This window comes from Rhizobium jaguaris (assembly GCF_003627755.1).
In the GTDB taxonomy this organism is placed as follows: Bacteria; Pseudomonadota; Alphaproteobacteria; order Rhizobiales; family Rhizobiaceae; genus Rhizobium; species Rhizobium jaguaris.
This window is the reverse complement of the sequence record NZ_CP032696.1, coordinates 403,701-516,614: the sequence shown is the minus strand read 5'-3', so window position 1 is coordinate 516,614 and position 112,914 is coordinate 403,701. Positions and strand designations below refer to the sequence as shown.

General features: G+C 58.1%; 99 protein-coding genes and 18 pseudogenes (2 of these 117 running past the window's edge). 68 read left to right on the top strand and 49 right to left on the bottom strand.

Annotation, left to right across the window (positions count from 1 at the left end):
- The 3 genes from CCGE525_RS36675 to CCGE525_RS36665 form a co-directional block, all read right to left on the bottom strand.
- Positions 1–468: the 5' portion of a DUF7007 domain-containing protein gene (locus CCGE525_RS36675; protein WP_120709139.1), read on the bottom strand. 417 nt of this gene lie to the left of the window's left edge; 468 of the gene's 885 nt are visible here — the first part of the coding sequence; its start codon is at positions 466–468; its stop codon lies beyond the left edge, outside the window.
- Positions 465–941 (bottom strand): hypothetical protein, encoded by a 477-nt coding sequence (locus CCGE525_RS36670; RefSeq protein ID WP_120709138.1) that lies wholly within the window; start codon positions 939–941, stop codon positions 465–467. The genes CCGE525_RS36675 and CCGE525_RS36670 overlap by 4 nt, the downstream gene beginning before the upstream one ends.
- A 90-nt stretch (positions 942–1,031) precedes the next feature.
- A complete protein-coding gene (locus CCGE525_RS36665; protein WP_120709137.1) occupies positions 1,032–2,804 on the bottom strand; it encodes a ParB N-terminal domain-containing protein in 1,773 nt (590 codons plus the stop codon).
- 397 nt (positions 2,805–3,201) lie between these two features.
- Here CCGE525_RS36665 and CCGE525_RS38690 point away from each other — a divergent pair, with 397 nt between their 5' ends.
- Positions 3,202–3,402: a hypothetical protein gene (locus tag CCGE525_RS38690; RefSeq protein ID WP_162950410.1), complete on the top strand. Its 201-nt coding sequence runs from the start codon at positions 3,202–3,204 to the stop codon at positions 3,400–3,402.
- Complete coding sequence (locus CCGE525_RS36660; protein WP_245472426.1) at positions 3,383–3,958, top strand: phospholipase D-like domain-containing protein; 576 nt, start codon at positions 3,383–3,385, stop codon at positions 3,956–3,958. Before CCGE525_RS38690 ends, CCGE525_RS36660 begins: the two co-directional genes overlap by 20 nt.
- Before the next feature lie 246 nt (positions 3,959–4,204).
- On the opposite strand, the gene CCGE525_RS36650 is transcribed toward CCGE525_RS36660, so the two are convergent.
- The 4 genes from CCGE525_RS36650 to CCGE525_RS38685 form a co-directional block, all read right to left on the bottom strand.
- A complete protein-coding gene (locus tag CCGE525_RS36650; RefSeq protein ID WP_120709134.1) occupies positions 4,205–9,295 on the bottom strand; it encodes a helicase-related protein in 5,091 nt (1,696 codons plus the stop codon).
- Positions 9,296–9,588: 293 nt separating this feature from the next.
- Positions 9,589–10,188: a DUF1419 domain-containing protein gene (locus CCGE525_RS36640; protein ID WP_120709217.1), complete on the bottom strand. Its 600-nt coding sequence runs from the start codon at positions 10,186–10,188 to the stop codon at positions 9,589–9,591.
- Between the two features lie 61 nt (positions 10,189–10,249).
- Positions 10,250–11,302 carry a DUF3991 and TOPRIM domain-containing protein gene (locus CCGE525_RS36635; protein WP_120709132.1) on the bottom strand — a complete coding sequence of 351 codons (1,053 nt, stop codon included), beginning with the start codon at positions 11,300–11,302 and terminating at the stop codon, positions 10,250–10,252.
- Between the two features lie 191 nt (positions 11,303–11,493).
- Positions 11,494–11,664 (bottom strand): hypothetical protein, encoded by a 171-nt coding sequence (locus tag CCGE525_RS38685; RefSeq protein WP_162950440.1) that lies wholly within the window; start codon positions 11,662–11,664, stop codon positions 11,494–11,496.
- Positions 11,665–12,107: 443 nt separating this feature from the next.
- Here CCGE525_RS38685 and CCGE525_RS36630 point away from each other — a divergent pair.
- Together CCGE525_RS36630 and CCGE525_RS36625 are read left to right on the top strand one after the other, a co-directional pair.
- Positions 12,108–12,434 (top strand): annotated as a pseudogene (locus CCGE525_RS36630) (helix-turn-helix domain-containing protein); the annotation flags it as partial.
- A gap of 76 nt (positions 12,435–12,510) precedes the next feature.
- A pseudogene (locus tag CCGE525_RS36625) lies at positions 12,511–12,870 on the top strand (hypothetical protein); the annotation flags it as partial.
- A gap of 943 nt (positions 12,871–13,813) precedes the next feature.
- On the opposite strand, the gene CCGE525_RS36620 reads toward CCGE525_RS36625, so the two are convergent.
- Positions 13,814–14,683 carry a class I SAM-dependent methyltransferase gene (locus CCGE525_RS36620; protein ID WP_162950439.1) on the bottom strand — a complete coding sequence of 290 codons (870 nt, stop codon included), beginning with the start codon at positions 14,681–14,683 and terminating at the stop codon, positions 13,814–13,816.
- 782 nt (positions 14,684–15,465) lie between these two features.
- Between CCGE525_RS36620 and CCGE525_RS36615 the strand changes: the two genes are divergently transcribed.
- Positions 15,466–16,758, top strand: a complete 1,293-nt coding sequence (locus CCGE525_RS36615; protein ID WP_120709216.1) for an acyl-CoA dehydrogenase family protein — start codon at positions 15,466–15,468, stop codon at positions 16,756–16,758.
- Positions 16,759–16,821: 63 nt separating this feature from the next.
- Positions 16,822–17,847 (top strand): aldo/keto reductase, encoded by a 1,026-nt coding sequence (locus CCGE525_RS36610; protein WP_120709130.1) that lies wholly within the window; start codon positions 16,822–16,824, stop codon positions 17,845–17,847.
- Positions 17,848–17,915: 68 nt separating this feature from the next.
- On the opposite strand, the pseudogene CCGE525_RS39420 reads toward CCGE525_RS36610, so the two are convergent.
- Positions 17,916–18,036 (bottom strand): annotated as a pseudogene (locus CCGE525_RS39420) (LLM class flavin-dependent oxidoreductase); the annotation flags it as partial.
- A 236-nt stretch (positions 18,037–18,272) separates the two neighbouring features.
- On the opposite strand from CCGE525_RS39420, the gene tnpA (CCGE525_RS36600) reads away from it, so the two are divergent.
- The 4 genes and pseudogenes from tnpA (CCGE525_RS36600) to CCGE525_RS39415 form a co-directional block, all read left to right on the top strand.
- A complete protein-coding gene (tnpA, locus tag CCGE525_RS36600; RefSeq protein ID WP_120703084.1) occupies positions 18,273–18,653 on the top strand; it encodes an IS66-like element accessory protein TnpA in 381 nt (126 codons plus the stop codon).
- Positions 18,650–18,997: an IS66 family insertion sequence element accessory protein TnpB gene (tnpB, locus tag CCGE525_RS36595; RefSeq protein WP_120703085.1), complete on the top strand. Its 348-nt coding sequence runs from the start codon at positions 18,650–18,652 to the stop codon at positions 18,995–18,997. The genes tnpA (CCGE525_RS36600) and tnpB (CCGE525_RS36595) overlap by 4 nt, the downstream gene beginning before the upstream one ends.
- A gap of 62 nt (positions 18,998–19,059) precedes the next feature.
- On the top strand, positions 19,060–20,685 hold the full coding sequence (gene tnpC, locus CCGE525_RS36590; protein WP_120703086.1) for an IS66 family transposase: 1,626 nt from the start codon (positions 19,060–19,062) through the stop codon (positions 20,683–20,685).
- Positions 20,685–20,978, top strand: a pseudogene (locus CCGE525_RS39415) (hypothetical protein); the annotation flags it as partial. The gene tnpC (CCGE525_RS36590) and the pseudogene CCGE525_RS39415, both read left to right, overlap by 1 nt.
- 209 nt (positions 20,979–21,187) lie before the next feature.
- Here CCGE525_RS39415 and CCGE525_RS39410 read toward each other — a convergent pair.
- The 7 genes and pseudogenes from CCGE525_RS39410 to tnpC (CCGE525_RS36560) form a co-directional block, all read right to left on the bottom strand.
- Complete coding sequence (locus CCGE525_RS39410; protein ID WP_245472475.1) at positions 21,188–21,613, bottom strand: 4'-phosphopantetheinyl transferase family protein; 426 nt, start codon at positions 21,611–21,613, stop codon at positions 21,188–21,190.
- Between the two features lie 12 nt (positions 21,614–21,625).
- Positions 21,626–21,823 (bottom strand): annotated as a pseudogene (locus tag CCGE525_RS39405) (4'-phosphopantetheinyl transferase family protein); the annotation flags it as partial.
- A gap of 86 nt (positions 21,824–21,909) precedes the next feature.
- On the bottom strand, positions 21,910–22,041 hold the full coding sequence (locus CCGE525_RS39650; RefSeq protein WP_281024689.1) for a hypothetical protein: 132 nt from the start codon (positions 22,039–22,041) through the stop codon (positions 21,910–21,912).
- A gap of 48 nt (positions 22,042–22,089) precedes the next feature.
- Positions 22,090–23,475, bottom strand: coding sequence for an MATE family efflux transporter (locus CCGE525_RS36575; RefSeq protein WP_120709215.1), 1,386 nt, complete (start codon positions 23,473–23,475; stop codon positions 22,090–22,092).
- Positions 23,476–23,492: 17 nt separating this feature from the next.
- On the bottom strand, positions 23,493–29,951 hold the full coding sequence (locus CCGE525_RS36570) for a non-ribosomal peptide synthetase (protein WP_120709128.1): 6,459 nt from the start codon (positions 29,949–29,951) through the stop codon (positions 23,493–23,495).
- A 511-nt stretch (positions 29,952–30,462) separates the two neighbouring features.
- A complete protein-coding gene (locus CCGE525_RS36565; RefSeq protein ID WP_120709214.1) occupies positions 30,463–31,071 on the bottom strand; it encodes a UPF0149 family protein in 609 nt (202 codons plus the stop codon).
- 93 nt (positions 31,072–31,164) lie between these two features.
- Positions 31,165–31,872: pseudogene (gene tnpC / locus CCGE525_RS36560) on the bottom strand (IS66 family transposase); the annotation flags it as partial.
- Positions 31,873–31,995: 123 nt separating this feature from the next.
- Between tnpC (CCGE525_RS36560) and istA the strand changes: the two are divergent.
- Together istA and istB are read left to right on the top strand one after the other, a co-directional pair.
- Complete coding sequence (istA, locus tag CCGE525_RS36555; RefSeq protein ID WP_120709213.1) at positions 31,996–33,258, top strand: IS21 family transposase; 1,263 nt, start codon at positions 31,996–31,998, stop codon at positions 33,256–33,258.
- Positions 33,255–34,136, top strand: coding sequence for an IS21-like element helper ATPase IstB (gene istB, locus CCGE525_RS36550; RefSeq protein WP_120709127.1), 882 nt, complete (start codon positions 33,255–33,257; stop codon positions 34,134–34,136). Before istA ends, istB begins: the two co-directional genes overlap by 4 nt.
- Before the next feature lie 39 nt (positions 34,137–34,175).
- Here istB and CCGE525_RS36545 read toward each other — a convergent pair.
- The 4 genes and pseudogenes from CCGE525_RS36545 to CCGE525_RS36530 form a co-directional block, all read right to left on the bottom strand.
- Positions 34,176–35,105 (bottom strand): annotated as a pseudogene (locus tag CCGE525_RS36545) (IS66 family transposase); the annotation flags it as partial.
- Positions 35,106–35,180: 75 nt separating this feature from the next.
- The gene (gene tnpB / locus CCGE525_RS36540) at positions 35,181–35,525 is read right to left on the bottom strand and encodes an IS66 family insertion sequence element accessory protein TnpB (protein WP_106999558.1); all 345 of its coding nucleotides are present in this window, start codon (positions 35,523–35,525) and stop codon (positions 35,181–35,183) included.
- On the bottom strand, positions 35,522–35,905 hold the full coding sequence (locus CCGE525_RS36535; protein ID WP_120709126.1) for a transposase: 384 nt from the start codon (positions 35,903–35,905) through the stop codon (positions 35,522–35,524). The genes tnpB (CCGE525_RS36540) and CCGE525_RS36535 overlap by 4 nt, the downstream gene beginning before the upstream one ends.
- A gap of 17 nt (positions 35,906–35,922) precedes the next feature.
- A pseudogene (locus tag CCGE525_RS36530) lies at positions 35,923–36,132 on the bottom strand (transposase domain-containing protein); the annotation flags it as partial.
- Positions 36,133–36,169: 37 nt separating this feature from the next.
- On the opposite strand from CCGE525_RS36530, the pseudogene CCGE525_RS36525 reads away from it, so the two are divergent.
- Positions 36,170–36,373, top strand: a pseudogene (locus CCGE525_RS36525) (transposase domain-containing protein); the annotation flags it as partial.
- Here CCGE525_RS36525 and CCGE525_RS36520 read toward each other — a convergent pair.
- The 4 genes from CCGE525_RS36520 to CCGE525_RS39395 form a co-directional block, all read right to left on the bottom strand.
- A complete protein-coding gene (locus tag CCGE525_RS36520; RefSeq protein WP_120709125.1) occupies positions 36,354–36,587 on the bottom strand; it encodes a DUF6429 family protein in 234 nt (77 codons plus the stop codon). The pseudogene CCGE525_RS36525 and the gene CCGE525_RS36520 overlap by 20 nt on opposite strands.
- A gap of 184 nt (positions 36,588–36,771) precedes the next feature.
- Entirely contained in the window at positions 36,772–38,208 is a 1,437-nt protein-coding gene (locus CCGE525_RS36515; RefSeq protein WP_120709124.1) for a radical SAM protein, read from the bottom strand.
- Positions 38,209–39,486 carry a glycosyltransferase family 2 protein gene (locus CCGE525_RS39400; protein ID WP_120709123.1) on the bottom strand — a complete coding sequence of 426 codons (1,278 nt, stop codon included), beginning with the start codon at positions 39,484–39,486 and terminating at the stop codon, positions 38,209–38,211. It lies immediately after the preceding gene.
- On the bottom strand, positions 39,479–40,870 hold the full coding sequence (locus tag CCGE525_RS39395; RefSeq protein WP_120709122.1) for a glycosyltransferase family protein: 1,392 nt from the start codon (positions 40,868–40,870) through the stop codon (positions 39,479–39,481). The genes CCGE525_RS39400 and CCGE525_RS39395 overlap by 8 nt, the downstream gene beginning before the upstream one ends.
- Positions 40,871–41,936: 1,066 nt before the next feature.
- Between CCGE525_RS39395 and tnpA (CCGE525_RS36490) the strand changes: the two genes are divergently transcribed.
- From tnpA (CCGE525_RS36490) to CCGE525_RS40005, 4 genes are all read left to right on the top strand, one after another.
- Positions 41,937–42,380, top strand: a complete 444-nt coding sequence (gene tnpA, locus CCGE525_RS36490; protein WP_120702554.1) for an IS66-like element accessory protein TnpA — start codon at positions 41,937–41,939, stop codon at positions 42,378–42,380.
- Positions 42,377–42,730 (top strand): IS66 family insertion sequence element accessory protein TnpB, encoded by a 354-nt coding sequence (gene tnpB / locus CCGE525_RS36485; protein WP_028005268.1) that lies wholly within the window; start codon positions 42,377–42,379, stop codon positions 42,728–42,730. The genes tnpA (CCGE525_RS36490) and tnpB (CCGE525_RS36485) overlap by 4 nt, the downstream gene beginning before the upstream one ends.
- Positions 42,731–42,792: 62 nt before the next feature.
- On the top strand, positions 42,793–44,445 hold the full coding sequence (gene tnpC, locus CCGE525_RS36480) for an IS66 family transposase (RefSeq protein WP_120702553.1): 1,653 nt from the start codon (positions 42,793–42,795) through the stop codon (positions 44,443–44,445).
- Positions 44,446–44,520: 75 nt separating this feature from the next.
- Complete coding sequence (locus tag CCGE525_RS40005; RefSeq protein ID WP_120709120.1) at positions 44,521–44,763, top strand: transposase family protein; 243 nt, start codon at positions 44,521–44,523, stop codon at positions 44,761–44,763.
- A gap of 143 nt (positions 44,764–44,906) precedes the next feature.
- Here CCGE525_RS40005 and CCGE525_RS36470 read toward each other — a convergent pair whose 3' ends face one another.
- On the bottom strand, positions 44,907–45,095 hold the full coding sequence (locus CCGE525_RS36470; RefSeq protein WP_120709212.1) for a hypothetical protein: 189 nt from the start codon (positions 45,093–45,095) through the stop codon (positions 44,907–44,909).
- 211 nt (positions 45,096–45,306) lie between these two features.
- On the opposite strand from CCGE525_RS36470, the gene CCGE525_RS36465 reads away from it, so the two are divergent.
- From CCGE525_RS36465 to CCGE525_RS36450, 4 genes are all read left to right on the top strand, one after another.
- Positions 45,307–45,594 (top strand): alpha-amylase family glycosyl hydrolase, encoded by a 288-nt coding sequence (locus CCGE525_RS36465; protein WP_483466586.1) that lies wholly within the window; start codon positions 45,307–45,309, stop codon positions 45,592–45,594.
- A 304-nt stretch (positions 45,595–45,898) separates the two neighbouring features.
- Positions 45,899–46,594, top strand: a complete 696-nt coding sequence (locus tag CCGE525_RS36460; protein WP_120709119.1) for a protein rhiA — start codon at positions 45,899–45,901, stop codon at positions 46,592–46,594.
- Positions 46,595–46,735: 141 nt separating this feature from the next.
- Positions 46,736–47,323, top strand: coding sequence for a tail fiber protein (locus CCGE525_RS36455; protein WP_120709118.1), 588 nt, complete (start codon positions 46,736–46,738; stop codon positions 47,321–47,323).
- 95 nt (positions 47,324–47,418) lie between these two features.
- Positions 47,419–47,868, top strand: a complete 450-nt coding sequence (locus CCGE525_RS36450) for a protein rhiC (protein ID WP_120709117.1) — start codon at positions 47,419–47,421, stop codon at positions 47,866–47,868.
- Between the two features lie 365 nt (positions 47,869–48,233).
- Here the strand turns inward: CCGE525_RS36450 and CCGE525_RS36445 are convergent, their stop codons facing one another.
- Both CCGE525_RS36445 and CCGE525_RS36440 read right to left on the bottom strand, forming a co-directional pair.
- Positions 48,234–49,235, bottom strand: coding sequence for a zinc-dependent alcohol dehydrogenase family protein (locus tag CCGE525_RS36445; RefSeq protein WP_120709116.1), 1,002 nt, complete (start codon positions 49,233–49,235; stop codon positions 48,234–48,236).
- Positions 49,236–49,350: 115 nt separating this feature from the next.
- Positions 49,351–50,094, bottom strand: a complete 744-nt coding sequence (locus CCGE525_RS36440) for an SDR family NAD(P)-dependent oxidoreductase (RefSeq protein ID WP_120709115.1) — start codon at positions 50,092–50,094, stop codon at positions 49,351–49,353.
- A gap of 108 nt (positions 50,095–50,202) precedes the next feature.
- Between CCGE525_RS36440 and CCGE525_RS36435 the strand changes: the two genes are divergently transcribed.
- The 6 genes from CCGE525_RS36435 (at position 50,203) to CCGE525_RS36410 (ending at position 55,649) form a co-directional block, all read left to right on the top strand.
- Positions 50,203–50,841, top strand: a complete 639-nt coding sequence (locus CCGE525_RS36435; protein ID WP_120709114.1) for a TetR/AcrR family transcriptional regulator — start codon at positions 50,203–50,205, stop codon at positions 50,839–50,841.
- Between the two features lie 988 nt (positions 50,842–51,829).
- Complete coding sequence (locus tag CCGE525_RS36430; protein ID WP_120709113.1) at positions 51,830–52,573, top strand: helix-turn-helix transcriptional regulator; 744 nt, start codon at positions 51,830–51,832, stop codon at positions 52,571–52,573.
- A gap of 115 nt (positions 52,574–52,688) precedes the next feature.
- On the top strand, positions 52,689–53,372 hold the full coding sequence (locus CCGE525_RS36425; protein ID WP_120709112.1) for an acyl-homoserine-lactone synthase: 684 nt from the start codon (positions 52,689–52,691) through the stop codon (positions 53,370–53,372).
- Between the two features lie 484 nt (positions 53,373–53,856).
- The gene (locus tag CCGE525_RS36420; protein WP_120709111.1) at positions 53,857–54,210 is read left to right on the top strand and encodes a DUF2934 domain-containing protein; all 354 of its coding nucleotides are present in this window, start codon (positions 53,857–53,859) and stop codon (positions 54,208–54,210) included.
- Positions 54,211–54,951: 741 nt separating this feature from the next.
- Positions 54,952–55,206: a type II toxin-antitoxin system Phd/YefM family antitoxin gene (locus tag CCGE525_RS36415; protein WP_120709110.1), complete on the top strand. Its 255-nt coding sequence runs from the start codon at positions 54,952–54,954 to the stop codon at positions 55,204–55,206.
- Positions 55,206–55,649: a type II toxin-antitoxin system VapC family toxin gene (locus tag CCGE525_RS36410; RefSeq protein WP_120709109.1), complete on the top strand. Its 444-nt coding sequence runs from the start codon at positions 55,206–55,208 to the stop codon at positions 55,647–55,649. Before CCGE525_RS36415 ends, CCGE525_RS36410 begins: the two co-directional genes overlap by 1 nt.
- Positions 55,650–56,166: 517 nt before the next feature.
- Here CCGE525_RS36410 and CCGE525_RS36405 read toward each other — a convergent pair.
- Positions 56,167–57,492, bottom strand: coding sequence for a dicarboxylate/amino acid:cation symporter (locus CCGE525_RS36405; protein WP_120709108.1), 1,326 nt, complete (start codon positions 57,490–57,492; stop codon positions 56,167–56,169).
- A gap of 340 nt (positions 57,493–57,832) precedes the next feature.
- The gene (gene aptA / locus CCGE525_RS36400; protein ID WP_120709211.1) at positions 57,833–59,167 is read right to left on the bottom strand and encodes an omega-aminotransferase AptA; all 1,335 of its coding nucleotides are present in this window, start codon (positions 59,165–59,167) and stop codon (positions 57,833–57,835) included.
- Between the two features lie 141 nt (positions 59,168–59,308).
- Here aptA and CCGE525_RS36395 point away from each other — a divergent pair, with 141 nt between their 5' ends.
- Positions 59,309–59,857: a cupin domain-containing protein gene (locus CCGE525_RS36395; protein ID WP_120709210.1), complete on the top strand. Its 549-nt coding sequence runs from the start codon at positions 59,309–59,311 to the stop codon at positions 59,855–59,857.
- Here CCGE525_RS36395 and CCGE525_RS36390 read toward each other — a convergent pair.
- Together CCGE525_RS36390 and CCGE525_RS36385 are read right to left on the bottom strand one after the other, a co-directional pair.
- Entirely contained in the window at positions 59,854–60,636 is a 783-nt protein-coding gene (locus CCGE525_RS36390) for a pyrroline-5-carboxylate reductase (RefSeq protein WP_120709107.1), read from the bottom strand. The two genes, CCGE525_RS36395 and CCGE525_RS36390, sit on opposite strands and share 4 nt — an antisense overlap.
- Positions 60,637–60,639: 3 nt before the next feature.
- Positions 60,640–61,359, bottom strand: a complete 720-nt coding sequence (locus CCGE525_RS36385; protein ID WP_120709106.1) for a GntR family transcriptional regulator — start codon at positions 61,357–61,359, stop codon at positions 60,640–60,642.
- Between the two features lie 199 nt (positions 61,360–61,558).
- Between CCGE525_RS36385 and CCGE525_RS36380 the strand changes: the two genes are divergently transcribed.
- The 10 genes and pseudogenes from CCGE525_RS36380 (at position 61,559) to CCGE525_RS36335 (ending at position 70,894) form a co-directional block, all read left to right on the top strand.
- On the top strand, positions 61,559–62,392 hold the full coding sequence (locus CCGE525_RS36380) for a substrate-binding periplasmic protein (RefSeq protein ID WP_120709209.1): 834 nt from the start codon (positions 61,559–61,561) through the stop codon (positions 62,390–62,392).
- Positions 62,393–62,457: 65 nt separating this feature from the next.
- Positions 62,458–63,240: an amino acid ABC transporter ATP-binding protein gene (locus CCGE525_RS36375; RefSeq protein ID WP_120709105.1), complete on the top strand. Its 783-nt coding sequence runs from the start codon at positions 62,458–62,460 to the stop codon at positions 63,238–63,240.
- 11 nt (positions 63,241–63,251) lie between these two features.
- Entirely contained in the window at positions 63,252–63,914 is a 663-nt protein-coding gene (locus CCGE525_RS36370) for an amino acid ABC transporter permease (RefSeq protein WP_120709104.1), read from the top strand.
- A 10-nt stretch (positions 63,915–63,924) separates the two neighbouring features.
- Positions 63,925–64,590, top strand: a complete 666-nt coding sequence (locus tag CCGE525_RS36365; protein WP_120709103.1) for an amino acid ABC transporter permease — start codon at positions 63,925–63,927, stop codon at positions 64,588–64,590.
- A 25-nt stretch (positions 64,591–64,615) separates the two neighbouring features.
- Positions 64,616–65,494 (top strand): 4-hydroxy-tetrahydrodipicolinate synthase, encoded by an 879-nt coding sequence (gene dapA, locus CCGE525_RS36360; RefSeq protein WP_120709102.1) that lies wholly within the window; start codon positions 64,616–64,618, stop codon positions 65,492–65,494.
- A gap of 61 nt (positions 65,495–65,555) precedes the next feature.
- Entirely contained in the window at positions 65,556–66,794 is a 1,239-nt protein-coding gene (locus CCGE525_RS36355; protein WP_120709101.1) for an NAD(P)/FAD-dependent oxidoreductase, read from the top strand.
- A 37-nt stretch (positions 66,795–66,831) separates the two neighbouring features.
- Complete coding sequence (locus tag CCGE525_RS36350; RefSeq protein WP_120709208.1) at positions 66,832–68,307, top strand: aldehyde dehydrogenase family protein; 1,476 nt, start codon at positions 66,832–66,834, stop codon at positions 68,305–68,307.
- Positions 68,308–68,318: 11 nt separating this feature from the next.
- On the top strand, positions 68,319–69,353 hold the full coding sequence (locus CCGE525_RS36345) for a proline racemase family protein (protein ID WP_120709100.1): 1,035 nt from the start codon (positions 68,319–68,321) through the stop codon (positions 69,351–69,353).
- A 9-nt stretch (positions 69,354–69,362) separates the two neighbouring features.
- The gene (locus tag CCGE525_RS36340) at positions 69,363–70,121 is read left to right on the top strand and encodes an SDR family NAD(P)-dependent oxidoreductase (RefSeq protein ID WP_120709099.1); all 759 of its coding nucleotides are present in this window, start codon (positions 69,363–69,365) and stop codon (positions 70,119–70,121) included.
- 16 nt (positions 70,122–70,137) lie between these two features.
- A pseudogene (locus CCGE525_RS36335) lies at positions 70,138–70,894 on the top strand (SDR family NAD(P)-dependent oxidoreductase).
- A gap of 637 nt (positions 70,895–71,531) precedes the next feature.
- On the opposite strand, the gene CCGE525_RS36330 reads toward CCGE525_RS36335, so the two are convergent.
- Positions 71,532–71,807 carry a hypothetical protein gene (locus CCGE525_RS36330; protein WP_120709098.1) on the bottom strand — a complete coding sequence of 92 codons (276 nt, stop codon included), beginning with the start codon at positions 71,805–71,807 and terminating at the stop codon, positions 71,532–71,534.
- Between the two features lie 269 nt (positions 71,808–72,076).
- On the opposite strand from CCGE525_RS36330, the gene CCGE525_RS36320 reads away from it, so the two are divergent.
- From CCGE525_RS36320 to CCGE525_RS36280, 9 genes and pseudogenes are all read left to right on the top strand, one after another.
- Positions 72,077–72,856, top strand: a complete 780-nt coding sequence (locus tag CCGE525_RS36320; protein ID WP_245472423.1) for a hypothetical protein — start codon at positions 72,077–72,079, stop codon at positions 72,854–72,856.
- A gap of 62 nt (positions 72,857–72,918) precedes the next feature.
- Positions 72,919–73,875 carry a S8/S53 family peptidase gene (locus tag CCGE525_RS38675; protein ID WP_162950437.1) on the top strand — a complete coding sequence of 319 codons (957 nt, stop codon included), beginning with the start codon at positions 72,919–72,921 and terminating at the stop codon, positions 73,873–73,875.
- A gap of 65 nt (positions 73,876–73,940) precedes the next feature.
- Positions 73,941–74,173: pseudogene (locus CCGE525_RS36310) on the top strand (hotdog family protein); the annotation flags it as partial.
- Positions 74,174–74,609: 436 nt separating this feature from the next.
- The gene (gene glmS, locus CCGE525_RS36305) at positions 74,610–76,436 is read left to right on the top strand and encodes a glutamine--fructose-6-phosphate transaminase (isomerizing) (RefSeq protein ID WP_120709095.1); all 1,827 of its coding nucleotides are present in this window, start codon (positions 74,610–74,612) and stop codon (positions 76,434–76,436) included.
- A 70-nt stretch (positions 76,437–76,506) separates the two neighbouring features.
- Positions 76,507–77,037, top strand: coding sequence for an FMN reductase (gene msuE, locus CCGE525_RS36300; RefSeq protein ID WP_120709094.1), 531 nt, complete (start codon positions 76,507–76,509; stop codon positions 77,035–77,037).
- 426 nt (positions 77,038–77,463) lie between these two features.
- Positions 77,464–78,537, top strand: coding sequence for an efflux RND transporter periplasmic adaptor subunit (locus CCGE525_RS36295; RefSeq protein WP_120709093.1), 1,074 nt, complete (start codon positions 77,464–77,466; stop codon positions 78,535–78,537).
- A complete protein-coding gene (locus tag CCGE525_RS36290) occupies positions 78,537–81,707 on the top strand; it encodes an efflux RND transporter permease subunit (protein WP_120709092.1) in 3,171 nt (1,056 codons plus the stop codon). Before CCGE525_RS36295 ends, CCGE525_RS36290 begins: the two co-directional genes overlap by 1 nt.
- Before the next feature lie 165 nt (positions 81,708–81,872).
- Positions 81,873–82,310, top strand: a complete 438-nt coding sequence (locus CCGE525_RS38670) for an antitoxin Xre/MbcA/ParS toxin-binding domain-containing protein (RefSeq protein ID WP_245472420.1) — start codon at positions 81,873–81,875, stop codon at positions 82,308–82,310.
- A gap of 77 nt (positions 82,311–82,387) precedes the next feature.
- Entirely contained in the window at positions 82,388–82,996 is a 609-nt protein-coding gene (locus tag CCGE525_RS36280; protein ID WP_425375938.1) for an RES family NAD+ phosphorylase, read from the top strand.
- Between the two features lie 223 nt (positions 82,997–83,219).
- On the opposite strand, the gene CCGE525_RS36275 is transcribed toward CCGE525_RS36280, so the two are convergent.
- From CCGE525_RS36275 to CCGE525_RS36265, 3 genes are all read right to left on the bottom strand, one after another.
- Positions 83,220–83,837, bottom strand: a complete 618-nt coding sequence (locus CCGE525_RS36275; RefSeq protein WP_120709090.1) for a hypothetical protein — start codon at positions 83,835–83,837, stop codon at positions 83,220–83,222.
- Between the two features lie 62 nt (positions 83,838–83,899).
- Positions 83,900–84,133, bottom strand: a complete 234-nt coding sequence (locus CCGE525_RS36270) for a hypothetical protein (RefSeq protein WP_245472417.1) — start codon at positions 84,131–84,133, stop codon at positions 83,900–83,902.
- Positions 84,134–84,342: 209 nt separating this feature from the next.
- Entirely contained in the window at positions 84,343–84,519 is a 177-nt protein-coding gene (locus CCGE525_RS36265) for a hypothetical protein (RefSeq protein WP_425375937.1), read from the bottom strand.
- 235 nt (positions 84,520–84,754) lie between these two features.
- Here CCGE525_RS36265 and CCGE525_RS36260 point away from each other — a divergent pair, with 235 nt between their 5' ends.
- The 3 genes from CCGE525_RS36260 to CCGE525_RS36250 all read left to right on the top strand — a co-directional run bounded on the left by CCGE525_RS36260 (position 84,755) and on the right by CCGE525_RS36250 (position 87,184).
- On the top strand, positions 84,755–85,321 hold the full coding sequence (locus tag CCGE525_RS36260; RefSeq protein WP_120709089.1) for a DUF5710 domain-containing protein: 567 nt from the start codon (positions 84,755–84,757) through the stop codon (positions 85,319–85,321).
- Positions 85,322–85,910: 589 nt separating this feature from the next.
- Positions 85,911–86,600, top strand: a complete 690-nt coding sequence (locus CCGE525_RS36255) for a hypothetical protein (protein ID WP_245472415.1) — start codon at positions 85,911–85,913, stop codon at positions 86,598–86,600.
- Positions 86,597–87,184 (top strand): RES family NAD+ phosphorylase, encoded by a 588-nt coding sequence (locus CCGE525_RS36250; protein WP_120709088.1) that lies wholly within the window; start codon positions 86,597–86,599, stop codon positions 87,182–87,184. The genes CCGE525_RS36255 and CCGE525_RS36250 overlap by 4 nt, the downstream gene beginning before the upstream one ends.
- 199 nt (positions 87,185–87,383) lie before the next feature.
- Here the strand turns inward: CCGE525_RS36250 and CCGE525_RS36245 are convergent, their stop codons facing one another.
- Entirely contained in the window at positions 87,384–88,325 is a 942-nt protein-coding gene (locus CCGE525_RS36245) for an aldose epimerase family protein (protein WP_120709087.1), read from the bottom strand.
- An 89-nt stretch (positions 88,326–88,414) separates the two neighbouring features.
- Between CCGE525_RS36245 and CCGE525_RS36240 the strand changes: the two genes are divergently transcribed.
- Positions 88,415–88,663 carry a hypothetical protein gene (locus CCGE525_RS36240; protein WP_120709086.1) on the top strand — a complete coding sequence of 83 codons (249 nt, stop codon included), beginning with the start codon at positions 88,415–88,417 and terminating at the stop codon, positions 88,661–88,663.
- A gap of 17 nt (positions 88,664–88,680) precedes the next feature.
- On the opposite strand, the pseudogene CCGE525_RS36230 reads toward CCGE525_RS36240, so the two are convergent.
- The 3 genes and pseudogenes from CCGE525_RS36230 to CCGE525_RS36220 form a co-directional block, all read right to left on the bottom strand.
- Positions 88,681–89,808: pseudogene (locus CCGE525_RS36230) on the bottom strand (IS3 family transposase).
- Between the two features lie 89 nt (positions 89,809–89,897).
- Positions 89,898–90,206 (bottom strand): annotated as a pseudogene (locus tag CCGE525_RS36225) (nucleotidyl transferase AbiEii/AbiGii toxin family protein); the annotation flags it as partial.
- Positions 90,193–90,990: a type IV toxin-antitoxin system AbiEi family antitoxin domain-containing protein gene (locus CCGE525_RS36220; RefSeq protein ID WP_120709085.1), complete on the bottom strand. Its 798-nt coding sequence runs from the start codon at positions 90,988–90,990 to the stop codon at positions 90,193–90,195. The pseudogene CCGE525_RS36225 and the gene CCGE525_RS36220, both read right to left, overlap by 14 nt.
- 261 nt (positions 90,991–91,251) lie before the next feature.
- On the opposite strand from CCGE525_RS36220, the pseudogene CCGE525_RS39765 reads away from it, so the two are divergent.
- Together CCGE525_RS39765 and CCGE525_RS36215 are read left to right on the top strand one after the other, a co-directional pair.
- Positions 91,252–91,468, top strand: a pseudogene (locus tag CCGE525_RS39765) (hypothetical protein); the annotation flags it as partial.
- 129 nt (positions 91,469–91,597) lie between these two features.
- Positions 91,598–91,681 (top strand): annotated as a pseudogene (locus CCGE525_RS36215) (nucleotidyl transferase AbiEii/AbiGii toxin family protein); the annotation flags it as partial.
- Here CCGE525_RS36215 and CCGE525_RS36210 read toward each other — a convergent pair.
- The 4 genes and pseudogenes from CCGE525_RS36210 to CCGE525_RS36190 all read right to left on the bottom strand — a co-directional run.
- Positions 91,678–91,782: pseudogene (locus CCGE525_RS36210) on the bottom strand (IS630 family transposase); the annotation flags it as partial. The pseudogenes CCGE525_RS36215 and CCGE525_RS36210 overlap by 4 nt on opposite strands.
- 750 nt (positions 91,783–92,532) lie before the next feature.
- Positions 92,533–92,949 (bottom strand): type II toxin-antitoxin system VapC family toxin, encoded by a 417-nt coding sequence (locus tag CCGE525_RS36200; protein ID WP_120709083.1) that lies wholly within the window; start codon positions 92,947–92,949, stop codon positions 92,533–92,535.
- Positions 92,946–93,188: a type II toxin-antitoxin system VapB family antitoxin gene (locus tag CCGE525_RS36195; protein WP_120709082.1), complete on the bottom strand. Its 243-nt coding sequence runs from the start codon at positions 93,186–93,188 to the stop codon at positions 92,946–92,948. The genes CCGE525_RS36200 and CCGE525_RS36195 overlap by 4 nt, the downstream gene beginning before the upstream one ends.
- A gap of 158 nt (positions 93,189–93,346) precedes the next feature.
- Positions 93,347–93,502: a hypothetical protein gene (locus CCGE525_RS36190; protein WP_205587539.1), complete on the bottom strand. Its 156-nt coding sequence runs from the start codon at positions 93,500–93,502 to the stop codon at positions 93,347–93,349.
- A 558-nt stretch (positions 93,503–94,060) separates the two neighbouring features.
- Between CCGE525_RS36190 and CCGE525_RS36175 the strand changes: the two genes are divergently transcribed.
- From CCGE525_RS36175 to CCGE525_RS39385, 4 genes and pseudogenes are all read left to right on the top strand, one after another.
- A complete protein-coding gene (locus CCGE525_RS36175; RefSeq protein ID WP_120709081.1) occupies positions 94,061–95,101 on the top strand; it encodes a patatin-like phospholipase family protein in 1,041 nt (346 codons plus the stop codon).
- Between the two features lie 3 nt (positions 95,102–95,104).
- Positions 95,105–96,559: a GntP family permease gene (locus tag CCGE525_RS36170; protein WP_120709080.1), complete on the top strand. Its 1,455-nt coding sequence runs from the start codon at positions 95,105–95,107 to the stop codon at positions 96,557–96,559.
- A gap of 239 nt (positions 96,560–96,798) precedes the next feature.
- Positions 96,799–97,326 (top strand): universal stress protein, encoded by a 528-nt coding sequence (locus CCGE525_RS36165; protein ID WP_162950435.1) that lies wholly within the window; start codon positions 96,799–96,801, stop codon positions 97,324–97,326.
- A gap of 120 nt (positions 97,327–97,446) precedes the next feature.
- Positions 97,447–97,891 (top strand): annotated as a pseudogene (locus CCGE525_RS39385) (OB-fold nucleic acid binding domain-containing protein); the annotation flags it as partial.
- 34 nt (positions 97,892–97,925) lie between these two features.
- Here CCGE525_RS39385 and CCGE525_RS36155 read toward each other — a convergent pair.
- Both CCGE525_RS36155 and CCGE525_RS36150 read right to left on the bottom strand, forming a co-directional pair.
- The gene (locus tag CCGE525_RS36155) at positions 97,926–98,462 is read right to left on the bottom strand and encodes a GNAT family N-acetyltransferase (protein WP_120709078.1); all 537 of its coding nucleotides are present in this window, start codon (positions 98,460–98,462) and stop codon (positions 97,926–97,928) included.
- Positions 98,459–98,737, bottom strand: coding sequence for a type II toxin-antitoxin system TacA family antitoxin (locus tag CCGE525_RS36150; protein ID WP_120709203.1), 279 nt, complete (start codon positions 98,735–98,737; stop codon positions 98,459–98,461). Before CCGE525_RS36150 ends, CCGE525_RS36155 begins: the two co-directional genes overlap by 4 nt.
- A 401-nt stretch (positions 98,738–99,138) precedes the next feature.
- Here CCGE525_RS36150 and CCGE525_RS36145 point away from each other — a divergent pair, with 401 nt between their 5' ends.
- The 3 genes and pseudogenes from CCGE525_RS36145 to CCGE525_RS36135 all read left to right on the top strand — a co-directional run bounded on the left by CCGE525_RS36145 (position 99,139) and on the right by CCGE525_RS36135 (position 101,559).
- Entirely contained in the window at positions 99,139–99,321 is a 183-nt protein-coding gene (locus tag CCGE525_RS36145) for a hypothetical protein (protein WP_120709077.1), read from the top strand.
- 210 nt (positions 99,322–99,531) lie between these two features.
- Positions 99,532–99,735 (top strand): hypothetical protein, encoded by a 204-nt coding sequence (locus CCGE525_RS36140; RefSeq protein WP_342637468.1) that lies wholly within the window; start codon positions 99,532–99,534, stop codon positions 99,733–99,735.
- 313 nt (positions 99,736–100,048) lie between these two features.
- Positions 100,049–101,559: pseudogene (locus CCGE525_RS36135) on the top strand (ISL3 family transposase).
- A gap of 280 nt (positions 101,560–101,839) precedes the next feature.
- On the opposite strand, the gene CCGE525_RS36130 reads toward CCGE525_RS36135, so the two are convergent.
- Both CCGE525_RS36130 and CCGE525_RS36125 read right to left on the bottom strand, forming a co-directional pair.
- On the bottom strand, positions 101,840–102,835 hold the full coding sequence (locus CCGE525_RS36130) for a helix-turn-helix transcriptional regulator (RefSeq protein WP_120709076.1): 996 nt from the start codon (positions 102,833–102,835) through the stop codon (positions 101,840–101,842).
- Between the two features lie 288 nt (positions 102,836–103,123).
- Complete coding sequence (locus CCGE525_RS36125; protein ID WP_120709075.1) at positions 103,124–103,825, bottom strand: IS6 family transposase; 702 nt, start codon at positions 103,823–103,825, stop codon at positions 103,124–103,126.
- Between the two features lie 390 nt (positions 103,826–104,215).
- Here CCGE525_RS36125 and CCGE525_RS36120 point away from each other — a divergent pair, with 390 nt between their 5' ends.
- Both CCGE525_RS36120 and CCGE525_RS36115 read left to right on the top strand, forming a co-directional pair.
- Entirely contained in the window at positions 104,216–104,464 is a 249-nt protein-coding gene (locus tag CCGE525_RS36120; RefSeq protein WP_120709074.1) for a DUF6074 family protein, read from the top strand.
- A 1,312-nt stretch (positions 104,465–105,776) separates the two neighbouring features.
- Positions 105,777–107,231 carry an efflux transporter outer membrane subunit gene (locus CCGE525_RS36115; protein ID WP_120709073.1) on the top strand — a complete coding sequence of 485 codons (1,455 nt, stop codon included), beginning with the start codon at positions 105,777–105,779 and terminating at the stop codon, positions 107,229–107,231.
- A 5-nt stretch (positions 107,232–107,236) separates the two neighbouring features.
- Here CCGE525_RS36115 and CCGE525_RS36110 read toward each other — a convergent pair whose 3' ends face one another.
- Positions 107,237–107,425, bottom strand: coding sequence for a hypothetical protein (locus CCGE525_RS36110; protein WP_120709072.1), 189 nt, complete (start codon positions 107,423–107,425; stop codon positions 107,237–107,239).
- Between CCGE525_RS36110 and CCGE525_RS38665 the strand changes: the two genes are divergently transcribed.
- Positions 107,406–107,756: a hypothetical protein gene (locus CCGE525_RS38665; protein WP_162950434.1), complete on the top strand. Its 351-nt coding sequence runs from the start codon at positions 107,406–107,408 to the stop codon at positions 107,754–107,756. The genes CCGE525_RS36110 and CCGE525_RS38665 overlap by 20 nt on opposite strands.
- 241 nt (positions 107,757–107,997) lie before the next feature.
- On the top strand, positions 107,998–108,258 hold the full coding sequence (locus CCGE525_RS38845) for a hypothetical protein (protein ID WP_205587532.1): 261 nt from the start codon (positions 107,998–108,000) through the stop codon (positions 108,256–108,258).
- A gap of 304 nt (positions 108,259–108,562) precedes the next feature.
- On the opposite strand, the gene CCGE525_RS36095 is transcribed toward CCGE525_RS38845, so the two are convergent.
- The gene (locus CCGE525_RS36095; RefSeq protein WP_425375936.1) at positions 108,563–109,885 is read right to left on the bottom strand and encodes an MFS transporter; all 1,323 of its coding nucleotides are present in this window, start codon (positions 109,883–109,885) and stop codon (positions 108,563–108,565) included.
- Positions 109,886–110,348: 463 nt separating this feature from the next.
- On the opposite strand from CCGE525_RS36095, the gene CCGE525_RS36090 reads away from it, so the two are divergent.
- The 4 genes in view from CCGE525_RS36090 to CCGE525_RS40000 are tightly spaced (at most 16 nt apart) and all read left to right on the top strand, a layout consistent with a single transcriptional unit that may run on beyond the window.
- Complete coding sequence (locus CCGE525_RS36090; RefSeq protein ID WP_120709070.1) at positions 110,349–110,762, top strand: hypothetical protein; 414 nt, start codon at positions 110,349–110,351, stop codon at positions 110,760–110,762.
- 16 nt (positions 110,763–110,778) lie between these two features.
- The gene (locus CCGE525_RS36085) at positions 110,779–112,023 is read left to right on the top strand and encodes an AAA family ATPase (RefSeq protein ID WP_120709069.1); all 1,245 of its coding nucleotides are present in this window, start codon (positions 110,779–110,781) and stop codon (positions 112,021–112,023) included.
- Positions 112,024–112,025: 2 nt separating this feature from the next.
- Entirely contained in the window at positions 112,026–112,688 is a 663-nt protein-coding gene (locus CCGE525_RS36080) for an RloB family protein (protein WP_245472412.1), read from the top strand.
- Between the two features lie 14 nt (positions 112,689–112,702).
- Positions 112,703–112,914 carry the 5' portion of a hypothetical protein gene (locus tag CCGE525_RS40000; protein ID WP_120709067.1) on the top strand. Its footprint extends 85 nt past the window's final position, so the window shows 212 of its 297 coding nt (coding positions 1–212); its start codon is at positions 112,703–112,705; the stop codon falls past the right edge of the window.

The following is a 112,914-nucleotide window of genomic DNA, read 5'->3' as shown; positions in this document are numbered from 1 at the left end:
GTACCAGCCGCCGTCTGCCCTGAGCATCGGATGGACCTTGGAATTGCGGGGGTCAGAAAGCTTGAAGCCGCCATGTCCTGCCGTCGTATGGGAAACAATTCCGTCGGCGTAGACGGTGGCACCTTGCGATGGCCCCCAGGGCGTGCTGCAGGTCATCCGGGCGGTCGAACGGGAAAGTAGACCCAGCTCGCGGCAATGTTCAGCCTGTTCGATCATTCGCTCCCGAAATGCCGTTTCGTCCTCGACAGCGCCATGATGCGAATAGAAGTCCTCGCGTTTCAGGGCGGCAAGCGGCCGCGACAGGCGCCAGGCGCTGGCGAGAAAGTACCGGCCGTCACCGCCCGGAACCATGGCGAAGACGAGATCGCCGACCCGCGCGACGTGCACGCCGTCGGCGCTTCTGCCAAACTCCACCCCCGAGGCGTCAGGGGTTGAGACCTCGGAGGATTGCGAAGGGAGCATAGTCATGCTGCAGTTCTCCCTTCGATCTCATCCGCGGCGACCTCGTCGGCAGTCACCTCCGAAAGAACGGCATGCGGATATCCATGCCGGCTGAGCCATTCCGCGGCCGCCTGCCGATTGTCCGCCAGATGAACCAGCTCTGCATTGGCGCCGGGGCGATCGAAGACGCGAACAGATCCAAGCGCGGGACGCCCGACGACTTTAAACGTCAGACCGCTATCAAGCGAAAAGGTCCGGTGGATACGGATGGCGATGACGCCGTTTGCCCCGAGATCACCCTCGTGAAGCGTGAAATACGGCAAAATGCTGGTAGTGCCGACGTTGCGCTCACCTTCCTTGCGGATCAAGCGGCCATGGCTGTTGCGGGTCTTCCATGCAGCAAGCTTCTTCCTGAACCGCTCGGGCGGTCGCGGGGTACCATCCGACCAGGCGACGATGGAGCCGATCGGGGCGAGGTCATAAATCAGAGACGCGGACATCGCATCCTCCTTGCATTGTTTCGGGTGGTGGAAATGAAACCGCCGCCGGGAGGTCCGGCGGTGGAACATCGGGCCAGTGAGACGGGGCGGCTATTCCGCCGCAATCCCGTAGGCGGCTTCGTCCTCGTCGGAGGCTTTATCTGCTGAGCCGGCGCCGCAATTTGCGCCATCCAGATCCGGAAGATCAGAACCGCCAGCGCCGCCGCTATTGTCTGGCTGGATATCGTCACCGATATCGCCGGCTGCTTCTTCGCCCGGGCCATTCTCTTCCTCGACGTCATCGGCATGTTTCATGAGATCGGCTATTTCTTTCGGATCGGGCTGGAACAGCGCCGCCGGAAGGACGAAGCTCGCGCCGGCCGATGCGAAATGGTCGACAAGCGCTGCGCGGGTTTCGCGGACGCGAGCCCGCGGTAGGATATTGACCGACTTGGCGGCCGCCTCCAGCGCCTGACGCGACAGGCACAGGAGGAAATCCTCCGTTCCCATGTTCGGCAGGAAACCGTCCGCGCCGATTGCCTCGCCGGCAATGCGAGAGACGGCGCCGCTGTTCGACATGCCGCGCCGGCACGAGAGCACGTCAATGAGCACGGAGCGGGCGGCGATACGCAGGTTGTCCATCTCGAGCGAGAGCCTTCCGTCTGCGGAAAAGAGGCGCGCGACATGACGCTGGAAACGCTTCGGGCCGAACACGGTGTCGTTGGCCCCGGAATCGACCCGAACATTGGTGCCGGCGAAGGCCATGACCAGGAGCGCCATCAACATGTCGTCCTCGATCGGCGTCCTAGCCAGCGCCTCGTGCAGCGCATCGGTACGGAAATCACCGACCATGTCCTGGCCCTTCTGCGTGACGTCGGGCCTGGTCGTGCCAACGGCGGGCTCATCGTCAACTTCAGTCGCTCCGTCTCCTGCCGGACCGGATCGGCCATCGGGTTTCCTGCCTTCCGGCATCCGGTAGTGGACGCTCTGCACCTTCCCGTCGCGATCGAGATACATCGCGGTGCAATCGCCCTTGGCCGGCTTGCCGTAGATGCGTTCGGCCTTCTTGGGCAGGTCGGGCTGGCCCCAATTATTGACCTCGACGATCGCGCCCTTCTTCGGAAGGTTGCTCGTCATCCATTCCTGCTGAGCGCCGAGGAATGCCTCGACATTGGTGGTGTAGCGATTGTCCTCATCGGCCGGGCCGAACAGGTCCTCGGCCCACTCGATACCGTAAGCCAGGCGGAGATCGTCGCCGAAGCTTGCATCGCGGGCATACATGCGGGTTTTCGAGAGCCCGTTGGCGATCTGCCACCAGGCTGCCGTATCTCCCTTCTTCGGCTTGTGGGCTTTCCAGACCTCTTTCTGCTCCTCCAGTGAGGCAGCCGCGATCGTTCGCAGCTGCTGCTCGTTGGGCATGTCGCCCTTCGCCATCTGGTCGAGCATGGAGGGAAGCACATTTGCGAGCAGGCGGAGCTTGCGGATCTGGCGGACGGGAAGCGCGAGCGCCACGGCGATCGCCTCCTCGGTCCAGGCGAGCGCGACCAAGCGCTCGATGCCTCTCCATTGATCGACTGGATTGAGCGGCTCGCGCGCGATGTTTTCGACCATCGAGCGCATGGCGCCGTTATCGTTGGCTGCCTCCACGACAATCACGTCGATTTCCTCGAGACCGGCGGCGACCGCCATGCGGGTACGCCGGTGACCCGCTTCGATGATGTAGCCATTGCCCCCGGCTTCCGGGAAAATGACCGGCGGCTGGATCACGCCGACGGCCCTGATCGTCGCCAAAAGCAGGGCGTCGGCCTGCGGCGTCGACTTCGACTGGCGCGTATTGTCGGGGTTGTCCTTCAGCGCACGCGGATCGACTTTCATCAGTTGCATGGGATGCTCCTTTTCGGGGGATTCTGGACACGGCCCTTTGCCTGCCCTTCTCGCGTCTTCATTCTTTCCGAAGACACCACCCGCAGCGCCGAGCGGGCTGGTGGGTGCAACTGCGGCCGAGCATCGCTGCCGCGACGGACGAGCGGGGCTCCAAGCCCTGCGTAGAACAAGTGGCCGCGATCGCGAGGGGGCGGTTGAGCTTCAGCGGCGCCCGGCTGAACGCTCTGCGACAGGGGTTTTCCTCTTCTTCTCCGCTTCTTCTTTCCCCGATGAATATTCTTTCTTCAAATCCGCCTCGAAGTAATGCACTGTCACACGGCTACAACTATCCCTTGCTTATACATTGACGTGACGATGGTGCTGGCGATCCGCTAGAGGGTCGAACAGGAGGGCTGGAATGTCTGAAATCGCGTTGAAGGTATTTTCCAATGCGGACGATGTTCACTTGGTGTGGTTGCATCAGAAAGACATCGTCGGATGCCTGGCCTTCGCAATCCAGTGCAAGCGCGATGAAGGTGAGCCGAAATTTCTGTCTAATCGAGCTCGTGAAGGGCGCGCGCCAAGGCGTTTTCTTCGTCATGTCCCAGCCGGGCAATGAACCGGTGCGCACGCTCCTTCGCATGCAGAGCGAGAAGAATCTCTGTGTGCGTGTGGTGGCGACCCAGCTGACGAGCAATGGGCTCGAAGACTTCAAATTGCTGAAGCAGGTTCCCGAGCAGTTCTTTCTCGATACCGCCCAGGCAACCGGGGTGGACATGTCCGTCGGCCGGTGGGCGGTCGAAGGAACCGCGAATGAATTCAGAAACAGCATCGGCCACGCCATCACGCATTCCAAGGTGCTGGTGATCGACCCGTTCAGCGACGATCCCATCGTGGTCACCGGATCGCACAATTTTTCGAAGTCCGCGAGCCGCGACAACGATGAGAACTTCCTGGTGATCCGCGGTCACAAGGAAATCGCGAGGCACTATGCGATCAATGCGGTGCAGACCTACAACCATTATCGCTGGTGGGCTTATCTGGAAGAAGCCGAGCGGGAAGACAGGGACCCGTTTCAATCTGTCTCGCGATCCGAAGTGGCAGCGGCGGCGGACAACGGGCGAGACAAAGCGGATGCTGGCCTTCTGGCGTCCCGACGCCTGAGCCTGCGTTGAAACAGGGTGAGCGATCGGAACAAAAAATGGGCCAGCGGAAACCGCGGCCCATGAAGTGTGAAGGTCAATAAACCTCCAGAGGGGAACAGCTGTTGCGGCGGCACCGGGAGGAGAGGCCGCCATGTGCATCAGCTGTGTGCAGTATGGACGTTTTTTGATCAGGCGGAAGACATTTATTGTGCAATGCAGCTATGCGCATGCTGCGCTGCTTCCAAAACCCTGCCGCGAACTGAGCTTGGCTTAGCATCATGCGGCCACGGCGGGTCCCGTCATGGCCGCGGTCGCCAATGCCTCGTCGACATCACGAAGCTGCCGGCGCTTGTCGGCAAGCTCATCTCCAAATGCGAACATGCCGCCCTCGCGCGTGCGATAGGAGGCAAGGCGCCGTTCGGCGTCGTGCAGCCGCCGGCGATAACGTGCCTGTTCCTCGTCGAACCCGTCGAGTGCATGTTCGAGCCGCGAGACCGCGCCGAGCGGCGTGACGGTCACCGCCAGATCAATCTCCTGGGCCGCATTGGTACGCTGCAAGAGGGTCGTATAGCGATATCCGTCGTTCCTGCCGAACCGCTCGCCCGAATAGATCAGATCGAAGCCCCCGATGGCCGCGATCTGAACCTCGCCCTCCTGCTGCAACTGAACGAGCGTGAGGATTTCCTTCATCAGCGCGCGACCGGCAAGCTTGCGCTCGTCGTAGGGCTTGCCCACAACCGTCATGGCGAAGGCTTCGCCAGCGGTCGGCACGAGGCGCTTAAGGTCCGTGCCGATCTCTAAGACGCGGCGGGTCGACGTCTCGATCTCGCGTTCGGCGTCGCGGATCTGGCGGCGCACAGCATATTGATCGTCCTCGTGAGCGGCCCGCAGCCGTTCGAGACGGGCGATGTCTGCCTCAAGCCCTGCCTTTTGCATCAGCCGTTCGTCGCCGCTCGCAATCGCCTTGGCCATGGCGAACTGGTTTGCAGCCCCTTCGCCCAGATCTTCAAGCCGGCGGATCGACGTATCGCCGGAAAGTGCTGCGGCAATGAAGCGGGCCTTGCGCTCGTTGTTCTGCCACATCGAGGCGTCGAGCGACCCTTGCGTGGCGTATGCGAAAATATCGACTTCGTCATGCTGGTTGCCCTGGCGCACGATCCGGCCCTCACGCTGCTCGATTTGCGAGGGCAGCCACGGGACGTCGAGATGATGCAGCGCCTTGAGGCGAAGCTGAGCATTGACGCCGGTGCCCATCGTGTCCGACGAGCCGATCAGGAAGCGGACCTTGCCGGCGCGGACGTCGGCAAACAGCCGCTGCTTGGCCTCGGTCTTCTTGTAATCCTGCATGAAGGCGATTTCGGATGCCGGAACGCCCATGCGCACAAGCTCGTCCCTGATCCAGCGGTAGGCCGAAAAGCCGCGGCTCTTCTCAACGTTGATGGTGCCGAGATCGGAGAAGATCATCTGCGCGGCGCCCGGCAGTTCGAAGGACTTGCCGTCGGGTCGCACAAACGTGCTTTGCGACGTCTCCTGCCAAATGCGGAAAGCGTTCTGGACCAGCAGGTTGAGCTTGTTGTCCGGCTCGTTGTCATTGTCCGCATCGACAAGACGGAGATCGATGGCGGCGTGGCGACCGTCGGTGATGACCGAAAGCAGGATGTCGTCGCCGGGCTGCGCCGGCCCCTCACGCATCTCGATCGCCTTGATCCGGGCATCGAGGATCGTCTGATAGTTCTTGAAGGCCTGCGTCGGCTTGGCTGTTAGAATCTGCCGGCGGCCGGTCGAGATATCAGGCACCTTGACGTATTCGCGGAGATCCTCGGGCATCACCACGTCGGCGAACGACCGGAACATCGCAATCAACTCCGGCACGTTCACGAAGCTCGCAAAACGGCTGACGGGCTTGTATTTGCCCGACGGCTGGATCTCCAGTTCCGTGGTCGTGTCACCGAAGGTAGAGGCCCAGGCGTCGAATTCATGCAGCCCGCGTTCGGTCAGCGCCGCGTGACCGAGCAGACGTTGGACCGAGAACATTTCGCCAAGCGTATTGGTGATTGGCGTCCCCGAAGCCAGAACCAGAGACCGGCCGGGGTTCTTCGTCTCGATGAAGCGGGACTTGACGTAGAGGTCCCAGGCACGCTGCGAACCGTTCGGGTCGATACCTTTCAGCGTAGACATGTTGGTGGCGAAGGAAAGCTTGCGGAATTCCTGTGCCTCATCGACGATGATCTGGTCGATGCCGATCTCCGAGATTGTCAGCAGATCGTCCTTGCGGGTCGACAACGCCTCCAACCGTTCCTTGAGGCCCTCCTTCAGCCGTTCGAGCCGCTTGCGCGAGACTCGATCCTCGCTGTCGACCTTGGTCAGCAGTTCCTCGTAGAGCTCGAGCTCATCCTGGATCATCTGTTGCTCGAAACTCGATGGCACGGCGATGAACCGGAAGGCCGAGTGCGTGATGATGATCGCATCCCAGGTTGCGGTAGCGGCGCGGGAAAGGAAGCGAGCCCGCTTGTCCTTCGAAAAATTCGTCTCGTCGGCGACGAGAATGCGGGCGTTCGGATAGAGCGCCAGAAACTCGCGCGCAGCCTGGGCCAGGCAATGGCCGGGCACCACCAGCATCGCCTTGGAGATCAGTCCGAGCCGGCGCTGTTCCATGATGGCGGCCGCCATCGTCATCGTCTTGCCGGCGCCGACGGCATGCGCGAGATAGGTTGAGCCGGACGAGATGATGCGGCAGATACCGCGTTTCTGGTGCCCATAAAGAACAAAGGCGCCAGAGGCGCCGGGCAGGACTAGGTGTGAGCCGTCGAAACGCCTGGGCGCAATATTGTTGAAGCGATCGTTGTAGACCCGCGCCAGCCGGTCGGTACGATCAGGATCGGTCCAGACCCAGTCCTGGAAGGCCGTCTTGATCTTTTGCAGCTTGTCGCGTGCCGCTTCGGTATCGACGACGTTCAACACCCGCCTCTCGCCGTCTCCATCCTTGAACACATCGAAAATCTGCGGCACCCGGCTGTTCAGCGCATCGGCGAGCAACTCGCCGGCGTGCCGGCGATCTGTTCCCCATTCGGATGTCCCGGCCGCCGTCCATCCGAGCTGCCGCGCCTCGACGGTCCAAGAGCCCAGTTCCGGCATGTGGTGGATCCTGATCTCCGCACCCATGGTCTCGCAAATGAAAGCGACGATGTCGGCCGCCGGAATCCAGGGAGCGCCAAGTCGAGCGGTGATATCGGACGGGCGGAGATCGGCGGGCTGCACCTCTTGGAGCGCGCGGACATTCCGACGATAGGCGGGATCGAGCTCGGCCGCAGCCGCGGCGGCAGCAAGTTTCGTTCGCACGGCCCCCGAAAGATAGGCATCGGAGGTTTGCCATGAGCCGTCGGCGGGATCGCGAAAGATTGCGTCGCCGAGCGCATCGAGAACTGCATCTGTGTCGCAATGGAGAAGCTCGGCGATATGGCCGAGGTCGACATGACCACGATCGTTCAGCACGACGGCGAGCGCATCGGCCGCGGAGGTGATGACAGGCGGGGCAGGCGGAGCGATGACACGCTCGGAAAAGATCGGGCCCGGTCTGGCGGTATCGGTTTCGAGATCATAGTCCTCGATGGAGGCGACCAGCCAGCAATCGGGGTCGTCCAGGAAGGGTGCAAGGTTCGGGCGGCGGTGCGTTTCGCGGACTTCACCCGTCTCTTCATCCTCGCTGATCGAAACCCTCGTATGGTTGATCGGCCCGAAGTCACGAACGAAGCTTGACCAGGCGATGCGCAGCCGCACTTGGGCGTCGCGCCACGGCCGGTCGAGTTCCTGGCCTTTCAGGACCTCGCGCACCGCGTCCCGGACGGGGATCAGCTTCTTGATGATGCGGACATGCTTTTCCGGCACGCCGTCGGCGCTGCGGCCTTGGCTGACACGAACCGCCACGGGAGAGCCGTCGATCATCTGCATCAGGCCCTGCTTGTTGTCGATGAAGAAGCTGCCTTCACGGACACGCGTACTGTTGGGCCTCAAGTCAACGATGTCGCCCAGTTCGTCTTCGACAGCGACGTCAATTTCGGTCGGCTCGCCGTCATAGATAGCTTCGGGAAGACGCTGAACGGCGGCATTCAGGGCCACATCCACGCTTTCGCCGGCACGAGGCAGGCAGGTATAGGTTTCGCCAAAGGCTCCGGAGGCCAGCGCGTGCTCTCCGAGCACGCAGTCCGGATGCTGCGCGAACCACCGGTTCACGCGGATGACACCTTCCTCTTCGGTCGCACCGCGGACCTCCTCGACATCGAGCCAGCTCGGATCCCCTGCCGGTTCGCCGGCCTTTCGCTTGCGGAAGAACAGGATGTCGACGACGACGTCGGTGCCGGCGTCTTGCCGAAAACTGCCTTCAGGCAGCCGGATGGCGCCGACCAGGTCGGCGGCTTTTCCAATATGATCGCGGCATGTGCGGTCGGCCTTATCCATCGTTCCAGCGCTGGTGACGAAGGCCGCCAGTCCGCCGGGCTTCAGGAGATCAATCGAGCGCGCAATGAAATAGTCGTGTAGCCTCAGACCGAGCGAACGGTATTGCCGGTCGGAGCGGACCGTCCGATCGGAGAAGGGCGGATTGCCGATGGCAAGATCGTAAATTGCCGAGAGTTGCGTGCGCGAGAAATCGGCGTTGATGATGCGTGCGTGTGGCTGCAGCAGCCGTACGATGCGTGCCGTGACCGGATCGAGCTCGAGGCCGGTGACATAGCTGATGTCACGATACCCGACAGGCATCAGCGCCGGAAACAGGCCTGTCCCGATCGCGGGTTCCAGCACCCGGCCGCCGCGCCAGCCGAGTCGCTGCAGGCCGGTCCAGATCGCCCGGACGATAAATTCGGGAGTGAAGTGAGCATATTGGGTGCAGCGCGCAAGCGAGACATAGTCGCTTTCCGTGACCGAATCCTCCAGGGAACGGGCGAGATCCTCCCAACCGTGGCGGAAGGCCGCTTCGCCCGGCCGGCGGAACATGCCGTTGGCGAGCTCAGAGCTGCCGAAACCGGTAAAGCGTATCAGCCTAACCTGCGCGTCGCGCGTTGCCGGCCGATCCTGTCTCTCGATCTCAGCGGCTGTGAGAATGGCCGCGATGCTTAAACGCCCCCGTTCCTTCCAGGTGGCGGCCAAACCGCGATCGCCGTCGTCGAGGTAGAAGTTGGCGTGCGCTTCCTGCTTTCGTTGCGCCTTCTGCATGGCAGGCGGGAGGGCACGCGCGGGGGAAGGGGCAGGCGTCGTCGGATCCGGATCGTCGTCATTGGCGGCAAAACCGCCAAAGGCGGTGACGCCGATGCCAATGCCAGACGACAGCGCGCGGCCGGCGAAGATGTCGAGGGTTAAGGGATCGTTGCTCATTGAAAGCTCCTTGTGATAGCGCGAGCGTCGTCCTCCTGTCGCGGAAGACAGCAGGCTGTTCGCAGTGAATGGAAGGGGACGGCGTCCATGGCCGCCGGTATAAGGTCGGCAAAGCGCTCATCGCGCTCCACCCTGACCATCTGCACGGCGACTGAGGCGAAGACGATGCGACGACGCGTGGCGGCTGGGCTTGCCACCATCATCGCCTTAGATTGTTCGGCATCGAGGAAGTCGATCCGCCGGCGATTGCCTCGCGCACGGATGCGATCGGGTAGTGAGCATGGCAACACCTTCTATGCCGCGATCGGTGAGGGGAGATGGCGCAACTGCACCGGCAGCTTGGCGGCGATCTCATCGTTGGTGAGATCTTCGAGCAGCTTCAGGAAGCTGCCCTCTTTGCGGCCATAGAGCAGCACCGTCCGTTTTCCACGCGCCGCTGCCGGCCAACGCGCACCGGCATAGCCGCGATAGTCGTCGGCCGTCGTGCTCCAGATGTGCTCGAGGCGCTCATCGCGTGTCATGGCGCGGATGTGGCAACTTTCCCGGTCGATGATTGCGACACGCATGGTCTCGACGGACGTCTTGTCTGAAAGGTCGCAATAGGCATGAAAATACCGGATCGCGTCATCGATGCGGAGCGCGAAGAACACGGATGTCACGGAGCTGGTCAGGAATTCACGCATCGCGAACATCGAGCCGCGGATCCAGAGCGGCGGCAGGATCTCGAACATGTAGTCGTGCTCGGCTTCGGCGATTTCGAACCATTCGCCGGCGTAAAGCGGCGTTGCGTCACCGTCCCAGCGGTTCGGCCGCTGGACATGGCGGTCGAACATGCGAAACATCTGTGGGCGAGTTGCGACGCCTTGAAACACTTTGCGGATTGAAGAGGTCATCTGCGCCTCCTTGCGCGGGCGGACGAAGCGCGGCACGGTCCTCTCGACCCTTCCATCTTCTTCAGTCCTTCATGACCCCTTGCCTGCCGCCGGCATCGCGACCGCCCGGGTCCAGGGCCGGCTTCAGCCGGGCGAAGCCTCCCTTGACGCGGGCGGTGCGCATGCGGCACGCCTCACCCTCTTTCCCTCCATCCTCCCTTTTCCTTTTCTCAGTACCTCGCTTCGCGCGCAGCTTCAGAGCTTCATTCCAGTCCTCTTCGGGCGGGCGAAGTCGCACCCAGTCGCATCCGACCTCGTCGGCAAGCCCGCGCAACCGTTCGGCAAACGTATCGCCTTGAGGGTTGGCGTCGGTGGCAGCGACAAGCTGGATGTTCGGACCTGACGCAAGCGCGCCAAGTGCCGCGGCCGTGGTCGGCGACCAGCCGCCGCCGGTGCTGAGATAGAGCGTGCCGTCCCGCAGGCCCTCGATTGCCGCAAGGCTCATGGCGTCGATTGCGGCTTCGGTGACGGCCAGGCGCACCGGCGCATCCGAACCGAGGCGGAACAGGACCTTCTTTCCTCCGGAGGCAAACCCGCGGTATTGCGGACCGCGCGCCTCCCAGCCCGTCACAACGCCTGCCTGGTTCCAATGGGCGGCCCACATGCTGCCTTGCGGACCTTCGCGAAGAAGGTTGCGTTTGATCGCGGCGCGGATAATCGCCGTCGGGAGGCAACGCTCGTCATGCAAGTAGCGCCAGGTCGACGAGCCCGGCCAGGGGCAGCGCCGAGCCTGCCAACGGTCCGAAATGGAAAGTTCGGACTGGCCGTCCGCAATGCGAGGCTGCCACTCGGGCGCGGAAATTTCGAACCCCACGAGGTTCGCGACCTTCTCGACACATGCCGGAAAGCTGACACGGTCGAGGTGCTCGACCAGGGCGAAGACATCGCCTTTCGCGTCGCTGAGCGGATCGAACCATCCACGCCCTTCATGCGTCACTATGATGATCTCTCCGCGGCGGCGAAACTTCACCGCTCGCCGGGTGCTCTCCTTGACGTCTATGGCAAACCCGGTCTGCTCCAGCACCGCGGCGCAGCTTACCTTTTCGCGCAGCGCCTCTATTTCTCCTCTATCCATTTTCCTTCCGATCGCGAGAGCGATCGCCTCCAATTCGTCAGCTTTATTCGTCCGCCGCTTCAGCGGCCGCGAAGAGCAAAGGCGGCAAGGGCGCGGCTGGCAATTTGGTGAATCATGCAAGGTCGGCCGCGGCGAAGCCTCCCTTGCGGCCTGCCGCTCGCAAGCGGCACGCCGAAGGCCATGGCGCCGGCTCAATGCCAAGGCGTGTACTCGTGAACGATCTCAAGATCGTCGTCGTCGTCGATTTCGTCGGACGGCAGGACGCCGTATTCGCCGTCGACGGTGAAGAGCGTGACCGGGACCATCAGGTCGCGGGAGAGCTGGAAAGCGTAGGACTGGGCGAGTGAGAGGTCGTGCGACATGGGTGAGGCTCCTTGCAAGCGGACCAATTCCCGCTCGATGGCTCCTCAAAAGGCCCGGTGGCGGGCGCGATCACCGCGATGCGAAGCGGAAGCGGCCGCAGCTTGACTAGCGGACCCCTTGTGGGTTGATCGTGGAAGATCCGGAACCTGGCCAGGACGCCATCGACAAAGAGCGGGATTGGGCTGCTTCGACGGAAGTTTCACACAACGACGCTCGGTTGCATCGACAGGGTTTCGATCTGCCGGCTGCGATACCCGAACCGTGGTGAGGCGTGCGCTCGAGCATTGGCCGCCATCGGCACCCGGTGGAGAAAGCGGGCTGAGTTACATCTCTCCTTTTTAGAGGAACGGCTCCCTTTTCAGACATAACTATCATGCAACCTATAGAGGTTATGTAAGTTTCGCGCTACATATGCTGGCAATCTGTAGTACGAAGGTCTCAAATTCCCACTCCCCATAACCCTCCCGCTGCGGTGCGAGGACGAGCGCTGCGTAAACTCGGAGCGGACATTCACGATGCCCGCCGACGCCGACGGCTACCGATGGCAGTCGTGGCTGAGCGCGCGTTCACGTCGCGTTCGACGCTGCAAAGGGTCGAAGCTGGTGACACCAATGTCAGCATTGGCATCTACGCAAGCGTTTTGCAGGCGCTTGGCCTACTCGACGGACTGAGCCACGTCGCCGACATCAGCAATGACAGCATCGGTCAGGCCCTCGCCAGCGCGCAATTGCCCAAGCATGCCCACCCCAAGCGGCCAACTGGATCATCTGCAATGGTTGACTTCGAAGTACACATCGACCTCAACGGTCGCTCGCGGCCGATTGGCCTAGCGCGCTTCGATTTCGGTGGACCAGGACGTTTTCCAGGCGCCTATCCGCGCCGGGATTGCCGGCCCTTATTGAACGTGGACGGCTGCTTCAAATCACCGAGCGCATTCTAAGAGATGAAGTGACAGATGAGGACCTTCAGCTCATTTTCGCGCCCGGCTCGTCTCTAGACCTCGCCTGCTCGGTCGACCTGCTAGTGGCCGCTTCGGAGTTCCTTGCGCTCACGCTGGCGCAGACCCGCACCGTTATCAAAGATGTGGCGACGGTGACGGCGATCTGGCCCGATATGGCCAAGGCGGTTGGGGCTCGTGCGGCCGGATCAACCGCATGGCCAGCCCTTTCGAGCATGACGATCTCAAACGGGCTCTAGCGCTATGACAAGGATTTTCCGCACGATTACGATCCGCCACAGCCAGCTTCGTGACCAGCGCGTCTGTCTCCAGTCGTTTAGCCCCATTGAGACATTGCTCGGCTCTGCGCGAGGAAACAGCTCGCGCCGTCTCTCAATGAACGGCATCAATATTCATGCCATTTGGGTGATAACGTTTGGGTGAAACATCTTGGTTTACTTTCAACAGCTTAGCAAAGAACGGCAAAGAAACTGCCAAACAAAGCTCTGTCGTCACATCGCTAAAATTGACACATGTCGGGAAGACGCCGAGAACTGGACACTCAGGCGAGCCGTTGTGCCCCAATGCACTGCCCTTGCTTGATGACGAATGGACCGCCCCGCTGCCGCCTTCGTTCTGGCAAATGATGCGCCAGCTACAAATCCCGACCTCCTGAGAATAGCCATATCGACAGATAGTCTCATGGTTCGGCCTTGCAGATGTAGCTGGGTAAGCTTCAGGTATTGCGAAATCTGATAGTGACTTTCCGACGATTGGTGACCGCGACGTGATTGATCGCAGGTACCGGTCGGGACTCACGCGTCAATTGCCGCAAAGTTGATGGCAGCGCGAATTCAAAAGTAATCAAAGTTTGGGCCGCCTAGAGGGGTGATCAGGCGGCCCACTGGCCGCAGGTGCGGCCGCTTAGGCGACAATAGGGACAAATCGCCTGTGGAAACGATATAGTTCGAATTTTTTAAAAGCAATGCAGATTTTGAATTAATTGAAGTCCGTTTTAAGGCGAGGGTGGGATCTCTGGGAGGCAATGTCCACAGATGCGCAAACTTGGTGTGCCGCTCACCGAACATTTGCAACGAACGTGCCAAAGGCATGTGCGATCTACTGAATATGGAGGAGAGCGGAAAAAATCCGGAAGCCAAAATCATCAAGGTGGACGCAAAATTTGATACGTCGGCCGATGGCCGACCGCATCATCGGGCCAGTCGCGAGTCCTCACCGCAGGACTTACGTGCCCAAGCACAGACCTGGGCAGGGGCAGCGACCTGGCTGCTCATGGCCACGACCGCCTGCTGTAGCCGCACCTCCAGCGAGTCGATGCCCACCTCCTCACAAGTGGCCGCACCGGATTGAAGCAGCAGCGGCAGCACGCTACGCACGCGTTCCGCCAGCCAAGCATAAAGCGGCGAGGCTGTGCCGCCGCCGACTGGACATTCGCAGAACAGCCCCGACATCGGCAGCCCGGCCGTCTCGAAAGCCTCAACCAGCCGACCGGCGATGTCCGGATGCGCTATCGTCGGCCGGAAGCTTTCTAGCAGCCACTGTCCCGCCTGCTGCCACAGCGGCACCAAAGGACGGGAGCGGAACTCATCGAGGAAATCCACCTCATGGAACGCCAGAATGCCGCCCGGTGCCAATCGCGCGACCGCCCGGCGAAGCGTGTCGATCGGATCCGGCAGATAGCATAGGACGAAGCGGCCGATGACGGCGTCGAACCGTTTGTCGGCCATAACGGTGTCGACGGCCTCGTCGGCCGCCGCATGCAGGAAGCGGATCTGCGCCAGACCCATTTCCTTTGCCCGTGCCCGCGCCGTGACGAGCGCTTCCTCGCTGCGATCCACGCCTAGTACCGCTCCGGACCGGCCGACCAGCTCTGCCGCCAGAAGGGACACATCGCCGGGGCCGCAGCCGAGATCGAGCACCCGCATGCCCGGAGCTAGCCCGGCTGCGCGAAGCAATCGCTCTGTCATCGGCCGCAGTGCCGCGGCCTGCAGGATCAGCCTGCGCATCTCCAATTCTGAATGTCCCAGAGCGTATTCAGCAAAACGACTTGAGGAACTCAATGGCAATCTCCTAGCGATCTCGGACGCCGAGCGAATAGTTTGGCAATCATCTGCAATAATAGATTCGCCTCAGATTTGAACGTCGTTTCCAAATCAGCATGGGACGAGCCTCTGGGCCGTTGTGTGCCGAAGGATGAGATGATGGCCCACCGTGACCGCTCGGGTGTCGATCGAACGTTGTCAGCTGTGAGACAATGTCGGGGATCAAACAATGCGTCGCGGAGTGATCATGTTGTTTGCCAATGACTTTTCGATTGGCATGGCACTTGCGTCGGATCGCCGGCCACGCTGGCACGCAAGACGAGGAAAATTACATGATCAGCTCACCGGCCTTTCGCACGGAACTCTCCTTCAATGCTCTAGCAGCTATGGCGGACTTGATTTGCATTTCGGCAAGCCAGCATCGGAGGTCCGCAGACACACATCGGACGTGATCACAGGTCACGGCAAAAGGGATTAGGACAAAAGTGAACATTCACACTGCTTTGCAAAAGCCCAGCCGCATATCGACCGCCGCCGATCTGAAGGCTGCCAAGGAAGGAACGGCACGCGAAGCGCGGGATGGAGCCATGTAACGCGCCAAAGCCGCAAACCCACCACCGTCGCACTGCATGTATTACAGGCAAGCGGCACCACAATTCCTAAAAATAGCGATGGCAATGCAGAAATTGACGGATCAGATTGATGCTATCCGCCGGACAAATGGTACGGCTCACATGGCGGGCGCAAGCGGCCAATGCCGCTCTCGCGACACGGAATCGGGAACATCCGCTGTGGGGCGGATGCTCGATGCAATTCACGATCTAGCTCCCGCGGTGCTGGCCAGTGCAGCCGAGATCGAAGCCGAACGCCGCATGCCGTCAGATCTTATCGAGAAGTTACGGTCGATCGGAGTATACCGCATGTTCGCGCCACGCAGCCGTGGCGGGTTTGAGCTGGATTTACTCTCGGGAATGGAAGTGATCAGCGCTTTGGCTCGACTCGACGGCTCAGTCGGGTGGACCGCGATGATCGGCAGCGCCTCGGCCATTGTGAGTCCTCGATTGCCGAGACAGACCTACGATCTGATGTATCGTGACAAGTCGGACGTCATTATATCTGGCGTCTACTCGCCGGCGGGCACGGCCGAGAGAGTACCAGGCGGATGGCGTGTGAACGGGCGTTGGCCGTTCGCCAGCGGCTGCCAAGACGCCGACTGGATGATGGGCCTTTGTGTCATGTCGGAAGGCGGCAAGGCTCTTTGTGGGCCCGCAGGGGATGCCGGGCGGCCCCTTGTCCGGTGTGTCGCATTGCCGGCATCGGCCTGGCAGATCGAAGATACTTGGCATGCCTCCGGCCTCAGAGGTACCGGCAGTCACCACATAGTCCTTGAAAATGCGTTGGCGCCGGAGGCCAATTTTTTCGATTTTCCAGAGGGGGCAACGTGCGAACCGGGGCCGTTGTATCAATCGTGGCGGCATCTTCAGTCGGTGCTTCTTGGGGCTGTCTGCGTGGGCATCGCCGAGGGCGCGTTGTGGGATCTTGCCGAGCTTGTCCATAACGGCCGACAGCAGCTTCAAGCCCCGGCGCCGATGCGCGAGTCCGAGATGGCCCAGGGCGAACTGGGTAGAATCGAGGCAGATGTGCGGGCGGCGCGGGCGGCCATGCAGGTTCAGGCCGACAGCCACTGGCGGCACGCTGTGGCGGACACGTTGAACGGCCAAGCTCTCTATGCGCAGGGCATACAGACGGGAATCTGGACTGCCACTATCTGTGCTTGCGCCGCGCAAGCCTGCTTTACGCTCGCGGGCGGTGCCGCGGTTTATGAGAGTTCGCCTCTGCAGCGGCGGTTGCGCGACCTGCAGGCAGCGGCGCAACACGCGATGGTCCAGCAGCGGCACTATGCGGAGGCGGGCCGATCGCTGTTGCAGCGGGTCGGCACGAACACCGAGAGCGGACAGGCGGCCATGTGCGCGGGTAAGGCAACGGCGGGAAGGCCCCGTGGTCATGCAGATGCAGCGGCCACGACGTCGTCACGATCAGCGCGTTCAAACCACGAAACTGCAGACCCGCTGGCGTCTGTTCTAAATGTCTAATTCTGGGATTTGAGCGGCCCGCGCTGGTCCAGCCGCTCCATGGTGACTGTTATAAGGTTAAAAATGCAGAGACTCCAGCTTGCTCCAAATTACGAGATCTCGCGTGTGATCCATGGTGGATGGCAATTGGCGAGCGGCCATCGCACCGTCCGCAGTGACGACCCGGTCGCCGACATGGTGGCCTTCGCGGACGCGGGCATCACCACCTTCGATTGTGCCGACATTTATGCCGGCGTCGAAGAACTGATCGGCCGCTTCAGGACACGCTACGGGGATTTGCGCGGGGAACAGGCGCTGGCCCGGATCAAAGTGCACACCAAGTTTGTGCCCGACTTCGACAGTCTGCCGCGCATCAGCAAGTCCTATATAGCGAGCATGATCGACCAGTCGTTGAGGCGTCTCAACCAGGAGCGGCTCGATCTCGTTCAGCTTCACTGGTGGGAATACCGGGTGCCAGGTTGGCTGGACGCGGCGTTGTGGCTGGACGATCTTCGCCGCACCGGTAAGGTTGATAAGATCGGCGGCACCAATTTCGACACCGACCATATGTTGGAGATCGTCAAGGCCGGAGTGGCGCTCACCTCCATGCAGGTGCAGTACTCGCTGCTTGACCGTCGCCCCGCACTGCGCATGGCTGAGGCGGCGGTAGAGAACGGCGTCTCGCTCCTGTGCTATGGCACCGTCGCCGGCGGCTTCCTCGGCGACAGGTGGCTTGGAGCGCCGGAGCCGTCGGGGCAGCTGGAGAACCGTTCGCTGGTCAAATACAAGCGGGTTATCGACGATATCGGCGGCTGGGACCTGTTTCAGGCGCTCTTGGCGACGCTGCGCCAGATCGCTGATCGGCAGGGGACCGACATCGCCACGGTCGCCAGCGCTGCGATGCTCGGCCGGCCGGGTGTTGCGGCGGTCATCATCGGCGCGCACAACCGCTCGCATCTGGCCTCGAACCTCGCCGTCTCCGACCTCGTCCTGACTGCCGAGGAGCTGGACCTCATCGCCGGAGTGCTGGCGCAAGCGACGGAGCTTAAGGGCGATGTCTACGGGCTGGAGCGCGCCCAGGGCAACGACAATCGCATCCGCACTTCATAGTTGGCTTGGGTTAAGGCCCGGTCGCCGATCAAAGTTGAGATAGTTGAATGAGAAACGCCTTACCTTACTGCGTCCGCACCAATTCCAAAGTAAGCTAGCTCGATCGGAAAGAGAGCTGCGCCCTATACCTTACTCGACCCTACCACCGCTCAATTGATCAAGCACGCAGATCTCCTCAAATGCACGCATACGGAGCGCCGAGTTGTTCTGGAAGGTCTTTTCAATGCAGGCGAGGGGGAGCACGCAATGCCCCGCATTCGCGCCTTGCAGTTTCGGGGCTCGCGTGCTGGAAGCAGAAGACCCGCCGCCGGGTGGCGGGTTGCGCCGTAACCGCCCGATTGTGGCCGCCTGTTGGAAATAGCCGCGCTTATTTATGACCCGTCTATAACGACGTCGTTAGCGACGTGTTTTAGGCGAGGCCTGCGATGCGCGTGGAAATTCTCGGCGATGAACGTCGCCGACGTTGGAGTGATGAGAGCAAACTGGAGATCGTGCTGTCGGTGGGGTTCGATGGCGCGTCGGTGACTGAGGTAGCGCGCCGGTATTCGGTCACGCGGCAGCAGATTTATACCTGGCGGCGTGAGTTGCGGAAGAAGGGCCTGCTGTTGCCACCTCCGACCCCAGTGTTTCTGCCGCTGGACATGCCGCCCCCTGGAGACAACGAAGAGGCTCGGACTGTCGATGGCATGCAGGTTTTGCCTGCGATGATGGAGTTGCAATTGCGCTGCGGACGAAACCTTCGCTTCAGCGGCGATGTTGACGTGGTTGCTCTGAAGCGCCTGATCCGGGCAATCGAGGCGGTATGATCGGGCCTGGGACAGGTGTTCGGGTTTACCTTGCCTGCGGTGTCACGGACATGCGCAAGGGGATCGAGGGGCTGGCTGCTCTTGCCCAGGATGTGCTGCGCCAGAAGCCGACGGGAGGTGCGGTCTTCGCGTTTCGCGGGAGGCGGGGCGACCGTTTGAAGCTTTTGTATTTTGACGGTCAGGGGTTCTGCCTTTATTATAAAATCCTGCAGAAAGGGCGGTTTCCATGGCCGTCGGCAGTAGATGGGGCAGCCCGGTTGACGTCTGCTCAACTGGCGATGCTCTGGGAAGGGATTGATTGGCGGCGGCCGGACTGGGGCTCTCCTCCGGCCCGCGTTAGTTGAATTATCCCACTGAATCTGCGTGTTTTTATGGATGTTGGCTCTGACCTGTGGTAGTCAGGTTCATGTCGAGCGCGAGCCAAAATCTTCCCGATGATCCGGCCTTCCTGAAGGCAATGATCGCTGCGCTTGAGGCGAAAAACGCGAAGATGTCGGCGACCCTGCAGGCGCATGACCAGTTGATCCAATCGCTGCGGCTGCGCATCGCCAGGCTGAAGAAACATGGCTTCGGCAAATCGTCGGAAAAAATCGAGCGGGAAATCCAGCAGTTGGAACTGGCGCTGGAGGACCTGATGATTGCCGCCTCGGAAAGCAGCAGCGAGCCGCTCGCCGACGTCGAGGAAACCGTGCGTGCGGAGTCTGAGGCAAGCATGCCGGAAAAGACCATGCGCCGCCGTCCGCGCGTGTCGGACAAGGCCGCTCGCGAGCGCAGGGAACTCGATCCTGGCACGCACTGCCCCGATTGCGGTGGCGAACTGCGGCTTGTCGGTGAAGACGTCAGCGAAATCCTCGACATGATCGCCGCACAGATGAAGGTCATCGAGATTGCTCGGCTGAAGAAGTCCTGCCGCTGCTGCGAGAAGATGGTGCAGTTGCCCGCGCCCAGCCGTCCGATACCGGGCAGCATGGCGGGCGCTGGACTGCTCGCCTACATCCTGGTCTCGAAGTTTGACGACCACCTGCCGCTCTATCGCCTGAACGAAATCTTCGCCCGCATGGGCGTTGATATCCCCGACAGCACGCTGGTCGATTGGTGCGGCCGCGCCATGCGGGTGCTCCTGCCGCTGATCGAGTTGATCGAGGCGGCGATCATGAGCAGCGACCTTCTCCACGCCGACGACACGCCGATCCGGGTTCTGGATCGTTCTCTGCGCGACAAGGGGCTGGGGAAAGGGGTGAAGAAGGGCCGGCTCTGGACCTATGTCCGGGACCAACGCCCATGGGCGGGCATAGCTCCGCCCGGTGCGGTCTATTATTTTGCTCCCGACTGGAAGGAAGAGCACGTTCACCGTCACCTCAAGCAGGCGAGCGGCATCCTTCAGGCCGACGGCTACAAAGGCTACGCGAAGTTGTATGAGGCCGGACCGGACGGGACACGCCGCTTCCAGGAAGCTTCATGTTGGGCGCATTGGCGGCGCGACTTCCATGATATCTGGACCTCGAACAAATCCGAGATCGCCCGCGAGGCGCTCGACCGTATCGGCGCGCTTTACGACATCGAGCGCGAGGTTGCAGGCAAGTCTGCCGATATCCGTCTCGCCGCGCGCCAGAAGCACAGCAAGGCAAAGGTCGAAGCCTTGCGCGTCTGGGCCGAAGCGCAACTGACCCGTATCCCCGGCAAGAGCGATCTGGCTGGCGCTTTCAGGTATGGCCTGAGCAGGTGGTCCTCATTCTGCCTGTTCCTGGAAGACGGCCGTGTCGCAATCGATAACAATGCCGCAGAACGGGCGTTGCGTCCGATCGGCGTTGGAAGACGAAACTGGCTCTTCGCGGGCGCTGACACTGGAGCAGAAACCCTGGCGCGGGCCATGACAATTATCGAGACCGCCAAGATGAATGGCCTTGATCCTCAGGCCTATCTGGCTGACGTGCTCGACCGCATTCAGGATCACAAGATCAATCGCCTCGCCGAACTGCTCCCATGGAACTGGGTGCCGACGGTGGCAGTCATCTGCGCCGAGGCCGCCTGATGGCAACGGTCCGCTTCGTCTTCACCATCGACTATGTCGCCGAAATCCTCAATGAGGATGTCGACCTTCTCCGGGAGATCATCAGCAATGATGACAACCTGACCTATGGCAATATCATCAGCGTCGTGACTGGAGACGACGAGAGTACGTCAGCTTTGACAGACGATGGCGTTGACGAACTCAGGCAGATGCTTAGCGACGCGCGTAGGTCTGCGGAAACATGGCAAGAGTTCCTCGATTGCTTCGTCCTCGACGAAAAGGTCGTCGAGCGTGTCAAGACATATTCCCCACGGTCACAATCGGGCGGTTACGTTGCGCCATCAAAGCAGCGGCTTATTCTCATGCGCTCGCCATACTCCTCGACACATTTTAAAGCATCGCATCGGCCGACACTAAAACAGTCAAAGCCGAGATTCTCTGTCGAACCGGTCCGAAGAAAGTTGGTCTTGTGTGTGCGTGTTGAAACTTCGCTGTGCCATGGAGCAAACCCCGCAACGCCTTATTATCCAGGCTCGACGCCGTCTGCTGCGACCCATTCAACCGCAAAAGATTCATCCAATGGTTGCGGCCCGTCAAGCAATACTGCGGTTAGTATTAGGCCATTTGAAATCATGAAGCGGCCGCGGAGTTCCCGTGGACAATCCTTTGCCGGCACGCACGTGTGTGGAAGCTGAGCGACGAATGAGCCGTCGTCCGGAATGATGGTGACCACGGCATCCTCGAAGTCCAGCCATTCACGTGTAAGCGGAAACCACGCCTTGAAGATGCTCTCCTTAGCGCTGAAGAGCAGCCGTCCCCAATTGACATGCCCGGATGCATTCGCGATCCAATGTCGCTCCTCGTCGCTCGAAATGAGCGACAACACTCCTGTGGGCAGCTCTGCATCGACTTCGGCATCGATTCCAAGCGCAATGAAGTCCTTCTTCATGGCCACCGCCGCTGCATAGAATCCGACGCAATGAGTTATACTGCCAACGATTCCAGACGGCCAAAGCGGTTCCCTGTTAGGCCCGCTTGGGACCGGGCAAGACGGAAAGCCAAGTTTGCACAATGCCGCCCTGGCACATGCCCGCCCGATCGAAAATTCACGCCTTCTGCCTTTGACCGCTGTGGCAATTGCACTCTCTTCTTCGGCCATCACTTGGATTTCGGGGCCGTCACTTGCTCGAGAAGTTTGCACAGCAACATTCGGCGGGAGCAGCTTTTCTAGCATGAGATTTCCTCTCATTCGAGCACGTCCTGCTTGTTCGGGAACTCGCCCAAAATCGCGCTGGCGGATTGGCGCATCTCGCCCTCGGCGTTAAAATCAAATTGCCATGGGTAAGCATGACACTCGTTTTTGGATTGGCTGGTCAATCCCAAGCGGATCCGTAATCATTGCCACGTTCGCATCAACTCTCAGCCTTAACCAACCGCTTGCCGGGAAACGAGCATTCCTTTGAGATCGCCGAACTGCCTGACTATGACAAACACCGCGAGCAGCCCGGCCGCGAGTTCAGCAGTTGCCTGGCTGATTAACAGTCCTTTGAAGCCCCAAATTGCGGGCAATAGCAGTATGGCTGGTACGAACAGATATCCTTGCCTCGCGAAGGAAACGACCGCACTCAGACGTGCTTTCCCGAAGGACTGAAGCATCGTTATCGCTACATGCTGAACACCAAAAAGCCCGAAAAAGAGATGGAACATGATGCAGGTCGAGACAGCGATTTCAGTCATGTCCTCGCTGCTGCTGAAAAGTCGGACGATTGGCCGAGCAAAAATCACGACCACAGCAGAAAAGGTAACTGAAAATGCAACCGCTATGGAGAGCATGAACTTCGCGGCCCTCTGTACTCGAGCGAAATCCTGTGCTCCCCAGCTGAAACCGAGAACCGCCTGGGAGCCTATGCATAGGCCCATGATCGGGAGGGCCCCGATTGTCAACAATCGTGCAGCTATGCCCACAGCGGCAACGGAATTGTCGCCGAATTGTGCAGCTGCCCTGTTCAAGAGCACGAACGCAAGAGCAGACAAAATACCTGTGATGGTTGCAGGCGCGCCGATGGCGGCGAGCTGTTTTACGCGGCCACCCCCCAAAGTTATGTAGGAGATGCGGACACGGACAATTCCCAATTGTTTCACGAAATATAGAATGTAGAGGCCAGTGGCGGCGAGCTGCGCCAAAAATGTTGCGAGCGCCGCCCCACGAATTCCGAGATGCAGGGAAAAAATCAGAATCGGATCGAGCAGGGCATTCAGCGCAAAAGCCGTAATCATGGTCCACATGCTGAAGCGTGTATTGCCCTCAGCCCTCGCGACAAACCCGTTGACCATATTCAACAACATCAGAGTGTAACCAAATAGGAGCGTCGATGCGTAGTCGAGTGCGGCTGGCATTATTGTCGGACTGGCACCGAGCAAAGCAAGAACGTCGCGCAAACCGAAAAGCAGAGCGCCGGTAAGTGTCACTCCGATCGGCGCCGCTAGAGCGAGCGCCAAGCTCGCGCCGCGATTCGCCTCCAAGGAATTGCCGGCGCCAAGATTGCGCGACACGAACGATGCCGTGCCGACGCCGATCCCCTGCCCGACTGCGGTGAGCAGGACGACCAAGGGCAAAGCTACGCTGACGGCGGCGATAGCCTGCGCGCCGAGCCTTCCAACAAAGATTGCATTCACGAACTGCTGAAGTGCATTGATCGACAAACCGATAATGGAGGGAATGGCAAGCCGCATGATGAGGCTGGACACCTTGCCGTCCGACAAACTGGTATGCTCCGCCGGCGAAGCCATGCGCTCTTCTTTGCTCTTCATCGATCGCTCCGGCGGGCTCATCCGTAGTTGGCTCGTTGTGCGGGCTCTCCTAATGCATCGACAGTCTGGAGGAGTTCGTCGCGGAAGATTGTGCAGAGATCGCGGGTCGTTTCGAAGCCGACTTGCCGTGGATCATATCTCGTTTCGATTCGTAGTTCACCCGATTGGTATCCGATGCGAAACCAGAAGAGGTAGTTCATAACTGACTGATCCATATCTTCGCCGAGCCACAATGGATCTGGATCCTTGCATAGCAGACGGCGGGGATAATGATGTTGTAGCCTAGCTCGATAGTTTAGCCCGATGCGGGGTAACGGCAGACGATCGATCCGCTCGCGCAAAGCAGGGTTCTGGTTCAAGAACTTCAGAGCACGGAAACCTATGCCTTGGCGCGGCAGTGAGCTGCGTTGCCGATATATGGAGCGGGCGCGGTCCAGGCGAGACTCCATTCCGGTAAGGAATAACGGAAGTGGCACCAGTTCACCGACGTAACCAATGATTTGAGACGGGTCGATATCCTCGAATAGATGTCCCCTCGTCGAGGTGAGGCTGTCAATCCAGAGGGAATAATTTCCAAAAGCGCGGCCAAATGCCCCCGAAATAGCCGCCAGCACGAGATCAAAATCCTCGCAATGTGCAGACCTCGCCGCAACCTTGAGAAGTTTCCCCGTTGTCTCCTCATTGATCCTTAGATGATATGTCGCCTGGTCTTTCCAGAGTGGCGTGCAGAAGTCTTCATCGATATGCTCCTCCGAGCCTGCATGATGGAGGCGTTTGGCCGTTTCGGTTGAAAAGCCCGCCGCACACGACCCGGCGTCGCTCACACCCATGTCAAATCGCTCATATCGAATGCCTTCCCAGTGCTCCAGCTCCGTTTCGGCTTCGCCATTCGCGTATTTGTCCAAACGCTTCAGCCATTGGGTCAGGGTCGTGTTCTCTGTAACCGCTCCGGTTTGGCCGGCAGCAAACGACTTGTAAGCTGCGTCCAGTGCACTCAGGAACAATCTGTATCCGACCCCGTCTGCTACGAAGTGATGCAGCAGAACGAGCAAATAGTAATCGCCGCTTTCCGACGTCCGGAAAGCTGAGACCCTGATAAGGGGTGTGCGACCGTCAAATCGAAACGAGCGCTGACGCTCCGCACAGGAGCGCTCAATGACCGCGCGTTGTTCCGATGTGTCTACACCGACAAGGTCTATTTCCTCTACGAGGGCTCGGGGTATCGATCCGATCGCCTGAGAGAGGCCGTTCTCTGTTTGCACGATTCGGAGCCTCAGTCCTTCCTCCCGGCCGGTGATATGCGCAAGCGCATGTTCAAGAGTGGAGACATTCAAGAGGCCGGCGGGCATGAAGAAGAGATCGCCGATGTTGTAGTGATCGCCGATTCCGACACGACTATTCCAATGTGAGACTGCAGGGGTCATTGGCAGCGGTTCATCGGAAACGGGCTCGGCATAAGTCGTGGCCGCGGACTGGTGCGTTGCCAGCTCGCGGATTGTTGGTGTCCGGTGCAGTTGGCTGACGGTCAAGTTCAGTCCCGCTTTACGCGCCAGTGTAACGCACCGCACGCTGAGGAGCGAATTTCCGCCGATATCAAAGAAGCTATCATCGATGCCGACAGATTTGGCGCCCAACAGCTCGTGCCAGATATCGGCAAGGAGTCGCTGCCTCTCCGTTCGCGGCTTAGCGGATTTGGTCCTTCGCATCTTGCGGGACGAGACGGAAGAGAGACGAGCCCGATCTATCTTCCCGCTCGCGGTGAGCGGCATACGGTGCACGATCCGAACATCCGACGGAATCATGTAGGAGGGCAGTGTCTGCCGCAGGTGGTTCACGATGGCTCCAGAGGTCAGGCCGTCGAGAGCTGGGACCACAAGGGCAACCAGTCGCCGATCATCGTCCTCGCCCTGGACAAATGCGGCGGCCTGCGCAACGCCGGAATGAGCGACGAGCGCGGCTTCAAGTTCCTCCAGCTCAATTCGGAAACCCCGAAGCTGAATTTGGTTATCTGCTCGACCGCAAATCTCCAGGAGGCCTTTGGCGGAGACGCGGGCGATATCACCGCTGCGATAAAGGATGCTGTATTGACTTTCGTCGTACGGATTTGAAACGAAACGGTGTTTTGTTCGCTCTGGATCCTTCCAATACCCGGTGCTCACGCAGCGTCCGGCAACGCAGAGTTCACCTGCGACTCCGACGGGAACCTGCTTCAAGTGTGCGTCAAGAACGTAGACTTTTACATTGTCGATCGGGCGCCCGACCGGCACAGCTGAAGAGCCGTCGTCGGCGTCTGATGTTCGGTACACTGCTGCATTGGACGCGCACTCGGTCGTGCCGTAAAAATTCCACAGCGGCACATCTGGAAAGCACTCTCGCCAGCGAATCGGAAGCGATGGCGGCATCAGTTCGGCGCTGCTTGTGACCAGGCGCAAGTTGGTTGTTTCCGGATGTCGCTTTTGAGAAGCGATTAAACCGGACAGAATGGGCGGAGCGGCAAACAACCGCGTGACGCGATGCTGTGCCAATGCCCTCAACAAGAGGTCGGGGTCGAGCACCTGCTCCTGCGTCAGGATCAGCGTGGGCACTCCCTTCAGCAGCCCTCCAAAATACTCCCATAGCGCGGCAATGAGTGTCGCTGACTTCTGTGCCACCATCACGTCGAAGCCGTCGAAAGGGAAGCATCGCCACATCCAGTTCAGCCGGTTGAGTATCGCAGATTCGGGTACGAGAACGCCCTTCGCCTTCCCAGTCGAGGATGAAGTGTAAATTAAGCTCGCTGCGTCCTGATTGGGCAACTCGACAGTTCGGTGCCAGACCCGGCCAGGGCCGGATGCAGCTTGGAGGACAGCCAGATCAACGCACGGCACGCCGAAATCCACCTCCGCGTCCGTGCCCGCATGAATAAGGAGCCTCGCGCCGCTATGTCTTACGATGTGGCCGACCCGTTCCCTTGGGTAATCAGGCGAGATCGGCACGATCGTTGCCTGCAAATTCCTGATTGCCAAGGTTGTTGCCGCTACATCCGGCGACCGGTCGACCAGCATGGCAACGATGTCACCCGCTCCCACCCCGCAAGTTCGCAGAAGCGACTGGATTGTAGCCATTCGGTGGTGCAGTTGGCCAAACGTGATTGCTCCGAACTCGCCGAAGTACGCCACCCGATCGCTGTTTGAAGCGCTTACCTGATTGAACGCCTCCACAAGCGAAGGCTCCTTCTCGAATGACTGCTCGTCGCCCTTGAGCGAGTTTAGGGTGGCGATTTCCGACGGGCTGGGGCCGCTCAGGGCGACAATCGACTCGGCAGACCTCTCGACACAGGCAGCAATGAGATGGCGAAGATTATCGGCCATGCGAGCGATCACATCGCTTGAGAATGTGTCTTGCGCATAAGCCAGTTGCATTGCAATTTCATCGCCTTCGTCTTGTGCATAAAGGGTAAGGTCGAACTTAACGTAACCCGTGTCGTATTCGCGAAATGTCAGTTCCAGATCGCGCTTGCCCGATGGCTCCGGAGGCTCGGAGTACATGTTGAACATGACTTGGAAGATCGGCGATCGACCATGTTCGCGCAGGAACCGGGTATCTCTGACCATCCAGCTGAATGGATAGTCCGAGTTCGCGATGGCATCGCTTATGAGGTCCTGCACGTGAGCTACGTGAGCCGCAAAAGACTGATTGATGTCGATCTTCGTTCGGATTGGCAGCATGTTGAGGAAAAAGCCCACGATTTCCTCGGTGCCTGGTTGGCTACGCACGACGTGCGGCATGCCAACGACAACGTCGTCTTGGCCGCTATACATGCGCAATAGAAGCTTGAAACATGCCAACAGGACAGCCGAAGTCGTGCACCTTTGCCGGCGCGCAAAGTCTCGCACGTGGTCAGACAGCTCGCCGCCAAGAAGAACCGCATGCGAGTTCCCGCGGTTGGAGCCCACTTTCGGCCGCACTCGATCGTTCCCGATCGAAAGTACAGGAGGATTGTCGCCTATTTGCCGACGCCAATAGCGGCGTTGGCCCTTCAACGACTCCGGCGTGACATTTGCACTTTCCCAGAGCGCATAGGTCGACAGTGATGGGCGATCCGTCGGAGAGAAGGCGGCGGCTTGGGAGTATCTCGTTTGCAAATCTCTGAGCAGGACCGAAATTGACCATGCATCTATGATGATTTCGTGCGCAGTTATCAGCACGAGGTGATCGTCCGCGCCAAGACGGATCATCCGCGCTCGAAACAAATGGCCCTGGCTGAGATCAAAAGGGTTGTTGAGCTCCGTCCGTCGCAGTTCCGACACAAGTTCCTCGGCCTGCTGTTCACTTAGGTGGGTGGCGTCTATCAACTCCAGATCGGCGCTCGGCGGATCATCAAAAATCTGAACCGGCCACTCTTCGTCGATGAAACGTGCGCGAAGCGCGTCATGCGTCTGAACAACGTCGCTCCAGGCTTTATTGAATGCGATCAGATCGATGGCACCTCGGATACGCACACCGCCCTGAATCATGTAGTTTTTTGCGGTCGGATCGAGCTGCCAGAGGAACCAAAGGTGTTCTTGCACTCGCGTCAGGGGTGATCGTTTGAGCTTCCCGCAAGCTGGTAGCACCGTCTGCGTCGTGCCGGATTGGCGCGATATCGATGCCGCAAGCGACCTGACGGTCCCATTCAGGACGATCCTGAAGTCCACCTTTGTCCCGAGCTGCCTCTGAACCTGAGCCAATATAAGCATCGCTCGGAGCGAGTCGCCTCCGAGATCCATAAATTGGTCGCTGACGCCGATATCCTTGATCCGAAGAACGCTGGACCAAATACGCCGTAGGGTGCTTTCGAGTTCCGTCTTTGGTTCCTCGAAGGGATTCGGCAGCTCCGGCCGAATGGTCGTCGGATCAGGCAAGGACGCGAGATCCACTTTCCCGTTTCGGGTAACAGGAATCCGGTCGATGCGAATGATGCGTTCCGGCAGCATGCAGGCAGGAAGCGCTTCGGCAACAAAGCTCCTGAGCTCACGCTCCGAAAGTTCGGCAGAAGCCGACACATAGGCCACGATTCGTCGTGGTTCCGTTTGTCGGTCGCTGTTGTTTATATCCCGAGCCGTGAGCTTCAAGCTCTCTGGGACCGGCGCAATAGCGGCGGCCGCATTTACCAAAGGATGGGCGCAGAGCCGAGACTCGATCTCTCCAAGTTCGATCCGGTGCCCGCGGATCTTGATCTGACGATCTCGTCGACCAAGGCACTCCAGCAGGCCGTCTGCCCTGAGGCGTCCGAGATCGCCGGTCTTGTAGAGCTGCCGATACGATGGGTGCTCCGAGAAGGGATTTGCCGAAAACGCTTCCATGGTACGCCCCTTATCGTTGACGTAACCATCAGCGACACCGGCTCCACTAACACAAATTTCCCCAACTTCCCCCGTCTTGCACAGACGCAACCCGTTGGCGACATACACCCTAAGGTTGGCAATCGGCTTACCGATGGGGACATATGCGTCGGCTGTGCTGGGCGGGAGAGATACCAAATGATGCGTAACTCCATCCGCACATTCGGTCGGGCCGTAGTGATTGAGAATTGGTATTTGAGGAAAGAGTGTCAGCCAACCGCGCGCCAATGCGGGCGTCAGCGGCTCGCCGACCGTGGACACCATGCGTAAGACGCCAAGAAGCCGCTCGTCGGCTGAGAGGGTCTGCAGATATTCGACGAATACCGCGAGCACCGATGGGACGAATTGGACAATTGTTACGCGATGTGCCTGCAGTGCCTCAAGAAGGGCCAACGGAGATCTCACGGTCGCATCATCTATGATCGCGACGCGACTGCCGACACATAACCCTGCCAAAAGCTGCCACAGTGAGATGTCAAAGCCGTGTGAAGCAGTTTGTGCAACACAGTCCTTATCGCTGAGCTCGAGTGCAACTATCTTGGCCGTTAAATGATTGTTTAAGCCTGCACGCTTGACCATTACTCCCTTGGGTTTGCCCGTCGAGCCGGACGTAAAAAGAATGTAGGCGAGGCGGCTTTCAACCGAAGTTGGCATCGCAGCAGAGGCACGGCCGCCGAGTAGCGCTGTCTGAACCGTTAAGAATTCTCGGCTGCAGTTGCCGTTTTCCTGAAACAGACCAAGCGCGTCAGGTCTTTCCGGCCCGATGACCAGGGTGCATTCACTCTGCTCGATCATCGAAGAAATGCGGGAGGCCGGCAAGGATGGATCGAGCGGCAAATATGTTGAGCCGCTTTTCAGAATTGCGACGACTGTGGTTGCCCAATGGAGGTTTCGTTCACCGCAATAGCCAATGACCTGCGCGCAGCGCTCCCGGAGCGTGCTCGCAATTCGATCCGACTGCACGCGCAGGTCACCATATGTCAGTTCTTCCCCACCGTGCTTAATCGCTATCCTGTCCGGGAACGACACGGCAATTTCATCTATAGCTGCGACTAAATCGATGAGCTGACTTCCGACAAATTCGGACTTCGCAGTCCGGCCTTCGTTAAGCATAAGTTTCCTCGTAGGTCGCGGCGGTGAGTTGCTCACCGCTGGCAATTCCTGTCCTGTCGAAATCGAGAAAGCTTCAAAAGTCATGCCAGTTATGCCGAGGCGCTCAGGCAAAAAACATCGTTGTGTTTCAATTGTTTAATGAAAGTGAGATAGGATTACATCGGACAGGGGCGTGTCGCGAAATTGACGAACCCGACAATGGAGGCGGCGCACTTGTGTTTTCTTGGAGGAGCGGGCAGGGCCATCAACGAACGACGGCGGGTGCAGGTTGTGGCACCGGTGTGCCGATAGGCGTTACGGTCACAATCTGCATTCTCCATTGCATTCAAAAACGGCGGAGACGAAACGCGGGGCTCTGTCGCGCCGTGTCGTTGGTTACCGGTATGACGGAATAAGCGTATCCGGCACGAGCGCCCCACGGCTATATTTATTGACGGCCTTGTCGCGTTTGCAGGCTCGTGGGATCTTCTGCAGTTATCAGCATAGGCATGATACTCATGCTGATAACTTACTAAGCCTGGTTTGCAGGAGCGGCGGGGTTAAAGCGCAGGGGCTTGCTATAGGCGTAAATGGCCTCGACGGCTTTGGGTAACGCTCGCCAGGCTTCTTTAAACAGTAGTTGGGGTTCCAGTGGCTTAGGGTAAGCCGTCGCAATGATCTCAGCCAGTTGCGGATTGGTGGTTTGCGTCAAGATGGTAAGGAGCGGCTCGCCGGCCTTCTTATCCGCAAACAGCGGTGCCCATTGCTCAAGGCTGAGGTTCATCGCGCCAAAGAACCCGTCCGCCCAATCATCAGCGAGAACCTCCTCGCCATCCGTACGCATGTAGATCGGCGCATAAGCACCAGCTCTGGTGAGCTGGTGTGCTATCAGGTTATAGTGATCAACGATCGTATCAATAACAGCCTGCATTTTGTTGCCGATGAATGCTCGCTGCTCGTGTTCGCCGACAACATGCCACATCCAGTCATTGGGCAGCAGGAAGACCGGCCCTGCGGCCAGCCCCGTCAGAAAGCCGTTCAACATGGAGACGCCCCTGCAATGCGGTGCTGGCTTGGCCGTGTCGAACCAGCCCTCCAGCTCGTCAAGGGACATTATCGGTAGGCGCCGGGGTTGTTTCACGCTGCTCTCGCCAAGGATTTCCCTTCCGCCTCTCGTTGCTTTTTCCAATTCCAGGCCAAAAGCTGGTCAAGCTCGTGGCTTTTCAGTAAGCGGTTAGCCGACGGCGTCTGGTTCGAAGTTCCATGGCATGAGCAGCTCAATATCAGCGGCTGGCCAGCGATTTGCGATGCGGGTGAGCGTTTGAGATAGCCAGGCAAGCGGATCGACGTTGTTCATTTTTGCCGTCTGTAGAAGTGTGGCGATCGTGGCCCATGTCTCTCCGCCGCCCTCGCTACCGGCAAAGAGACTATTCTTCCTCGTAATTGTTTGGGGTCGGATGGCACGCTCGACTATGTTGGAGTCGATTTCGACGCGACCGTCCGTCAAGAAGTGCTCCAGCGCCTCCCGGCGTGTCAGGGCGTAGCGTATCGCCTCCGCAGTCTTGGACTTTCCGGAGACTTTGGAGAGTTCCTTCTCCCACAAGTGGAAGAGATCGGCGACGATGCCAGCGGACGTCTCCTGACGACGTGTGGCACGGGTTTCGGCATCACTGCCGCGGATCTCGTCCTCGACCTTCCAAAGTTCCGTCATCGCTGTGATCGACGCTGTTGCAGCGTCATTAATGCCGCCGACATGCAGCTCGTAGAATTTTCGGCGTAAATGTGCCCAGCATCCGGCCAGCTTGATCGTTTCATTGCTGCCGGACTTGGCGCGCTCCTTGAGCATGCTGGTATAAGCCGAGTACCCATCCACTTGCAGGATGCCGCTGAACCCGGCGAGATGACGCGCGACACACTTGCTGTTGATACCGGATGAATACTCCCCAGAAGTGCCGTTTGAATCTTCCCCAGTTTAGCGTTGCCGCCGGTCTTCCGGGGCGCGCCCCGGAAGACCGGCGGCGCGTCATCACTGATACTGCTCTCGATGGTCGAGAGGGGAATGTCGGTGATCAAACTCGGGGAGATAGTCATGATTTTAGATTTGCACCGACAGGGGTTGTCGGTGTCGGCGATCGCCAGACAGACCAATGTCGATCGAAAGACAATTCGCAAATATATTGAGCGGGGTCTCGAGGCACCTGCTTATGGACCACGCAAGCCGCGGGCAACGGTGATTGATCCATTCACGGCTTATCTACGTGAACGGGTCGCTGCCTATCCCGGCCTGAGCGGCCGGCGGCTCCTGCGAGAGCTGAAGGAACGCGGATATGCCGGTGGCTACACGGCCGTCACGGACTTTCTCAGAGACGTCCGCCCGACCTCAGAGCAAGGCTTTGAAGTGCGGTTCGAAACGGCTCCCGGCGAACAGGCCCAGGTGGATTTCGCCCAGTTTCAGGTCATCTTCACCGATGAGCCGCTAACGCCGAGGATCGTCTGGCTGTTTTCCATGGTGTTGGGCCATAGCCGTCTCATCTGGGCGCGCTTTGCTATGCATCAGGATCTGCCGACAGTGCTGCGATGCCACGTGGCAGCGTTCGATGCGATCGGGGGCGTTCCGCGTGAGATCCTTTACGACCGAATGAAGACTGCGGTCATAGGGGAAGGCGAAACGGGCGGCATTGTTTATAACCGCGCTCTGCTCGATCTTGCTCGCCATTACGGCTTTCATCCAAAGGCCTGCAAAGCATATCGCGCCAAGACGAAGGGAAAGGTCGAGCGGCCATTCCGCTACATCCGTGAAGACTTCTTCCTGGCACGCTCGTTTCGCAACCTCGACGACCTCAACAGCCAGTTGCGGCATTGGCTTGATACGGTTGCCAATCCACGTGTGCATGCGACAACGCAGCGTGTCGTCATGGAGGCCTTCGCCGAGGAGCGTCATCATTTGCGGCCTTTGCCTCTGGCTCCGTTCCGATCCGTGTTGAGACTAGAGCGCAGGATCTCTCGAGAGGGCATGGTCAGCGTCGGTGGGAACGCCTACAGCGTGCCCGACGCTACCAGACGGCGGCTCGTCGAAGTTCACACCTTGGCCAATGAAGTTCGAATCTTCGAGGACGGTGCGTTGATCGCTGTGCATCCGGTGTTGGAAGGACGCCATCAACGCCGTGTCGAACCAGGACACAGAACCCTTCGCTCAGCGCCGCGATCGCGACCACACGTCAACAATGACGAGATCATTCTTCATGGAACAGGAGACAGGGTTACCCAGCGGCCGCTCGCCTTCTACGACGCCGTCGCCAGAGCTATGGCACAGGAGAACCGCACATGAGCGCCGCTCTCGATTCCGTGCCGTCGATGATCGACCGCATTCGCCATGACCTTGTCGGCTTGAAGATGCCACGGGCCCTTGAAGCACTCGACCATATTGTCCGGCGCCTGGAGCACGGCGAGCTGTCGGCGCTCGAAGCGATCGATATCCTGCTTTCCGAGGAGCTGACCCTGCGCGAGAACAGCCGTATCAAAACGGCACTGCGGATGGGTCGCCTGGCAACCATCAAAACACTCGCTGGCTTCGATTTCTCCTTCCAGCCCTCGCTCGATCGAGATCGGATCTTCACGCTTGCGCAGTTGGGGTTTGTCGACCGCCATGAGGTCGTCCATTTCCTTGGACCGCCCGGAACCGGCAAAAGCCATCTGGCGGTGGCGCTCGGCGTCGAAGCTGTCAAGGCCGGCAGGAGCGTCTACTTCTGCACGCTGGCCGATCTCATCGCGGCCCTGTCCAGGGCCGAACGCGAAGGACGGCTGCAAGAACGCATTCGCTTCTTCTGCAGGCCCAGTCTCCTGATCGTTGACGAGATCGGTTATCTCCCGGTCATCGCCGGTGGCGGAAATCTGTTCTTCCAGCTCGTCAACGCTCGCTACGAGAAAGGCGCGATGATCCTCACATCCAATCGCGGCTTTGCAGAATGGGGCGATGTTTTTGGAGACGCCGTGGTAGCAACGGCCCTCCTCGACAGACTTTTGCATCATGCCGTCGTCGTTCAAATCGAGGGATCAAGTTACCGGCTGCGCCAGCATGCCGAATTGATGCCGGAACACGTCCGCTCGAAAGCATTGATCACTCCGCCGTCCTTCGCCCCGCCGCCACGCCCTCGCGGAAGGCCACCGAAAAATACCCAATTCTCCACGTCGTCCGGGGCGGCATAATTGGGGAATTTTACTTCGGCACTTCTGGGGAAATTTCACTCGGCATTGACACTTGCCACCCCTGCTGTCTTCGAAGCGATAGGCAACCATCGGCGGGCCAGACCCGCCAAACGGTCGGTCATCGCAAGCGTAGGCCCATAACCACGCCTTCATCGTTCTACCAGAGCCGGGGACCAGCGTCGGTAAGGTGGTCTCGTCCGCAAAAACCCTCTCTCCGGCTTTGATGCGTTCCAAGATGTAATCCGCCAAGATCCGCAGCTCGAAGCCCAGATGCCCCATCCATTGGGCCATCAAGGAGCGGCTTAGAGCCACGCTGTCGCGCAGATAGATCGCCTCCTGGCGGTAGAGCGGAAGACCGTCGGCATATTTCGACACGGCGATATAGGCCAGCAACCGTTCGCTCGGCAGCCCACCTTCGATGATATGCGCGGGGGCCAAAGCCTGAAGCACGCCATCACGTTCGCGGAACGCATATTTCGGGCGGCGTGTGACGATGACCCTGAACTTCGGCGGTATGACATCAAGCCGCTCGGATCGGTCCTCGCCGATCAGAACCTTTTCCAAGCCTTGGCAGTCGTCGGGAATCTCCGGCTCAATCACTTCCTCGATGCGTTCGAGATGGGCGGCAAAACCTTTGCGAGGCCGCGCCTCCCTTTTTGGCCGCTCTTTGCCCACTTGGCCAAGTTCGCTATCAATCGCCGCAAGGCCAGTCTCGACCTCCTCAAACGCGAAGTCTATCTGCTCGTCGTTGATCGCCAGCCGCAGTCGCTCGGAGCGCGTCCCGTTTTGGGCCCGCTGCAAAACCTTCAAGATCGCCGTCAAAGTGGTGATCCGCTCGTCGGCTTTTTGTTGGACAGCCTTCATTCGGGCAATTTCGGCGTCAGTCGCAGCCTTCTCTGCGTTCAAAGCGATGATCATCGCTTTCAGCGCATCGACGTCGTCAGGAAGGTCTGGACCGGGTAAAACCATGCGCGTAATAGAGCATAGAATCAGCCGATTTCCCAACACTTACAGCAACATGATTCAACTTGCCGCACATCGTCATCAGCCGATCGAAAGTGGCCGGCGCACCTTGGCGGGGCGGATCTTTTTCCAATCCATTCCGGCTAGAAGTGCCATTAATTGCGCATGATCGAGACGGACGCGGGCAGCAGACGGGACAGGCCAGCAGAAGCCATTTTCTTCGATTATTTTGGCGTAAAGGCAGACCCCACTGCCGTCCCACCAAACAATGCGGATCCGGTCTGCACGTTTCGAGCGGAATACATAAAGAGCACCGTTAAAGGGGTCGAGGCCGCCATCGCGCACCAGGGCCATCAGCGAGGCCGCGCCTTTGCGGAAGTCGACCGGTTGGCACGACACATAGACCACGACACCCGAAGCGATCATGCTTGCCGTACCGCCCTGACGATGCCGCTCAGCAGCACCGGATCGATCGAAGCGCTGACGCGAAGTGTCGTGTCGCCCACCTGGATCTCGACAGTGTCCGTCCGCACCGCCTCGAAACGAGTAAAGGCCTTATCGTTTTCGGTTGCTTTCAGGCGCTGAACCGAACCAGACGCAAGCGCTGCTCGACGCCATCCAAAAAGCTGCGACGGGTCCATCCCATGGGCACGCGCGACCGCAGAGACATTAGCGCCAGGAGCGAGAGCTTGCTCCAAAATCAAAGCCTTGTCCTCATCAGAACGCAACTTCGGCTTTCGCCGCTTTCGCACCGGCTCCGCCGTCAGAATTTCGAACGTACGGCCATGATTCATATCTTCACTCATAGGATTCCCAGCATGATTCATGCTGAAAATGAGCGATTTCGCGTCTCGATGCTACGTGGGATGGCCTGTCCGCTTACGCTTTTCACGTCGTTGAAGACGATCTTTTCAAGGACGTCAACCAGCCATTTATAGGGATCAAGTCCGTTGAGCGGGGCTGTTTGAAGAAGAGACGCGAGGACCGCCCAGCTTTCTGCTCCCCCGCAACTGCCAGCAAACAGCGAGTTGCGCCTTCTATGGAAATATTTCCATAGGCGCCGGAATTGAACCTTCGCCGGTCCCAAGCGTGGAGCCGATCGTGCCGCCATCATGCTGACCTTCATCACCACCTGCCGTCTCAACGACGTCGACCCGAAGGCATGTCTCGCCGACGTGCTCGCCCGTATCGCCGATCTTCCCGTCTCTCACCTGCACGAACTACTGCCCTGGGAATGGAAGGCACAAAAGACCGCTATTGCGACGGCCGCGTAAACAGCTTCCGGAACGACGCTTCCGAGCGCTCCAGGCCTTCATCGGTCAACGCCAATGACTTCGACTTGTTGACTGGGTCGCCGATCATGCCCTTCTTGTGAAGCCGATCCGTCGTTACCCAATCAAAACCCTTCCAGGCGCAACGCTCGTTATGCAGCGCCAACCATAGCAACGCCAAAACTGCGTCGTCGATTTTGTCCTCATCGATCTCCATGAACCGATGTTACCACGCGCGACGCTCTAAATCCCGCGGTCCTGCTCGGCGTGCTCGGATGGATACGCTAAAGGGAACGTTATCCTGTTTGTAGATCTCAAGGCGTTACGTTAGGGAATTTTGCGAGGTTAGACCGCTCGCTGGACAGAGCGCTAATTATCTCATACCGTCGCCATGAAGAATACTATCTGTATGCTGGCGCAAACTGCGTATTGATGATCGCTTCGACTAGCGTGACGCCATAGGGGGTTAGAGTTACGACATCGCTTTCAATGACAACCAGCGACTTTCCCACTAGCCCGCTCAAAGTGCAATTGATCATTTCGTTGTCAAAAAAGCTCTTTCCCTCGAAACGTTGCTTGAATACGCCATTATCTACCGGACTGAGCGTCGAGAGCGCCATTTTAAATGCAGTAACCTCCCGGTGAACCGGTGACATGCCGCGGCATTCCTGGATCGGGAGGCGATCTTCATGCAATGCGCCCTTGTAGGCATTGTAACTAGTGATATTGATCGCTTCGGCTTTCGTGCATTTTGAACTACCCCCGAGGCCGACAGCTATTTCAGGGTACTGCTTGTCTAGATCGGTAATGAGGCCTTTCCATTTTTCCGGCTGATGATCGTGTCGATAAAAATACATGGTAGGATGTTCACGATAGGCGCCCTTCAAATTTTTTTCGATCAGCTCGCGCATTTGATATTGCTTTCCCAGACCAGGAAAGCTCATGTTGTTGCAATTACCTAGCCCTGCTTTCTGCCATACACTTCGACGCTCCCCAGATACGCCGGTACGGATTTTCATGAATTCTTCCAGATGCAGCTTGGTGCAGACGACATGGGAAAGATCCAGTTGGCGGGTTGTCTCCATGTCATATCCCACGTCGTCCACGCTCTGTCCCAGCATGCCGTAGATGAGGTCAACACTAACCCAGTCAATACCGACTTCCCGCGCGTCGTATATCGTTTCAATGCACTCTTTCGCGGAATGCATACGACCAGAACCAGAAATAAATCGGTCGTCAAAAGATTGAGCTCCAAAGCTCACCTTGGTGAAACCAAGCTCCTGTAGTAGCGAAAGATATGATTTTGTCAGCGTTCCAGGTTCGCCTTCAAACCGCATCGTCGCAGCAAAGAAATTGAAATGGTCTTTGTAAAACGCAACTAATCTACGCAGCTCGGATTCAGGCAGCAGCGAGGGAGTGCCACCAAAAATATTGAATTCTCCAACTTCCACAGCAGCAAGGCTCGGCACCTTCGCCAGCCACAGTCTGGCTTCTTTGATATTCAGATTAACCAGATCTTTCATGACTGCCTGTGAAGACGCTGTGTGGGGATTGAGAGTGATCGTCGGAAACTGGCAAAAGTGGCAGCGGTAGCGGCAGCAGGGAATGTATGCCCACAGATGAATTTGCGGCGCTCTGGCAATTTCGCTATTCATGTCTGCAAAGAAAGACGACAGTGGGTAATCTTCTATATCTCCCGGGAAAACATGACAGCCGAACGGGTCTTTGTAGGCATAGTCCAGATATGCCTTATTTTCTGGCCTGGAAAGAAATTCGTGGACTAAAGGCACTGGATACTGGGGATCGAGGTCGCGTAAAGACGCCATCGCATTGGTCATTCAAAATACCCCTCCGTTGGCAAAGTAATTATGTGCTTCGCCAGATTCGCGATCTTCACAGAAGTACCAAACGAAGCGGTTAAAATCGGCCGAACTGACATTATCAAAGCAAGCAGGTAATGCAGGAGGAAAACCAACGTCATCGCCGACTGCACGGCGCAACGCGGCAAATATCTCATCGCGAAACTCAAAATAGAGCCGATAGGATGGAGTTTTATAGGAATGAATAGCCTTGAAATCGATAAGGCGCATCTCGTGTCTGATTGCATCAATTCGTTTATACAGTCTGTCGGCCACCAGTTCGGTAAAGAAGCTCCTAACTTCGACATTGTCTATCAAGATTTTTGGGTTCAATAACGCAGGCAATATAATATTTTTAGGAACGTAATCTTTTATTGAGTAAAACCACGCTTGTTTAGATTGCTCTTCTGTCGTGTCACGCAAGATTTTCTTCCCGGTACCGCGGTCGGGTCGCACATCCTTCATGAAAATGATACCGTCCTTGCCATAGGCGGCCCCGGTGATCACCTCATCAAGAATAATATCGATGCGTCGGCTGTTGACCTGAACGCAAGACTCTTCTGCGTAAACGGGCTTGCCGCCGCAGGCAACTACCTTGATACCGAAATCCCAGTCGTCCGATAAATGTTCAACGAAGCGACCCTTGTTCAACTGATAGAAGATTTCAATACCGCCTACTTTTTCATAGAATTCCCGCTCTACGGCAAAACCTTTACCATCCGGAAATCCACCAAATAACTTAAAAGAGAAATCCCGGCAGCGTAATGTCTTCTCAATTTCTCTGAAGAGATTGGGACGCTGACGAAAACTTTTTTTGTTGTAATAGTATTTACAAGTTCCCAAGTCCCCATCTTCTTTCACCATTTTGTCGATAAGGTGATGAAGCCAATACGCATCGACCGTACAGTCAGCGTCAGCAGAAACGATGTAGTGCTTATTTCTGGTCCCGAGTCGGCTATCTCGAGCCTTGGCTCTAAAAGACGCGTAATCCATGCCATGCTTTCTGGCGGATGAAACGCCCTGCACTTTTTCCTCGATAATATGTGTGTCTACCGAAGAATATTTCGCTGCCAGGGCATTAATTTGCGCTACGGAATTGTCCGTCGAATTGTTGTCGACGATTATGAGCTCATAACTGCCGCGTGTAATCAATTCTCTCAGCGTACTCTGGCGATAAATTGACTCAAGTACATCGGTAATACGCGTGCCCTCGTTAAAGACTGGAAGCACAACTGATACGAAGGTGGTGTCACGCATTTTCTTCACAGCCTTTCAAATTCAATACCTCAAAGAGGTCGTTGGAAAGGACGCGTTTTCCCTGCTGAAAATTCTTCTCCGCAACGGCCCTCATCAACTGATTGTTTGTGAGAAAGAGGAATACCTCATCGACAAATCGTTGGTCGGATAACTCATCACGAGTGCCTGAGATTTCCAACATAGGGGCCACAAATCCATGTCGACCATACACCTCGTGATAATATTCATAGCTCGTGGTGATATAGCAGCGTTTTTGGCTAATTGCCTCCCCGATAGGGTTGCCGTAGCTGTCGTAGTCATAGGAGGTGAGAAATGACACTAGATCACAAGAGTAATACAAGTCCTCTATCGTGAACTCGTTGCCTTCGGTAGGCATAAAGTCGTGATGCAGGGGTCCGGTAAATTTAATGTGCTGCACGATATCCAGCGTTTTTGCCAACCGCTCAAGCTCAATATAATGAGAATAGTTTTCATTTTTATCTCCAGCAATCACCAGAAATATGCGTTTACGTTCACCGCGTTCGCGGAGAAGGAGATTCAAACGATTTACCAGGTCGATATCTCTGTCGATTCGCTTTTGAGGTATCAGACGCGTTGTTCTAGCAATCAGAATGTCGCTCTTGCGAATACCCAATAATGGCCTGATATTACGGCGAGAGCACTCGGAAAAATTGTATGCATTTTTCCCGACTTGAACCTCAACCTCAAAGTTGGACCATTCTTCCAGTTCATCTCGTAGTTTTTCATTCAGCGTAACATAGGTGATGTATTGCGATTTGACCGGTTTAGTCGCATACGGATACGGCGGAGCGCCGTATTTCATCGATTTTTTTTCGCTGCTCCACATCAGGTCATGGTCGCGCCAGATGACAAAATTCCCCAAATTCTTGGCGCGTCCGTACTGTTCAATCGCGAGGAGTAGCGCGCGGGAATATATGATATTCTCAGGCAGCGTTCCGTTTTCGACGATAACTTTGCTGACATTCAGATATTTCCATAGGGCCTCAATTTTAAGCGCTACTTCCGCGGCAACCTCGTCCACTGACGTAAGTATCGCCGCCCTTGCATCGCGTGATACGGCAAGTGTCTCGCTAATTAGTACCTTATTTATCTTATCAAGAAATTCGATGGTATAGTTAGGTATATTAGAAAGATCCGCAACACGTGCCAATTCAAAACACTTGTGATAAAGGGCGGCCTCAAACTTGTACGGTCTTCCGAAATTTCCTTTACTTATGTTGATGTCGTATCCCAGATCCAGGTAGCATTTGAACCCTTTTTCCGTGAGTTTTTTTGCGATCTTTACCGCTTCGACGGTGATGCCTGACACCGACACACCATCGAATGAAATAAATATTGCGCATTTCCTTCTAGCGGCAATCATAACGAATGTGTCCCGGCCAGAGTAATCCGCCGTGCGCCTGACCCGGGCGTGGCGCCGCTGATCGAGTTGGCCAGTGAACTGACTTTGTTGAGACAGCCAACTACCGCGGTTCGCGCGGTTGCCGTCTGCGGGTGACGGAAGCTCACATAAATCCCCTTATGCGATCGGCTGATCCACAGATATGTCTCACGCGGATCGGCACACGCCGGCTGGCCATACGCTAAATAGCCGAGATGTTCCTCCTGAACATAAGACGGGCGACGCAAATCATGCCGCCGGTGTACTGGGTCAGGCATGTCGGGTCGCCACACCGTCAACTGACCCGGCTGCAGCTCGAGGTCGCCTAGTGCGTAGGTCTCCATACGCGATCCTATCTGACGATCTGTCGTCGTCGTCCACCGCAATGACCCAAGACGCGAGTATCGGGTCGGCAGATCCTGCCGTCTTAGAAATGGAGACTCAAAAGTCGTGCCAACTGTGCAGAGGAAGCTCAGAAATAATTTCCACACCTTGTTCAGTCGGCTAAATATGAGTGGGACGACCTGTGAGCCGAACGCCACCCTGTCGCAGAGCCGACAAATCCGACGGCGGGTGTAGTTTGCGTTTAGTGCATAGTTGTCTACACCTCGGCGGAGGCGCCGCGCGGTGAACTTCGCGGAAGGAGCTGTACGCCTGCAGCTCCAATCAGCGTCCTGCGCTCACCTATGAACTCGCTGCGCATCAGCTTTCGGACTGGCGGCGGCAGGCGCGTCAGGGTCTTCTGGCGCTGCCTGCGGAACTGATGCCGGCCGTGCCTTGCCACAATTGTCAACGCCGCGTGAAAAATCCTGAGCTAAGAAGTGGGCTCTTCCGCAATTTCGTTGCAACTTTCTGAATCCTATTGATTCGACACGCGAATCAGCAGGTGCAAGGAAATGGCGAAGCGTGTTCCACCGTTGATCCCGCCGTCTTTGGTCGTCGATCATGTCCAACAATCCGTAAGCGCCGTCTCCGCCCCATTGGATTGGCTGTATTTTGAGGCTTGCTGCGTGTGCGAGAAGGTTTCCAGGACTATCTGGAGATTGGCATGGCAGATGATGGATTTGTTGGCCGCTACGAAATTGTCGAGCCGCGCCGCGGAAACCGGCGCTGGCCGGATGATGTGAAGGCGCGGATCGTGGCGGAAAGCCTTGAGCCTGGTGTTCGTGTTGTTGATGTCGCGCGCCGTCATGACGTTGTGCCGCACCAGCTTTCCTTGTGGCGCCGGCAAGTGCGCGAGGGCATTCTGGCCCTGCCTTTTGAGGCTATGTCGGGCCTGTCGGAGAGCGGCGATGCCGCGCCTGCATTTGTGCCTTTGGCGGTTGCGGCAGAGCCGAGCGAGGCGGTGAATGTTTTGGCGCCGCCGCTGCCGGAGGCGGGTTGGCCGGTCTTGACGTTGGAGATCGGCCCGGATGTTGTGATGCGGGTTCCCGGCGATGTGCCGGTTGAACGTGTGGCGGCTCTGGTACGAGCCATGCGAGGGACGGCATGATCGTCGCGGGCCAACGACTGCCGATCCTGATTGCAACGCGTCCGGTGGACTTCCGCTGTGGGCATCAGGCGCTGGCCTTGATGGTGCAGACCGAGTTGAAGCTCGACCCGCATTCCGGGGTGACGGTGATCTTCCGGTCGAAGCGCGGGGATCGCCTGAAGATCCTGGTGTGGGATGGCACCGGAATGGTGCTAACCTACAAAATTCTTGAACATGGAAACTTTGCCTGGCCCAAGGTTCAGGATGGGACGATGCGTCTTTCCAGGGGTCAATATGAGGCTTTGTTCGAAGGTCTTGACTGGCGACGGGTCATGGCACAGCGGGTGACCGCGCCGTCGGCGGCAGGGTAAATATCCGGCCGTCTTTGCATTGTTTTATTTGGCTTTTTTGTGCTGCCTTGCTATAAGGCCGCATGTCGTCGCGCCTTGATCTCAGCCTGTTTCCGGACCTTCCGCCAGAGGTTATCAAAGCCTTTGCGGCGATGCAGTTCGAGCTGTCGGTCGAGCGTGCTGCGCGTCAGCATGAGCAGGCTGTGGTGGCCGAAAAGGACGCCTTCATCGCCGAGCTGAAGGAACTGATCGAGAAGCTTGAGGGGCAGGTTCACGACTATCGGCGCACCAAGTTCGGGCCGAAATCGGAAAAGCTCGATCCGGCGCAGATGGAACTGGCGCTGGAAGACCTTGAAACGGCGATTGCCGAAACACAGGCGCGGATCGCCGCCGTCGAGAAAAAGATCGAAGCCAGCGCATCCGATCCGGAAAAGGCCGCTCCTCGCAAGGAGCGTAAGGCCCGTGCACTGCCCGAACACCTGCCGCGGGTCGAGAAGGTGATTGAGCCCGACAGTATTGTCTGCCCCTGTGGTTGCGGCAACATGGTCCGGATCGGCGAAGATCGGACGGAACGGCTCGACCGGATTCCGGCACGCTACGAGGTGATCGTCACGATCCGCCCGAAATACGCATGCCCCAAGGGTCGAACGGGCGTCGTCCAAGCCAGAGCGCCGGCGCATCTCTTGGAAGGGAGCTGGCCGACGGAAGCCCTTCTGGCTGAGATTGCCGTCTCCAAGCATTCCGAACATATGCCGCTCAACCGGCAGGCCGAAGTCATGGCGCGACACGGGGTGCCGATAGACCGCACGGTCCTGGCCGATTGGCTTGGGCGCACGGGCAGCGAAATCGCACCGGTGGTCGACCACATGGCCGAACGGCTGCTGTCGGAAAGCGCGCGGCTCTATGTCGACGAGACCACGGCTCCGGTGTTGGATCCGGGGCGCGGCAAGACGAAGACCGGTTATCTATGGGCCGTGTTGCGTGACGATCGCGGCTGGAATGGCTCCGCGCCGTCGGGCGTGGTGTTCCATTATCGACCTGGGCGTAAAGGCGAATATGCCGCTGAAATCCTCGACGGCTTCAACGGGACAATCCAGGTGGATGCCTACGGTGGTTACTCTCACCTCGCCACGTCGGACCGGATGGGTGGCGACCCCTTGAAGCTGGCTTTCTGTTGGGCGCACGGACGCAGGAAGCTGATCAAGGCCACGCCAAAGAGTGGATCGCCCATCGTCGACGAGGCGCTGGTGCGGATCGCCGCGCTCTACAAGATCGAAGACAGTATCCGGGGCTCAGATCCCAAACATCGCCGGGCAGTTCGACAGGACCTGTCCCTCCCGCTGGTGGACGAGTTCTTCACCTGGCTGGCAGCGCAAGCCAAGCGCATCTCACGCAAGTCTGACCTCGGAAAAGCCCTGGCTTATATGCTAACGCGGCAGGACGGCTTCCGGCTGTTCCTGGACGACGGCCACGTCGATATCGACTCCAACCTGGTGGAAAACGCGATCCGCCGACCCGCCATGAACCGCCGCAATGCGCTCTTTGCGGGGCACGATGAAGGGGGCCGCAATTGGGCCCGGTTTGCCAGCCTGATCGGCACTTGTAAAATGAACGGCGTTGAGCCCTACGCCTATCTGTGCGACCTCTTCACCCGCCTCGCAAACGGCCACCTCGCCAAAGACATCGACGCCCTGATGCCATGGGCTTATGCGCAACGGATCAGAGCCTCACAATGAGCTCGTCAGGTACTCTTCGGTGAGCTCATTTGACGGCCCGTAGATCAACCTCAGACCGCTGCAACTGAAAATTCGATGGGGCGTGGACGCCGCATACAACAATCCAAAGAGGCAATATCGATCAATTGTCGCTTCCGATCGACGGGAGCCAAATGTCCAGAGTGCCGCAAAGCTTCGCGTCGCCTTCATCGTCGCTACGAGCGGCGGCTCGCTGATCTGCTATGGCAGGGGCGCACGGTCATGATAATCCTGAACATCCGGCGCTTGCGTTGCAGCAACAAGAAATGCCGGAGGCGTATATTCGCCAAACGCGGGTGATGTGACCTGGCGCTATAGTCGGCGCGACTCGCCTCGGCAACAGAAGGCTGTGCATAGAACCCAATGAAGATCGGTGTCTTGTGATCGCAGCAGCATACCAAAACCGCGCGACCTAAACGGGCTCGTCACCTTTCCAACGCTGTTCACGCCGCTCCGGACGGATCGCCCGTTGGCAACAGTGCTGGATCAAGCGGTGGACCATTCGGATTTTTATTGCCTTCCGGATCCTGCGCCGGCGTCACAGGCGGCTTTTCCCGGGTGCGATGTGGTCCCGCAGGCGATGGATTTGGACCACGCGGCGTTTCATCAGATTTCGGTGTATTTGTCGGCATTTTCGGTCTCCTTTCAAGACGGCGGAACGGCATGAGTTTCTTGATCTGCCGTTCAAACCTCCATGGCGACAGAACGTTCCGCCAAGCCATTAGGCCGTCAAAATGATTGGCGCGGGATCTTCTTTGATGAAGATCATCGATTCCATCTGCCGGAACAATCCAAGTGGCTATGCCATTGCCCACTGGGCAGACCAGACCGCGGGAGATGCGCATGATCAACGATCTCCGGAACAAGACCCAGTCATCTAACACTTTGGCCGTCGGGACCTTTATGGACTCCAATGGCGATGGTGTCGGCGATTTCCAGGGCGTGGTGCACCGCCTCGACTATCTCGCCGATCTCGGTATTTACCGCCATTTGGCTCGTGCCGTTTCAGATGCCACCTGGAAAAGACAATGGTACGACCTTTCCAATTATCACGGGGCGTCGACGGGAACTAATCACTTCCGAGAGTTATGTCATGTGAGCTCAGCTTCGTGCAGGCAAACGATTAAGTAGTAAGCCGCTGCTTACAATAATCGGATCTCGAACCTCATCGTTTTTTCCATTGACAAAGCAGCTTTCGGGATTCCGCCGACTCGATATTTGGCCACCCAGGCTCGTCGCCAGACGGGTCTGCTCGTCACTTTGCTCGGCTCTGGCAGGGAGTATTTCTACTCATTTACGTTATCCAGTAATAATTATAGCAGTTAGATTGTGCAGCGAATAAGCACTCCAATTAGTTGAATCCGCATGAGGTACTGACGTCAAGATATTCAATCCAGAGTCAGGTGGGAAAATACACTCAGGAAGGGAGAAACAAATGTCCTTGCACATCAGCTATGCAAACAAGGAACTGACAGATCACGCCCGTGCGTCGCAGCCAGCAAGCGCGGCGCTCGCCCAAGGAACGCAATATTCCTTGTTGTTAAAGAACAAGTCGGCTCAACCTTGGACCTTCTATGTCTATCAGAAGATGCCGCAGCCTGTCGCCAATGTGTTCTCGTTGGCGTGGTTTTGCTCTCCGTATCAAATCCGGGTTGGCAACCAAATCAAATTCACTTGGGAAATCGATTATAACTTCGTCTGGAGCGACACCGGGCAGCTGATTCCTGGCGTGGATTTTCTCGCGTCCGGTGTTCAGGACGGCAGCCCCAGCGGCAAAAACACGACCACGTTTTCCTTGAATGGCGGCCCCGGCTTGAGCGATCCGGTCAAGGGTGATCCTGCCGGGTCCCTGGTCATCAATGATGCCGCAAATGTGCCAAACAGCCGCTTCTCGGTCGGCATCGGGATGTCTGGAACAGGAACCTACGTCGTTCAAGCCGGCACAAATCTGCAGCACACGTTCACGCCGACGCCGAGCTACTGGATTGCTGCGGGAACGAATGTGAACATCGGCACGGTTCTGAGCATCGACACGATCACCCAGACCAGGGAAGCGAAATTCCCCTCCGCCGTCTTCGATCTCGTGGGCACGCTGCGGGAGGACAATACCTGGGAGGTCGATCCGACCTAACGACCGGATCAGTTGGCCCCCGCTCCGCAAATGACAAGGCGGAGCAGCCGGGAATGGAGTGCCCGCCGTTGATGGCAAAACGCCACTTACGACCGAGGCACTCCGTTTCTCACAAATGCATCTTCATCAAAGGACGCAACGATGTTCGCAGGACCTCCTATCGGTGCTGTGTGCCCTTTTGCAGGCCAAGTCGATCCTGTCTCGGGTTCGCGGAATACGATCTGGGCCAACGCGGCCTGCGCAAGCTCGGGCGCGACGGCGGGAACAAAGGCCGGCGCGCCCCTCAGCTACGTGGAGGCCCAGGGTTGGATGCTGTGCGACGGACGCTATCTGAGGGCGGTCGCATATCCGGAACTGTATGCCGTTCTCGGGGGACTCTACGGAGAGCGCAATGCGGGCCCCGATCTGGAGTTCCGGATTCCGGACTACCGCGGGTTGTTCCTGCGCGGCTTCGATGCCGGCGCGGGCATGGACCCGGATGCGAAGCAGCGGTTGGATCCGACCGGCAACAATGTCGCGAACGTTGTCGGCTCGCTCCAGTGCGATGCCATGCAAGTCCATACGCATTCCTATGACGTGACGACGCCGGCAGGAATTTCGCAGCAGGGCAGTGCCGCGGGAACATCCATTTCAAGCAAGGCTACAGGCTCACCGGAAACTCCCGCACGTACGGCCTCCGAAACGCGTCCCAAGAACGTTGCCGTCAACTATCTCATCAGGTTTCGGTAACGACAGGAAAGGATTACGCAAATTCCTTTTCTTTCCAACGGTGTAACGGGGCCTGGAATCGCATCCTATCGGCCCGCAAAAGAGGAGAAAGCGCAATGACTGCGATAGTAAGGATGTTCGGATTCGTATCGGCTTTCGCCCTGGCCGTCACCGTAGCGCAGACGATCGCGGCTGAGGAGCACCATAAAGCCAAGGCCGGCATAAAGCCTGTCGAAACAGGCGTGGTAATTCGCGGTGTCACGCTTCCCGGCCCAGTTGGAGCGCCGGGAACGTCAACCGGCAAGACATGCGACTTCAGCGGCGAGCCCGTGGACCCATCCGGACGCATGGAAGGGGCGAGCGTCAACTGCAGGCCAAATGGCAATCTGGGCAATACGCTGCCAGGACTGCCCGCGCGATTCAACGCCTATTGCATGATCAAGGCGCCGGTCAAAAGCGCGCGGCTCATCCAAGCTCCCAGATCGGAAAACGCCAATCATTGCGATCTCTCCGGCATTACCCGGAAAGACGCGACCGGCCAATTTGGGGGTGCGGTCTGGCGGTAAGCTTTGGCGATGAAGCCATGCGGCGGGATTATCGCATCCACAGCACATCCTACCCACAGGGAATGGATGCGCTCTGGTCCCTTACCGGAAAGAGAGCTCCACATTGGTTTCCGTCCGAACATGGTTCCAGGCAAAGCCAGCTCCCTTGGCTACCTCAGCAATCCGCCCCGCTCTGTAGGAACCGCGGTTGCAGGGCTAGCGGCAGAGATTGACCCATTCTTACCGGTGGCGGGCTTCGCAGCCGCCACCTCGAATATCGTCGCGGACACCTTACCGAAGCGCCCCGTCGCGCCCTTCACACCGTCGTTGCCGGGCGCAGGGGAGCGCAAAGTGAGGAAGGCCGAGACAGTTGCCGGCGACAAATATTATTCAACCCTCACGATTATTTTTCCGATCTGATCGTTCGAGTCCATGAAGCGATGAGCTTCGACAATTTGGTCTAACGCAAACACCCTGGCGATTTTCGGCTTCAGGATGCCGTCACTCAGATGTTTGAAAATGTAATCCTTCGCCTTTTGCAACGCCTCGGCGTCGCGGAAGAGTTCCGGGAACGCCCAGCCTCGAAGCGTGAGTGCTTTCGACATGGTCGGCCAAACCGGAAAGGGTGTCGGTCGCAGGTCTAACAGACCGTAGGCGAAGTAGATCCCCTTGTAAGCAGCCGCCCGAGCCAGGATCTCCATTCCACTTCCGAGAACAGGATCGTAGATGATCCGGGCGCCGTTGCCGTCGGTAATATCGGCAACGCGTTTCACGACGTCCTCGTCATTGCTGACGATCACATGGTCATACCCGAGTGAGAGGAGTTCGGCCTTCTTCTTCGCAGACCGCGTAATGCCGATAGCTTTGCCGCCTTCGGCATTAACAACCTCCATCGCCGCAATCGCGGTGCTGCTGCTGGCCGCTGGAAGCAAGACAAAGTCACCATTGGCGACATGTCCGAGATGAACCAAGGCCCCGTAGGCGGTGAGATACTGCATCCAGATGGATGCACCCTCTTCTGGGGTGAGTTTATCCGGATAAGCGCCAAGCGATGTGACAGGTACCATAGCGACTTCACCGTAGACGCCATAACGACTGAAGCTGAAATTGGGAACGGTGTTAAAGACTTTCCCAATCAGGCTCTCGTCCACTCCCGGGCCGACGGCCTCGACCATGCCGGCGGCCTCGTAACCGAGCCTTGACGGAAACTGAGGCTGAATAAGGTAGTGCCCCTGACGAAAAAGCGCTTCCGCGCGGTTCAAGGCGAACGCCTTAATGCGAAGGCGGACTTCATCCTTTCCGGGCTCCGGGATCGGCAAGGTTTCGACCTGGAGAACCTCCGGGCCTCCAAGACGATGGAATTGCACAATTCTTGCAGTTGTAGGCACGAGCTTCTCCTGATGGTTGCAGGCCGCAATGTCACGACACTATTGGGGTAACTACGGGGTTCTATTCGGACGCGGCGCGGCCATTGACATCAGCGATCGGCCGGCACTGACTGGATCACCAGGGCAGCGCACCCTGGGCATTCGAGAACGTGCCCGTGGGGCTTTCCGATGCAAGCGAGGCGACCCGCACCGGCTCGCGCGCTGCGTCCTCAACCGGGCCGCCATATTCGCTCATGTCCGTGGCGGTGAGACCCGGGCAAACAGCATGAACCTTGATGTTGGTGCCTTCGAGCTCAATCGCGAGCGCTTGCGTGATCGCATTCAGGGCACTCTTCGAGGCCGTGTAGGTGCTCGTATATTGGCGAAGAGGGTTGGAAGGATCGCTGTTCAGCGTCAGCGAACCAGTAGCGCTCGATATATTGATGATTTTTGCCGCGGGCGCCTCGCGAAGGAGCGGCAGCATCGCTTGTGTGACAGCGACGACGCCAAAAACGTTTGTGGCGAATACGGTCTGGAGCTCGTCCGAATCGACGACAGACAACCGCGTTTCCGCCATGATCTGGGCGTTGCTTCGTCCCGCCGCGCCCCCATGGCCGACGCCTGCATTGTTCACGAGAACATCGAGCCGGCCATAGGACTTTCGGATGCGTGCTTCCGCCTGGGCGATCGACGCTTCATCAGTGACATCAAGCTGGATTGTCCGGGCGTCAGGCCCGACGCTTTGAACGACGTTCTCGCCGGCTTCAAAGCGTCGCGAACCGATCAGGACTGTGAAACCGTGCTGCGTGAGGTCTTTCGCGATTTGGAGGCCGATCCCTTTGTTTGCTCCTGTGACGAGCGCGACTGGTTTGTTATTCATCTATCATTCTCCGTTTGGGCTTGGCATAAACGATCCTTCGTGCCATATACGGAACGATCGTCCGTTTACGGATATACGGAATCACATTCCGCTTATCAAGAGGTAGAAGTGTCCGAAGATCCAAAATCGTTGAGCGAGGCTGAGACAGAGGCGGCGGGTCGGCGCCGGCGGGCTGATGCGCGGCGCAACATCGGTTCGCTTATTCAAACCGCATCGGAGGTTTTTGCCGACGCCGGGCTGGATGTGCCCATACGCGAAATCGCGGACAGGGCCGGGGTGGGCGTCGGCACGCTTTACCGCCATTTTCCGACGCGTTCCGATCTTGTCGTCGCGGTTTTCCGCAAGGAGGTCGACGAGTCCGTCGAGGCAGCGAAGATGCTGGCCACGCAGCACCCTCCGGGCGAGGCGCTCGAGCGATGGGTCGAGCGCTATGTTGATTTTATCGCAGCCCACCGCGGGCTTGCGGCAGCCTTCAATTCGGGTGATCCAGCGCTTGAGGGATTGCCTGCACATTTCCAGCAGCGGTTGGGGCCCTTGGTTCAAAGCCTCCTCGACGCGGCGGCCGCGAAGGGCGAAATACGGCCTGGAGTGAAGGCAAGCGAACTCCTGCACGGGGTTGCGATGCTATGCGTGCCGCCCAGTTGCGGTGAGCCGACCGATCCGCAGCGGATGGTGGGCTTGTTTATGGATGGATTACGCTTTCACACCGGCGCTGGTAGCCGAACGAAGTTTCCGCCGGGAAAATGATGCCCTCGGAGGTAGCGCGGCACTCAACTGACTAATTTGCGGCTTTACCGTTTCGGGGCAGCGCGAGAGAACTCTCACCGACGTTCTTGGTTCTGATGACATGGAAAACGGTGCGAAACAGGACAAGGCTACTGCGGGAAGAATTGAGGCGACATCTTCACGCGATCATCCGCCGACAGCAGCTTACGCGCATTGGTGCTCAAGCTGAAACAAGAACGAGCAATGCGTCGGCGCTCTGTCCTGGGGTATAGTTCCAGTCCCGCAACGATTTCGCCGCCACACAGCCTATTCCAGGCCGGCGCTCACAGCTATGAAGAAATTCGCGAAATCGTGATCGATATTCTGCTCAGCAGGGAGGCGGGTGAGTTGCGAACCTACGAACCATGGCATTCAGCCCAGTTACCTCTGGCGTGCCAGGCGTTTTTTCGGGGGAGCTCAAGGCTCCGCGATATGCGCCGCGTCAAGCTATGTTCAAATCTCCCGCGACGGCGAGTTAATTCTCAACGGATGTCAGCGCTCAGACCTCACGCCGGCAGGTTCGACCCTGCCGGCGTCGTTATTCAAATTTTCTTTCCAGATGACCAAAGATCGGCCCGGCAATGCCTTTGCGCTGGCAATGCCTCCAAGTGAGGACCGTCATTGAGATCCGGCAAGCCCGCGCCCTTTGGCTGCAATTTGCTTACTTGTGTTGGTTTTAACAGCGACCTCACGTAACGGTAAATAAGCAATATTGCTTAGCTTTGAGCGCATCGAAGGGCCACCTGGCAAAGCTGCCTGTCCATGCGAATGAAACGCTGACGGTGCGTTGTCCGCATATATGTCGGTGGGGTACGAGACCGAACCGTCTCCTCCGCAGATTTTCCCTTTTCATGTTCACGTTTTATAAAAATAGCATATACAGCCGGCGATCGTTGGGCGGTGGTCATGAAAGTAATACTTCTTTCAGCTAATATGCTCATAGACTATCTGAAATAGTGGGGAGGGGCGAGTGGACAGCGAAGCTGTGGCGACCGCAAGAGTAATGTTCGAATTTCTGTCGGAAACCGCGACTGCAAAGAGCAAGGAAGATATACTCGGCTCACTCGACAGATCCGCACGATACTTCGGCTTTGATTGTTTCGCTATATCCGGCATACCTTTGGCCACGGAGCGTATCGATTCTTACTTCATGTTGAATGGATGGCCGTTGGAATGGTTTGAACACTATTTGTCGAAGAATTACGTTCACGCAGATCCCATTATTCAGCTCTGTAAAATGCAGGACGGTGCTTTTGTTTGGTCGGAGGCATTGCGAGGCCAAGATCTTGGCCGTCATGCACGCCGTGTCATGAACGAAGCCAGGGAATTCAAAATGAAAGACGGCTACAGCGTGCCATTGCATACAGCGAGCGGCGTTCAGGCGATTGTGACGTTCGGTGCCGAAAAAGTCGATCTCTCCAGCGCCGCTCGAGGCGCATTGCATATCTTGTCGATCTACGCCCACAATGCGTTGCGTGGCCTGATAGCAAAGGAGGCGAGTTCGCGAAACAGAAGCCTATTGCGGATCACTGCTCGAGAGCGTGAAATTATTCAGTGGTGCGCGGCAGGCAAAACAGCCATTGAGATCGCGGAAATTCTGGGACGCTCCCACCGAACCATTCAGAATGAGATTTTGAATGTGCAGCGCAAACTTGATGTCGTTAATGCGGCGCAGATGATCGCGGAGAGTTTTCGCGTTGGAATCCTTCGCTGAAGCTGGGTAATTCTACTTATTTATGTCGCGCGCAATATCGTGCACTGTTTCGCCCAAAATAGGGGCAAAGATGATAAGGCTTTACGTAGGTCGTTCGGCGTCGGATCCCCAGGCAATGGAGAAGATTTGGCGCTTTCGGCACCAGCAATTCGTAGAGCGCTTCGGCTGGGAAGCACTTCGCAGAAGCGATGGTCGCGAAATCGATCAGTTCGATCATGAGCAGGCTCTTCATCTTGTACTTTTCTGTGAAGATGCCGTTGTAGGATATTCTCGATTGCTGCCGACGACCGAGCCGCATCTCCTGTCTGATATCTATCCTCATATCATGAACGGCCAGGCCTGGCCCCGTGCACCGGAAATTTATGAGTGGACCCGGTGCGTCGCCGCCGAAGGCGCCGGACTTATCAATCACATACCCGCCTCGCATGTTTTGATGACCGGAGTGATGGAGTTCTGTCTCGTTGCGGGCATTACTTCGCTGATCGTGGAAACGCACCCGAAGCTGGTCGATCTATTAATTTCCACGGGCTGGGAGGTCACCAAGCTCAGCTTGCCCTCGGTCTTGGGCCAGGAGCTTATCATGCCAATTCAGGCTAAGCCTTCTTTATGTGGCTTGATGCAGCATCATCGCCTCTATTCGATCGAGGCAAGCACGCTCTCACTCGAGCCCGAATTGCGAAATCCGTTGAGGCCCGAAGTCACGCTGGGGCACTTACCTTTCCTCGCGCGAGCGCGCGTCCGTCCGACCCATAAGAATAACGAGGCTTATTTGGCCGATCGAGAGGTGAGCTCGTGCTGACGGAACGGAGCGACTTTGAATTTTCGGTCCTTCCATGGAGCTGCAGCATGAATTGCGATCCATTTGTCCGTTCGAAGCAATTCGGATAACCCCCGTGATCAGAGAAATTTACGCCTCACCCAAACGGAGAAAATCTCTCCGAGATAGCCGCGGTCATAAAGAGCAACTGCCCGAGCCGGGCGCCGTTGTTGAGCCATGGGTGCAGCGGATCATTGATGAGTTCGATCGCGAATTGCGGATCATGGAAGATCAATATTGTCAAAAACCTCTCTTTCCAAGCTCTGCGACATCGAGACGTTGATATCGCCTTCGAGACGCCTTAAGCGAGAAGCGGTCCGTATACCGACCTGCCGCTTCACATGAAGAAGAAGAGGGTTCCTCATCCGCTAGATTCCACCGATGGTCGACACCAGGTGGTGTCGACGGAACCGCAATCCTCTCCAGATCGTTCTCAAAGGGTTATTCTGCTTCGGGGGAGAATGTCATGGCCGTTGACAGACACGAACGAATCCAGCGCCGTGCTTACGAAATCTGGGAAAGCGAAGGCCGGCCGGAGGGTGCGGACCTGCGCCATTGGCAACAAGCCTGCGATGAGCTGGACGGTGACGACCTGCATGAGACGCCGCAAGACCGGCAGGGCAAAGATGATCGGGATGATGCGGCGCTGCTTCAAGGTGCAGGAGAAAGCGGCTATATAGATCGATCCCGCGAAAAATCTCCACGGTCGAAGAAAACGCCGAAAAACTCGCAATCCTCCGCGCGCTCCATGCCGGAGATCGAGATAACGACGGGCGAAAAGCCTTCTCGGCAAAAGATCAAGAAGACCGAGGGGCCGTAGTTGCTATGCGGCATCTCGATCATCCAGATTGCTCTTGGAGCCCATGAAGGCCAGTCAGACAACGTCGGTCGGCTATGTTTTGAGCATTGCCAGCGCATCTCCCTTCTTGTTTCCGGCCACTCGGCGCGAACGCTCGCCTACGTGCATGACGTATCGAGAAGAGAAGGGGCTGGACGCTCGACCAGCTGAAAGAAGGAGGCTTTCGGTCGCCGATCAAGCGCCCGGCATTGACGTTGTGCAGCCTGGTAAACCGAGCGCCGTCGGATCAAAAGAACCGTCCTTTGATGTCGAAAAGACCGGGTAGCTCAGGCTCTTCTAAGACATACCCTCACGACAGATTTAGGCAGGTCTCGATCGAGGGAGAGGCCGCGCCGAGCCAATGCCATGTCAATATCGATCCGGCCGCTTGCCTGTCCCTGAGCGCATCCAGCGGCGCGGGCCAGGTGCGAGGATGCCCTGGCGCCCCACGTCTCGAAACTCCCCACCCCTTCCATGAAAACGGAGCGCAAAGACCGGGGGCACTCGGTCTAGCTCCCCTTCGGGACACAATGTTGAAGCTCGTGCGGCTCCTTGCGCATCGAGAATTCCCGATAGCCCGGCCGACGGCCGGTGCTATGCTGATTTCTCCAATCTTCTTCATTGTTTCAGGATTGCGATGCTGCCCCGCAGCGGCTGTATCTTGCAATTCCGGCCCATGCGGATTAAATGTGGTTACGTAACCACAATTATTGGAGGCTCGTCATGACCGTCACCACGCTATCAGGACGAGAACTTAATCAGGACCTTGGACGCGCAAAGCGCGCCACCAAGGACGGGCCTGTGATCATCACCGACAGGGGTCGGCCTGCGCATGTTCTCCTGTCGTACGACGACTACAAGCGGCTGACAGGGAAAGTGCGGACGCTCGGTGACATGCTGGCAGCGCCGGGAGCGGAAGGCGTTGACTTGCCGCTCCCGCAGCGTACGGAACATGCCCGGCCGGTCGACCTATCCTGATGCTGTTGCTCGATACCAATGTCGTGTCCGAACTGCGCAAGGTCGCGAGCGGCAAGGCTGATCTCAATATCGTAGTCTGGAACGAAACCGTCGATCCGGCCGAGACCTTCATTTCATCTGTCGTCTTGCACGAGCTGGAGATCGGCGTTCGGCTCGTCGAACATAATGATGCAGCCGCCGGCAAGGTGTTGCGCAACTGGCTGGAAAAGACCGTTCTCACTGCGTTTTCCGGCCGCATCGTGCCTCTGGACGAGGCGGCGGCCGTTCAGGCGGCCCAATGGCATGTGCCCAATCCCAAACCGATCAACGGCGCCTATATCGCGGCGACAGCCTTCACCCGTCGAATGACGCTGGTCACGCGCAATATCAAAGATTTTGAGGGCCTGGGAGTTGCACTCGTGAATCCATGGGATCTCGGACATAGCGTTCTTAAGAGTCCATAGCGATCGCTCGTGTGATGTGATTAATCGCATGCTGTGGGAAACGACCACCTGATCGGGATGTCTCGAATATCATTCGTTCCGTTCGGGCCATCGGCATAGAGCGCGGTCACGATCGCTTGCCGGCCGGCGGCGGAGGCAACCGGCTATGAGGCCCTAGCCGGGCCGTTTCCATTTGTTCGCTCCATGACATCGCCGGCCAGGCCGGTCAAGCGGCCCGTGAAGGCTTCGCCCGAGGGGCTTGGTCGGCGAATACTACAGCGTTTCCATCAACACCGGCCACGGCAGGCTCAATGCTAATCTGGGCCGCTATCCCGGTCAGGACGACGAAGGCCTGATGGCCATCGTTTTGGGAATTATGCCGAATAACGGCGCGTCGCGAAGCCGACAATAGAGGGAGGAGGGGGCTTCCTCGGCGCAGGCAACAAAGCCGTCGCTTGTCGATAAAACAAAAGAGGCGCGATCTGGAAACCGGACCGCGCCAAACCGCACTAATATGCGGTAGTCGCCCTGGGAGGCATTATTCGGCCGGCTCGGTATTCGTGGGGTTGGCGTCAACGGGTGCTAGGACTGAAAGCGCGGCGGAAAGCTGCGATCGATCAAGTTCGTTCTCCCAGCGTGCGACAACGATGGTGGCTACCGCGTTGCCCACGAGATTGGTCAGCGCGCGGCATTCGGACATGAAGCGGTCGATACCGAGGATCAGTGCCATACCGGCGATCGGCACCGAGGGGATGACTGAGAGCGTGGCGGCGAGCGTGATGAAACCGGCGCCGGTGATGCCGGCCGCTCCCTTCGAGCTCAACATTGCCACCAGCAGCAACAGGATCTGGTCACCGAACGTCAGCGGCGTATCGGTCGCCTGGGCGATGAAAAGTGCTGCCAACGTCATGTAGATGTTGGTGCCGTCGAGATTGAAGGAATAGCCCGTCGGAATGACGAGACCGACGACGGAGCGCTTGCAGCCGGCACGTTCCATCTTGTTCATCAGGCCGGGCAATGCTGCTTCCGAAGACGAGGTGCCGAGCACCAACAGCAGCTCTTCCTTGATGTAGCGGATCAGCGCCAGGATCGAGAAGCCGTTATAGCGCGCGACCGCCCCGAGCACGACGAGCACGAACAGCAGCGACGTCAGATAGAAGGTGCCGATCAGGAATGCCAGGTTGGCGATCGTACCAATGCCGTATTTGCCAATGGTGAAGGCCATGGCGCCGAAAGCGCCGATCGGCGCGAACTTCATCAGGATCGATACCATCCGGAAAATCGGCGCCGTCAGCACCTGCAAGAAATCCAACACAGGGCGGCCACGTTCGCCGACAGCACCCAGCGCGATGCCGAAGACCACCGAGAAGAACAGGACCTGGAGAATGTCGCCCTTGGCGAAGGCACCGACGATGGTGTCCGGGATGATGTTCATCAGGAAGCCGACGACGGAGGCGTCATGTGCTTGCGCCGCATAGTTGTTGACGGCCTTTGTGTCCAACGTCGCGGGATTGATATGCATGCCGGTACCCGGCTGCAGGACGTTCGAGACGATGAGGCCAACGATCAGTGCCAGCGTCGAGAACACAAGGAAATAAAGAAGCGCCTTGCCGACGACGCGGCCGAATTTCTTCAGGTCCGACATGCCGGCGATGCCGGTTGCCACCGTCAGGAAGATGACCGGCGCAATGACCATGCGCACCAGTTTGATGAAGGCATCGCCGAGCGGTTTGAGCTCCGTGCCGACGTCCGGATAGAAATACCCGAGCAGGATGCCCGCAGCGATCGCCGCGAGGACCTGAACATAGAGATGCCGATGGAGCGGTGTCTTGCCGCGGACCTCCGCGGAATGTTGTGCGGCCATGATATCCTCCACGCGGGCCTAGTCCGGCAACAGGCCGGGCCTCCCAGCCCACCTTTCCAACGATCGACAGCGGCCGCTGCCTTATAGAGCGATCGGGCAAATGGCATGCCAACCGACCGTGGCTCGATCAGCACCCTGAAATAGTGAGGCATTTTTCCTCGAGCGCCGGAGCGCAACATAATCGCGTGCGGAAATCCGCAAGATTGACGGGGGCAATGGGCGAAAACAAGCACAATGCCGTCATGTTCAAACCTGCCAATGGACGACCTTCGCGCATCGCGCTCTCCGCGTGGCAGCAATGGTGTCATTTCCGCCGTGGCCTAGTTCAAGCAACGATCGATTATGCTACGCGCTGTAGGGCGTCGCTGATCGTGGAGACGATCGTGTCGATCTCGCTCTTCTCGACGATGAGCGGCGGCGAGAGAGCGATGATATCTCCGGTCACGCGGATCAGCAGACCCTTCCGGAAGCAGTCGACGAAGACGTCATAGGCGCGTGTTCCCGGAGCGCCGTCGCGAGGCGCGACTTCGACTGCGCCGACGAGGCCAAGATTGCGGATGTCGACGACGTGGGGATGATCCTTCAGCGAATGCAGCGCGTCCTGCCAGTAGTCGGCGAGGGTGGCGGCACGCGTAAGAAGGCCTTCCTCCTCGTAGATGTCGAGGGTCGCGATGCCCGCTGCGCAGGCGACCGGATGGCCGGAATACGTGTATCCATGGAACAGCTCGATGGCGTTCTCGGGGCCGACCATGAGGCCATCGTAGACCTTCCGGCTGGCGAAGACCGCGCCCATCGGAATGGTACCGTTCGTCAAGCCTTTCGCCGTCGTGACGAGGTCGGGAACGACGCCGAAGTAGTCGGTCGCAAACGGCGTTCCGAGACGGCCGAAGCCAGTGATCACCTCGTCGAAGATCAGCAGGATTCCATGCTTGTCGGCGGTTGCGCGGAGTTTTTCGAGATAGCCCTTCGGAGGCAGGATGACACCCGCCGAGCCCGACATCGGCTCGACGATGACGGCCGCGATGGTTTCGGCGCCGTGCAACTGGACGAGGCGCTCCAGATCATCGGCGAGTTCGACGCCGTGTTCCGGCAGGCCCTTGGAGAAGGCGTTGCGGTCAAGGTCGAGCGTGTGGCGCATATGGTCTGCGGGGATCTGCGGGAAGACCCTGCGATTGTTCACGAGGCCGCCGACCGAAATGCCGCCGAAGCCGACGCCGTGATAGCCCTTCTCGCGGCCGATGATGCGGGTGCGGGTCCCCTGGCCGATTGTCCGCTGATAGGCAATCGCGATCTTCAAGGCAGTATCCACCGATTCCGAACCGGAGCCCGTGAAGAAGACGCGGTCAAGCTCGGCAGAGGGACCGCCGGGCGCGATCTTCGCAAGTTTGGCTGCGAAGTCGAAGGCGATCGGGTGGCCCATCTGGAATGTCGGCGCAAAATCCATCGTGGAAAGCTGGCGCCCGACCGCCTCCGATATCTTCTTGCGGCCGTGGCCGGCGTTGCAGCACCAGAGGCCGGCCGTACCGTCGAGAACGCGATTGCCGTCGACATCGGTGTAATACATCCCTTCGGCGGAGGCGAGCAGGCGAGGCGCTGCCTTGAACTGGCGGTTGGCCGTGAACGGCATCCAGAAGTTGTCGAGTGCGGGTTCGTTCTTCATGTTGATTTGGTCCATCGTGCCCTCCTTCGGCTCGGTGAAGAATTCGGGCATTTCGGCAGAGCGAACAAGTCCTTTTCTTGTGTGGCGTAAACAATTGAAATATCGATGCTCCGATTCTAATGTTTGGTCTATCTTGAACAACCAGAACAGCCGGCCATGTCGATTGATATCGGAAACCGTCTGCGCTATGTGCGCACCGCCCACAACATGTCCCAGCGGGAACTCGCGAAGAAAACAGGCGTCCCGAACTCCACCATTTCGTTGATCGAATCGAACAACTCGAACCCGTCGGTCGGGGCGTTGAAGCGCATCCTCGATGGGATCCCTATCGGATTGGCGGAGTTCTTCGCGCTCGAGCCGGAAACGCCCAGGAAGGCGTTCTATGCGTCAGAAGAACTGGTCGAAATCGGCAAGGGCGGGATCTCCTACCGCCAGGTTGGCGAGAGCATGTTCGGCAGGAGCCTGCAGATGCTGAAGGAATGCTACCAGCCGGGTGCGGACACCGGGAAGGTTCCGTTGGTCCACGACGGCGAAGAGGGAGGCATCGTCCTTTCCGGAAGACTTGAGGTCACGGTCGACAACGAGCGGAAAATCCTCGGCCCGGGTGACGCCTACTACTTCGAAAGCCGACGCCCGCATCGCTTCCGGTGTGTGGGCCCGGTCCCGTGTGAGGTCATTAGCGCCTGCACGCCGCCGACCTTCTAAGTGCGGCCCTCGATGCGGGCGAGCACGCGGTCCAGCGCCGTCTGCAGCGCTGCGGCCCCGCCCTCAGTCTGAAAATCGGCCAACACCTGTTCGTTCAAACCGCCCCTGGTGGCAAACTCTCGGCTGAGCTCGGAGAAGGCGGTCTTCGAACTCTCGCTCGCGCGTCTTGCCAGGCTTTCGAAGAGAGGCGCGAGATAGGCCTGCGCCTTCGATCTCTCCAACCCGTTGCCTTCAAGCCAAACGGTTGCAGCTTCTATCACACCGAAATAGGTCGACATCAGCGCGCTCGCGGCCGCTAGGAGATCGTACTCCTTCTTCGACGCACATTGCACCGCGGCACCAAGCGCGTCGAAGAGCGCGGCGACGTCCGTGTCCGGAGGATAGATTGCCGTAACGCCCTGCCTGGTGGCGACGAAGGGCAGCGGGATTGCCTGAACCAGACGGACGTCCGCACCGATCCAGTCGAGCAGCGTCTGTCTTTCTGTCGCCGCGACGAGGCTGATCACGAGCTGGCCTGGACGGAAGAGGAGATCTTTGACGACCGCCTCGGCGACCTGCGGACGTATCGCCAGGACAACAAGGTCAGTGCTATCGACCACGGTTTGGTTGTCCCTTGCGACCTCCACGGGTGCGAACTCGGATGCAAGGCGGCCGGCGGTCTGCTCGTTACGCGGGGAGAGGCAGACTCGTGCCGTGAAGGGCGGTTCAGCGAGGATTCCGCGGACCATGGCTTCGGTTATGGCTCCGGTTCCGACGAAGCCGATGCTTGAAATCGCCATACTCTACTCGGCAGCCTTGAGCGGCCCGAGCGCTACGTCGGTCGTGTAGTTCTCCCGCATGAAGTTGATGAAGTTTTGCTGGAACTGGCGCGTGTGGGCGTGAGCGAGCTCGTCGGCGCGGTCAACATTCCGATCGCGGATGGCTTCCAGCATCTGGCTGTGTTCGTCTGTCAGAAGGTAGCCTTCGTGGGTTCTTTCCAAATACTCGAAATGCAGATGAAGCATGCGCTGGCCCTGGGAGAGAAGCTTCTCGTAGAACGTCGCCAGATACGGGTTCTTGCCGGCATGGGCGATCGCCATGTGGAATTCCTTGTTGGCTTCCGACATCGCCAGATGGTTTCCGGTCTTGACCGCGGCCGCGAAGGCCTTGTCGCGCTTGGCGATCACCTTGAGGTCGGCGTCGGTGCGCAGTGCCGCAGCGAGCCTCGTGTTCATGCGCTGTGCAATGTCCAGAGCCTCGACATATTTGGGAAACGTCGCGATCTCGATAGGCGAGACGATCGTGCTTCGGTTCGAGAGGGTCACGACCAGTTCGTCGGACCCCAGCCGGATCAGTGCTTCGCGGACCGGCGCGCGGGACATGTTGAAGCGCTCAGCGAGCGTCGTCTCGTCGAGCAGTTGGCCCGGCGGTAGCGCGAGGGAGAGGATCTCGTTGCGCAGTGTTTCGTAGACGCTTCTCGAGCCCGTTCCTCGGGTTCGCTTCACTTCAATTTCGTCAGACACTTAAGTCCCTTTCGCTCACGGAAGGCGCATTGGGCCAGAAATCCAGTTTCACAGCAATATAAAATTTTCGCTTGACTTTGTCGACACCCTGTTGACAACTAATAGCCAGTCGACACGTAGCCGACACAAAAAACAACAGAAACGGCTTCAGCCGACGAGTGGAACAACGCGCTTCGCGCATAGCAAAAGAGGAATGCCGATGCTTTCGAAGATGATAACGTCCGCACTGCGGGCGATGCCCGCGCTCGCCCTGGTGGGAGGCCTTTCCATAACCGCAGCTCAAGCCCAAACGGCCGAAGGGTACTGGCAGGGCGTGCAGAAAGCAGGCGTGCTTAAGTGCGGCGCCGCCGTCGCTCCGCCCTACATCATGCGTGATCCGGCAACGGGCGAGTACTCCGGGTTCTATGCGGATCTTTGCCGTGAATTCGCCGAGGTTCTGAAAGTGAAGCCCGAGTTCGTCGACACCACGTGGGACAACATCGTGGCCGGCCTTCAGGCTGGCAAGTGGGACGTGTCGTTGGCCTTGAACCGGACGCCGGCTCGCGCCATGGCCGTGCAGTTCTCGATCCCGGCGATGGAGTACCAGATCTCTCTCGCCTACAACAAGAATAACCCCAAGATCCCGCAGGGTGCTTCGTCCGTCGCCGATCTGGACAAGGCAGGCGTGACCATGGCGGTCATGTCCGGCACCGCGCAGGACAAGGCCATCTCGGCTGCCGTCAAGAACGCCACGATCATGCGTCTTCCCGGCAACGACGAGACGCGGCTGGCCCTGACCTCGAAGCGTGCCGACGTTCTGGTCGACGCCTCCGACACCAATCTGCTTCTTACGCAGGCAAATCCCGACTGGGCGGTCGCACTCAACCCGACCCCTGCGCTTGCCAAGCAGGGTGTGTCTTTCGGCCTGCCGCATAACATGTCGGCTGCCGACGTCGAAGTGGTGAACATCTTCCTGGAAGAAAAGGTTGCGACAGGCCAGGTGGACGCGCTCATCAAGAAAGCCGTCGATCAGGTCCTCAAGGGTTCCAACTGATCCAGCCGGGCGTCGGCTCACGCCGCCGGCGCCCGTTCTCGCTTTCAGACAAACCGAGATCGGCCATGACCATGTCTTCCAGCCTACCCCTCGTGAAAATGCAGGCGCTGCACAAAAGCTACGGCTATGGCGCAATTCAGGTGCTCAAGGGCATCGACATCGAAATGAAGCCCGGCGACCGCGTCGTCGTCATTGGTCCCAGCGGCGGCGGCAAGAGCACGCTCCTGCGCGTCATGATGGGTCTTGAACAAATCGACAGCGGAAGCGTGAGCTTTGACGGAAAGCCCTATATCTCGTCCGATGGACGGGGCAAGAAGACCGTCATCGACACGGAAGTCCGGCGTTCGATCGGCATGGTGTTCCAGCACTATACGCTCTTCCCGCATCTCAACGTCATCCAAAACCTTGTCCTCGCGCCGTGCAAGGTGCGCGGCGAGCCGAAGGCCAAGGCGGAAGCCCGCGCACAGGCCCTGCTTGAGAGATTCGGCCTCGGTGCAAAGGCGACGGCCTATCCGGCACAACTTTCCGGTGGCCAGAAGCAGCGTGTTGCCATCGCCCGCGCCTTGATGCTCGATCCGAAGCTGATGCTCTTCGACGAAGTGACGTCGGCCCTCGACCCCGAGCTGGTCAGCGAGGTCGAACACGTCATCATGCAGCTCGCCTCGCAGAACATGCCGATGATGATCGTCACGCACGACATGTGGTTTGCGAAGAATATTGCGTCGCGGGTGATCTTCTGTGCGGGCGGCGTTGTCGTCGAGGACGGTCCTCCGGAACAGGTGCTCGGCTCTCCGAAGGAGGAGCGTACCAAGGAGTTCATCGACCGCGTCTTCCACATCAAGCAATAGAGGAGGCGGTCATGAACTATACTTTCGACTTCAATTCCGTGTCTTTCGCACCTCTACTAAGAGGATTGGTGGTCTCGCTGGAACTTGCCGCCGCGGCCAACATCATCGGCATCGTCGCCGGCTTCGGGCTTGCACTGCTGCTGATGAGTCCGTACCGCGTGGTGCGATTGCCCTTCATGCTGTTCGTGGAATTCTTCCGTTGCACGCCGGCACTCGTGCAGATTGTCTGGATTTTCTACTGCGTGCCTATGCTGTTCGACGTCTTTCTTGACCCGATCACCATGGGCGTCATGGCGCTTGGGCTCAATCTTACTGCGTTCAACGCCGAGGCCTATCGTGCCTCCATCCAGGCGGTTCCCAAGGAGCAACTCGATGCAGGAATCGCGCTCGGGCTCAATCCCTGGCAGCGCGTCATGTACATCGTATTTCCGACTGCGTTCCGGGCCTCGATCCCCGTGCTTCTGACGAACGGGATTGTCATCTTCCAGCAGAGCGCGCTTGTGGCCATCGTGGCGATCGCCGATCTCATGTACGAAGGAAAGTCGCTGGCGACAGAGACCTACCGTCCCATCGAGACCTTCACGGTCGTCGCTCTCATCTATTTTGCCGTGTCATTTCCAGTCACCCAGATCGTGGGCCTGCTGGAACGCCGCCGTCAACTGCTCGCAAGCTAGGAGGGCTGTGATGTCGCTCGATTTCTCCGTCCTTGCACGGTTCGAACATGCTCTTCTTCTAGGGTTACTGACGACACTTGAGCTCACCGCTGTCTGTATCCTGCTGGGTTGCTCGCTGGGGTTCTTCGTAGGCCTCGCCAGAACCTCTCGCAGCACGACGCTTCGTTTCATCTCTAGCATCTATGTGGAGTTCTTCCGCGGAACGCCGGTCCTGATCCAGCTTTTCTGGATCTTCTTCTGCCTGCCACTGATCCTTGGTGTCGAACTTTCGAACTTCATGTCAGGTGTCATAGCATTGACGCTCTACATGGGAGCGATCACCAGCGAGACGTTCCGGGCAAGTCTCAAGTCCATCGGGCCGGAGCAGTTCGACGCATGCGTTGCGCTTGGTCTTCCACGCCGGGTCCAGGTTACGAGCGTGATTCTTCCGCAGGCGGTGCTGCGAGCTATCCCGACCTTGCTCTCCAACTGCGTCAGCCTGTTTAAGGAGAGCGCGCTCGTCTCAGCGGTCGGCATGGCCGACCTGATGTTCGTCGGACAGAACATCTCCAACAACACCGCGCGGCCTGTCGAAGTGCTGACTGTCGTCGCTCTGATCTACTTCGTGATCGCCTTCCCTCTGACGCGCGCCGTCACGCTCGTCGAAGGGCGGATCCTCGAGAAGCTCGCAATCTAAGCAATCGATACAGGAGAATGAACTAATGAAGCTTTCCGGCGTCATGCCCGCGCTAATCACCCCGTTCGACGCGAACGGAAAGGTCGATTTCAAGGCCTATGAGAAGCATCTTACCGCCATGCGCGAAGCGGGGGTCACAGGCTGGGTTCCGATGGGATCTACGGGCGAATACTCCGCGCTGTCCAATGACGAGCGCCTCGAAGTGCTGAAGTTCGTCAAGGACTTCGCTAATGAAGGTGAAATCCTGATTGCTGGTACAAATGCTCCCGCGACCCGCGAGGTCATCGAGAACACGCTGCAGGCCAAGGAGATCGGTTACGACACCGTTCTGCTCGCGACACCGTTCTACACCCGCCCGACCCAGGAGGAGCTCCTCGCTCATTTCCAAAGAGTGCTCGGGGAGACCGACATCAATCTCATCCTCTACAGCTATCCCTATAAGGATGGCGTGGAGATCGGTTTCGATATCCTGGATGCTCTTGCTGACGATCCGCGTGTTCTCGGCATAAAGGAGAGCTCCGGTTCCCTCCAGCGGGCGATCGACATTCACTCGCGGTATAAGGGCCGCATCGCCCTCGTCTCCGGTTCGGATGATATCGCACTCGACTTCATGTTCTGGGGTGCCGACGCGTGGATCTGCGGTCCGGCCAACTGCATGGCGAAGGCCTGCGTCGATCTCGACCGCACCTTCCGCTCAGGCGATCTAAACGCCGCGCGCGAGAAGATGATCGTTCTCTATCGCGCGATGAACATCCTGGAGAGCGGCAAGTTCGTGCAGAAGGTCAAGTACGGCTGCGAGCTCCAAGGTCTGCCGGTCGGCAACTGCAGGGCGCCCCTCGGCGAGCTCAGCGCCGAAGAAAAGGCCGAATTCAGGGCTGCGATGCAGCCGATCCTCAATTGGTAGGATGCACCGGCGATCGGGACAACCTCCGTCTCGGCCGCCGCCATAACATTGAGGGACCAAAGTGGCACAGACCGTCGTAGTCGGCGCCGGGATCATCGGTACCGCCATCGCATACCAGCTACAGCGCCGCGGCGAGTCTGTCGTTCTCGTCGACCGGAGCGCCCCGGGCAAGGGCGCGTCCTACGGCAACATGGCTAGCATCGCTGTCACCGAATTCATGCCGGCCTCGCGACCGGGCATCTGGGCGCAGATGCCCGGATGGATGCTCGATCCGGAAGGGCCGGTTCGCATCCGCCCGTCCTACATGCCAAGATTGATACCCTGGTTCCTGCGCTTCATCGCGGCAAGTCGCCCTTCGAAGCTTCGCGAGCTCGAGGCGGCCGGCTCCATTCTCTGCAGCCGCGTCTATGAAGACCTCGACGCGTTGCTTGCGGAGACCGGCCTGCAGCACATGTTGTCGGCGGAAGGATGTCTCAGCCTCTACACCGACGAGGCTGAGTTCAAGGCCGATCACGAGCACATTGAAATCCTCGACCGTTTCGGGTTCCGGTACGAGGTTCTTGGTGGCAACGCGATCCGCGACCTGGAGCCCGCGATCACCACCAGGATTGGCAAGGCCGTTCTCTTCCCGGACAATCGCTCCGTTTCAGATCCCTACAAGCTGGTCCTCGCGCTGGCTGAGAAGTTTCAACAACTGGGCGGAACGATGGAGACCGGCGACGTTGTCGGGTTTGAGCACGATGCCACTGCGGTCAAGTCGATCTGCCTCCGCGATGGCCGGAAGCTTCAGGCGGGCGGCGCAGTCCTTGCCGCGGGCGCCTTCACTGGCCGTCTCTCCGCCATGCTTGGTGAACCTATCCCGCTCGAGACCGAGCGTGGCTATCACACACAGATCATGGCCCCCGGCGTCTCGATGCGCCACTCGCTCATCTGGCCAGCGCGCGCTTTCATGGTCACTCCGACTGCAGGCGGCATCCGCGTCGGTGGCACGGTCGAAATGGCGGGCCTTGATGCCGCACCAGACTACCGTCGTGCGAAGGTTCTGGTGAAGCGCGCCAAGGAAGCCCTACCGGATCTCAAGGTCGAGGGGGCCTCCGAATGGATGGGGCACCGCCCGGCAATGCCGGACACCATTCCGGTCATGGGGCAGTCCGCCAAGCGCAGCAACGTCTGGTATGCAACGGGCCACGGACACCTGGGACTTACCTACGGCGCTACCACCGCCCGTCTCATGGCCGACCTTATTACGGGCCGGAAGCCGCCCGTCGACATGAGACCCTATCGCGTAGACCGATTCTAAGCCCCGGGGCGATCAACGACAGCAAAAGGGAATGAAGATGCAAAGCGAACTCTACATCGATGGCAAGTGGATGAAGCCGGTCAAGGGAGGCACCTGCACGGTGACCAATCCCGCAACCGAGGAGGTCATCCAGACAATAGGAGCGGCGACGGCCGAAGACGTCGACATCGCCGTCAAGGCCGCCCGCCGTGCCTTCGACAAGGATGGCTGGCCTAAGCTCACGGGCGCTCAGCGCGCCAAATACCTTCGCGCGATTGCCGAGGGAATCCGCGCCCGCCAGTCGGAAATTGCCCGGTTGGAAGTTCTAGACAACGGCAAACCATTCCCTGAGGCGGACTGGGATATCTCGGATGCGGCAGGCTGCTTCGACTACTACGCAGGCCTTGCCGAACAGCTCGACAACAATCCGGAGGAGACGATCCTTCTTCCGGACGACAGGTTCACGTCCAAGGCTGTCAAGGAACCGGTCGGCGTCGCGGGCGCAATCATCCCGTGGAACTATCCGCTGCTGATGGCGGCCTGGAAGGTCGCTCCGGCGCTTGCCGCCGGCTGCACGGTCGTTCTCAAGCCAGCCGAACTGACTTCGCTGACGGCCCTCGAACTCGCAGCCGTCGCAGACGAGGCAGGTCTTCCTGCAGGCGTCCTGAACATCCTTACGGGTTCCGGCTCGGTTGCGGGCCAGGCGATCATCGACCACAAGGGCGTCGACAAGCTCGCCTTCACCGGCTCCGGCCCGGTCGGCTCGAAGATCATGGCTGCGGCCGCCCGCGACATCAAGCGCGTCAGCCTGGAACTCGGTGGCAAGTCGCCGTTCGTCGTCTTCGAAGACGCCGACATCGACGAGGCAGTCGAATGGATCATGTTCGGCATCTTCTGGAACCAGGGGCAGGTTTGCTCGGCGACGTCACGCGTCCTCGTGCAGGAAACCATCTACGAACGCCTTCTTGCCCGTCTGGTCGAGAAGACGAGCAAGATCAAGATTGGCAACGGTCTGGACGAGGGCGTTCTCCTCGGCCCTCTGGTCTCCAAGCGACAACATGAACAGGTCGTCGCCGCGATCGAGGCCGCACGAAAAGCAGGCGCCACGGTCGCATGCGGCGGACAGCGTCCCGAAGGATTCGAGAAGGGCTACTACCTGCAGCCTACAGTATTGACTGACGTTCCACTCGACAGTGACGCCTGGGTTGAGGAGATTTTTGGCCCGGTTGTCTGCGTCAAACCGTTCAAGACGGAAGAAGAGGCGATTGAACTCGCCAACGACTCCCGCTTTGGCCTGGCCGCGGCCGTCATGTCCAAGGACGACATCCGAGCCGAGCGCGTCGCCGCCGCCTTCCGGGCAGGCATCGTCTGGATCAACTGCTCGCAGCCGACGTTCACCGAAGCGCCCTGGGGCGGCTACAAGGAATCAGGCATCGGTCGTGAACTCGGCCGCTGGGGTCTCGAAAACTATCTGGAGACCAAGCAGATCACCAAATACGCCACCGACAAGCCCTGGGGCTGGTACATCAAGTGAGGTCCATCGAGATGGGATCCGAAAATAGCCTGGAACTACTGCTGGTGCATTGCGAGGGCGAGCTTGGCCATGTTCTGACAGGCGGCGCTCCGGAGATTCCCGGAACGACTATGCTCGACAAGATGAACCACATCAACAATGTCGATGACAGCCTGCGCCGCTTCGTGACTTTCGAGCCACGGGCCAACGTCGCGATGTCGGTGAATCTTCTGGTCGCCCCGACACGTCCCGACGCCGATGCCGGCTTCATTGTGCTGCAGGCGGACCGCGCGCATCCGATGTCGGGGAGCAACTGCATCTGCGTCGTGACTGCTCTGCTGGAGAGCGGCCGCGTTCCGATAGTGGAACCGGAGACGACGGTCCGCCTGGACACGCCGGCAGGATTGATCGTCGCACGGGCCCGCTGCGAGAGCGGCCGCTGTGTCGGCGTCAGCCTCGACAATGTTCCGAGCTTCGCCGAACTTCTCGAGCAAGAGGTTGATACGCCAGCCTGGGGCCGGATCAAGGTCGATATCGCTTTCGGCGGCGTCTACTATGCGCTTGTCGACGTGAGGCAGGTGGGACTGACAATCGCACCGGAGAACGCCCGCGAACTGGCAGAGGCCGGAATCGAGCTGAAGCGCCTTCTGGCGGAACAGGTGAAGGTCTCCCATCCGACGCTGCCGGGCGTCGACGAGATAGCCTATGTCATGTTCCGCGACGAGGAACCGGACGGGGCCGTGCGGACCTGCACGACGCTCCAGCCCGGCCGGGTCGACCGCTCGCCTTGCGGAACGGGAAGCTCCGCCAATCTTGCGGCTCTCCATGCGCGGGGCCAGGTTTCGGTCGGTGACATGAGGACGTCGCGGTCGATCATCGGCGGCGAGTTCCGGGTCGAAGCCATCGGCGAGACCGAGGTCGAAGGCCGCAAGGCGGTGCTGCCACGGATCACTGGTCGTGGCTATGTCTATGGCCGTACGGAGCTTCGTGTTGCCGACGACGATCCATTCAGAAACGGATTCGCGTTGTCGGACACCTGGGGGCCGCAGGTCAGCCTATTGAAATGAGGTAATGGCATGAAGAAGACCCTCGAAGGACAGGTCGTTCTGGTCACGGGAGCGTCCGGTGGAATCGGCGCGGCGATCGTGAGGCAGCTCGCGGAGGATGGCGCGCGACCGGTCATCCACTACGGCCGCGATCAGGCGAGCGCGGAAGCGCTCCTCGCGGAAGTCGGTGGCAATGGCTGGATCGTCCAGGCCGACCTGTCGGTGCCGGAGGGCCCGTTCAAACTTTGGGAGATGGCCGTCGCGGCGACCGGTCGGGTCCATGGCCTCGTCAACAATGCCGGCATCCGCACGGAGATTTCAATCGAAGCCTCGGCGTCTGACTGGAAGGCCGCATGGCAGCGCGAATTCCAGATCAATTTCTTCGCCGCGGCTGATCTTTGCAAGGAAGCGATCCAGCACTTCAAGGCGAATGGCGGCGGGCGGATCGTCAATATGGCCAGCCGGGCGGGTCAGCGAGGGTATACGGCTGACGCGATGCCTTATGGGGCAACCAAGGCGGCGCTCGTCAATCTGACCAAGTCGATCGCCCGCAGCTTCGGCGAGGACGGCGTGACGGCCGTCGCCATCGCGCCTGGCTGGGTCCGAACCGACATGGCCGAAGAGTTCATCGCCGTCCACGGAAAGGCTGCAGCCGTTGCGGACATCCCGATCGGAGAGATGGCGGAACCGGCAGAGGTGGCGGAATTGGTCGCCTTCGTTCTGCGGCCCGGTCAGGCGTCACTGAACGGAGCGACGCTCGACATTAACGGCGGAAGCTACATTCGATAGCGAGGAGGAAATTTCGATGAAGAGGTTTGTAGGGAAGGTCGCCGTCGTCACGGGAGCAGGGGGCGGCATAGGATCGGCAATCGCGGGCAGGCTGGCATCCGAGGGCGCGCTCGTTGTCGTGACCGACGTTAACGTCGAGGCGGCGGCGCACGTCGCCAGCAAGATCGACGCGGCGGGCGGAACGGCGGTTGCGATCGGGGCGGACATCTCGAAGAAGGAGGAATGTTTCGAGCTCGTGGCGAAGTCGTTCGAGCTGAAAGGCCGACTGGACGTCCTCGTCAATAACGCAGGGATCAATCGACGCGGCAATCTGCTGTCGCTCTCCGATGAGGATTGGAAGGCAAGCTTCACTGTCAACCTGGATTCGATGTTCCATTTGTGCCGGGCAGCGCTTCCCCACATGATACAGGCTGGCGGCGGCGCGATCGTGAATACCGCATCGCAATGGGGCCTTCATCCCGCGCCGAACCACATTGCCTACAACACCACAAAGGCCGCGGTAGCTGGGTTCACTCAGAACCTTGCGAGGGACTACGCACCCGACAAGGTGCGCGTAAACGCTGTCTGCCCCGGAGAAATCCATACGCCTATGCTCGAAGCCGGAGTTACGCGCTCCGGCCGGACGATCGCTGACCTCGACAAGCTCGTTCCCTTTGGGCGCATCGGGAAACCGGAAGAGGTGGCGGCCCTCGTCGCGTTTCTTGCGTCGGAGGAGGCCGCCTTCATGTGCGGCTCTCTGGTGGAGATCACGGGAAGCCCAGGCGGTTGCGTGACCGCCGCTCCTGCGGTCTGGATAGGGATATACGAAGAAAAAGACCAGCCGCAGATTATTGCCGCCTGGCCCATATGCGTATCCCGCCTATTGATCTCATCCGATGACGCCCCACACTGCGGAATAAAAAGCGGCGGAAATGTTGTTTCACACACCGATAAGATGTTTAAAAATGACCGTAGATATGCGCCTATGACGTGTATCGCATCGAGCAGATATGACATCCGTTTTTGTTGGGTAACGGTACAAGCTCTTGTTGCGTGATTACCGATCGAAATCGGGCGTAGCCGAGCGTTCTCGCCGATAACCCGTGCCATACCTCCGGTCCGCTAGCGAAGCGACACGAACGGAGGGCCAGCCGGGCAAAAACATTCAATTTAGAGCTGATGTCTTCTTCTAGTGGGGATCTAAAGACATGAGGGTTGCAATCCCGCACGAAGAGGAAGGCTCAGCACAATGGGCCGGGCAAGTGGGTCCTGGGTCGAGCCGGCATCATTATGATGCTATTGCATTCCCGGGCCATTTTACAGGCGATGAATCGAGTAGCCGATCCATTTTCCCTTGGCTTGGTTGCCAAATAGCGCTGCAACCGCAATACTCGCGTACTCGCGTACTCGCGTACTCGCGTACTCGCGGGATCAGTTGGCTGATGTGTCGAGATTAATGATGTCTCCCCTTGCCCAGCTTTCGGCGAGGCTCATCAGAAAATCCATCTCCCGTCTCAGCCTAACCGTTCGACTCACATCGTTTGCATGCTCGCTTTCAGCGCAGACGTGGTAAAACTCTCCGACCGCAATTCCTGCCGCTTTGCGCTTTTCTTCGAGCGACGATTTCAAATCGGCAAGCTCTTTCTTCACGCTAAAATAGCGCCGCATAACAGCGAGCAAACGTACATCGTTGTCTATAACATTCATATTAGCATCTTCCGCAATACGACGGCCTAGGGAGAAACAGATTCGCGCATTTTTGTCACCCATCTTGCGGGAGGGAATCAATGAAAAAGCCGTTGACGGACGTGCACACAATAGGTTCGCTCGCGCTCAGTATCATCAAAACCATTCCAATTGTGTCGGCTTTGTCGATTTCTCGACAGAGCTTCGTTTGGCGAACTCCTTGCCCTTCTTTTCTAAGCTAATGAAAGCAAAGGCAGACGCTTCCTGACCAATCTTGCGTTAAAGTTGGCATGAATTTTGATGCCAGTCACCGAGATGCAGCGAGAGCTGTTTACTCGGAAAGAGCCGAGAAATGTCTCAATGAGACGGAACGACTGGAGATAAGTGATATTGCTGAGAATGATTGCGTTGTCCGTTGTCGCCCATGCTTTCGCGGTTATTGCCATCGGGTGTTTGCCCAAGAAGTGCCCTCCAACAATAGTGCGCCAATCGGTTGTGCGATGAATTCACGGTGCCCAAAATATGTGTTGTGGGCAGGTTTGGCACTTCTGGCGATGGCATTTTTCGCAATGACTGCCAATGGACAAGAGACCAGCCTCGTCGGTATCAACCGGGGGTCAGACCTAACCACCATCGCCCGTCGTCTTGAACGCGGCGGATACGAGCTGACGAATGGCACATGGGTGCCGTTAAGCAAGATGTACCATAGCAACTGGGTCGACATGCAATTCGAAATGTTGACCCAGCTGTCCGACGATTTCGGTCTGCTGTGGGGCGCAAGCACAGGTCAGCGTGCCGAAAAGGTCCGAATCGACCCAGATGTGCAACTCGGCTTCATTGTACAAAAGCGGCCGACGCCCTCCACGACGCTTACTTTCACGGCCAATTCGATCTTGGGTGGTGACCTGACGGAACAACCGTGTACCGCCAGCTACCGACTTGGCGGCGTTCAAAAGGTAAATTGCCGCTTGGCGGCTTCCGAACTACCGGTAGCGGACACCCTAAAACATTTGGTGAAACTCCATCCGAGCCGACTGAAACTCAGTCTCTGGTTCAGAGGTCAGTTCTAGCGATGATGAAAGGTGTGGGCGGCAGATTTGGTAACGAAGAACAATGCAGACAGGAGGTTAGTATGCAGAAATCACTATTATTCCCTATAGCGTTCCTTAGCGGTCTCGTTATGTGCCTGCTGGCAGCAACAGGTTTTGCCGGCGAGCTTGGCGCCCATGTCAAAGGAAAGGCCGACACACCAACCATGGAAGGCAGCGCCTCGGCGTGCGCACAAAATGCCGACAACACCTTTTGCTGGATGAGTCCGGATATTGGGCAAGCCTGGGCGTCAGGCTATACAGGTTCAGGCGTATCGATAACGATCGTGGATGATTTCAGATCCTCGGATATGGTAGATGGCGATCTCGGTCGTGGCCCACAAAGACAGCGGCATGGCGAATGGGTCTTTGAGGAAGCGGGCATGGTGGCGCCTGGTGCGAACATGTTCCGGAATGCATACATCCAAGAGGCCCCGATCGCGCTGCACGACGGCCTCAATGTCATCAACTTGAGCTACAGCTATCCGGAGCCAGTGAGCCGGTCTCCACTTGAGCAATCGATTGTCGATGCAGCTCGGGTGGGCAATGCGGTCGTCGCAAAGTCTGCCGGCAACGATGGCATACCAATGGGCACCGTGAACAGTAAAGGGGATGCTGATTATCTAGCCGTCAGCCTGTTTGGAACGCCATCGACAATCTTTGTGGGTGCGCTCGACCACAATGGTACTCCCGAGAATAAGGCATCGTTGGCCTCCTATTCGAATTATGCCGGTTCGAATCCGCAGGTGCAGAACCAGTTCCTGACGGTTGGTGTCGAAGGCGACAAAACTGGACTGTTCGGAACATCTCATGGGGTACCCGTGATTTCGGGCTATTCCGCTATCCTTGGCAACAAGTTCCCGTCGGCGACGCCGACACAGATCGCCAATCAGTTGCTGGATACAGCCAGGACTGACACACTCGTCAACTATAACGCGGCGACCTACGGCCGCGGCGAGGCTAGCCTTTCGAGGGCACTGGCACCCGATTGGATCAGGTAAACAAAGAGCCAAAGTTACCTGCGAGGCGTTGAGTGCCATCAAATCGCCTCGCAATCCGAGAGTAGACGCTGGGCATTAATTGCGGCTTCAACAAGGTGCGGTTCATGGCACCGGTCAAGAGCCCGCAGGCGTGCGCGGTCGCTTCACCACAGCCGAGGCGCGCCTCCGCGGCGCCGGCATGCTGATGGTCACCGATGAAGCAACGGTGGAGATCGAGGGTGAAGGAAAGCTGGCGCTGAGTGCGATTTGGCAGACAATCGTTAAATTCGAACCCAAGAACCTGACTGGTTTTGTCTAAGGCGGCGGCCCCGGCATCCCGGCAAAGACCTGTGTTCTCAGGGAAAGAAACCTGGAGCCGTCGCTGGCTGCACCTGCAAAGGACGCCTTCTGAGTGAAATTGCTGCGGCCAGATGATGCGCCGGATCGTCCTGCGTGTTCCGCAAGCCGAATTTCAACATGGGTCCAAACCGCGGAAACTCGCGCGGCCAATCCATGGCGTGGATAGGTATGATCCAAAAAATCAATTTTTCCAATCGGCCGAGTGCCATTAGAAAACGCTGAATTTGACCGAAATCAAGCGTGGCACCACGACAATTCTTGCCATGGATTTTGCCAGCGCGTTGAAGGAATGATCGCCGGTCATGGCGATCCGAGAGTGATTGTAGCTTCGCTCACTCCAGCTTGACGGAGTATGTGAGCGCCGTGACCGACATGCGAAGAAGCGCGGAGAGGGTATGTGCGGGATTGTGGGTATTGTCGGCCATCAGCCGGTTTCGGAACGGCTGGTAGACGCGTTGAAGCGCCTTGAATATCGTGGCTACGATTCGGCAGGCGTCGCGACTATCGACGGTGGAGCGCTCCATCGCCGGCGCTGCGAGGGCAAGCTCGTCAATCTCGAGGCCAAGCTGAAAGAACAGCCTCTGGCGGGCACAATCGGCATTGCCCATACGCGCTGGGCAACCCATGGCGCGCCGACGGAGCGCAATGCCCACCCGCATTTTACAGACGGCATCGCGGTCGTCCACAACGGGATCATCGAGAATTTTGCCGAATTGAAGGATGAACTGACCGCGGCCGGCGCCGAGTTCCAAACCGACACCGACACAGAGGTCATCGCGCATCTCGTGGCAAGATTTCGCCGGGGCGGCATGGGCCGGCGGGAGGCCGTGCATGCGATGCTGAAGCGCGTCAGGGGCGCTTATGCGCTGGCTCTGCTCTTCGAGGACGACCCTTCAACCATCATGACTGCGCGCAATGGTCCGCCGCTCGCAATCGGTCACGGCGTCGACGAGATGTTCCTTGGGTCGGATGCGATTGCGCTGGCGCCCTTCACCAACGAGATCACCTACCTGATCGATGGCGATTGGGCGGTCATCGGCAAGACTGCCGTGCATATCTTCGATATCGACGGCAAGTCCGTGACCCGACCGCGGCAAGTCTCGATGGCGGCGGCCCATCCGATCGACAAAGGCAACTATCGCCATTTCATGGAGAAGGAAATTTACGACCAGCCGGAGGCCATCTCCGATACCCTGAGCCACTACATCAACTTCCTCGACAATCGCGTGGTCGAGGTTTCGGGCGACATCGCCTTCGCCAACGTTCAAAGCCTGGCGATCTCCGCCTGCGGCACTGCCTATCTGGCCGGGCTGATCGGCAAGTACTGGTTCGAGCGCTATGCGCGTCTGCCGGTCGAAATCGACGTTGCGTCAGAATTCCGGTACCGCGAAATCCCGCTCTCGCCACAAGCGGCTGCTCTCTTCATCTCACAATCGGGCGAGACAGCCGATACGCTTGCTTGCCTACGCTATTGCAAGGAGCACGGGTTGAAGACCGGTGCGGTTGTCAACACCCGCGAATCCACGATAGCGCGGGAGTCCGACGCTGTGTTCCCGATCTTCGCCGGACCGGAGATCGGCGTCGCGTCCACAAAGGCCTTCACCTGCCAACTCGCCATCCTGGCAGCGCTCGCAGTTGCTGCGGGCAGGGCGCGTGGCGCCGTCACGGAGAAGGAGGAACAGATACTGGTCGAACGCCTTGCCGAGATGCCGCGCGTCATGGCGCAAGTGCTCGACAGCATCCAACCAAAGATCGAGCGTCTGTCGCGTGAATTGGCAAAGTGCCGCGCCGTGCTTTATCTCGGCCGCGGCACGAGCTTCCCCCTGGCCATGGAAGGCGCGCTGAAGCTGAAGGAGACTTCCTATATCCACGCGCAAGGGTATGCTGCCGGCGAATTGAAACACGGTCCGATTGCTCTCGTCGACGAGAACATGCCGGTTATCGTGATTGCACCGCACGACCGCTTTTTCGATAAGACTGTTTCAAACATGCAGGAGGTCGCGGCCCGCGGCGGACGGATCATCTTGATCACTGACGAGAAGGGCGCTGCCGCCTTGAAGCTCGACACGATGCATACAATCGTTCTTCCGAATGTGCACGAGATCATTGCGCCGATGATCTTCTCGCTGCCGGTTCAATTGCTCGCCTATCATACGGCCGTATTTGTGGGCACGGACGTCGATCAGCCGCGCAACCTGGCGAAATCAGTTACCGTCGAATAGGCGGCCATTTCCGTAAGAGACGAATGACAGAGTGAGATGGCTATAGCCGCTCAGCATTTGGGAGATCGACATGCCGCAAACGAAGATACTAGGCTTTTCGGGGAACATAACACGTCCGTCCACGACGCGCTCATTCGTCGACCATATCGTTGCGCAACTGGCAATCAAAACGGGAGCGTCTTCGCTGTCCTTCGATGTCAACGACCTTGGACCTTCACTGTTGAAAGCCAGGCGGTTAGACGACCTCACCGCTGACGCGCGCTGCGTGGTGGACCAGATGCTCGAGGCCGATGCCCTGGTCGTAGGCTCACCCACCTACAAGGGCAGTTACACCGGCCTATTTAAGCATTACTTCGATTTGCTCGACCCAACATCGCTGAGAGGCAAGCCGATCATCATCGCTGCAACGGGCGGAGGCGAACGTCATTCGCTTGTTGTCGAGCATCAGTTGCGCCCTCTGTTCGGCTTCTTTGAAGCGCTTGCGATGCCGACCGCAATCTATGCCACCCGTAAGGATTTCGCCGACGGGGAGGTGATTTCCGAGCCCATCCGCATGCGCGTAGGCCGGGCCGTTGAGGAAGCAGCCCGCGCGATCGGATGAGCAGATGCAGCAAACGTCGCCGAGATAGGCCCTATTACCCCGGGCGAACTTTGCGAGGCGATTTTATGGCACTCAACGCCTCGCAAGCAACCTTGGCTGTTTTTTTAGCTGATCCAATCGGGTGCCAGTGCCCTCGAAAGGCTAGCCTCGCCGCGGCCGTAGGTCGTCGGGTTCTAGCTGGTGAGTGTGTCGGTCCCGGCTGTATCCAGCAATTGATTGGCGATCTGTACCGCTGTCGCCGACGAGAATTTGCCGCCCGGAATGGCGCGATAGCCGGAAATCAGTGGTGCCGCAAAAATGGCTCAAACAGTTCAGTTTTGTCACTTTCGACGCCGTCAGACTTTTCTACTTTGCACCATGGCCGACATTCCAACTTTTAACACCACAGTTGCGCGCGGATGCCGGTGAACTGCGAGGAATTGCCAGTTGAGAAAGCCGTATATCCTACTTGCCGCCGTCCTTGTCTGTGCAGCACTCCAGTTTCCTTCCCGCAATGGCATGGCCGAACAGGCCGGCGCACCCGCGCTCACCGTCTCCCTGGCGCAACCCGGGCAAAGGGATTGGCCGGAGACCGTTCCGGCGAGCGGCTGGCTGAAGCCATGGCAGGATGCAATCATCGCCTCGGAAACGAGCGGCCTGCGCATCACGGACGTTCTGGTCGATGTCGGATCTGTGGTGAAGAAGGGGCAGACGCTGGTGCGGCTATCGCAGGACAGCGTTCTGGCCGAGTTTCGCAAACAGGAAGCTGCAGTCGTGACGGCCAAGGCAAATCTCGCCAAAGCCACGGCCAACGCAGACCGGGCGCGGCAGTTGCGGTCTTCCGGTGCTGTCTCCGCTGAGAAAATCACCGAATATTTTGCCGATGAGCAAACCGCAACTGCGAGCCTCGCATCCGAAGAGGCGGCGCTCGACGGTGCAAAGATCAAGCTTGCGCAGACAACGATTACGGCCGTGGACGACGGTCTGATAACGTCGCGTTCCGCTAACCTCGGCGCGGTCGTTTCCACCGGCACCGAGCTATTTCGCTTGGTTCGCCAGCAGCGGGTCGAATGGCAGGCGGAAGTGTCGGCTCGCCACCTTCCAAGGATTTCGGAAGGCCTGAAGGCGACGATTAACGGGCCCGACGGTCTCCAAATTGAAGGCAAGGTCCGACTGGTTGGGCCTTCGGTGAGCACCGATACCAGCCGGGCGGTCGTCTATGTAGCGCTTCCCGCCGATATCCGTCCGCGGATCGGCCTTTACGTCATGGGCAACATCGAATTGCAGACCACTCCGGCGCTTACAGTTCCCGAAACGGCGATCGTGTTCCGGGACGGGATAAGCTACGTCTTCACGTCCGGCGAGGGTCAACGGGTGCGAAGGATCCGGGTAGAAACGGGCCGCCGCAACAATGGCGAAGTCGAGATCGTCGCCGGCATAGACCGGTCGTCAAAAGTCGTCACAGCGGGCGGAGCGTTTCTGTCGGACAATGACCTCGTGAAGGTTGCGGAGACACATTGATGAATTTCTCCGCGTGGTCGATCCGCAACCCCATACCGGGGATATTGCTGTTTGTGATGCTTGGATTTGGCGGGCTTTGGGCTTTCAAACAGCTGGCGGTCCAGTACTTTCCGGACATGGACCTGCCCACCATCAGCATTACCGCCACGCTCGATGGCGCGGCACCGACGCAGCTTGAGACGCAGGTTGCCCGCACAATCGAGGACAGTCTCACCTCCCTCAGCCACCTCGATCACATCATCACGACGATCACCGACGGCACCGTCTCGATCAAGGTCTCCTTCAAGCTGGAAAAGGACAGCGAAGCGGCGCTGAACGAAGTCCGCAATGCCGTCGATAGCGTAAAGGCCGCCCTGCCGGCGCAGATGGAGACGCCCAGCGTTACCAAGGCCACCGTACAGAGCTCTGCATTGGTCACCTTTGCGGTCCGCTCGGCCGATCTTGACGAGACTGAGCTGTCCTGGTTTGTCGACAACGATCTGACCAAAGCACTCCTGTCGGTCCCGGGCGTGGGGCAGGTCGACCGCATCGGCGGAGTCAGCCGCGAGGTTCACGTGGACCTCGATCCGGCGACGATGGCGTCGTTTGGTGTTACGGCAGCCACCGTGTCCTCGCAGCTCAAAGCCGTGCAGGCTGACACGTCCGGCGGCCTCGGAGAAGTTGGCGGCACACGCCAGACATTGCGCACGCTCGGCGCCGTAGCGTCGGTCGAGGCCCTGAGCGAGCTTCGAATTCCGCTCGCTAACGGGCAGCAGGTTCGCCTCGATGACGTCGCATCCGTCAAGGACAGCTTCGCCGAGCGATCCTCGACGGCATATCTCGACGGCAAACCCATAATCGCGGTCGAGATCAAGCGTTCGAACGGGTTTTCCGACAGCAGTGTCTCGGCTGACGTTGACGCGGCAATGAAAAACTTCGCAAGGGCGCATCCGAATGTGCAGATCAACCCAGTCTACAGCATGATCGGGGCAGTTCTCGATAGTTATCATGGTTCGATGCACATGCTGTATGAAGGGGCGATCCTGGCGATCGTCGTCGTCTGGCTCTTCCTCAGGGACTGGCGCGCGACGATCCTCTCGGCCGTGGCGCTGCCTCTGTCGGTCATTCCGACCTTCCTCGTCATGTATTTTGCTGGTTTCAGCCTGAACGTCGTCACCATGCTGGCGCTGTCGCTCGTCGTCGGAATCCTCGTCGACGATGCCATCGTCGAGATCGAGAACATCGCCCGCCACCTGCAGATGGGCAAACGGCCGCTCGATGCCGCGCTGGAAGCGGCCAACGAGCTCGGGCTCGCCGTCATCGCCACTACCTTCACGCTGGTGGCGGTCTTCCTGCCGACGGCGTTCATGAGCGGCATACCGGGCCTCCTGTTCCGTCAGTTCGGCATCACGGCAGCAGTCGCGGTCCTCGCCTCGCTGATAGTCGCGCGTCTGCTGACCCCGATGATGGCAGCTTATTTCATGAAGGTTCATCGGACGGAGGCAAGAAATGGCCCCATCATGCGCGGCTATATTGCGATGGTAAGGGCAGCTCTGAGACACAGGAAGACCACGGTGGCGACGACCGCCGCCGTCGTCGCACTTTCGCTTTCCATCATCCCCCTCTTAAGAACGGGATACCTGCCCGCTGCTGACGACGCACGCACGCAGATCACGCTCACCCTGCAGCCCGGTGCCACCGTCGAACAAACCGACGCCGCAACCAGGAAGGCCGCAGATATCGTCAGTAAGCTCCCCGACGTGACGCATGTCTTTACGGCTGTCGGCTCGGCATCCTCGGACGGCGGTGCGAAGGTCGCCATGAGCAGTGTCGGATCCGCCGCGATCGTCGTTACGCTGACGCCCATCTCCGAGCGCGACCGCAAGCAGTCGGAAATCGAAAACGATATTCGCCAAGCGCTTTCCGTCCTGCCTGGCGTGCGGGTCGCCGTCGGTATCGGCAACGGCACGAAGCTCGAGATCACGCTGGCCAGCGACGATGCCAGTGCGCTCGACAGCGCGAGCACGGCGATCGAGGAGCAGCTTCGGACGCTTCATGGCATTGGAGCAGTGACGTCGACTGCGTCGAGGCAAGCCCCCGAGATCCAGATCAAGCCTGATTTTACGCGCGCTGCAGCACTCGGCATAACGTCGAATGCGATCGCGAGCGCAGTGCGCGTGGCGACGAACGGAGAATATTCCTCCGATCTTCCGAAGCTCAATCTGCCACAGCGGCAGATCCCGATCGTCGTGCGCTTCAACCCCGACACACGCACGAAGCTCGACGACATCAAGAACATGCGGGTGGCGGGAACGAACGGCAATGTCGATCTCGGTTCGATTGCCGATATCCGCATTGCCGGCAGCCCGTCTGAGATCGACCGCATCGACCGCATGCGCAATGCCACGATTTCCGTTGAACTCAATGGCCGCATTCTGGGCGACGTCAACCGCGAGGCGAAGGCGCTGCCGGCGCTCCAGCACCTGCCGCCGGGCGTTACCCTGGTGGAACACGGCGAACTTCAGCGCAGTTCGGAGCTGTTCCAGAGCTTCGCCCTCGCGATGGCAATCGGCGTGTTCTGCATCTATGCGGTGCTCGTCCTGCTGTTCCACGATTTCCTGCAGCCGCTCACTCTGCTGATGGCCCTGCCGCTCTCGCTCGGCGGCGCACTGGTGCCGCTGGTGATGACTGGAACGAGCTTCTCGATGCCGGCCGTCATCGGGCTGCTCATGCTCATGGGCGTAGTAACGAAGAACTCCATCCTCCTTATCGAATACGCGATCATGTCACGTCGCCAAGGCATGTCCCGGTTCGATGCGCTCGTCGATGCCTGCCAGAAGCGAGCGCGGCCGATCGTCATGACCACCATTGCCATGGCCTCGGGCATGCTTCCGGTCGCTCTCAGCCTGACGGGCGGCGATTCGAGTTTCCGGCAGCCGATGGCCATCGTGGTGATCGGCGGGGTGATGATCTCGACACTTCTCAGCCTCATCGTCATCCCGGTCATCTTCACCTTCATCGACGATCTACACACTGCATTCAGATCGCTCGGCCGCCAGACGCGGCGACGCCACGCGACCTGCGGGCGGGAGACGGAGCTCGGTAATTTGCAAGGCGATCTGGCCGGCGACACGAAGAAATCGCCAGAGATGACCCCAGCTCTGCATAAAGTCATCGAACCCACACCTTGATCGAGGCTCGCAGGCGCTTTTTTGACTATGCGCTTTCCGTTGTCGATCAAACTTCGTCATCGGCTTTTAGGCGAGTCTTCCACTCTGTGGCTGAGTCTGGATCTTCTCTCACGCTCTTGAAGTTCTGCCATTTGGCAGTATATTTACTGTCAGATGGAGGCCGCCATGGTCGTAGCACATGCAGTTCGAGATAATGGAGTACCGCAGGCGCCTGTTAATCTCGGCGACGAAAACGCGCGCGAAAGGCTGACGCCAGCCGCTGTGTCTGGAGTTGTCCGGTTGGCTGAGATTTGGCGCCTCACCAGCGGTGAGATATGTGCCCTCCTGGGCGATGTATCGGAACGAACGTGGTTCAGAATGAAAAAAGGAGAGTGGACGGGAAGCCTCTCCCAAGACAGTTTGACAAGGGTCAGCGCCCTAATCGGAATTTTCAAGGGCCTACGGCTTTTGTTCTCGGAACCATTGGCCGATGAATGGGTGAAGCTTGCCAATAAGGGACCGCTTTTCGAAGGCCGGCGGCCGATTGACGTGATGATCGAAGGTGGCATTCCGAAACTCCTGCTCGTAAGGCGCCATATTGACGCGTTGCGAGGTGGCCTTTGATCGAGCCTGCCCGCGCAGATATCGTTCAGCGCGACACTGTCCGCCTTATATCTACCGCACGGCTCAAGGAACCCGTGTTGTTGGCTCTTGTGCCGAGCCATGGCGCGTTGGAGGATCTAGCCGAACTAGAGGGAGCGACCAGCGGCCGCCTTCAAGCCCAGCAAGGCGGGCTTTTGGATCTTGATCCCAAGGAGCTCGTCTTCGGCCGGCCAGGTCACACTTTCATCAACGCGGCGTTCACCTACACCCGCCCGGGCGGCAACCGGTTCAATGACGATGAACGCGGCGCCTGGTATTGCGCCTTCCAAGCCAAGACTGCCTTGGCTGAAGTGTCGTTTCATCTGACGCGCGAACTTGAAGCGATCAACCGTTTCGAGAACGTGACGGACTACGCGGAATTGATCGCCGACTTCGTGGGTCAATTTCACGACCTGCGAGGCACGGATTTCGCAACGGACCCTAGCCTGAGCTCGGAGCCCATGATCGCCTACCCAGCAGGGCAAGCTCTTGCGAAGTGGCTTCGTAAGGAAAAGGACAGCCCGGGGCTGATCTATCCTTCGGCCAGATCGATAGGAGGCACCTGCCTGGTAGCTTTTCACCCCTCGCTCGTCCAAAACCTGCGGCAAGGGGCAATATGGCGGCTCGAGTGGCAGGGAACACCCAGACCGGAAATAACGAGGCTTTGAGGTCAGAGGTAAAAGACACCTCGCTCCAAGACTGTGGTGACATTCAAAAACCCGGCCGTTTCTATCCGCCGCAGGCGGGGCCTCGACCCTGCGAGTGGTTAGGTAGCAAAAACCACCAGACCTGAAATGGCATTCCGACTGCCCTGGTTCCGTTGAAAAACGGAGCCTCGAATGAGTGTAGCGTACGAGTTAGGAGTCGATCTGATGGTTAACCGGCTCGCCTTCAGGCGGCGAGCGCCGCAGCCATCCGACGCAGTTCGGGCATCATCTGCGGCTCTTCAGGTTCAACGATTTCAGAGCCAATATCCATCACGATGGATTTGACCAATGTTGTCTTATTCAACGCGCTTTTCTTGATGAGTTCGTCAAATTCGTCGCCAACGCGGGGCGTCACTTTCATCGAAAGACGTTTTGTCGGGGCATCGTGCCAGCTTTTCCACTTCGCTCGATGAACCGCCGCGTTTGTGCGAAGTCGCTCGACCAGCGAATCATCACTTAGAGACCTGTGCACGAAGTAGGCGATCAGTGTTTTCCGCAGGAGTACGCCAGCAGAAGGATCAATGCGATAGGCCGCCAGGTCCAACGTATCCAGGAACGGCGCGGCCATCATCACTTCCAAGGGCCTAGAGGCAATCTCGCGAGCAACACGGATGGCTGGCGTCGACTGCGGCGGGATAGCCACAACGGTTCCACACTCGTCGCAGGTAGCCGCCATGATCTGCTTTGCCACCCCAATCCCGCTTTCGAAAGGCACGTCGTGGTAATCGAAAGTTGTCGCAACGACCTTCCGGCAATTTTCGCAGAGCGCCTTGCTCTTATCTCCAGCATACCAGATTTTCATCTTCGCCTACCTTGATGGATGTACACTTCTGAAGACCGTGTCAGGGTCAACGAAATAGAACTTTAGTACCAGCCATCTCGCTTGAGGATGTGGACTTCAACGCCCTTGAACTCATGGTGTTCAGAACTCTCATGATGCTTGCCATTGCACCTATCGATGATCTTTATCAGTTGCTTGGGGGAAATGTCGCCAGTCATCAAAGCATTCTTGTCCTCAATGCTCCCACGAGCCGAATGCTGATAAGTACCCTCCTTCAGTGCCTTGATGACGCGATACCTGACGCCCTTAAAAGCCATTTCACCTTCAATATACGAAGGTCTTCGTAAAAATCAACGGGTAAGACATGCAAAAAGCTTCGTGCTCCAAACAATCGGTACAGCGCAACCCTTAGTAAAATGAAAACGAGCAAAATCGGCACGTGGTGCAGGCCACGCTCCACGTTTGCAGAATTGCGGCGCGCATGACTTACTTGGTCAAGCGTTTAGGCCGCATTTGGTGGCCGTTGTTACCTAAAAACCAGCTCATGATTTGAATAGCTGGCGGATTTTCTTGAAGAAGGCAACCGGCGCACCGTGATGTTTCGGATAAAGCCCCAGCGCCTCGAAATTGTTGAGGCGCTTTCCGGGTGCACGAACCGCAACTGCATCAATTTGCCCGTCGGATCATCGACAAACATCAGCATGAAGCATAACCTCGCTGCCGGCTGCGAAAGTCGCTTGGCGGGGGAGAAGAGCTTCAAGGCGCCCCACAATTTCTGGCGTGGCTCGTCCCGCTCGCTCTTCACGTGGTTTCAGACTGGATACGCCGGCCAACCTGCTTTGAGAAAAGAAGGTTGTGGATTTCGGAGACAGCGACACTTCTGGACGTGATTTCTTGGCAATCTCTCCCCAACAAAAGAAGACGCAGCGGAGGTGACGGTGGTGCCCAACCCAACGCAGGAAAGCAATTGGCAGGATAGAGCTGGTGAGAATGTCTTCGAGATGTGCATTGCCAACTGCGGCCCCGGCTTCTGGATACGAAGGACGACTTGGGGCAACAGCCTTGCGCGCATTGTCGGCGTCGGGCCTATCACGCAGCCCGCGCCGTACTTTGGGAATCCATCGGTCTTGATGGATGTCTACTCGCTGAGCGGCGAGTTGAAGGACACTCTAGCGCCGGTGCCGGTTGCTGGCACCTACAAGACCTGGCGACGTATCGACCCGCCGGCCTGGACGGACGCGGGAAGCTTGAGACCGCTCGACGACCCGGCGATCGATGAGGCGCTCGCGAAACTCGACAAGCGGCGTGGCAAGCAGCCCGGCGGACGTTTTTCATACGAACCTCCTGTCGGCGTCGAGCGTACTATGCTCAAGGTGCCGTTCGCTCGGAAGGAAGAAGCGAAGGCCATCGGCGCCCGCTGGTCGTTGGCTGACAAATCCTGGTGGCTCCAGGCGGGGAATGACGCCGCCCTCGCCAAGGCGCGCAAATTGGGCTTCCTCGACTAGATCAGGGAACAGCCGATGTACGTTGTGCCGATTTGCAAAAGCGGCAACAAGGCCCATCGCGACGAATGGGGCAGTTGCGTCTGCCGGAATTGCCGCGAACGCAAGAATGCCAAGGTGAGAGAAAAAGACATTCCGCAGCGATCCCAAAACTATGCGTCCGTGCAAGCGTTGCAATTTGGTCCTCCGCGACAAGCATGGCGCCTACTAACCGCGTCATGAACTCGAACAGCGGGTCGTCATTATCCAAGTTCCATGCGAACTGCGATGCGAAAACGCTGTGATTGATGGGGGCTTCGACCTTCGCCTCGAAACCCTCCACTCGGACAGCGAGACATGTATGTTCGTCATCCGGCGTTTTCTGGCGCTTCTTTGTTGATTTCCACCCGGAATTGAGCCGGATCAGTTCCAGGTGGAAATCAACTCTTAGGACGATAACCGCTGCTTTTGATTGCAATGAGGTAATCTTCTCGGGCCATATCCTTCAAAAGCTCAGTTAGGACCGGGTTGGCGGAGCTGCCGGAGTCGACAAAGTTGACAAATTTGTCAAAGTTGCTCAAATGTCTATGTTAACTGCCAGGAGATGAGACACATGGCAGAAAAGGCAAATACAAGAGCTTCGACCATCGCAGCGAAAACGCGCGGCGCGGCAGTGCTGACAATGTTCACAATGAAGGGCGACCCCGTTAAGGCGCTCTCCGGATTCAAGCTGCCCGCCGGCGCTCATGTTGCGATCGTGTCGGCGAAACCGGAGTCCGTGAGCGCAATCAGGAAGTCGGTCCGCGGTCATGTCGCCCGGGTGACCGAGGTAATTGAGAAGGAATCAGCCACGGCGCAAGCGGATGAAAAGCCGCTGATCGACAGATCGGCGTTTGAACCGGACGCTCGCAGTCGGGCGATGCTTAAGGGCCTTCGCATTGCGCAGGAGGATCTCCGTGACGCCGGCGGCGCCTATGACCTCGATCAGGTCCGCACGCTCATGCGCGGTGTGTCGCGGCAAGCCGTCGACAAGCGGGTGCAGGCCGGTTCCCTGCTCGCTGTTCCCGGTCCGAGCAATCGTCGTAGCTATCCGACCCTGCAGTTCAATCGCGACGGCACTGTTGTGGCTGGACTCAAGGCGGTCCGAGAGGCCCTGCAGACCAGCAATCCGTGGGCAATCCTCAACTTCCTTACCAATCCTGATGCGCGGCTGGGCAATCGCAAGCCGATCGACCTGCTGAAATCCGGCAATCTCGACCTTGTGCTTGACGCCGCGAAGCGGCACGGTGAGCAGGGGGCGTGAGCGGCCCACTGCCTCCCGCCGATCTGGACCGGCGCCAACCGGAACATGTGGAACTTCAGGCAGGAGCAGTGCTCCATCGCTTCTATACGGCGAAATGGGAGCCGATCTTCTTCGACACCTCGACGCGTGGGCGGTTCAATGCACCCGATGCCTCCTACGGCGTTCTGTACGCTGCAAAGAAGATCAACGGGGCCTTCGCGGAGACATTTCTGCGCATTCCCGGCCGCACGCTGATCGATACGGACCTCCTCCATCGAAAAGCCTATGTTCGGCTGACCCTGACCAGAGAATTGAGGCTGATCCGGCTCGCCGGACCGGGCCTCGCTCGCCTCGGCGCAACAGCTGAAGTATCGCATCAGGGGTTGTCGTACGACGTGCCGCAGACTTGGTCGCAGGCGCTGGCTCGCCACCCTTTAGGTGCGGATGGCATCGCCTACCACGCCAGGCATGACGATACCGAACTCTGCTATGCGTTGTTCGACCGATCGGCCAACGCGATTGCGGAGGTGGCACGTGAGGCGGATCTCGATCGGGACTGGTTCTGGCGTATCGCTGAACGCTATGGGGTCGGGCTGGCTCCGTAACGACACAAGCCACTTTTAGTATCGATCTCAATGCAGCCGTGCTGGATCACAACGGCGATTAGACCGTATGTTCGCGATGTGAAGGCGGCCTGCCCGCGCGGTAAGCTGAATTCGGGGCGTTGCTCTGGATGTGCCAAGCCCAACTCCGCGAAGAAAAGCTGCGCCGCTGACATGCCGGATAATGCCAGTCTTTTGAGGGCTAATCTTCATGCTGCAAAAACTCAAATCGTACTCGGAATTGTTGCTCTTCTCCTGGAGCGAGATTGACATTGTATTCCCGCTCGTCAAATGGAATGCGCCTGCCCTCTATGTCACCATGACCGGTGCATGGTTCTAGCGCCAGAAAGTCCTGCTGTGGAAGAGACCATACAACCCAGTTGCGTGCATCTGGCGCGTCAATTCTGATTGTGACCTTCTCTCCAACAAGCGACAGCCTTTTACTGTTCGCATTCAAAAAACAAAGGGCTTCATTTTTGAAAAGAGTTTCATCTAGATGAAGGCGCCGTCCGCGGAACGAAATTTTCCGTTGGTCACCTCGAATTAGCCCTTGGGAAGATATGCATGGGACGAGTGGGGATTCTGATTTATCGAACTGCAGGCGCCAGCTATCTTTGCGCGAAGACAGTAACGGCCATCTAAATCCCGGATGTATTCCGATGGAATAAGGCAAGAATGCACTATAGGACGTGTTTTTTACGGAAATATCAATGTTCAGTCGACTCTCTACAATTTTGTACGTAATCCTAAAAAGAAAATAAAACGGAAACATTGTTTTCGTGAATTCATCGTCAGATGCTTCTAATGTCACCTCACTTTCTGAGCTGGAAACCACATCAAATTCCAGCATACTGACAAAGCCGTGAACGGGCATCGGATAATATTGCCCTTTTATTTCGGCAAGCGAAGACTCACTCCATCCGCATGAAGGGAACATCAGGGGACAAGTTTGGTTCCAACCTTGGGAGTCTCCCGGCCAAAGGAGGTCGTTTACACCGACCTGCCACCCAATTAGCTCTGCTCCTCTTCGGTTGATAACTGCCTGTGCAATACCGGAACGAATAACGACAGCATCATGCATGAATGTTGTTACCTTGAACCCTTCGGAATCGGCAGTCAGGCGGTCTTGGTCTTCTACAATCATCGCGCGACTGGATTAAACTGCTGTTTTTTTGACGATTGAAACGATCGGATCATGACAGGTTCCATTGGCGCCGGCGTCAGGAAACGGTGGTGGCGGTGCCGAAGGAGCAAACCGGCTGCTCATCGGCATCGACATCGCGTCTAAATTTGGCTGATCCGCGGTTTGTCGCGGACATTGTCGCCATAGAGATTATCATTAGCCTCTTCCCCGAATACGCGCTCGTTGCCGACGCGAACCTCAATCCAGTCAATGCCGTGGAGATCTCCATTGGATCATCAAGACTGGGTCATTTACTGAGTTGGCTCGGTTTGTCTGAACAGTTCCGGGCGTTTCGCTAAGTGGATTTCCGCCTCGATTATGCTGCTACCATCATCGGTGTCAGCGCGTTGAAGTAAGCCTGATCCGGCGTCTGCCGGTCAAGCGATGAATGTGGGCGTCGTTGGTTGTAAAAGCTTATATAACGACCAATTCCGGCACGAGCCTCCGGCACGCTTTTGTAGGCATGGAGATAGATCTCCTCATATTTGATCGACCGCCAGAGCCGCTCGACGAAGACGTTGTCGCGCCATGCGCCCTTGCCATCCATCGAGATTTCAATCCCGGCCTTCTTAAAAGTCAACGGAGGTGAACTGCGATCCCTGGTCGGTATTGAAGATCTCTGGCCTGCCATATCGGCAAAGAGCTTCCTCGACCGCCTCGATACAAAAAGCCGTCTCCATCGTGATCGACAGCCGCCATGAAAGCACTCGGCGACTGAACCAATCGACGACGGCGCAGAGATAGACAAAGCCCCGCGCCATGGGGACGTAGGTCAGGTCCATTGCCCATACCTGGTTGGGTCTGGTGACCGCCAGCTTCCTGAGCAGATATGGATAGACCTTGTGACCAAGTGCTGGTTTCGACGTATTCGGACGACGGTAGATCGCCTCAATGCCCATCTTCTTCATCAGCGTCGCGACGTGAAGCCGCCCCGCGACAAGCCCGTCGGCCTTCAAAAGCCCTTGCAACATGCGACTTCCGGCGAAGGGATAATCGAGATGCAGTTCGTCAATCCGCCGCATCAGAGCCAGATCGCCGTCTGACGCAGGACGCGGCGAATAATAGACGCTGCCACGGCTGAAGCCGAGAAGCTTCGCCTGGCGAACGACGGACAGTTTGTGCTCGCGATTGATCATTTCTTTCCGCTCAGCAATCCGGCTTTGCCGAGCGCACTGGATAAAAAATCATTCTCTAACGTCAGTTCCCCAATCTTGGCGTGCAGGGTTTTGACATCGACGGTCGGAGCCGCCGGTTCCGCTTTGGCGTCATCGCCGAAAACGCCCGTCGCCCCCTCAAGGAGCTGGTCTTTCCACTGCTTGATCTGATTGGCATGCACGTCGAACTGCTGGGATAATTCCACCAGCGTCTGTTCGCCCCTAATGGCGGCAAGCGCCACTTTCGCCTTGAAAGCCGGGCTATGGTTCCGGCGCGGTCGTCTTGTCATGGTATCTCCTGTTCCCGGCATCTAAGCCGAAGTCAGGCAGAAATTCCACTTATCCTTGCTGTCCAAATTTCCCGAGCCAGCTCTCTGCGTTGAACGGTCAGTTTCGTCACGATCTTCTCGCGGACGTTAATGACCTCGGTTACACGTACACCGCGCAAGCCCGCGCGGATTGCGGTGGCCATGCGCTTCATGGCCGCATCGATGGCGGCAAGCGATTCCGGCCTTCCGGCGACCGGCAGATAAGTCAGGTCGATATCGACTGACAGCCGCGGCATGTCGCGCACGAAGAGGTTTATGGCGGTGCCGCCTTTGAGGGCGAATTCTTTCTCCGCCGCCATGAACGGCATTGCGGCTATCAGGAGCGCGACCTGGTGTCGATATCGTTCAGAGAGGGGCATCGAGATCGTCCGGAACAGTTATCAGTAAGTCGGGATCAAGGCGCCCGCCTTTCACCAGAGACCGCTTGCCGGTCCCCAGATCGACCGCACTACGGTCAATCTGCTTCACCCAGGAATGCGCATGACGGGCAGCGAACCAAAAGAACAGCCGTTTCACTTTCACACTGTGGCAATCGGAAATCAGCGATTGCAGCCTCCGGGGACTGAGCGAACTGAGGCCTTCCATCAGCACATCAACCTGATGGAAACTTTCATGGGTCGGAAGTTCATCCAGCATCTCTAGCAGGGCGCGCTCCGGCGTTGAGATCGTCATTTGCCATTCCGAAGCGACCGGTACCTGTCGGAGGGTCCCTTCTTGCAGCCAAGGTTTCTCTGGCAACGACCGAAATAGCGTCGAAGATTTATGAAACAGGAACATCTGCGGCAGCGGCAGCTTTGTAAGCCATCCCTGTGGCGAGGCCATGCCATAAAGGTGAATAACAGACGGGCCTGACGCCGAAATATAGTGGCTGAAGCCTTGCAGATCGAGGGCTGTACGGCCGCCGACGGCAAGCGCGCTGCCCATTAGTGTCTGGAGTGAAACTACGACCTTTTCCCATGTGAGTTCGCCGCGAGGGCGTTTATAAGTCCCTCTAACGGGCTGAGTGAGCCATCCTGCGGCAACATACTGGCTGCGCAGACTGGTAGAATAACCGTGGCGTTCCATCCACGCCGCGTCGACCAAAAGCCCATCGGGAAGGGTTCGTTCAAGGAAGTTTAGCTTGCCGGTGTTTTGTCCAGTCATTCTTAGTAAAAGAACATAATTTTAAACCGCCGCCAAGGTTTGAATATGCTTAAGTTTGCGAAGCGTTGCTTCGCAAAATCGTTTTATTTCAAACCGTCGCTCTCAAAGAATGCTCCGGCAAGAAACCCCTATGATTCGGCTAGAAAGTAGCACCACAAAAGGTATCAATAATGCCGCAATCAACCAAAGGATTATGACCGCCGCGTAGATAGAACGCACGTTTCGACGGTCTGACGCTGGGAGAAGTGATTGGGGGACGGCGTGACCGGAAGCAACTGGCCGCGGGGGGGCGGAATGGCGGAAGTGGGACATTCATGTCCACAGCCCGGTATCGCACGGATTTAAGGGTGACTATAATCAGTTCGTCATTCAGCCTGGGAATGCCGACTGCGACGTCATTAGCATTAGCGACAATTTTTCCGTCGCGGGATGTCGGGAGACTGTTGGCCGCCTTGGCGATCCCGCTGGCGACACCGATCGCACCGAGACTACACTATCGCTAAATCTTAAGCCCGACATCAACGGCGTCGAACGCGTGCGCTACATTCCGCGGAACTATCTGGAAAAGGTCTGTTCTGAGACGGAGCCTGAAGCGTTGCGCGAAACGTGGATGTTCAAAGGCGGAACGTGCTTGAAGAAATGCTACTGCCAGACTTACCGGTTTTCGGAGGATCTCGACTTCACTCTGATGCCAATGCCGAAGCACCTGGCTGCCGCCCGGCACGACAGACCATCGCGCGTCACCGCGCCAACGACGCGCTCCCGCAGATCATCCGAAGAATGTCTCGCCATCCTGGCCGTTGGTGATGCGTACAGCATGGGTCCGTATTGTCTGGTCTATATCGTCGTCGGCGTCGACATAGATATCGCGCATGAGGTGGACCAGTTTTCCAGCCTTCGCCCGACGGTGGCCACGCATTTTGTCGATGTTTTCGCCGACAAGATAGAGGGGCATATTATGTAACTTTCGCGTATTTAGATACGCGATAGTTTCATCTTTGAAAAATCTCTGATTGCGCCAAATTTTTCGTAAGTTATTGATCTAAAATAAAACTATTCGCCAACTGTCAATTGGTCTTCACAAGGTCGGGTGCACTTGCTTGTCTGCCAAATTGCGAGATGAAGCGCGTGCATCAAGTGGAATGGAATTTGAAATAGTCCTACGCTTCATTCCAACTTAAAAGCCGATCAAGATGCTGACGACGGTGGTCAAGTGGCATAAGCAGACCACGACGATCGATGCGCCGATGGGGTGGAAGGTTTGCAAGAGCACGTGCAGACGCCGGAGGCCGATTCACCCCATCGCGTCCCGCCACATTGGCAGGGTTCGCCAGGCCGCGTCGGTCTGTTCGAGACCTATCAAGAGCAACTCGTTCTCCCACTCCGTCAAAAGCCAGCAAGTATTCCATAGCGACGGCCTATATGAAAGGTTGTGCCCTCTCAGCTGATGATATAGTGCCGAATGTTGATGATGATGATGATGATGCGACGCTCGGACACGTCCGCTCGATCTTGGTCCGCAGGCGGATCGACTGAAGCGATTCAGCGCTCGCCGGGTAAAGCGCTCTTGAGATCCGTTTCTATAAAATCACGCCCTTTGAATAGCATCGGAATGTTGAGCGTGTCTGCGCAGGCATAGGACAGGCAGTCAGCGAAATTGAGTTGGGCGGGATGACCTCTTCCTTTGCCATATACGGCAAAAGCTTCCACTGCGCGCCGAGCGATCGTATCGGTGATCGGAACCACGGTAATTTTGGCTGCTTGAAGAAAGGCGTCGAACATTTCTTGAGCATCAAGGACTTCTAAGCCAAGAATACGCGCCAGATTGATGGTCGCCTCAAGCCGGATATGCGCGCCGGTTTGCCGGCGTGGAGTGCGATCGACCGCCGCTAGGTACGAGTCGGCCTCCGGTTCTCCCGCAAGAATGGCGACGAATGCTGAGGTCTCGATGAACATCATTGGCCCCAGAGTGCGTCGCGTTCCTCTTTGGTCAAGGGCGCGGCCGGCGGGCGTTTTGCCTTGGCAAGTGCGCGGGCACGAATCTCTGCGACGTGCTGTTTCAAAGGCACAGCTTCGTCAGCCCGCTCAATCTCGTGCTGCAACGCAAGCTTGATAGCAGCGGTTAGGTTGGAGGCGCCACGTTTGCGCATAACGGTTTCCGCCAAGGTGCGAACTTCCTGATCTCGGATACTAAGCATGTGACGATCCTTGCTGTCATGACAATGCTGTATATACGTATGTACGAAATCTGTCTATACGAGACCGAAGCAAGGTTTATGACAGCTTCCTGGTTAGTTTCCGCGCAGAACTGAGCCGGTTTTTCTACCGAGAAGTGAATCACCTCCAAGTATCGTTATCAGATCAGAGTTTGGTCAAGGGATCGGCTTTTTTCTCTCTTGTGTGCTGCGGCGACCGAGTTGGCTTTGAAACGGAGGCTGTCGTTCCCGATTTCGAGAATATGGCAAGCCGATCCCGCGCGCTTAAGGAGAAGTTGGTTTTCTTTGCCGGACATGCGGTTATCCATCCGCAGCTTTCCTCGAATTTCTCGGGGGAGAATGACCGTAACGCGTCCCGAGAGCGAATAGACGGCTCTGGCCAATCTTTCTCGACAAGGGAACCGGAGAGGAGGCTTTACAACGACGGGGTCGTTGGTTCAGATCCTATCAAGGCGGTCGACTGGGCCACACTTCAGCCGGAGTCGTCCAGACGCGTCGCGAATCCCGGCAGATCTACTGTTCGATTGCCGATGACCGCGTCGCCGTCGTCATGGAGATGCTGATGCAGATGTTCTGCGGAGCGGCTCCGACTACCTCTGCAGAGGCTCCTGCGGGCCGGGGCGCCGGAGCCGTTTCATTGGGCGAGATGGCACGCTGGGCGCGGCTCGATACAACCGATTGAAGCTTCAATCCGGGAGGCGGCGCTGGCCGTGTTCCCGGGCGAGGGTGTGAATATCTTGGAAAGGGGCGTACCGCAAATCGCAAAAGCGATGCCTCATGAAAGCAGAAGGTGACTGGCGCGCAAGTCTGCGATACTGTTTGTGCGCCGCACAATCTAAAAATGGGCGAGGCCGATGCTGGCAGCTGCGAAGGCAATGCAACGGGAGCCACTCCGCGTCGACCTAGCCCTTCAGGGCGGCGGCGCCCACGGTGCTTTTTCCTGGGGTGTCCTCGATCGCCTTTTGGAGGAGCCATGGCTGCTGATCGAGGGGATTTCCGGCACTTCGGCCGGAGCCATGAACGCGGCGGTCATGGCGCACGGTTATACCGCGAACGGCGCCGCCGGCGCTCGCGACGCGCTGGAGGCATTCTGGCGCAAAGTATCCGAGGCGGCACGCTTCAGTCCCTTTCGACGCGGTCCTCTCGATTTCCTACTCGGCCGCTGGACGCTCGATAACTCGCCGGTTTTCGTGGCGATGGACATGATGGCGCGTATATTCTCGCCGTACGATCTCAATCCTGGCGGTAGCAACCCGCTCCGCGCCATCTTGGCGGAAACAGTCGATTTCGAGCAGCTCGCGGCCAGTCCAATCAAGCTGTTCGTGACGGCAACGAATGTCCGCACCGGCCGCGGCCGCGTTTTCCGTAACAGCGAGCTGACCCCGGACGTGCTGCTTGCTTCCGCATGCCTGCCGACGCTGTTTCAAGCCGTCGAGATCGATGGTGAAGCCTATTGGGATGGCGGCTACGCCGGCAACCCGACGATCACGCCGCTGGCCCGCGAATGCACGTCACAGGACACCATCCTCGTGCAGATCAATCCGGTCGAGAGGCCGGGCACACCTCGGTCCGCGCGTGAGATCCTTAATCGTATCAACGAAGTCTCTTTCAACGCTGTCCTTCTGAAGGAACTGAAGATGATCGCCTTGCTGCGGAAGGTCGCGCAGTTGGATGATGATGAAGGCGCGCGCTGGGCGTCAATGCGCATCCACCGGGTCGCAAGCGACGCCATGACCGATCTTGGCTACTCGTCAAAACTCAATGCGGAATGGGAGTTTCTGACCATGCTGCACAAGGAGGGGCGCAGATCCGCCGATGCATTTCTAAAGGCCCATGGCGGCGATCTCGGCCGCCGCTCGTCGCTTGATCTCGATATCTTACTGGAAGGGGTCTGACAGGTGGGGCTTCTCGGCATCCTGATTGGGCTCGGGCTGCTGGTCTGGCTCGCCTTCCGGGGCTGGAGCGTGCTGCTGCTGGCGCCGCTTGGCGCTCTCGTCGCCGCGCTCTTTGCCGGCGAACCGGTGCTGGCACACTGGACACTGACCTTCATGAACAGTGCCGCGCATTTCCTTGCTCAGTTTTTTCCGCTGTTCCTGCTCGGCGCACTCTTCGGCAAACTGATGGAGGACAGCGGTTCAATAACCGCCATCGCCGATTTCATGATGCGGCGGCTCGGAAAGAACCACGCGATCCTCTCCGTCGTCATCGCCGGTGCGCTGATCACCTATGGCGGTGTCAGCCTTTTTGTTGCCTTCTTCGTTCTCGCGCCGATGGCGCAGGAACTGTTCCGGTCGGCTGGTATTCCGCGGCGGCTGATGCCCGCGGCGATCGTGCTTGGAACGTCTACTTTCACCATGTCGGCATTTCCCGGAACGCCCTCGATACAGAATGCCATCCCGATGCCCTTCTTCGGCACGACGCCATTTGCCGCGCCGGGACTCGGCATCTTCGCTTCCGCGATCATGCTTTGCTTCGGCCTATGGTGGCTTCGTCGCATCGAGGCGGCGGCGCGCAAATCCGGCGAAGAGTTTGGAGAGGGCTCGCTCGCGACATCAGACGATCTCGCTTCCGACGAGCAGATGCGCGAACGCGCCTCGGTCGGCAGGGAATTCGACCCCGCCGAAATCGCGCGTGGCAAGCGTGCCCAAGCGATACCACCCATCCTGGTCGCGGTGTTGCCGCTCGCTGTGGTTATTCTCGTCAATCTCAGCATGTCGTTGATAATCCTGCCGTCGCTTGATCTCGGGTTTCTTTCGGAAGCTCGATGGGGCGGGATTTCCCGCTCCGCGGTAAGCGGTGTGTGGGCCGTCGTCACGGCGCTGGCCGCCGCGGTCGCGACCGTCGTCGCGCTGAATTTCCGCCGATTGCCAACGTTGCGCGCGACGATGGACGCAGGTGCCAACGCGTCCGTCCTTCCGGCGGTCTCCGTCGCCAGTCTAGTAGGCTTTGGAGCGGTCGTCGCGGCTATGCCCGCCTTTGAGATTGTGCGCGACTGGGTGCTCGGTATCGGTGGAGGACCGCTCGTCTCGATTGCCGTGGCCACCAATATCCTGGCGGCGCTCACCGGCTCAGCCTCCGGCGGTCTGACCATCGCTCTCGATGCGCTTGGCAGTACCTACCTGGCGCGCGCGCAGGAAACAGGTCTCGACCCGGCGCTCTTGCACCGTGTCGCGGTCATCGGGGCAGGTACACTCGATAGCCTGCCTCACAACGGTGCGGTCGTTACGCTGCTTGCCGTTTGTGGGTCGACCCACGGAGAAAGCTACCGCGACATCGTCGTCGTCGGAATTATAGGCGCGATCCTGGCACTGATCGCAGTCATCGTTTTGGGGACCTTTCTCGGGTCATTCTGATACTGCTTCGAAAAGGGAGGGCTTGTGCTCGGGTGGCCGTTGGATTCAACGCTCGGTATGCGCTAACATTAAACCTGGGCCATATCTTGGATGCAGACCGGGTCCGTCATGCGGTTGCTGTCGGATCGGAAATACCGATCAGCTTTGATCCCCTCAATTCGGCTTGCATAAGAGGGGTCACTCTAATGGGAATCTGCACGGCTATTGTCCGCATTGAAACCGGCTCGGGAGGATATGCCATGTTCAAGAAAATCCTAATTGCCACGGATGGGTCCGCTCATGCACAGAAGGCGGTCGAGATCGGTGCCGATCTTGCAGCGCAACACCAGGCCGAGGTCCATTTGGTGCACGTGATGCTTTCCGGTGAAATCGACGAAGATCTCCGACGCATGGTGGAAACAGAGCATCTCGATGATTTACATCATCAGGACGGCGGAGACCCTCAGGCCTCTGCCCAACTCGTGCCCGGTCTTCCAGTCAGATTTTCGGCGACGGATCCAGCCTCCATTCGCGTCTTGCAGGCTCTCGGCACTGAAGTTCTCAACAGAGCCAGCTCCGTCGTCAGGGCACACGGCGTAAAGCAAGTTTCAACACATCTGATGGAAGGCGATGCCGTCGAACAGATCGCCAAAGTGATCCAGGAGGAGCGTCCCGACCTCGTCGTCTCTGGAGCGAGGGGCCTTTCGAGCCTGTCGCAACTAGTGCTCGGCAGTGTATCCACCGAGATTGCCCAGCTTAGCCCGGTCACCTGCGTGACTGTCCGGTAGTCGCTTAGGCGTACTGCCTTTAGGTCTCGGAGGGTTTATTTTCCTATCTGTGGTAGCCCTCCGCAGTAACTGAAGCTAATTGCTGGATTTCGAAATTTTTATATTTGATCTTGCTCAAAGTCGAGACGGCAAATCGTTACCTGCGAGGACGCCATGAACGCCCGCGACGGCAAATGGCTCGAAGCCGTGGGGCTGGTCCTCGTGCGTCAGCGGCCTTCATCACCATCGAGGACGAGACCGGCCATGCGAACCTCGTCGTCTGGGTCAAGACCTTCGAGAAATACCGACGCGTCGTGCTCGGCGCCGGTATGATCGGCGTCTACGGCAAGATCCAGCGCGAAGGCGAGGTGGTGCATCTCGTCGCGCATCGGCTGACGGATTTTCCGGCGATCTTGCGAGCATTGGATCGCGAGACAAAGCGTTTCCGCTCCCGCATGGGCGGGGCGACGAGTTTCATCATGGGTCACCGACGCCGGATCCGCGTGGCATGCCGAAGGTTCGCGATATCATCGACCCTTACGGTCATATCGATCAGATCAGAGTTAAGACCCGAGACCTTAGATAATCTCTATTCCCTCGAAATAGCGGCCAGTGGTTTCCTAAAGGATCGGTTTACCCGCCTGCTCCATCACATCGATGAAAACGGAATAGGGCAGAACGAGAGAAAGACGCAACTTGGGAATTTCGAGCGCGCCATAGGACTTGTACCACTCCGCGACTCGTTCATCCTTGGCGTCAATCAGCAGCAGCGAACCACCGACCTGTGATGAAACCTGGATGCATCGCCGGGCAGCGGCAATCAACAATTCGCCGCCAAGACCTCGGCCCTGATAAGATGTGCTGACCGCCAGGCGGCCGAGGCGAAACCCACCGATCGGATGTCGTCCGCCACCGGATGGACGTGCCGTCTCGGGCGCCAGGTCAAAGTCTACCTGGGCCGGGCTCAGTGTGTAGAAACCGAGAATCGTCTTGTTGTCCGTATTGCCGACCGCCACGTAGGTCTTTGAGGCGCCGCTCTCATGAGCCTGTCGGGCATACCTCGCCAGAAAGTCGTTGAGATCGGCCTGACCACAATCGAAGCCCTTGCGATCATGCCCTTTGGCGATCGGCTCTTCATGCCAGTCCGGAACAGTCATTTGCGGGCAGCGAGCAAGCGAGCTGCTGCTTTCAGTTTTGCGTTCGGCTGTGGCGGGTTATCCATCAGATCCAGTATGAAGCGGGTCTGTTCTTCATCCAGGCTGATCCGCTCGGCTTTCTCGATGACGGCTTCCGCCGCCACAAGCGCGTTGCGCAATACGAACTCTTTCAGGCTCGTGCGCTCAAGCGCAGCCGCGCGCATCAGCCGCGCTTTCTCGGCTGGCGGAATCTGCATGGGGAAGCGGTTCGTATTCTCAGCTGCGGCTCTGGGCATGGCAAAATCCTTTTGTCTCGACACCATAGGTCTTTCGCCCCTCAATTTCAATGTATGTTCAATGAAAGCACCTATAAACTCGCAACAAGCTCATCAACATCGAGCTGTGTGTGCCCGGTGCCCGGCCGCCGCGTCCGAAGATCGGCGATCGACCATGCGCACTGTAAAGCACGACCTTGTCCGCGCAAGCTGGTGCGATTCCTCAACCGCCTCGAAACGACCCAACCCCGTTTTTGCTCGATGGCATTCCTAGTCCGGCTCCGGATCTCAACGATCAACCCGTGAAGGGTTCGCTAGCAAGCTGCGGCCGCTCTGCTTCGCTATCGCAGTGATCGCGACCGGAGCCGGACACTGATGGAGCCATCAAGCGGAAATTGGCCCGCTTCCGATGGAGGCTTCAGATGTCGCAAAACCTTTCACTCGCTCACTCCTACGCTGTCCCACTTGCCTGCACCCTCATGGTTCCGGTGACCTTGTTCCAGGTCGAGGGCCAATACGGCGTTCTGCCGAGCGCCGAACTCGAAGACGACGAGGTCGAGACCCTCGCCGAATACGATCCCTTTGAATACGGGCCGGCTCATTGAGCCGGCTTCCTCCTCCCGGAGATGCCTCTTGCGAGCTGTGGCGGCAAGCTGCACCGCGGCTGGCACGCAGCGGTGGCGCAAGGTGCAAATTGCAGGTTGCCAGCCGCGCCCTTGCCTCCTTTGCTCTTCGCGGCGTTCGGAAGAGGCGCCGCGAGGTGCGGGAAGGAAACCTGAAGGAAAGGCGGCGCCTGCGGCGCACGAAAGAAGGACATGGAACAGGACGAACTCGATGAACTACGACACAGGGTGGTCTGCGCGGCCGCGCTGGATCAGGCCGGCTATGCGATCGACAGACAAGAGAGTACGCGACGCGCAGTCAAATACCGGCGCGGCGACGAGATCGTCATCGTGATCCATGATGGAAAAGGCTGGTTCGATCCGCTCTCCGACGCGAAGGGGATGTGTTTTCGCTGATGACGCACGGGGTTGGCTTCGCAGAGGCGAAGATGCTGGTCGCCCGGCTGGTCGGCTACGAGCCGCGTCTGTGAATCAGCACCGAAGGTTGACCTCCCCAGCCGAAAGGCAATAAGTGCACGACTTGGCAGGCAAATTCGCAACCTCGGTGAGGTCATCACCGGCGCCGATCGTGACCCTCGCTCGATTTCCATTTCGTGTATGTAAATCAATGGCTTACGCAGCAACGGCGAGGGGTCAACCTTCGGATCTGACTCATATTTGATGATTTCGCAGTCGAAACTGGTGCGGTTATCAGAAAGGAATCAGCACCATGGCGACCAAATTTCGTCTGTCATCCCTGATCCCGGCCGGATTGATTGTTGAGCGTTCCGACGAGAGCGACGGGGTTATCATTGTTTCCGCGCGGGCTGCCGCTGATCGACGTTCCTGCCCTTTGTGCAGTCGAATGTCGGATCGTGTTCATAGCCGCTACGTTCGGATAATTGCCGATTTGCCTTGTGCTGGCGTCAGGGTCCAACTGCGGTTGTCGGCACGGCGCTTTGTCTGTGAGATGACATTCTGCCGTCGTCAAATTTTCGTCGAGAGGTTTGGCGAGCTTGTCGTTCCGGAGCGCGGTCGTCGAACTGCTTGGCTTGACACCGTCGTGCATCATCTCGGATTGGCTCTGGGAGGGCGGCCTGCAGCAGCCTTTGCCAAACGCTTGATGATCCCAGTCAGCAATGACACGCTCATCCGCGCAGTGAGAAGAAAATCCGCGGTGCCGGATGACGCGCTAAGCGTCGTCGGCGTCGACGATTGGGCTTTCCGCCGCAATCACCGCTATGGCACCGTCGTATGTGATCTTGAGAGGCGAAGGATTATAAAGCTTCTGCCCGATCGGGAGATCGCGACAGTTTCCACCTTCCTTGCTCAGCACCCCGAAATTGCGATTGTTTCCCGCGACCGAGGCGGCGGCTATCGTGAAGCTGCTGCTAAGGCTTTACCACACGCCATTCAGGTCGCAGATCGTTGGCATTTGATGGAGAACGCCAGCGCAGCATTCCTCGACGTCGTACGCAAATCCATGCGAGCAATCCGGGCCGCAATTGGTGCTACCACGATCAATCCTGAGCTGCTCACCCGCGCTGAACGACTGCAATATGACAGCTATCTGCGGCGCGAGGACGCGAATTCGACGATCGGCAAGCTCGCCTCCGATGGTGTTCCAATAAAGGAAATCGTCCGACAAACAGGCTATAGCCGCGGAACAGTTCGCCAGATCGTCCGCGGTCACAGAACCGATGTCTTCCGTGCAAGACAAAGTTCTCTTGAGGCGGCGCTGAACTCTGGCGGCAGCTAAAACGCAAAGGTTTCCGTGGTTGTTCTCGTGTCGTCGGGGAGTGGGCGGCAAGGCGACGGCGGTCTGAACGGGTCTGCGATCAGCAACTTCAAAAAGTGCCATCTGCCAGAACGATCGCTCGATTGATGACAACTGCTCGTGATCAACTGAGCAAAGCCGACACGATTACCGTCGCGGCCATAGAGGCCAGCGTCCCTACCTTGATCCAGGCCCGCAATCTAATTGATCGCTTCCAGACGATGATCCGACGGAAGGCCAAGACAGAACTCGATCAATGGATCGCTGATGCACGCGACAGTCTGTTCGCCCCCTTCGCCAACGGGATACTGAAAGACAAGGCAGCGGTGTCCGCGGCCATCACCGAACCTTGGTCGAACAGCCAGGTCGAAGGACAGATCAACAAGCTGAAGCTTGTCAAAAGGCAAATGTACGGGCGTGCCAAGCTGGACCTGCTTCAGGCACGGTTGATCGGCGCAATATGAAAGAAATCCTCATCAAAAATGCGTCAGACCCCGGATATGACCCCGAATAAAATGGACGTGCTCTAGGTGTAGCGTCATGGACGTAGAATTGGTCTGATGTAATACTTGTTCATCAATTGGTTAACGAAGCTTTTTCAGCTCTAATCCGTGTGGTGAAAACAGCGCATTCTGAATAGTGAATTCGCAAAACGGCAGCAAGGGATCGAACAGGATCGCCGCCTTCAATTGTCCATCATCAGGATGTGGGACCGTCGATATGGAACGGGTATGGACGTGTGCGTTATGACGCCGCACTCCGATTCTTCTCATAGCTGCGCCCGAGATCGTATTTCGGCAGGACACCGAAAGCCGCACGATACTCCTGAGAGAAACGGCCCGGCTGCATAAACCCCCATCGGCGCGCGATTTCACTGACCGTCGCGGACGGCGTGGCAGTCATCAAATCGCGACGTGCGCCGTCAAGGCGGAGCTGCCTCAGATAAGCCATTGGAGTGACATCCAAAAATCGTCGAAAATTGATCTGCAGTGCCCGCACACTGACACCGGCGGCAGCCGCCATGTCCGCGATCGTGATAGGCATTGCAATATGTGCCCTGGCAAACTCCAGCGCTCTTCGAAGCTGGCGAGGGGCAATGGTCTGCACCGGCGATCCCGTATCTGAAAGCGTGTGAGGCAGATTCTGCACCATCAGCAGACAGAACATCTCTTGGAAGCTGGTCAAGGCAATGGGAGAGACTACGAGGTTTTGATCGGCGCAGATCTCATCCCGGAAGAACCGCATGAGCTTGAAAAGAGGTGCCGCCGGTCCCGCTGTCAGGTCCTGCCGGGGAGCGAATTCGAAATCGACGGGCGGCAGACGTTCGAAGGTGTTGATCAGAGCGGTGTTTACCGCACTCCTTGGGACACAGAACCCTTCCGCAACAGAGCCTGCGTGAATGTGAACGCCGGAATAGCGATCAGCCCTCGTCAGCAACCCCGTGCAGGGCGTAATCGCATGACATATGCCGCCTGTTGCCAGGTCGTAGCAGGTGCCATGTTCGATGAAAAACATGAAGTCATCATTCTCGATCGTGACGGAAAAGGTGCGGTCCGTTGAAGTCGATCCGGTCCAGCCCACCATCTCGCCCGCGCCACGAACACCGAATGAGAAAAGACCACGGCTGTCGGTACTGAGAGGCCGATAGAAATTGTCGTGCTTTTCACCGTTAAGCCATTCGGAGACCTCACTCGTCGTGAGTGACGTCGCCTCGAGTTTAAGCGTCAAAATCTCGGTCAACTTGCTCCACCCAATTCACTGCTTTTTGTCGCGAGCTTGGAGTGACGGCAAACAACTGGACCCCTTGTCTATTTTTAATGAAAAATTGATTGACCTCAAATAGCCTTTTCAGGCTATTTCGCGCATGCGCTCTGGGCGATGGTGGAACTTTTAGGGCGGTCGTTGAGGCCTTCTGTGATCTTGTTCAGGACAGTTCTCCTTCTCCGGTCCTAACGATGGCGACATCGGGTGGCATCGTAAACTTAATGGCAATAGGGCACAGACTCTGATGCTGGCCGACTTTATCGTTCACGCCCGAGCGATTTTCCCCCACAGGCTCATGGCCGCTGTGCGCAGTTCTCGGTGATGGCTGGATGGGATGTCGTGGCGCGGGATGTGAAAGAGGTTGGCAATCGGGTCATGGATGGAGACGAAGCGTTGTAGCTGTCGCTGCGACTTGAAGCGTTTCATGATCCGTTCTCGCCGCCGTACGGGCTGATGGGAATTCTCCGCCCGATTGTTCAAGCCTTTGTGCGAGCGATGCTCGACGCCCGGCATTACCTCTCGCTTGGCAGCATCGTAGGACCGAAGCTTGTCGGTGATCATCACCCGTGGAGTTTGACCCTGGCCCTTCAGGAGTTTGCGCATCAGGCGCTTGGCCGCCTTCGCATTGCGGCGGCTTTGCACCAGAACCTCCAGAACAAAGCCGTCCTGATCCACGGCGCGCCAGAGCCAATGGATTTTGCCACGGATCGAAATGACGATCTCGTCGAGATACCATTTGTCACCGAGTTGACCGGATGATCGACGACGGATGTCGTTGGCAAAGGCCCGACCAAATTTCTCCGCCCAAAGTCGGACCGTCTGATGCGAGACAATGATCCCACGGGCAGCCAACATGTCCTCCACCATCCGCAGGCTGAGAGGGAAGCGGAAATAAAGCCACACGGCATGAGCAATGATTTCAGCGGGAAATCGATGGCGGCGGTAGAGCGGATCACGGTGTGTCATGGCCAATAATCGCACACCGATTTCCACGGTTCGTTAAGTTGACGACGCCATCGGCTGCTATCCAATAAACGCGCCCCATAGCAGACCTTCCGTTTCCGGCCCCAAACCAGCCGTACCAGACCGCCTAAGCTTCGGTGTAAACTAAGAAAATCGTAATGGTGTTAGAGTTCGTGACTGCGGGGTCTTAGGTCCTGATCCCTTCAAGAGCGTCAGGCGGACCTTTGGAGCGAATGTCATCAAAATCGAAGGGTGGCTCAAATCAGATAGCCGCACAAAAACCGAACGCTGGTACCGCCTTGATCATCCTAGAGGAGGCGTCCATTCAGCTTTTGGAAACATCTTCCGGCGACCCTACCGCCCACCAGTTGAGATTCGCTGGTTGGAGGTTAAATGAAAACGATACTGTTTCCAGCTGATCGGCGGCTGGCAGAAGTGAAACGCTGCTCGGCCCTCTTGCAGGCTCTTCATGGCGAAGAGGCGAACAGGTTCTGGCGATCGGAAATGATCCACTTCGTTGCTGCGATGAGGATTGCTGGGGCCGAAGACGAAGATATCCGCGCCCAGGCAGGCCTGTTCCTCAAGGCAGTCCAGATAGAGCTCGAAATTGCCGCCGGTCGGGAAACCAGCGTCGGCGGTTGATGGTACCGACCACAAACTCCTGGGTTTCCTCGTTTGCAACGTTCTCCGGCAGGTCGAACTTGAACGCCATGCCATTCGAGCTGCCGAAGGAGAAAGCTATAAGGTTACGGAGCTGGGGAGGGCGCTTTGTCATTTGGCAGATGCGATGATTGCCGTCCTTTCCACCCACGGCAAGAAAGCACGCCCGCCGGCGCATACCTGAAGCATCATTGACTTTCTGCTCTTTCGCCGGGGCCGGCGGCTTCCACCTCCAATCTGCCACGCCATGAGGCGAATGATTTCCTCCCCACTTATTTGCAGCGAACCCGACAAAGGTGGCGCCACTGTTTCACCGGATGGCACCAAGAACTTGCTAATTCATTGAAAACGAATGGGCGCGCCTTCTGGCACGCCCCTTGCTTTACGACTTGCGACATACACTCCGACGAAGAAGTTTTATATGCAGATCCGGATCTGTGATGACATCGTCGGTGAAGGTGAGAACCTTCCGTCCCGTGAAACGGCTGTTCCACTATCCATAGACGCAGGAAGCCCTACGACCCGACCCGCCGCGCGACAGCAGCAGCTTTCCTTGTTACAGCTTCGCCCTGGCCTCTTGCCTTCTACACAAGCTATTTCGATGATTTTTCAAGTATTAGCGCGATTTGGAGCGCTTGGCAAAATCACCATGGATCGACGAAGAGTGTCAACATTGGCTCGTCAGAGAACGTCGAGTTTCAATATGGAGGTGAATTTCAAACATGAGCCCAAACCCACGAAAACCCGCGCCGTGATCCATGGCGCAAATAGGCGTGATCCAAAGAATCAATTTTTCCAATCAGTCGAATGCCATTAGGAAGCGTAGAAGAAAGATGAAGATGCAAGAGCTGGGGTCGTCGCATGCGTGCAGATGCGGTGGGATTCGGTGTTGGCAATTCGTTATCGGTCGACGATCCCGAGCCAGCACCTACCAAAGTCAGTTGAGCACATTCGAACAACGCGCCAGCGTTCTCGCCGCCGCTCGCCTGGAGCTGAGTACTTTCGAGACATATGCAAGTTGAAGAAGATTCATGCGCGTGCTGTCGTGGTTAAGCGTAGCGCGAGTCTCTCATGGGCGCGGTCCCGTCGATCGTAGCCTGGTCTGTCGAGCATCTCCGCTCGTCGATGTCTTCTTACAATATACCGCCTCCCCCTAGAGTCTAAAACCCAACGGCCTACCAGCTCATCGGGATGACTAAATATCGGAAGAGATCACAGAAACGCCGCCGCGCAAGAGGTCACGTCGCCCCCCCGCAAGACAGTGATCATGTAAATTGAATTGTGAAATAATCTGATGATATCCATTCGTACTGCCGCCCCCGCCTTGCTTCTTCTTCTGGCAGGTTGCGTCAGCGGCCCCGATCATAAGCCACCGGAAATGCCGCTCGCGGCCAAATTCTCGGATGGCGGTACGAAGGTCAACGGCGACGTCTCCGGTTCGCAATGGTGGACCGCTTTCGGCGATAGGAAGCTGAACGCCTTGGCTGAGCAAGGACTTGCAGAAAACCTTAGCATCCAGCAGGCGCTGGAACGCATCAATCAAGCACAGGCTGAAGTCATCACCGCCGGCGCCGGCGGATTGCCGAGCCTTCTGGTGTCAGGCGGTCATAAGACCAACGGCGAAAAGGGCAGCCAGCGCACCAAGAGGGAAACGGAAAACACCATCGGCGGCAATGCCACGGCTTCGTGGCTGCTTGACCTCTGGGGTCAATACCGCCGTGCCAAGGAAAGCGCCAATGCATCGCTGGATGCGGCTTACTCCGGTGTCGACGTCGCTCGCCTGACCTATCTGCAGGATCTGGCTAACAGCTACGTCAACGTCCGCTACTATCAGGCCCGCGTCGCAATCGCGCAGGATAACCTGAAGTCTCGCCGGGAAACGTTTGAACTCACCAAATTCCAGTTCGATGCCGGCGCCGTGTCCCGCCTCGACGTGGTCCAGGCCGAAGGCCTCGTTAACTCGACGCTTTCGGAAATTCCGGGTCTCGAAATCAGTTACCGTCGTGCGCTGCATCATATTGCAACCCTGCTGAACGTGCCGTCGGCGACCATTATCGCTCAGTTGCACAGCGGCGGCAGCCAGCCGGTATTCCGGGGCCGCGTTGACACGGGCGTTCCGGCTGACCTCATCCGTAACCGACCCGACATTCGTGTCGCCGAGCGTAACCTCGCTGCTGCGACCGCCAAGATCGGCGTGGCGGAAGCCCAACTCTTCCCCACGATCTCGCTCAGTGGTGCGATCTCGCCGTCCTACATCCACACGAAGTCTATCAGTGGCAGCAAGACAAGCTGGTCGTTCGGCCCAAACCTGTCGCTGCCGATCTTCGACGGCGGCGCGTTGCGTGCCAACGTCAAGAAAGCCGGGTCCGCCAGCCGCGAACAGTATATCGTCTGGAAGCAGACCGTGTTGTCCGGTATCGAACAGGTCGAAAACGCCCTGTCGGCCGTCAGCCGCGATGCTCAGACTGTCGCCGCACTTCGCGCGCAGGTGAAATCCTACCAGGAAGCCCTCGAACTTTCGACGGCAAGCTACAAGGACGGCGCCTCCTCGCTGCTCGATGTTCTCGATGCACAGCGCTCGGTTTCTGATGCGCAGGAAAGCCTGGCTACGGCTATCCAACAAAGCGCTCTGGACTATATCTCTCTGAACGTCGCAATCGGCGCCGGTTTTGTTTCCGCGGAAAAGCCGACTGTCGCCGCAACGCCGGCCAAGGTCGTCAAGGTCGCTGCCAAGAAGACAGGGAACTAATGCAATCAATTGGCCTTGCGCATCGTCGATTGAATTAGAAAGATGTACCCACCGTACTGAGACCAGCGCATCTGTCGCTTCTTCCCAATGCTCTTGGCGACCAGGAAATTGACTGCAGATTCGGCAACGGTGGTTGCGACACGCAGGTCGGCGCGATAGCGGATTTCGTACTTGATGGAACTCTCGCGCGACAAAGCAGAGTTGTACTCCTGTTCAGGATTTCAAGTTACCGCTCGCCGTTATGCCCAGCTGAAAGAGTTTTTCCTCATCATGAATACCCTGCTGGTACAATTTGATCACAAAGGCGGCAATGTTTTCGGCTCGTTCGTGTTCACGACTTATACTAAGTTCAGCAAGAATGGCATCAAATGCGCGTTGGCAGGTGCCAAGCGCTTGGGAATCCAAGGGTATGTCCCTCTCATGAACGTACCTGGAGATCACTCAAGCCACCTCCGCAAACAGAGATACTCGGGGCGCGAAGTAGAAGCTAAGTGTTTATTTGCAGCATTTCAATCAACAAGATGAGCGAGCGAATCCATCAAGCGATCACAACCAATCCAAGACACAAGAGCCGAAGATCCTGGGCCGGCGAGCGTGAGACGACATCGATGTCGACGGCGGTCGGCGTGACATGCTCAAGCATGCGCGCCGCAGTCGGAAGGCCGGCGATGAAGGCGTCGGTACGGCTGCCTGACCAATGCCCGAGGGTGACTGCAAACAGCAGGACTGCGACCCAGCGGCTGCGGAGTGGGGTAGGCGAGATGTCTTGGTCGTCGACTGTGTCAATAACACCGTACCCGTGCTCGCCCTCGCCCTCGTCACCTTGAACGGGAAAGGTGTTGTCCGGCGCCGTGAAGAAGAGGCCTGCATCCTGAGCGAGAGATACTCGGCTCTCGTCTCACGAGCGCTCCGCGCCGAACTCGACACCGATCGCGGTGTCCTCGAAGTCTGCGGAGCTCGTTGTCCCGGCCGCCGGTTTGATGCTGGCCTTGACATGAAGCTGAGGGTTTTGATGGTGCCGTTGTAGGCGCCCGTTTCGTCGCGGGGTACCGATCTGAGCCATTGTCTTAATCTCCTCAGAGTTGTTCGAAGCCGTCCGATATGGCCTCGATGGCGGTCGAACGGCGACGGATTGGCCTGCTGCATTCAAGGACCAAAGCGTCCGTGGAAGACGGCGACAGCCGAGCTTGCTGGTTCGCGGGGAATGACCGCTCGCGGTGAGGGAAGAAGATCGGCGGAGCCGTTGCAGACCAAAGCTTCTGCGGCTCCTTGCGCGTAATTCCGGAACGAAGCGGGGACAGCTCCTCTCGACCTTGAGATCGTTCAGTCCTTCATTGCTCATTGGGCTCCTCGCGCTGATGCCACCTTTTGGCAACCGCGTTGAGCCCATTTAAAGAACCAAGCTCCGACTCTCGAGGCCTGCGAACCCGCAAGAGGCACCCGGTAGCGATCAGCAACAGAGCTCCAGCGGAGGCTTCCAGCGACAAAGCCGGGGAGAAATTCTGCGCTATCACACCCCACACCCAACTGCCTGCCGCGATACCGCCGTGCGTTAATGCAAAATAGATCGAGATGGTGCGACCTGCGATCCACCGCGGGCTCGCCAGCTGCACACTCACGGTAAGGCTAGACCAGGCGATGACCCAACCCGCACCCCCCAGGGCGAGTGCGACCGCCGCCAATGCGAGTTCAGGGATCAGAGCAAGGGAAATGGAGCACGTCGCACAGGCGGCGCACGCGAGCGCTATTAGCCGTTCCTGAGGCAGCTTCCGCCTGAACACGCTGTTGGAGATGCCGCCGAGGACGGCGCCGGTGCCGAACCCTCCCATCAAAATGCCATATGCGATCGCCCCGCCCGCGAATTGGTCGCGAACAATCAGAGGGAGCAGCGCGAGTATGGAGATGCTGGCCAGACCAAAGAGCGTTCCACGCGCGATCGCTACCTTTAGTTCCGAAGACGTCGCCGTGAAGCGCACTCCGGCATTGATCGCCGCAATCATCGACTCGCGCGGGAGAGTTGAAGAGCGGGCCTTCCAGTTGCAGCGCCGTAAGGCGCATAGTGGCAAAAGATAGCAAAGTGTGGTCAGGGAGAAAGCCGTCATAGCGCCGAGCGACGCAATGACGATGCCACCAAGCGCCGGGCCCACCGTCCGGACAGTATGGAATCCGACTGACGTAAGCGTTATGGCAGCGGGAAGATCGCGTCGATCCACAATATCGCCGATTGACGCCTCCCAAGCGGGACCGTTGAGAGCGGCGCCACATCCGAGCAAAAAGCTGCAACTGAGGATAAGCCACGGATCGACAAAGGCCAACGCTACAAGCGCGGTAAGCATCGCAGATGCTAGGATCATCAGGCACCTGCCGGAAAACATGACCCTACCACGGCTGAAATTATCGGCGATGGCCCCGGCAAAGACAGACAGAATGAACGTGGGCAGCGTTGATGACGCCTGTACAAGCGCGACCATCAGATCAGAAGGTGAGACAGTAGCCATCAGCCAACTGGTGGCTACTGCCTCCATCAACGAGCCAAGGCTGGAAACCTGCATGGCGAGCCAGATCGAACGAAAGGTCGGGTTCTTGAGCGGCGCAAAGGTGCTTAGTAATGTTGCATCCGCCGCTACGCCCGCCACACTGCTTATTTTCGCCAAGTCATTGCGCTCCGTCTAGTCCGGCTGACTGGCACCTTCCCCGCGCGATCGCTCGGGGAGGCCGCAGGGATCAGCTTCAAAGTCTTTCCGGTTTTGTGCGAGGGTCGTGATGATCGGAAATCGGCCAGACACAGTTCAGACCCCGCACGTTCACATCCTGGCCTTCGTTATCTTTTTGAAAGCATTTGCGGCGAGGTGACTTTTTGAACGCCTTCCAGATCGCGCGGCGGCTCATTCCGCCCGCGCGACGGGTGAATTTCAAAAGTCGTGCCAACTGCACAGAAAAATCTTCTGCAGACGAGTTCAATAGCTTAAGGGGGTGCGCAATAAGGTAGACCGAACGCCACCATGTCGCGGCCTCGACAAACTCGACAATCCGTTGCCTGACGTTTTCACAGGAATGCCGGACTGAATTCAACTGCGGGGGCGGAATTCACGTGTTAGTCAGTAGCGTTCCGCGTCGATGGAGGACCTCACCCGTCGTCTATCGGCAGCGACGTCACGCAATTTAATGAAGATCATCTTTTTCGCCGCGCTCCTGTTTGGCCTCGAGACGCTGCGCGAGCGGTTGGATGACGCCGGGCTGCTCACCGCCAGGTGCTCGAAGAGGGCGCGATCGCTGAGATTGAAGGCCAAGTACTGGAGGACTGAGGCGTTTGGCCTTGCGGCCGCCTTTACGCCCCGGTTTTCTGCTGCATCGGTCGACCAAGGAGGGAAAGCTTCCCCTCTCAGGGAGTCGTCCAGTAAATCCGTAAACTGGGTGACTCAGGTCTTCGGTTCGTCGACCGGTTTAGGATTGCTCTATCCGGATGATTTCGACCAACGCGCCGAAATAGATTGCAATTATGCATATTTTGTGCTTATCGTGCGTTTATAATGGAGTGATAGCGACTATGCTTCTGGAGTTTCGCGTCAAAAACTTTCGGTCGTTTCGTGATGAGGCCGTGCTGAGCCTGGCCGCCAGTCCAGATTCAACGCTGGAAAGCACGCACACCCGAGAAGCCGGCCTCGAGAAGGTCAAGCGGGTTCTCAATGCGGCGGCCGTCTATGGTGCGAACGCAAGTGGCAAGTCGAACATCATCCGAGCCTTTCAATTCATGCAGGCCATGGTTACGACCTCGAACCAGGTTCAGCCGGATCAAGAAAACAATCTTACGCCCTTCCGGATGCGCCCGGACTTTGACACTAAGCCGACGCTCTTCGAGGCGACGTTCATCATCGACGGCAGGCGCTATCAGTACGGATTTGAGCAGACGCGGCGGCGCGTCATCAGCGAATGGCTACTCGTTTATGAGCGTGCCAAACCACAAGTCTGGTTCTCGCGCGCCTACAACGAGAAGAAAAGAAGCCGCTACGACTATACGTACAGTGACTATTTCCTGGGATCGAAAAAGGTGTGGGAAAACGCGACCCGGAAAGAAACGCTGTTTCTGACAACGGCTGTCCAGCTCAACAGCGAGCAGCTTAAACCCCTGTATCAGCAGTTTTCCGAGGACATGGCCATCTTCCCGGAAGGCGGGAGCATAGGCTTTGACTTCTCGGCAAGGTACGCTCAAGATCCGAAGAACCTGCAGCGTGTCGTATCGCTGATGACGGCGGCGGATACCGGCATTTCCTCCGTGTCATTTGCTAAGCGCCCGGGTCGTCAATTCCAGCTTAACATCGCTTCTGGCCTCTCGGACATTCGAGATGCGGAACTTGATGTTCCGCAATTCGGGCACCTTGCCGAAGGGCAGCAGTACGAATTCGACATCACCGACGAATCTGCCGGCACCCAGATCCTTTTCAATCTTGCCGGGCCAATTTTCGATATCCTCCAGCGGGGTCGCCTGCTTATCGTGGATGAACTCGACCGGAGCCTGCATCCGCTGCTGGTGCAAAAGATCCTGGATATGTTCAACAATCCGACGACGAATCCTAAAGGCGCACAGCTGATCTTTTCGACACACGACGTCTCGCTCCTTGAGGGGCACAAACTGCGACGGGACCAGATCTGGTTTACAGAAAAGGACGCAGAGCAAGTTTCGCACCTTTTCCCGTTGCTCGATTTTTCGCCCCGCAAGGGTGAAGCCCTCGAAAAGGGCTACCTTGGTGGCCGTTACGGTGGCATTCCGATTCTCGGAACAGTGGATCGTTAGTCTTGGCCAGAAAACACCGCTTTGAACGTACTGAGAGTCGGTTAGCCCGTCGGCAGGGCCGAAAGCGGCCGTATGACCGCATGCTGATTGTCTGTGAAGGCGAAAAGACCGAAGTTAACTATTTTGAGGCCATTCGCCGCGAAAAACGGCTTCCGAACGCGGATATCAAAATCGTCCCGTCGGACTACGGAACCGCGCCGCTGCGGATCGTGGAATATGCCATCGATCAATTTAAGGAAAGCAAGGCTTTTGACCGCGTTTATGTGGTGTTCGATCGCGATGACCACGACAGCTACCACAATGCGTTCTCCAAAGCCGAAGCGACCAACAAGAAACTGAAAAACGACGAGGGGACAGCCGTTCCCTTCAAAGCCATCCCATCGGTGCCCAACTTTGAGCTATGGATATTACTGCATTTTCGCGATGTGCTCGCGCCGATCCATCGGAACGAAGTCTATGCAGAGTTGCGCAAGCACGCCTGCTACCCGACCTATGCCAAAAACAGCAAAACGGTTTACCAAGATACGAAGGACCGCCTTCCCGCCGCAAATAGCCGTGCTGCTGTTCTTCGCGACCGGTTCGACAAAAATAACGGCAACGACCCTTACACGGACGCCGACGTAGTGACAGCGGAATTACTGAAGATCGCCGACAGATTTCATTGAATCGCTAGAGGAGCTTGTCAGCGAACGCGGTTCGCGAGCTGAACCTCAATCCGGATGATCGCCGGCTGGCCCTCACGCTGAAACCGGCACAGCAGCTGATGGGTGCGCCCCGCCATCTCGGCCCTCATCTCGGCGGTTTCGTGCTAACCCACGACAGGCGCAACGTTCAGGAGAAAGCCCAAGGTCGTTCTGGCCAGATCGCCAACCGCCTTGTCCAGTCCGGTCT

What these genes read in the sequence shown, in the direction of transcription:
- istB (WP_120709127.1), top strand. Translation starts at nt 33,255, where the DNA reads ATGAGCGCCGCTCTCGATTCCGTGCCGTCGATGATCGACCGCATTCGC.
- CCGE525_RS36175 (WP_120709081.1), top strand. Translation starts at nt 94,061, where the DNA reads ATGCTGGCAGCTGCGAAGGCAATGCAACGGGAGCCACTCCGCGTCGAC.
- CCGE525_RS36665 (WP_120709137.1), bottom strand. Translation starts at nt 2,804, where the DNA reads ATGCAACTGATGAAAGTCGATCCGCGTGCGCTGAAGGACAACCCCGAC.
- CCGE525_RS36420 (WP_120709111.1), top strand. Translation starts at nt 53,857, where the DNA reads ATGGCCGTTGACAGACACGAACGAATCCAGCGCCGTGCTTACGAAATC.
- tnpB (WP_120703085.1), top strand. Translation starts at nt 18,650, where the DNA reads ATGATCGGGCCTGGGACAGGTGTTCGGGTTTACCTTGCCTGCGGTGTC.
- CCGE525_RS36320 (WP_245472423.1), top strand. Translation starts at nt 72,077, where the DNA reads ATGAATTTTGATGCCAGTCACCGAGATGCAGCGAGAGCTGTTTACTCG.
- CCGE525_RS36520 (WP_120709125.1), bottom strand. Translation starts at nt 36,587, where the DNA reads ATGGAGATCGATGAGGACAAAATCGACGACGCAGTTTTGGCGTTGCTA.
- CCGE525_RS36275 (WP_120709090.1), bottom strand. Translation starts at nt 83,837, where the DNA reads ATGAAAATCTGGTATGCTGGAGATAAGAGCAAGGCGCTCTGCGAAAAT.
- CCGE525_RS36350 (WP_120709208.1), top strand. Translation starts at nt 66,832, where the DNA reads ATGCAAAGCGAACTCTACATCGATGGCAAGTGGATGAAGCCGGTCAAG.
- CCGE525_RS38675 (WP_162950437.1), top strand. Translation starts at nt 72,919, where the DNA reads ATGCAGAAATCACTATTATTCCCTATAGCGTTCCTTAGCGGTCTCGTT.
- CCGE525_RS36195 (WP_120709082.1), bottom strand. Translation starts at nt 93,188, where the DNA reads ATGCTTAGTATCCGAGATCAGGAAGTTCGCACCTTGGCGGAAACCGTT.
- CCGE525_RS36150 (WP_120709203.1), bottom strand. Translation starts at nt 98,737, where the DNA reads ATGCCCAGAGCCGCAGCTGAGAATACGAACCGCTTCCCCATGCAGATT.
- CCGE525_RS36515 (WP_120709124.1), bottom strand. Translation starts at nt 38,208, where the DNA reads ATGACCAATGCGATGGCGTCTTTACGCGACCTCGATCCCCAGTATCCA.
- CCGE525_RS36265 (WP_425375937.1), bottom strand. Translation starts at nt 84,519, where the DNA reads ATGCTGATGTTTGTCGATGATCCGACGGGCAAATTGATGCAGTTGCGG.
- CCGE525_RS36405 (WP_120709108.1), bottom strand. Translation starts at nt 57,492, where the DNA reads ATGGCCGCACAACATTCCGCGGAGGTCCGCGGCAAGACACCGCTCCAT.
- CCGE525_RS36610 (WP_120709130.1), top strand. Translation starts at nt 16,822, where the DNA reads ATGCAGAGACTCCAGCTTGCTCCAAATTACGAGATCTCGCGTGTGATC.
- CCGE525_RS36535 (WP_120709126.1), bottom strand. Translation starts at nt 35,905, where the DNA reads ATGAGTGAAGATATGAATCATGGCCGTACGTTCGAAATTCTGACGGCG.
- CCGE525_RS36450 (WP_120709117.1), top strand. Translation starts at nt 47,419, where the DNA reads ATGACTGCGATAGTAAGGATGTTCGGATTCGTATCGGCTTTCGCCCTG.
- CCGE525_RS36670 (WP_120709138.1), bottom strand. Translation starts at nt 941, where the DNA reads ATGTCCGCGTCTCTGATTTATGACCTCGCCCCGATCGGCTCCATCGTC.
- CCGE525_RS36660 (WP_245472426.1), top strand. Translation starts at nt 3,383, where the DNA reads ATGTCCCAGCCGGGCAATGAACCGGTGCGCACGCTCCTTCGCATGCAG.
- CCGE525_RS36120 (WP_120709074.1), top strand. Translation starts at nt 104,216, where the DNA reads ATGAAAACGATACTGTTTCCAGCTGATCGGCGGCTGGCAGAAGTGAAA.
- CCGE525_RS36460 (WP_120709119.1), top strand. Translation starts at nt 45,899, where the DNA reads ATGTCCTTGCACATCAGCTATGCAAACAAGGAACTGACAGATCACGCC.
- CCGE525_RS36155 (WP_120709078.1), bottom strand. Translation starts at nt 98,462, where the DNA reads ATGACTGTTCCGGACTGGCATGAAGAGCCGATCGCCAAAGGGCATGAT.
- tnpB (WP_106999558.1), bottom strand. Translation starts at nt 35,525, where the DNA reads ATGATCGCTTCGGGTGTCGTGGTCTATGTGTCGTGCCAACCGGTCGAC.
- CCGE525_RS39395 (WP_120709122.1), bottom strand. Translation starts at nt 40,870, where the DNA reads ATGATTGCCGCTAGAAGGAAATGCGCAATATTTATTTCATTCGATGGT.
- CCGE525_RS36390 (WP_120709107.1), bottom strand. Translation starts at nt 60,636, where the DNA reads ATGGCGATTTCAAGCATCGGCTTCGTCGGAACCGGAGCCATAACCGAA.
- CCGE525_RS36425 (WP_120709112.1), top strand. Translation starts at nt 52,689, where the DNA reads ATGGAGAAGATTTGGCGCTTTCGGCACCAGCAATTCGTAGAGCGCTTC.
- tnpC (WP_120702553.1), top strand. Translation starts at nt 42,793, where the DNA reads ATGTCGTCGCGCCTTGATCTCAGCCTGTTTCCGGACCTTCCGCCAGAG.
- tnpB (WP_028005268.1), top strand. Translation starts at nt 42,377, where the DNA reads ATGATCGTCGCGGGCCAACGACTGCCGATCCTGATTGCAACGCGTCCG.
- CCGE525_RS36245 (WP_120709087.1), bottom strand. Translation starts at nt 88,325, where the DNA reads ATGATTGTAGAAGACCAAGACCGCCTGACTGCCGATTCCGAAGGGTTC.
- tnpA (WP_120703084.1), top strand. Translation starts at nt 18,273, where the DNA reads ATGCGCGTGGAAATTCTCGGCGATGAACGTCGCCGACGTTGGAGTGAT.
- CCGE525_RS36395 (WP_120709210.1), top strand. Translation starts at nt 59,309, where the DNA reads ATGTCGATTGATATCGGAAACCGTCTGCGCTATGTGCGCACCGCCCAC.
- CCGE525_RS38665 (WP_162950434.1), top strand. Translation starts at nt 107,406, where the DNA reads ATGGAACTCTCGCGCGACAAAGCAGAGTTGTACTCCTGTTCAGGATTT.
- CCGE525_RS36200 (WP_120709083.1), bottom strand. Translation starts at nt 92,949, where the DNA reads ATGATGTTCATCGAGACCTCAGCATTCGTCGCCATTCTTGCGGGAGAA.
- CCGE525_RS36345 (WP_120709100.1), top strand. Translation starts at nt 68,319, where the DNA reads ATGGGATCCGAAAATAGCCTGGAACTACTGCTGGTGCATTGCGAGGGC.
- CCGE525_RS39400 (WP_120709123.1), bottom strand. Translation starts at nt 39,486, where the DNA reads ATGCGTGACACCACCTTCGTATCAGTTGTGCTTCCAGTCTTTAACGAG.
- CCGE525_RS36415 (WP_120709110.1), top strand. Translation starts at nt 54,952, where the DNA reads ATGACCGTCACCACGCTATCAGGACGAGAACTTAATCAGGACCTTGGA.
- CCGE525_RS36575 (WP_120709215.1), bottom strand. Translation starts at nt 23,475, where the DNA reads ATGAAGAGCAAAGAAGAGCGCATGGCTTCGCCGGCGGAGCATACCAGT.
- aptA (WP_120709211.1), bottom strand. Translation starts at nt 59,167, where the DNA reads ATGGACCAAATCAACATGAAGAACGAACCCGCACTCGACAACTTCTGG.
- CCGE525_RS36440 (WP_120709115.1), bottom strand. Translation starts at nt 50,094, where the DNA reads ATGAATAACAAACCAGTCGCGCTCGTCACAGGAGCAAACAAAGGGATC.
- CCGE525_RS36650 (WP_120709134.1), bottom strand. Translation starts at nt 9,295, where the DNA reads ATGAGCAACGATCCCTTAACCCTCGACATCTTCGCCGGCCGCGCGCTG.
- CCGE525_RS38685 (WP_162950440.1), bottom strand. Translation starts at nt 11,664, where the DNA reads ATGTCGCACGACCTCTCACTCGCCCAGTCCTACGCTTTCCAGCTCTCC.
- CCGE525_RS36190 (WP_205587539.1), bottom strand. Translation starts at nt 93,502, where the DNA reads ATGTCCGGCAAAGAAAACCAACTTCTCCTTAAGCGCGCGGGATCGGCT.
- CCGE525_RS36615 (WP_120709216.1), top strand. Translation starts at nt 15,466, where the DNA reads ATGCTCGATGCAATTCACGATCTAGCTCCCGCGGTGCTGGCCAGTGCA.
- CCGE525_RS36465 (WP_483466586.1), top strand. Translation starts at nt 45,307, where the DNA reads ATGATCAACGATCTCCGGAACAAGACCCAGTCATCTAACACTTTGGCC.
- CCGE525_RS36375 (WP_120709105.1), top strand. Translation starts at nt 62,458, where the DNA reads ATGACCATGTCTTCCAGCCTACCCCTCGTGAAAATGCAGGCGCTGCAC.
- CCGE525_RS36090 (WP_120709070.1), top strand. Translation starts at nt 110,349, where the DNA reads ATGGAGGACCTCACCCGTCGTCTATCGGCAGCGACGTCACGCAATTTA.
- tnpC (WP_120703086.1), top strand. Translation starts at nt 19,060, where the DNA reads ATGTCGAGCGCGAGCCAAAATCTTCCCGATGATCCGGCCTTCCTGAAG.
- CCGE525_RS38690 (WP_162950410.1), top strand. Translation starts at nt 3,202, where the DNA reads ATGTCTGAAATCGCGTTGAAGGTATTTTCCAATGCGGACGATGTTCAC.
- CCGE525_RS36640 (WP_120709217.1), bottom strand. Translation starts at nt 10,188, where the DNA reads ATGACCTCTTCAATCCGCAAAGTGTTTCAAGGCGTCGCAACTCGCCCA.
- CCGE525_RS36290 (WP_120709092.1), top strand. Translation starts at nt 78,537, where the DNA reads ATGAATTTCTCCGCGTGGTCGATCCGCAACCCCATACCGGGGATATTG.
- CCGE525_RS36085 (WP_120709069.1), top strand. Translation starts at nt 110,779, where the DNA reads ATGCTTCTGGAGTTTCGCGTCAAAAACTTTCGGTCGTTTCGTGATGAG.
- msuE (WP_120709094.1), top strand. Translation starts at nt 76,507, where the DNA reads ATGCCGCAAACGAAGATACTAGGCTTTTCGGGGAACATAACACGTCCG.
- CCGE525_RS36340 (WP_120709099.1), top strand. Translation starts at nt 69,363, where the DNA reads ATGAAGAAGACCCTCGAAGGACAGGTCGTTCTGGTCACGGGAGCGTCC.
- CCGE525_RS36165 (WP_162950435.1), top strand. Translation starts at nt 96,799, where the DNA reads ATGTTCAAGAAAATCCTAATTGCCACGGATGGGTCCGCTCATGCACAG.
- CCGE525_RS36270 (WP_245472417.1), bottom strand. Translation starts at nt 84,133, where the DNA reads ATGGCTTTTAAGGGCGTCAGGTATCGCGTCATCAAGGCACTGAAGGAG.
- glmS (WP_120709095.1), top strand. Translation starts at nt 74,610, where the DNA reads ATGTGCGGGATTGTGGGTATTGTCGGCCATCAGCCGGTTTCGGAACGG.
- CCGE525_RS36410 (WP_120709109.1), top strand. Translation starts at nt 55,206, where the DNA reads ATGCTGTTGCTCGATACCAATGTCGTGTCCGAACTGCGCAAGGTCGCG.
- CCGE525_RS36455 (WP_120709118.1), top strand. Translation starts at nt 46,736, where the DNA reads ATGTTCGCAGGACCTCCTATCGGTGCTGTGTGCCCTTTTGCAGGCCAA.
- CCGE525_RS36380 (WP_120709209.1), top strand. Translation starts at nt 61,559, where the DNA reads ATGCTTTCGAAGATGATAACGTCCGCACTGCGGGCGATGCCCGCGCTC.
- CCGE525_RS36255 (WP_245472415.1), top strand. Translation starts at nt 85,911, where the DNA reads ATGGCAGAAAAGGCAAATACAAGAGCTTCGACCATCGCAGCGAAAACG.
- CCGE525_RS36365 (WP_120709103.1), top strand. Translation starts at nt 63,925, where the DNA reads ATGTCGCTCGATTTCTCCGTCCTTGCACGGTTCGAACATGCTCTTCTT.
- CCGE525_RS36115 (WP_120709073.1), top strand. Translation starts at nt 105,777, where the DNA reads ATGATATCCATTCGTACTGCCGCCCCCGCCTTGCTTCTTCTTCTGGCA.
- CCGE525_RS40005 (WP_120709120.1), top strand. Translation starts at nt 44,521, where the DNA reads ATGGGGCGTGGACGCCGCATACAACAATCCAAAGAGGCAATATCGATC.
- CCGE525_RS36140 (WP_342637468.1), top strand. Translation starts at nt 99,532, where the DNA reads ATGGAACAGGACGAACTCGATGAACTACGACACAGGGTGGTCTGCGCG.
- CCGE525_RS36330 (WP_120709098.1), bottom strand. Translation starts at nt 71,807, where the DNA reads ATGAATGTTATAGACAACGATGTACGTTTGCTCGCTGTTATGCGGCGC.
- CCGE525_RS36470 (WP_120709212.1), bottom strand. Translation starts at nt 45,095, where the DNA reads ATGCCGACAAATACACCGAAATCTGATGAAACGCCGCGTGGTCCAAAT.
- CCGE525_RS36145 (WP_120709077.1), top strand. Translation starts at nt 99,139, where the DNA reads ATGTCGCAAAACCTTTCACTCGCTCACTCCTACGCTGTCCCACTTGCC.
- CCGE525_RS38670 (WP_245472420.1), top strand. Translation starts at nt 81,873, where the DNA reads ATGGTCGTAGCACATGCAGTTCGAGATAATGGAGTACCGCAGGCGCCT.
- CCGE525_RS36570 (WP_120709128.1), bottom strand. Translation starts at nt 29,951, where the DNA reads ATGCTTAACGAAGGCCGGACTGCGAAGTCCGAATTTGTCGGAAGTCAG.
- CCGE525_RS36635 (WP_120709132.1), bottom strand. Translation starts at nt 11,302, where the DNA reads ATGGATAGAGGAGAAATAGAGGCGCTGCGCGAAAAGGTAAGCTGCGCC.
- CCGE525_RS39410 (WP_245472475.1), bottom strand. Translation starts at nt 21,613, where the DNA reads ATGAAGAAGGACTTCATTGCGCTTGGAATCGATGCCGAAGTCGATGCA.
- CCGE525_RS36125 (WP_120709075.1), bottom strand. Translation starts at nt 103,825, where the DNA reads ATGACACACCGTGATCCGCTCTACCGCCGCCATCGATTTCCCGCTGAA.
- CCGE525_RS36370 (WP_120709104.1), top strand. Translation starts at nt 63,252, where the DNA reads ATGAACTATACTTTCGACTTCAATTCCGTGTCTTTCGCACCTCTACTA.
- CCGE525_RS36220 (WP_120709085.1), bottom strand. Translation starts at nt 90,990, where the DNA reads ATGACTGGACAAAACACCGGCAAGCTAAACTTCCTTGAACGAACCCTT.
- dapA (WP_120709102.1), top strand. Translation starts at nt 64,616, where the DNA reads ATGAAGCTTTCCGGCGTCATGCCCGCGCTAATCACCCCGTTCGACGCG.
- tnpA (WP_120702554.1), top strand. Translation starts at nt 41,937, where the DNA reads ATGGCAGATGATGGATTTGTTGGCCGCTACGAAATTGTCGAGCCGCGC.